The organism is Brevibacillus choshinensis, from assembly GCF_001420695.1.
GTDB lineage: Bacteria > Bacillota > Bacilli > Brevibacillales > Brevibacillaceae > Brevibacillus > Brevibacillus choshinensis.
In genome coordinates this window covers 57,672-173,014 of sequence record NZ_LJJB01000007.1, presented here as the reverse complement: position 1 = coordinate 173,014, position 115,343 = coordinate 57,672, and the positions used below count along the sequence as shown (strand labels likewise).

Here is a 115,343-nt window from a genome sequence, read left to right as displayed (position 1 = left end):
CTCTTCCAGTAATCCCCTCGCAATTGTTCAATAAAATTCCCATAATTACGACAAAAAACGACAATTTTCATAGTATGATTGAATATACAAGTTTGCTTATGTATTACCAAAATATCACACCCATGAGCCGAAGTTTCCTTGTCATTTACAGGGCAAGCCAAGGTTTCTACTATAACAGGGGAGGACAAGTTTCCTTGAAGAAAAAAATTGCCTGGGTTACAGACAGCACCGCATTTGTACCCGATCCGATCATGGATACGCACGACATCTTCGTTGTTCCGCTGGAGGTCATCTTTGAAGATGGCGCATATGAAGACGGCATTGATTTAACTCCTGAACAGCTTTATCACAAAATCGTTCAGGCCAATTCTACTCCCAAAACGTCGCAGCCTTCCGTCGGCAAATTTGTCTCTCTCTACGAGCGATTACAGGAAGAATACGATTGTGCGATCGCTGTCCATCTATCCTCCGATCTGAGCGGAACCTACAACGCGAGTGCTACTGCTGCCAAAATGGTAGACTTCCCGGTCGAACTGGTAGATTCCAAGCTGATGTCCTATCCGATTACCTCGATTATCTTGGAAGGAATCGAGCTGGCCGAGCAGGGAAAAGACTATCAGGAGATCGCACTATCCCTGCGTGAGGAATACAAAAAGTATGAGAACTATATCCTGGTCGGTAGCCTCGACCAGTTTTACAAGGGCGGCCGAGTGAGTGGCCTGCAATATTTTATTGGCAATCTCCTACAGATCAAGCCAATCTTTCAGATCAAGGACGGGCTGTTTGACGTCTATGAAAAGGTTCGTACCGAGGGCAAGGCGGTCAAGAGAATGCTAGAGCAACTAGATCGCGCCAAGCAGAGTTACTCCGTGAAGCATGTGCAGATTTTGCATGGCAATGTGCTAGAGAAAGCGCTTGAGTTGAAAGAGACGATTAAGAGCAAGTATTCCGATGTCGAGGTGTTGATTGGGCCCATTAGCTCTACGATTGGGGCGCATGCGGGGATGGGGACGTTGGCGCTGGCTTGGAGGAATGAGTAGTTAATAGAGACAAATCGCTCAGGGAAATCAACGCTTTCCTTGGGCGTTTTCCTTTTTTCCAGCATTTCCTCCTTTGAAATGCAGAAAACGCTCGGAATAATCCAAGCGTTTCAACGTCGTTTAATTGGTTGAGTACCTCGACACTCTCTTCCCATTTTTTCGCCACCTTACAGCGACCTAGCAAGACGAAAGCCGAGATCATCAATTCGAAACGTAGGGTGACTGCGACGGCGGCATGTTGCTCCACAGCCCCTAGCCTCTTCGGCCCAGCTACCACCGCGGAAAACTCTGTAGGAGCCGTATACTTTTACATCGTATAGATCCCAGCACCACTCCCAGACATTCCCTAACATATCGTAGAGCCCCCACGCATTCGGCAGCTTATTACCTACTTCATGTACCATGCCCTCAGAGTTTTCCTGATACCAAGCTATCTCATCGAGCTCGCCGTACCGATAACCACCCGTTCCCGCTTTACACGCATACTGCCATTCCGCTTCTGTAGGAAGACGATAGCCGTCCGCTCCCCAGTCACAGACGACACTCTCGCCATCATCACTTATCGAGTAACATTCCTGCAGGCCTGATTGCTGAGAGAGCAAATTACAAAACGAGATCGCATCATTCCACGAGACATTCACGACCGGTTCCTGAGGCTGGTCATTCGATTCAACTGTCTTTTGTAATACCGAGAAATATAACTCTCTCGTAACTGGAACGGGTGCTAGCAAAAAAGAATTCACCTGAGTCGTCCACGTAGCTTTTATCCGATCATCCCTTAATTCAATTTCACCCGCAGGAATTTTCACCATTGGATACTCAGCAGGAATATGTCGCGCGTTCAACACCTAGTTTCCTCCCGTTCCCACTTTTACTTCAACGTGCTTAACTTTTCAATCGCTTGTTGTTCGGTCGGCAAGAAAAAGATATCGTTTCCGTTGTTAGATTCATAGATGAAGGCTTTTAAGCTTTGACTTGCATACACCGAAAAATCTCCAACGATTGCAACCTTCACGCGATAATTGATGAACTTCTGCAAGATTTCCCCTGCCAGGCGTGTTTTCAAATCGAAAAAGCTTTCACTTAGTATGGATTTGTTTATAATGATGCGATCGCAGCCTGTTTCGTAATGTACGGTTGCCATAAGATCCAATGCTGACTGAACATCTCCGATTAAAATCTCGTTGCTGCTCACGACTGCAATATTTTCCCCGACTGCTTCTACCTTCGTAATTTTCATAATCATCCTCCTCATGAAACTATACTCAACTGTTGGTAAACCTACTTACATAATCCTCACAAATGTATCGGTTGTCATCGACATTTCTGGGCGGTATGTTCGCCACTCGAAAGAAGCTTAGACCCACTACCATCGCTAGCAGCCCATATGCTGCACTTTGCGAATCCTCTACAGACATTTGTCCTGTCCTTTTCCCGTAATCAAAAATCTTTGCTATGCCCTCAAGATCAGCCAAATAGCTTTTGGATACGACCTCCTGCAAGTTTGGATCCAAGACGGCTTTTGAGAAAAACTGTAGAAAGAGCCTTGCTTGATCTTCAAGCGGGATAACCATCTTTTCAATTCCATCCACCAGCGAAACATTAATCCTCTGCTCCGTGTCATCACGGTATGGAGGTAGGATATGTTTCAACGTAACGTCAATCATTTCCCGGGCTTTCATTATTGGGTCAATTTCTGATTCTATTTTGAGACCATAATAGGCCATAAACGACTTAAAGGCTTCGATCGTCAGATTATCCTTGTTTTTAAAATAATAAGTGACAACTCCCTTGGAGCAGTCCGCATACTCCGCAACCTTATCCAGCGTCATGCCATCAATCCCATGAGTGCTAATACAGGCTAACGTGGCGTTTATGACATCAGCTCGGCGCTTTGGTTCCATTCCTACTTTGGGCATTCTTTCACCTTATCCAATTTTTATTTATACCGAACGGTCGGAATAAATAAAGTGTATACAAGGACGTAGCCTGTTGTCAAATGTAATGGGGTATCACCCTGCTCACGATCCAAAACAGCAATCGTTCATCCTTCAAAGGCATAGGGCATCACTGCCGACTTATATGGAAGGAGCAATCGAAATGTGCCCCTCTGCTGATCCAAAAACACAAAAAACCACTTCCAAAGAAGTGGTTTGCTTAACAATTATGGTGGAGCATAGCGGGATCGAACCACTGACCGCTACACTGCCAATGTAGCGCTCTCCCGTAGTGGTTGGTTGCACTGCCCTAGACAACATTGAGGATAAAAGCAATATGTTAATCATTGATCTCACACGCTGGATTCCAGACCACTTCCCACAAATGGCCATCAGGATCTAGGAAATGGCTAGAGTATCCGCCCCAAAAGGTGTCATTCGCGGGTCCGTAATAACAGCCCCTGCCTTTAAGGCAAGCACCATTACATGCTCCACTTCATCTTTACTCCCTACATTGTGACCAATCGTAAATTCCGTAGAGCTTTGTGATGACAAAGGAACCTTTGGCTCATGGGCGAGATCTTTACGATTCCAGATGGCGAGCTCTATGCCTGCTTGAAATTCGAAAAAGGCAGCTGCGCCATGTTCAAATTCAATACCCGTCACACTTTACTAAAATTAAGCATGAAAAGGATTCTGCTAAATTAACCAGCATCCTAGGAGTGAACACATTTAGATATACATTGAGTTTAATTTTTGAATACTTATAACAAATTAGAAATAACATTTACTATTTGTTCGGCACGGTAGGTCGCTAATGCTGGATTCGAAGCATATGCAGCAAAGTTATGAATTAAAAAATCACTAATTCGTCCTACTAGAGCCGCAGCTGCAACTGTTCCAGCTTCACCGATTCGTGCCATGATTGTGCCTTCCAAATAACCGGCAACGGCATTAGCGGTTGTGAATGGAATTGCTCTCATAATACGTACAGCACTCCTCAAGGAATACCATGCAATACGTGCTCTTTGTTGTATGTGTACACCTGAAACATAACGGTAGGAAACCGGTTGTTGTCTAATTTCATTCTCCATTTGGGCAAAAATCTGGTACAAAGCGTTGTGCGCCTCTTCTTCTGTCGGTCTTTTTCCAGGTCCTTTGCCAGGTCCTTTGCCAGGTCCTTTACCAGGTCCCTGTTGTCCTGGATAATATAGATACGGATAGGGATCATAACCATAAGGTTGATAATACGGGGCATGAGGGTAATACCAACTATAAAAAGGAGAGGTAAACTGAGTATTCCGAAAAGATGAAGAAGGGTATGAGAATCCTATAGATCCTGACCCATAATCTTGCATATAATCGTCAGTTCTGTAAAACTCGTCGCTGAACGACTCTTCTTGGTTCATCCTGAAGATTCCTCCTCCAATTTTTATCTGCTTTCCATCAAGCACAGTGTTAAACTATGCACATAACTAGGAGGAGGCGCTTGCCCGCAAAAGAAATGGGTGTTTGTCTAATTTCGCTTTTTCCAGAGTAAAAGAGCCACAACGATAATTAGAGGATACAAAGTTACTCAACCAGTATGTCATCTAGTTGTATGACGGATCACTCGTAAAGTAGGATTACCGATAGCCCATTCATAAGCCATTTGGGTGCCATCCATAATCTATCGTAATCTCTTGACCTTCTTGAATATTTTCTAATGCCTGAAAATCGATGCACATGTCTTCTATCCTTGTGAAATAAGTAGCATTTGGATGATAGGAATGGTTATATAAGGAGCCGTACCCCAATGCAATCGCTGACTGGTTGCTTTCCCAGCTGAAAATGTAATTGATTAAGATAGTTTTTAAAATGTACATTAATTCATGATATGGAATCACGATAAGCGGAGAACGTTCAATGAGTTCCCCCTTTATAAAATCCTTTGCGGCAATCACTCCCCTTCCCTTTCCATTAATGTAGTCTATCCTGAGCATAACCGCACTCTCCCCAAATAAAATTCAATTCTACATATCATATTCATTTGATGTGGGGATTGTTTTCGTTCATGTAACAGGAAAGGGAATTTGATTTCATATCCATATTAAATAACGCCTCCTCAATCGTTTTTGGATTGAATAGGCGTAAATTTCTGCTAGTAAACTCCAACTATGAGTACTGTCTTTTGTTAGAATTTATTATCGTGTCCCACAGATATGACTACATTACCCTTTTTGTGCCTATTTTCAACATAGCGATGGGCCTCGCAAATCTGTTCCAACAGATAGCGTCTATCAATGACCGAATTTAGCTTTCCTGCCTCAATAAGCTCTTTGAGGAAAATTAACTCTTCAGATTTTTCGATGCTTGCCGTCCCACCTATCACTTTCTTGCTGCTTGTCATGGAAGTCCATAGCCCTCGAACGATCGGTGACAGCTCCATGTGTACGGCCCTCAGATAGAATCCTTTTTGCTTTAGTGATTTTACACAACCTGAAAACGCACTCTTGCCTACTGTGTCAAAAATAATGTCATAGGTCTCACCACTTTGGGTAAAATCCTCTTTCGTGTAATCAATGACCTTATCGGCTCCCAGAGATCTCACCAATTCTAGATTCGTGGTACTGCATACCCCAGTAACTTCTGCCCCAAAGTATTTGGCAAGCTGTACCGCAAAAGTACCTACGCTTCCAGAAGCGCCATAGATAAGAACTTTTTGTCCGCTCCGGATATTTCCTTTTCTAAGAAAATGCAAGGCTGTCATTCCTCCAATAGGTACGGCGGCGGCATCCTCATAGGTCATATTGGCCGGTTTTATTGCCACTCCCCCGTCTTCAGGCAAACATTTGTACTCGGCATAAGCGCCAAAACCAATTCCGCAAGATGCAAAAACTTGCTCGCCCCTCTCCAATCATTTTACATCTTTGCCAGCTGCTTCAACTACTCCGGCTAGCTCGAACCCTAATATCGTTACTTTTTTCGGTCGTATGAGACCATTGAAAAGTCTTGCAGCGAATGGGTCAGCCTTTCGTATGCGCCAATCCCCTGCTGTTACTGTTGTCGCATATATTCGTAACAGTATTTCATTGTCCTTGGGAGTAGGTTTTTCTACCTCTTTGAGCTGAAGAACATCCGGTGGTCCGTATTTTGTGTACACGATTGCTTTCATGAGTTTCCTCCTATACTTTGACTTACGGTACGTGAGGACGGAGAATAGATAAACATTCATTAATGATTCATACGGGAATTCGGCTCGGAAATTTCCGACAATCTGAAATATCGCTATTATTGTCAAGGATCGGAAAGGGAAAAACTCGAGAATAAACAGACAGAAAAAAACGCAGCCTGCATTTCGGCAGCGTTGTAGGTTTATGTATGGTGGAGCATAGCGGGATCGAACCGCTGACCTCTACACTGCCAGTGTAGCGCTCTCCCGTGGTGTTTAGTTTCACTACCAAAAACTTCCTCAGTTTATTAGGGATTTTTGTAATTATTTTGATCCAAACAAGCTAAAGAAAAAGATGTTATTGTACGATACATGACTATTGGACTAAAAATATTTGATTTGTCTATTACGTTATCACTCGAATCATGTTTTTTATAAGTAAAAAGGCGGCTTGATACTTGTTATCAAAACCGCCTTTTTTGAACTGAGAATATGCAACTTTAGCACAGAAGTACCTACTTACAAAACTGTGATCTTTGTTCACTGTGGGTTTTCATTTTTGGCACTACTTTATATTCTTTTCATAAACAAAAGCGGTTTGACTTCTAGTTATCAATTATCAATACAACTTCTGTTTGTACTCTGCATTTTTTTAAGTCAAGCCCCATAGTGCTTCGGATTGACTCGTTGGTTATCATTTGTTCAAAAGCCTTTTGAGATAAATTCAATGTTTCCCGTAACAAAGCAGATACTTTAAGCCGAGATGGATAGGGGCTTTTTATATGTAATTCAGTAGGAATGGTAAAATCAATAGCGGACCCTAGTATTTTATACTTTGGAAGGCCAACTTCAGCTCCATTTTTGTGTATTAGCTCCGTATCCATAGCATATTTCTTAACAAGCTCTCCGTTATTGCTATGGAACCCCTCTAATATTTCAGAGGCAATACTTTGGGGATTGATACGGGAGTAGATAGTCATATTCCATGTTGAATCGCAAACTGAACATTTATAGATTAACCATATATCTAAATACTTTCGTTGAGCGTTTACCCGAAACAATCCAGAGCACACATGCTCTGTTTTTTTACCACATTTCTTACAATACTTTATTGCAGGTGGTGGGGATAGATACTGTATATCCCATTTTACTATTTGCATGAAAATCGATCCTTCCTATTAGAATTAAATAGGAAAGAAAAAAGGTGGATTGTCACAAATCTTTCTCATATTTGTCACTCCCAGTCTGGTATTTAGTCTACTTAAATTGTATTATTCAGTCCCGCAAAACCAAACCTTAAAGACTTTTAATAAAAGAAAATGAGCCAATACAGTAGGTAAACTGCATTGGCTCATTCTAAGTTAATTAATGTTTCTTTGTTCTCGTATTATCCTTTGCATACTTTTCAAAGACAAAAAATATTTATCGGATAATTCTTGTGGACTATTCCCCGCCAAATAATCTTCATAAATCTGCATATTTCGCTGCTGTAATTCTATGCGGGTGGATGTATTTGACCCCCATTCTTTTTTATTGCCTGATTTTCTAGGTATATAGATAAACTCACCATCTACATACTCTTGAACCATCTCAAGCAAGTCATTAGGGAGTATATGAATAGCTCTCTTATAGCTCATTTTGCTCTCCTAAAAGTTTTTTTTTAGGAATCGCAAAGGCTATGTTCGCATCTGATTTCTACCATTGTAGCTGTTCATTGCAATAGCCTTTGCTATGCAACGATAACGATTGGATTAAGCATATATGCAAACCTCCTTCTGCATAATTTTGTAAAAAATTATAACATCGCCCTACTCTGTTATCAAGAATAAGAGCATTTTGAAGTAGCACAAAGCGTGGGCTCCATAAAACGAGCATATGAGCCAGCGGTGGTTGTTCAAAATTTGCATCTACAGGATGTAGGGGAACAAAAACTTTAGAGGAAGGAAGGGCAAGAGGACTTTGATAATGAATGAGAAAAGATGAATCTAGTCTCATTCATATTTTGAAAAAACAAAAAAACGGCATCTCTGCCGTTTTGAAGGTTAAGTATGGTGGAGACAAGGGGGATCGAACCCCTGACCTCTTGACTGCCAGTCAAGCACTCTCCCAGCTGAGCTATGCCCCCACGATAATAGTAATGCTGGTATTCATTTTTTGGTAGTACATTTGACCAGCTCGGACTCCCAGCTGAGCTAATGCCCCATATGTATACTTCCAGCCATTTCCGCTTTCAGTGAATTTAGTATAGCATACACTCACATACACTGCAAGCGAAAAAAGCAGCCTCCCTCCCCTCTTTTCGCACAACACTAAAAATAAAGTTTTATAAAATAATTTCCTCCAATTCAGGTTTGAACACTTATATATAGCGGGAATGAATATCTGGGCAGGACAACTCAGAAATGCTCAAAGGGGTGCCACAGATGAAAATGCCCAGACTTACCGTCAGAACAAAGCTGATCACCGCATTCTTCGCTATTTTAATCCTTCCGATGCTTACCCTAGGCTTCCTATCCTATCAGAGTGCCAAAGACCAGCTAGACAGTGCACTGATGAAGACTGCCTCAGAAAACATGCGCTTGGTGGATGAACTACTCAATCAGACACTGGAGTCTCAATCCAAGGATATCGAATTCATCGCTTCTGAAACTGGGCAGGGCGACTTGCAGGAGTTCACTCGAGCCGCGACCCGTAAAAGATTGCAGACGTATCACTCCTTGCATCCCGAAATCGGGGAAGTGTACATCGGTGACGAAACCGGAGGCATGATGACATCGATGGATACGAAGCTGCCATCCGACTTCGATCCGCGCAAGCGCCCGTGGTACCAAGCCGCCATGCAACAACCACAGACAACGATTATCACCGAACCGTACATCGATGCGGGTACGGGCAACGTGGTGGTAGGCGTGGCAAAGACATTATCCGACGGCTCGGGGGTGTTGGGAATCGACATCCAGTTGACCACGTTGGATGAAACCATCAAGCACGCGAAGATTGGGACCAAGGGTTACCTCTCGATCTTTGACAAGAACCAACAATTCCTCATTCACCCTACTGGAAAACCAGGTACCCCTTCGACAGATCAGTGGATCGGGACCCTTTACGGCGAACCGGCAGGCGAGTTTGACTTTACCGATGCTGGCCAAGACGCGCGAGCCGCACACATCACGAATACGAAAACAGGCTGGAAGCTCATGGCTGTCATGTACAAATCCGAAGCCGTAGAGGCCGCCAGCCCGATCTTTTTCAAAACCTTGATTGTCATTGCTGTCGGGATGGTCATCGGTAGTGGTGCCGTTTATCTCATCCTGAGATCCCTGCTTCGTCCGTTGCGGAAATTGACCGATGCTGCTGAAAAAATGAGCGAGGGAGATGTGACACAACAAGTAGCGATCGCGAGCGACGATGAGCTCGGGACTCTCGGCAAGAGCTTTAACCATATGTCTGGCTCGCTTCGTTCCCTGCTACATTCGGTCAATGACAACGTCCAACAGCTCGCAGCGTCTGCCGAACAACTTTCTGCCAGTGCGGACCAGACGAGCAAAGCTACCGAGCAGATCGCAACCACCATGCAGGATATGGCTGTTGGGACAGAGCAGCAGGTTTCCTACGCCAAAGAAAGCACTGAAGCAGCGGCTCAAATGTCAGAAGGAATCACACAGATTGCTGACTATACACAAAAGGTATCCGAGGCTGCCCGACAGGCTGCAGACCTGGCGTCCGTCGGTAACCATTCTATTCAAACAGCCGTCGGACAAATGACTTCCTCTAGCCAGTCCATCCATGAGCTCGCACAGGTAGTGGACCGTCTGGGTAATCGTTCACAAGAGATCGGAAACATAGTGGAGGTCATCACTGCGATTGCCAACCAGACCAATTTGCTGGCACTCAACGCCGCGATCGAGGCGGCACGTGCTGGAGAGTCCGGACGAGGCTTTGCAGTCGTGGCAGATGAGGTACGAAAGCTGGCGGAACAATCCTCCAGCTCAGCCAAACAAATCAGCCACTTGATCACCTCCATTCAATCCGAAACAGAACGTGCGGTATCCGTCATGGAGAACAGCAAACGCGAAGTAACAACTGGAATTGAAAAGGTATATGAAGCTGGCCAATCCTTTGAACAGATTCAGTCCGCTGTCGAGGAAGTCGCAGAAAAGATCGGTCAAGTCTCCGGTGCCACACAAGATATCTCTGCGCGTACCCATATGGTCGTGAAGCTGATTAGCCATATTTCCGAAGTGACGCTGCTCGCCTCTGACGGTACTCAAAGCGTGTCGGCTGCCGCAGAAGAGCAGTTGGCGTCGATGGAAGAGATTACTTCTTCGGCCGTGTCCCTGGAACGAATGGCGGAGGAATTACAAAATCAGATCGGTCAATTTAAGATGTAACGCAATATTCCGACCAAAAAAGAAAGCCAGTCAAACACGTCAACCTCGTGTTTAACTGACTTTTTTTCTTTTTCTTATCGTACCGTCACCACAATCGGAGTCTTTTTACCGCCATAGGTCACGTAGATCGTCGCTTTACCAGATCCAGTCGCTTTGATCACACCGTCCTTGACGTCTGCTACAAGCAGGCGGGAGGTGGTCCAGAGAGCTGGCTTGGACACATTCTGCTCAGAGCCATCCATGTAGGTAGCCGTAGCGGTTACCTGCTTGGTTTCCCCTTTCGCCATGACAATTTGGACTACATCTGTCTTCAAGTATTTCAGCGTATCTACATCGACTGGGATGGAGATGCTCTTGTCGTTGTATTTCGCTGTAATGGTCGCTTTTCCGAAAGCTCTGCCTGAGATCTGACCTTTAGCTACGTCTGCTACCTTGTAATTGCTTGTTCTCCAATCCGCAAGCGAAGTGACGTTCAGCGTGCGGCCATCCGCAAAGGTGGCCGTCAGCGTAACTTGCGCAGTCGTGTTGGACTTGATGGAAGCGTAGCGCTTGTCTGCTTCCAGCTTGGTGACGATACCCACTTCCACCGGAATCGTAATGGTTTTACCGCCGTATTTTGCTGTGATGGTAACACGTCCGTTCGTCAAACCAGTGACTCGTCCGTTGGCTACATCCGCAATTTTAATGGCAGAAGATACCCATTCTGCATCTGTCGTCACATTGCTGGTATTTCCTGCAGAGTCAGTCGCTGTCAGCTTGATATCAGCCGATTCGTTGACTGTCAGGATCAACAGCCGAGGATCGACAGACAATGTGGTCGCCTGATCTACCTCTACTGCGATGGTCACTGTTTTCCCGTCAAAGGTTGCAGTGATCGTCGCTTTACCAGATCCTGTTGCTGTAATTTTGCCTTGATTGACTTCTGCTACCGCTGCTGAAGAGCTCGTCCATGCTGCTTGCTCATTGACGTTTTTGCTTGTTCCATCGGCGTAGGCTGCAGTCACATTGACCGTTTCACTTTTGCCGTTGCTCATGACGAGCTTTTTCTTGTCTACAGTCAACGTCTGCAAGACGCCAACCGATACGGGAATCGTCACGGTGCGATTGCCAAAGGTCGCCGTAACGGAAGCTGCCCCTGTCGCCACACCTGTGATGAGACCTTGGCGTACGGACGCAACCGCTGGTGCGCTCGACGCCCACGTCACTTTTTGCGTGACGTTTTCAGGCGTTCCATCTGGATAAGACGCCGTGATTGTTACTTGTTTGGCTCCGCCTACCGGGATAGCTACCGTTGTCACGTCCGCCGTCAAGCTTTGCGGTACATCTACATCGACGACCACAGTTCCTGTTTTCTCCCCGTATTTCGCCGTAATCGTTGCAGAACCAGCTTTGTAAGCGGAGATGACTCCGTCTTTTGCAAAAACGATGTCCTCATTATCCGAAGACCATGTTACCTTGCTTGTAATATCCTCAGACGCTGCTGCTCCAGCAAAAGATGCTTTTACTTTTACTTTTTCCGTAGTGCCGCTTTTCATTGTCAGGTAAGAAGGCACAATATCCAGCGAGCGTGGTACTTCTACATCTACTTGAATGGAAACAGACTTGTTCCCGTATTTCGCGGTGATGACCGCTTCCCCGGATGCCACAGCGTGAATCTTGCCATTGCTGTAGTATGCCACGCCTTCTTTCGAGGAAGACCACTCTGCTTTGTCTCCCACACTCACTGGAGCGCCGTCCCCATTCGCATAAGTTGCTGTCAGTTTGATTTCCTCGGACGCTTCCCCTACATGCAAGAAGACGTTTTGCTTGTTCACTTCCAGCTTTTGCGTGGTATCGACATCGACTGCGATTGTCGCTGTCTTGGTACCGTATTTTGCGGTAATGGTCGCTGTACCTGCGCCATATGCCGTGATTTTTCCTTTGAGCGCATCCGCTACAGCTGGGTTGTCAGAAGACCACTCTGCTTTTGCCGCGACGTCTTCTGTGTCGCTACCATCTGGATAAATGGCACGCAGCTTGACTGTTTCCGAGCCACCGAGTAGCAGTGATACCTGATTTTTACTTGGCTCCAAGCGGTGCGCGATTTCCACGTTCACCGGAATGGTAGTCGTTTGGCTGCCGAACTTGGCTGTGATCACGCCTGTCCCCGAGTTCAAGCCTTTGACTTGACCGTTGATGACAGTCGCCACTGTAGCATTGTCGATGGACCACTCTGCTTTAGTCGTAACATTTTCAGACTGACCATCACTGTACAGGGCAGTGAGTTCGAGCTGTGCTGGCGATTGGTCATCGATCAACACATTCAATGATTGCTTGTCCAGCGTCAGTGCTTTTACTTTTTTGGTGACATTCACGGCAACGAGTACACTTTTGCCCATGTACGTCGCTGTCACCGTGGTGCTACCTACTGCTTTTGCTGTGATACGGCCCGCGTAAGCTGCCGCAATATCTGGACCCTGACTCGTCCATTCTGTCGTGATCGTGACGTCTTCGGTTTTCCCACTCACGTAGACAGCCGTTGCCGTCAACGAAGTAGAATCTCCCATCTCCAATGTCACTTCATTTTTCGAAAGGACCAATCTGCTAATTTCATCCGCAGCGTATCCAATTCCAGCGTTTCCAGCTCCGCACAAGAGCAAGATGGCCAGAAACAAGAGCGTCGTTTTTTTCCAGAACATTGCTAGCCTCCCCCGCAAGTATGAAATCTGCTTCTTGTAAAACCCATGCCTCGATTACTATATCGGCTTCTGAGAGAAATAATTTACTAGTTATTTGTGACCGTCGTGTGTCAGACCCTGTAACTCTCCTTGATCTGCAGCGTCTTATTACATAGATAGAGCAGGTTCATTCGCCGCCTGCCGTCGTAAAAAAACGAGACAGCGAGGAGGAAAAACAGAAGTGAATAGACGTAAAAAACCGCGCTGGATGCGACGAGTTCTTCTCTATTTGAGCATTCTCATCGGGATCGGAGGAATCTGGTCGGGCTATGTCGTCTACCAAATCGAAAAAACCATACAGGAAGCAATCCCTCGTCAAGCTGATGTCGGAATCGTCCTGGGAGCTGCCGTGTGGGGAGACGGTCCGAGTCCGGGCCTGCGCGAAAGATTGGATCAGGCTTTGTGGCTCTATCAGAAAAAGTATGTACCTGTCTTGTTGGTGACCGGTGGCCTCGGAGAAGGCAAGCGGCTGACAGAAGCTGCCGTGATGAAAGAATACCTGGTCGAGCGCGGCGTGCCTGCCGAGCATATTCTCATGGAGACACAATCCACCTCTACATACGAAAACCTGCTGTTTGGTCAGCAGGTCATGGCTCCTCATCCTTTTAAAAATGCGTTGCTAATCAGTCACGACTATCATCTGTTTCGCGCCGTAACTATGGCAGAAGCTTTGGGACTCTCCGTATCCCCTGTAGCCGTTCATTCGCAGTACCTTTTCAAGCCGTACCATGAGGCGCGAGAAGTGCTGGCGATCACATACTGGCACTTCTCACGCTTCTGGTCTTCAGCTCTCCAGACGCTGATTCTTGCGTAAGATCTCAATAACCTCGACGAAATGGCGGATACGCTCCATGATCCGCGCTGCCTTTGTCCGCTCGATTCGATTGCCATTAGAAATCGACAAATGCTCCTCCAGCTCCTCCAGCGAGTAGTTGGACGTAAAGAGCGTCGGCAAATGATTGTTTGCCCGCTGATTCAAAATGACACCCAAAATCTCGTCGCGTACCCACGGTGTCAGGTTCTCGGCCCCAATGTCGTCCAAAATGAGAACCGGTACGTCTTTTAAAAGCTCCAGTTTCCCCACGTACGACTGATCGGAGATGGAATCCTTCATCTCCCGGATAAAATCAGGAACGTAAACCAACAATGAAGAGATGTGACTCTCGGAAAGCTGGCGACCGATCGCACCCATGAGATAGCTCTTTCCGACTCCGAATGAACCATGGAGATACAAGCCTTTTGCACGCTCTCCTGTCTCCATTTGGTTACAGAACTGAATGGCTGCTGCTACTGCTGCCCGGTTGCCCGCATCATGCTCTAGCTTGTCAAAGCTGGCCGTCAAGGTTTCCTCAGATACATAGTAGCTCCGCATCATGCGTCTCCGCTTGAGATCTTCTTCATGGGAGATTTGCTTTTTACAGGGAGCAATCGCACTTATGATGGTTTGGTTCACATTGCTGAGCTGTGTCCGATGCCCTTTTACCAGATTGGGGCACTCCGAGAGTCCTGGGCAGCGCTCACACCAATATTGTTCTTTTACAGACGTATACACATCGGAGAGCGATCGCAGGTAATCTTCCCGGGACAATTCCGGATGCTCTTGCTGGAATGCTTGTAAATAAGCGCTGGAGCGAAACATTTTATCGAGCTGCTCATCAGGCGACAGCAATTGGCGAGGCGTTCGCTTTGCCAGCTCTTTCATAAACTGACCGACGGATTCCATCTAGCCATCACTCTCCTTTCTGTTTTTTACGTAAGGTTTCGAGCATTTTACTCAATTCAGGATCGTCCGAAATGAGCTTTCCTTTTGCAGACAGCTGCCCGTTTTTCTCCTGTTCTCTCTGCCATTCGACTGACGCCGGCAGTTTGTCCTGCAAGACATTTTTCCCGTTGCGTCGTACCGTACCCGTATCCTTCTTGGTACTCTTTGCCTTTTCTACACTTTGAGCCCTCTGATCGGCACGCTCCAGAATCTGCTTCACGGCCTCATCTACGGTAGCAATCCGCTTCGCTTTCCAGCTGTCGCGAATCGTCTCCATGTACGCTTTCGGCAATTCCATCTGCATGCTCGCCAACGTGTGGACCAGCAAGGCATTCACGACTTCCGGCTGCATTCCGTCTGAGAATACCAGCGTCTCCGCGCGTTCGAGAAACACTTTACTGACCCTGCCTCCGACGACACGCTCCAGCAGTCCGAGAGGAGACAGCACGCGACAAGCACGGACAAACGCTTCACTGCCCGGCTCTGGCAATTGGCCTGGCCCCCACTCATCCTCTCCACCGCTCTCCACGGTAGTATTTCGATACAGCTTGTCCTCGGAATAACGCTGCACCATACGCTTGCGCAGTACTTCGGTATCCAGGCTTCGGTCTGGCTTGTACAGCGTCCAGTCCCGTAGCTCCTGGCCCATCCCCCAGCTGTCCATCTGATAAAAGTGGCACAGCAAATATAAAAATTCCATGCTCGTACCGCCAAGCACTTTGGAAGCATCTGCATTGTCTGGCAAATAAAGACGCAAGGACGAGACGCTCAACGGGTGCGCGACCTGTGCCTCAAAGCCAGACTTCATATCGGCTGGTGGGAAGCTCGTCTCCATTTTCGTCAAGAACTGCTCTCGCTCTGAGCCTTTCTTCACTTCCAGCTCAGACGGTTTCAATGATTGGAACACTTCATGAAAATCCTTCGTCACATTTTCGACGATGGTGTATTCCTGATCCAGTTGAGTAGCAATCATATCGGCATATTGCTCTCGCAGCTGCTGGAATCGAATATTTTCAATCTTATTTAACAGCATAAGAGAAAGGACGTAATCCGAAAAAAACTCTCCCGGTGTAAGCGGCGGCTTTAGCAAATAGTCGTAGTAGTAATCCCGCTGCAAATTCTCACGTCTGCGTACCTCTATCAGTCCCATAGCCTCCAGACGCTCACGGGCATCCAAAAGCCGATCGAGAGACAACGAAGTAGAGAGCATCAAGCTGCGATGTGTACTCTCAGAAGCAGCACCGCTCGCCTCCTGCACGCCATGCGCGAGCAGTTGGTAGAGCGTATACGACTCGACACCGATGATCGGCAAGTACAAATGCGTGACATAGCCCATCTCGGTAAAGCTAAGCGGCCTCACCACCCGTACCAAAAAACGATCCTTTGGCAACAATTCGTTCCATACTAAACGGCGCATCGGCTCTTTCCTTCCTGAAAAATCTCATTCCACTATTATAACATGGCGATCTGGTCAACGTGCTGAAATCAGATGGAAAGCGAAAGACGCCCTGGCTGAAATACCGCGAGAGCGTGGCGTCGAGAGACCTTTTTACCTATCGTTACTACTCTTTGGGAAAAGGAGTGTGACTGTTCCTCGCTTGCGCCAACAGCTCCTCCAATTCCTTCATGAAGACACTAATATCCTTGAACTGGCGATAGACAGAGGCAAAACGTACATAAGCGACCTCATCTACATGGTACAAACGCTCCATGACCTTCTCCCCAACATCATTGCTAGGGACTTCCGCCTGACCGCAGCTACGCAGCTCCCTTTCAATGTCATTGACCACGTTTTCCAGCACCTCTAGTGGAACCGGACGCTTTTCACAGGCGCGCACCAAACCACGCAACACCTTCTCGCGACTGAATTCCTCTCGAGTACCCTCTTTTTTGACGATCAACAAGGGGGTTTCTTCCACCATCTCAAAAGTTGTGAACCGACGTTCGCACTGTTCACATTCCCGACGACGACGGATTGATTTATTATGATTAAAAGGACGCGAATCTAGGACTTTTGTCCCGTTGTACTCACAAAATGGACAACGCATAGCAGCAATCAACTCCAGTACAGACAATACTTGTTTACAGTGTCCCTCAATTTCCCTGCAGAAGTCAAGTCAATCCTTGTACCTATTTAAAGCATAAGTCGAATGGAGTACAATATGGGTATTGTTGGAGGGATTGTAATGAGGTTAGTATCTTTAAGACAAGTTCGGCCAGGTATGAAATTGGGCCGCACCGTTTTCACCGAAGATGGAAAAGTATTGCTAGGTACGGGTATGGTGCTGACTGAGCGTCTCATAGCGGGCCTGACACGGTCCAAGATTGACGCTGTCTATATAGATGATCCTCGTACTGAAGACATCCAGGTAGAAGAGGTCATCCGTCCCCAGACACGGCAAATCGCTGTCGAGGCCATCGAGAAAACGTTCAAGCAGATTACCAACTCAAACAAGCTCGCACGAAAAATTTCGTTAATAGAAATGGGCCTGCATTTTCAGCGCGCCTTTAGCTCCATCCTGGATGACCTCCTGCTCAATAAGCAAATGATTGGTCATTTATCCAGCATTTCCTCTCATTCTCCATCTCTATATCACCACTCGGTCAACGTAGCTGTACTAGCTACCGCTGTCGGGATGTCGCTGGGCTACAACCGGCAACGACTGATGGATCTGGGTATCGGGGCCATGCTCCATGATATGGGGAAGCTGAATCTCCCCGAAGAAATGCTGCAAAAAGAAGAGCGCTGGACTGACGAAGAAAAAGAAATCGCCAAACAGCATACGATGCACGGTTTTAATATGCTGCGAAAACAGCACGATATATCCCTCTTGTCTGCTCACGTCTGCCTGCAGCATCACGAACGGCTAGATGGGAGCGGCTACCCTCAGGGTTTGCAGGGAAAACAAATTCATGAGTACGCCCAGATCGTTGGCATTGCGGATGTCTACGACTCGCTGACTTCTCCACGTCCTTGGCGAAAGCGGTACATGCCCCAGGACGCTCTGGAGTACTTGCTAGGCTCCGGTGGTCACTTGTTTGAACATCAACTCGTCAACGCCTTTATCAAGCATATCGCCGTCTTTCCGATTGGGAGCAGCGTCGTATTGAATACTGGTGAGGTAGGCGTGGTCAGTCGCGTCGACCCGGATTACTCCCACCGTCCGACTGTAAGGATCATCAAGGACGGCCGAGGCAATGACATCCATCCCCCATTTGATCTAAATCTAAAAGCAAGCATCAAGTTATTTATCGTCGGGTTCGAAGATGATGACTTGTTCCGAATGAACGATGTCGCGAATGAGACGACTTCCTGATAACTAAACGGATAGGCAAGAAAAACCCCTTTGCTGTTTTTTACGCAAAGGGGCTTGCTATTTCATTCAGAGCTGTTTGCCTGTGGCGCGCAACTAGTTGACGCCAGCAGCAGCAGCCTCTTTTGTAGTCGCTTGGTTGTGCATTTCGGAAACGTGGCGCACTAGGTCTACAACGCGGCAGGAATAGCCCCACTCATTGTCGTACCAAGCGAGTACTTTCACTTGGTTCGTACCCATCACCATGGTGGACAGTCCGTCAACGATGGAAGAACTTTCATTTCCATTGAAGTCGCTGGAAACGAGTGGCTCATCGCAGAATTCCAGATAGCCTTTCATGTTGCCTTCGCTTGCTTCACGCAGGACGCGATTGACTTCTTCCACTGTAACTGATTTCTTGGTGTTGATAACCAAGTCTACGACGGAAACGTTTGTAGTCGGTACGCGCAGGGAGAAACCGTTTAGCTTGCCGTTCAGCTCTGGCAACACTTTTCCTACCGCACGTGCAGCACCTGTTGTAGTCGGGATGATAGATTCACCAGCAGCACGTGCACGACGCAGGTCTTTATGTGGGTTGTCGATGTTCACTTGGTCGTTGGTGATCGAGTGGATGGTGGTCATCAAGCCTTGGTCGATACCAAATGCGTCATTCAGCACTTTTGCTACAGGAGCCAGACAGTTGGTGGTGCAAGAAGCGTTAGAGACGATATGATGGTTCGCATGGTCATAGATCGTATCGTTTACACCCATCACGATCGTTGCGTCTTCTTCTTTTGCTGGTGCTGTAATGACTACTTTTTTCGCGCCGCTCTGCAGGTGCTTGCCAGCGCCTTCACGGTCCTTGAACTTGCCAGTAGCTTCTACGACGATTTCCACACCCAGCTCGCCCCAAGGCAGTTTGAGTGGATCACGGTCAGAGAGTACGACGGTCGGCTTGCCATCTACGAGGATCTTGTTGTCTTGTACTTCCACTTTATTTTGTAGGCGTCCATGAATCGTGTCGTATTTCAACAAATGAGCGAGCGTCTCCGCAGGATAGCTGGCGTTGATCGCGACGATTTCGATGTTGGGGTCCTGAATAGCGCGGCGGAATACCATGCGCCCAATACGGCCGAAACCATTGATACCAATTTTGATTGTCATATAGAAACCCCTTTCACAATTAAGTTACGCTGTTCTGTTACTTTTATTATAATAAGTATGACACAATTATCAATGTGTTTTACTGAAAAATAAATATTTGGACGATTTCCCCCTCCTATTTTTCTCAATGTGTTTTCCTTTATCGTGCCCTAGGCATAAGAAATACGCGGGAAATACACCCGCTTCCTTTTTGCACTCGGTCTGACTGTGGTGGAGGAAAGGAAAAAGGGGAAAACGCTTCAGCTTCATAGGAACACCTGCTGGGGGTCATCCCTGACCGCCTCCATGCAAAAAACGAAACTGCGTCCAAAGTAGCCATCTCAGGAAGCTTCTCAGAGGTGGACGCTTAAAAGCGTGTTCCGTTTTTTCCATTGCGCCTTGGTTGGAGTTCCAAAGATCTTCCGCTTATTTTCCCTTTTTCCTCGGCCAGCTTTGATTCATCCACGTTCCATTGCTAGGGAGCCTTCCACGGAGTTTCTTTGAGAACAACCTCTCGTGGGACAATGCCTACGAAGAACGAAAGCTTGATTCTCCTTATTCAATGGCTTCCGTGACATGTCGATCAGACTTATTGGACGACTTCGGTCTTCTCGTGATTCACCCATGTCCTTCGAAGCGCAACGATTGGGAAATGAAGCTTTGCTCCCTTGAACCTCGCAGAACAAGTTACTAGAAACCACAACAGTTCGCAGGAGAAGCAGGTTTCCAGGCGGAGAGACTCCGGACCCATCTTAGCGGAACAACGAATTCACGGGATCCAGAAGCGGTACCTCTGTATTCACTGCGTAGCGGCTACTACTTTACCGCTTCCCCGTAAATCGTTGTGGAGCGGACAGTCTAACCTCTTCTGCGGGGTGTAGATCGGAAACCTGCTTCTCCCCACCCCAGCTATGTTGATAAGCTCAATTTTTTCCAAGGAATTTATACTTTCCGATAGTAAGACAAAAGCCGCTCTCTTTTGGAAAGAAAGCGGCTTTCATTGTAAATCAACATCATATATGTTTTTGTACCGATCATGGTAATAGAGGACACGCTGAACATACTGCCGCGTCTCTCCGAAGGGGATGTCCTCAATATGCTCGCGTTGTCCATTCCACTGCTCGTTAGACAGCCACCCGCTGACTTTCCCCGGTCCTGCGTTGTACGCGGCGATCACCTTGACCAGATCGCCTTCGTATCGGTTGAGCAAAAAGTTCAAGTACCACGTCCCAATGTGAATGTTCATGATCGGATCGTACAAATATTGATCGTCCTTGGGCTGAAAGCCAGCCTGCTGGACAATCCATGCCGCTGTATCAGGCATGATCTGCATTAACCCGACCGCTCCCTTTTTGGAGACACGGTCCGTCTTGAACCCGCTCTCGGACCGGATCACAGCCAATATGAGGTAAGGATCCACCTTGTACTTCTGAGATGCGGATACGATTTCCCCTTGAAACTTGATCGGATACATCCACTTCCAGATCAAAGGAGTATTGAGCAGCAAAAAGACGCTCATTAGTATGAGCAAAATAAGTGCTGCTCGACGACCGAGCTTCATGATTTCAACTCCGTACGAATCACAGACAGCATCTTCTCTACTTGCCGTTCTGTTTCTTCTCTCGATGTGGAGTTGTCAATTAGGAAGTCCGCTTCCGTTCTCTTTTGATCAATCGGAAACTGGGCGCGCAGTCGTTTATGTGCCTGCTCCTCCTCCAGTTCATCTCGTTCGATCATCCGTGCGAGCTGCATATCCGCGGGTGCGTAAACGACCACGATCTTTTCCACCATGTACTGCAGCTTGCTCTCAAACAAGAGGGGGATGTCCATAAACACGATCTCAGCCCCGTTGGCTTCTGCCGCCTCCGCTTCTTCCCGCATGACACGACGTACCTCTGGATGGATGATCGCATTTAGCTTTTGGCGCTCAGCCTCATCGGAAAATACGACCTCTCCTAGCTTTTTGCGGTCGATTTGTGCATCATTCAATAAAATCTCCCGTCCAAAGTGGCGGACGATGGCTTCGTAAGCAGGCTTGCCCGGCTCCACGACCTCTCTGGCAATCTGATCAGCGTCAATGACAGGAATGCCCCGCTCGCGCAGCATGCCTGTGACAGTGCTTTTTCCCGTGGCGATCCCGCCCGTCAATCCTAATATCATGCCCATCCTCCTCTCCTAGAAAACTTGGCTACGCCAAGCTTTTGCACCCAAAGGGTACAAGTCTCGCCTGGTTGCACTTGTACTGGATAGGAAAATTAACTTCCTATCTTGCGAGAAAAAAGTCTTTACTTTTTCTGACAAACGGGACAAATATGGGTGCCCCTGCCTCCCACGACAAACCTGACAATTTCCGTCCCACAGTTGACACAAGGCTCATCCTTACGTCCATACACCATGAGGGATTGCTGGAACATCCCCATCTCTCCCTGCCCGTTGACGTACGACTTGATCGAGCTACCGCCTTGGTCCACTGCTTCCGACAGCGTAGCAACGATACTCTCATGCAGGAGATCCACCTGTTTTTTGGTCAGCTTGCCCGCTGGCCGCTCAGGATGAATTCTCGCTTTAAAGAGTGACTCGTCCACATAAATATTCCCCAGTCCAACAATACATTCCTGGTTCAGCAGCAGCGGCTTGATTTTTGTTGGACGGTCCTTTAACAGTCGACGCAGGACATCCGCGGTAAAGCTCTCATCCAACGGCTCTACACCGAGCTTGGAAAGGGGTCCTGTCGTCGTTTCCATCCCCAGAGGGTATACGTCCATCGTTCCAAACTGACGAACGTCCCGATAGCGCAGCTCCGTCCCATCGGTAAAGTGGAAGATGACATGGGTATGTTTTTCCACAGGTTCATCTGCCTGATACAGGCCATACCTTCCTTCCATCCGCAAATGGGAAATGAGTACATCCTGATCTAGAAAAAACTGAATGAATTTCGCCCGACGTTTGATCGCATGGATCGTTTGTCCCGCAAGATGAGCTTTGAACTCCTCCGCGTCATCAGGTGTACGGATGATTCTCGGCAAGAGAACGCTCACCCGCTCGATCTGCTTGCCGACAACCAGTCCACCCAACGTCCGGACTACCGTTTCTACCTCTGGCAACTCTGGCATATGCCTCCTCCTCTCGCTGTCAATCTCTCACGCTCTCGGATCGCCTACTTGGCATCGTACCAACTGTGCCCAAAGTTCACATCTGCCTTGAGTGGAACTTGCAGCTCCAATGCGCTTTCCATGACCTCAGGCACCAGTTTCTTCATCGTTTCCAGCTCGTCCTGCGGCACCTCGAAGACCAATTCATCGTGTACCTGCAGCAGCATGCGGCTCTTGAGACCCTTTTCTTGCAGCGCTTCCTGCATACGGATCATCGCCAGCTTAATCACGTCAGCAGCAGTCCCCTGGATCGGTGTATTCATCGCCGTCCGCTCTGCAAAGGAACGCAGATTGAAGTTGCTGCTGCGGATGTCAGGCAAATAGCGACGACGGTGCAAGAGCGTCGTGACAAAGCCGTCCTGCTTGGCCTGCTTGACGATATCCTCCATCCATTGTTTGACACCTGCAAAGACAGAGAAATAACGTTCGATAAAATCTCCCGCTTCTTTTCGGGTAATATTTAAGTTCTGTGACAACCCGTAGTCACTGATGCCGTATACGATCCCGAAGTTGACTGCCTTTGCCTGACGACGCATCAAGGAAGTCACCTGTTCCTCGCTTACACCGAATACGTCCATCGCCGTTCGCGTGTGAATGTCCATGCCATTGCGGAAAGCATCGATCAAGTTTTCATCGCCTGATATGTGCGCCAAGATCCGCAGCTCGATCTGGGAATAGTCTGCCGCAAGCATGTACCAGCCTTCCTCGGAAGGGATGAAAGCTTCGCGAATCTTGCGTCCCTCTTCCATTCGGATCGGGATATTTTGCAGATTGGGCTCCGTGCTGGACAGTCGTCCTGTCGCCGTCGTTGCCTGGTTGTACAGCGTGTGCACCTTGCTCGACTGGCTGTGAATTTCCTTGGTCAGCCCTTCGATATAGGTGGACCGCAGCTTGCCCAGCTGGCGGAAGATGAGAATCGCATCAATAATTGGATGATACGGTGCCAGCTTTTCCAAGACATCGGCACTGGTAGAAGGTCCGGTCTTGGTTTTTTTCAATACGGGCAGATCGAGCACATCAAACAGAATTTCGCCCAGTTGTTTCGGCGAATTGATATTAAAGGTCGTGCCAGCCAGCTCGTAAATCTGCTTGGTTAGCTCCTCCAGCTTGGCATCCAGCTCGACTCCCATTTGGGTGAGACGATCACGATTTACCTTGATGCCCTGCTTCTCCATGAGAGCGAGGACCATACTGAGGGGTGCTTCGAGATCGTTCAAAAGCTCGTTCATCTGGTTTTCAGTCAGCTGCTCACGCAATACCGGTACGCTTTGCCAGATCGCAGCGGCTTTGTGTGCCGCATGCTCACTGAGTACATCCATCTCTGGCAAGAGCCTCTTTGCCCCTTTTCCGTACACCTCTTCATCCGAGCGCACGCGTACCTGAGCGTACTGGGAAGCAATAGAGTCCAGCGTGGGATTGCTTTCTGTCGCATTCAGCAAATAGGACGCCAGGTAAACATCAAAGTTGATTCCTTTGATGTCCAGCTCATGCCACGCGAGTCCAACCGTGTCACGCTTGCCATCGAACGTCCATTTTTCCTGGGAGCCGTCTGCCAGCCACTGACTAAATGCCTTCCATTCCTTCGCCACATCCCATGGGACAAACAAATTCACATCGTCCGCTGACAATCCGAAACCAACGATCGGTGAATGGTGGTAGTTGTCTCCATCCATCTCCACGTAAACAGCCATGGGTGATGTCAGCTTGTCTGCGTATTTCTCCGCATTTTCCGCAGAAATCACTTCATATTGGAAAGGGGCAGCATTAGCAGCTTGTCCGTCGTCCGGTGCCTCTACCTTAATTTTTGACAGAAGCGACTTGAACTCCATCCTTTTAAAGAACTCACTCAAGGTCACGCCGTCATAACTGGTATATCCGGTCTCTTGCACATCCAGCTCGACAGGCGCCTCTCGCAAAATCGTCGCCAGTTCTTTACTCATCTTGGCCTTGTCCACGTTTTCGCGGAGATTTTCCTGCAGTTTTTTTCCGGATACGCGATCGATATTTTCGAGTACTTCTTCGACTGAACCGTACTCGTGCAATAGCTTCAGGGCCGTTTTTTCACCGACACCTGGAACACCCGGAATATTGTCGGACGTATCACCCATTAACCCTTTGAGGTCGATGATCTGCAACGGCTTCAGACCGTACTTTTCCTGAATTTCCTGCGGAGTGTACAACTCAATTTCACTGACACCCTTGCGTGTCAATGCCACCGAAACATGCTCCGATACGAGCTGAAGCATATCCTTGTCACCCGTAATCACGGTCGTTTTCCAGTCCTGCTCATCTGCCGTTTTGGTCAAGGTACCGATGATATCATCTGCCTCATAGCCCTCCAGCTCAAAGCGTTTGATGGAGAAAGCATCCAACAGCTCGCGAATCAGCGGAAACTGCTCGGATAACTCTGGCGGCGTTTTTGCACGCCCTCCTTTATAATCGGCATATTCACTATGGCGGAACACCACTTTGCCCGCATCAAACGCAACCATGATATGCGTAGGCTTCATTTCCTCCAATACCTTTAACAGCATGGTCGTGAATCCCAACACCGCATTGGTATGCAAGCCTGCCGACGTGGACAGGAGCGGCAACGCATAAAACGCACGATTGGCGATACTATTTCCGTCAATCAACACAAAATGGCTCAAGCAATCCGACCCCTCTCGTTACAAAACTACTATCTTTAATCGTAACATAGTGGGGTCATTGAAGCCAGTCTGTGGATATCGTTGGGTAAAGTAACAAACGCTAGAACAGACTAAGAAAAAATCAAAAAGGAAGGCGATTCCATGTATTGGACGACAAGGATAAAGTACATTCCTCTCTCCGCTGTGGCCATTCTCTTTTTATGTACAAACACGTTTGCCTTTGCCACTGCTCCCCCTTCCCCGATCTCTCCGATCCCAGAGTCGAATCCAAACAAAAAGGTGATTGCCTTTGTCATTGACGATTTCGGGAATAACATGGCCGGAACGGAGGAGATGATGGCGCTCCCTGTTCCGTTGACCGTAGCTGTCATGCCCTTCATGCCCAGTACCAAGAAGGATGCCGAGCTCGCCCATCAAAAAGGACATGCTGTCTTCGTCCATATGCCGATGGAGCCTAATAAAGGCAAAAAGTCGTGGTTGGGCCCCGGCGCCATCACCACGGATCTCTCTGATGAGGAAATTAAGCAGCGTGTGCAAAAGGCAATCAATGATGTCCCACATGCCGTCGGTATGAATAACCATATGGGCTCAAAAATCACGGCAAATGAACACATCATGCGAATCATCATGGGAGTCGTCAAGGAACGAGGTCTCATCTACCTGGACAGTAAAACCACAGATAAGAGCGTCGCAATCAAGCTCGCAGAAGAGATGGGTGTCCCGCACGCAGAGAACCAAATTTTCCTGGATGATGTCTATTCCATTCCACACATTACCCAACAAATGGAGAGAATCCACAAACACATACGGACTCACCCTCAATGTATCTCGATTGGGCACGTCGGGCCTCCAGGCAAGAAAACAGCCTCCATTCTGCGCCAGTACATCCCGCGATTACAGAAGGAGGCCGAGTTTGTCACCGTTTCCCAATTAGTTCACCAGTCGCTCCACTAGCATCTTCCATAAGCTTTCTTCTGTCTTCGCCTCCATCTTCAGGTTACCAGTAAGAGTCGCATATTCGCTCACGGCTGTCTTGATGGCCTGAGCGATTTTTTCTTGTCCCTCAGGATTTGTCAGCATGTGACGGTCTCCGGCGTTACTGATGAACCCCATCTCCACGATGACGGTCGGACAGTAGCTGTGCTTCAGCACGTAGTACGTCCCTCCCTTTACTGGCTTGTCGTGAGTTCCTGCCAGTCGATTGAGGGAGTCTTGTACCAGCTGCGCAAGCATATAGCTCTGCTCATTGCTTTGATATAAGACAACAGGACCGTTTCGTCGCTTGTCTTTAGACCAGTTCACATGCAAGCTGAGCATCATTTGGGGAGCGAGCTCCTTTGCCAGATTTCTGCGCTGTGCGAGGTCACGAATGTGGCGGGAACGCGAATTCAGCCAGCGATTCTCATCACTCAACGCGATGTCTTCTTGACGGTTGAGAGCTACGCGGTAGCCTGCTTCACTCAGCTGCTGGTAGAGACGTTTGGCAATCTGCAGATTGATGTCTTTTTCATACAAATTGCCGAATGACGTGCCTGAATCGACACCTCCATGTCCTACATCGATGAGCATGTTGATCGGGGTAAACGGGATCGCCATGCTGTGAGCGGGAAAACAGACAGTCAACACAATCAGGGCAGCGAATAAAAGGATGCGGTTTTTCATGCTTGTATGATTTCCAGATTGAAAGTAAACCTTTCAGCCAACTGGGTAAGCATAACATTGTGAATTTTTCAACCTGACGTTACAATAGAGAACATCGTGACTCCCCCCATATAAGAAGGTGCACACATGGAAAACTCATCATTGGAAAAACCGTTATTCCCCCCTTATTTAGCATTGTTTCTGGGGGTTATCGCGGTATCGACCTCGGCAATTTTTGTAAAACTGTCCGATGCTCCCGCCCCGATCATCGCGACTTACCGACTCGTGTTCTCGGTCATCCTGACTCTTCCGCTCTTGGCGTGGAACCGAGGCGCCCTGGCAGAAATCGGCAAGCTGACCAAGAAAGTATGGCTGCTCTGTATCTTGTCCGGTGTCTTTTTAGCCAGCCACTTTCTACTCTGGTTTGAGTCTTTGAACTACACGTCTGTGGCAAGCTCGACTGTTCTGGTTACCCTACAGCCCTTGTTCGCCTTCATTGGAGGTTACTTCTTTTTCGGGGAACGTGTACGTCTGCTCGCACTGACAGGTGGATTGCTTGCGATTGTGGGTAGCTTCGTCATTGGCTGGGGTGATTTCCGCGTAGGCGGTATGGCATTGTGGGGGGACTTCCTCGCTCTTCTCGGCGCTGTTACCGTGACGGGTTACTGGTTGGTGGGACAATACGTCCGGCAGCACATGTCTTCTTTTGCCTACACCTTGGTCGTGTACTCGGCGACAAGCGTCGTTCTCATCGGATACGATCTGGTGCTGGGCTATTCGCTGGTAGGGTATCCTGCTGCGGACTGGGGATGGTTCTTCTGTCTTGCTCTGTTCCCGACGTTGCTCGGCCACTCCCTCTTCAACTGGATCATCAAGTGGATCAATACGACGACAATCTCTATGGGTATCCTCGGAGAGCCCATTGGCACTGCGATATTAGCGTACTTTATTCTCGGTGAAGTAGTAACGTTGCCACAATGGATTGGCGGTCTCATTATTCTCGCTGGAATCTACCTGTTTATTCGTTTCAATCAAGCCGCCAAAGGAGTGACAACCGTTGAACAACAATCAGCAGCCCCGGAAAAGCTTGCGTGAATACGTAAAGGGTCTCAGTGTCTGGTCAAAAATTGGATGGACGATCTTGCTCGGCTACATCGTAGGCCGTATCATCTATTGGATAGCCAAAGTTATTTCGCCTTAAATCATGCTGCAATACAGCCCTCCGTTATTGTCCTTCTCGGACATGCGGAGGGCCGTTTTTATTTATCACCATCTTGAAGCGGTACCTCTGTGCTCCCTGCGAAGTGACTACTACTTTACCACTTCCCCGTGAATCGTAGCGGAGCGGACAGTCTAACCTTGATAAATAAAGAGCTCGTAATCCCTCAAAATTTATACTCCGATATTATAAAAAAACCAACCTGCTGAGACTCCTCAACAGGTTGGCTTCGACAGCGCCAAGATTAGGCAGCTGGTTTTTGTTCTTTTGGTTGTTCGGGTCCTTTTTTCGGCTTTTTGTGCAGGAAATACAGGAGAGGAATGGATAAGACAATCGGGATGGCCGAGACTAGGAATGTATCCCCGATCCCTTCGACCATTGCCTCTTTTGCCAATATCCCATACAGGATCGTGCTCGCTCCCCCTGTTGCGCTGGCTGCATCTACCCCAACCTGCGTATACAGTCCTGACAGGCCTGCAAGTAATTGCGTCGCCACATCCGTATTCATGTTGTCAGTAATGACTGCCATATGGAACGTTTGGCGCGATTGCATGATCACAGTCAGAATCGCGATCGCAAACGAACTCAATACTTGCCGCAACACGTTGGAGAGTGGAGACGCATCCCCTACACTTGTTCGTGGTACAGCGTTCATCCCAACGGTTGATAATGTCATCATACATAATCCGATCCCGAGACCGCGAATGGTTAGAATCATATTCATCCACGAATGCATACTATCCGAAGCAAGATTATGCAATTCAAAGGTAGTCACGCTCATAATCGTCAAACCGATGAGACCAATCGGACCTACACCGTATCTATCCATCAACTTCCCGCTGATCGGCATCATTACGGCCATGGCGATCGATTGTGGCATCAATAAGAGCCCCGACTCCATCGCGGTCAGCCCTTGAATGTTTTGCAGGAAGATCGGCATCAGGAAGATCCCGCCCATCATCCCCATCATGACAAAACCGGATGTCAAGATACTGATAGAGAATACCGGAATCTTGAGCAGGCGTAAGTCAAGCAGTGGCTGATCCTTGCCGAGCTCCACCCAGACAAACAGGATGAGACTCATGATGGCGATAAAAAACAAGCCGACAATGAAGAACGACGTCCATCCCTCTGCCTGCCCTTTACTAAAGGCGAGCAAGAGGCAACCAAATCCGACTATCGCGAGAAAAGCACCTAGAAAGTCAAATTTGAGGTCGGGCTTTTTCGGGGTTTCCTTTAGCAACACCATACTCATGATGACTGCGAAAATCCCAAAGGGTACACCTACCAAAAACAGAAACTGCCAGCTCAAAAACTCGATCAAATAGCCCCCCAGCGTCGGCCCGAGAGCAGGCGCTGTCATCGAGGCAATCCCGAAGATCCCTAATGCCATCCCGATCTTTTCGCGAGGCACGATCATGTAGATCATCGACATACCGATCGGCATGATCATGCCGCCGCTTAAGCCCTGCACGACGCGGAACGCAATCAACGTTGTGTCGCTCCACGCCAGAGCACAAAGCACGGATGCAATCGTAAAGGACGAAAGTGAAATCACGAAAACTTTTTTTGCTCCGAACTTGGCTGACAAAGAACCACTCATCGGGATCATGACCGCATTTGCCAGCATGTATCCCGTCAGTACCCACTGCATGGTGTCTGTAGTTGAACCAAAGATGTTCACCATGGCAGGGAGTGCAACGTTGATCAAGCTGTTGTTCAGGATCGCTACGAAGGTTCCGGAGAGGATAGCGAGAAGGGAAAACCACATTCCGCCGCTTCCGCCTTTTTCCTCCCGCTGTGCCACCGCTTCCGCCATGTCCTCACCCCCGTTAGTTTGCGATCACCTTAGTGCCCTCAGCCAATTTGTCGGTCGGGTTCAGCACTACTTGATCGTTGTCATTTACGCCTGCCGTAACCGTAGTCCAGTCACCGCTTGCATTGCTCACTGTTACTTCTACTTGATGGACAACATCTTTATCAACGGTGTAAATGTATTGTTTTCCGTCTTTTTCCAAAACAGCTGCGGTTGGTACTTTTGTTCCTTGTTCAACCTGACCTTGCAGCATCACTTCGGCTACCATACCTGCACGCAACGTTCCGTCCTGATTTGGCACGCGTATCTTAACTGGGAAAGAGCTGCTGTTGGCATCGGAGATCGGAGAAACGAATTCCACGTTTCCTTTCAATACTTTGCCGCCCAGGCTGCTTACTTTCACATCAACAGAAGATCCAACTTTGACGTTGTTAATTTGTTCTTGAGGAACGCTTGCTTCTACCTTAACCTCATCCATTTTCACCAATACGAGCAGCGGGGATCCAGCTCCTGCCATTTCGCCCGGATCCAGGTTGCGTTTTGCTACGATACCCGAGATTGGGGCACGAACGATGGTGTTGTCGTAGCTGCTTTTAGCCAGCTCCAGGCTGGAGTTCAGGCGGCTCACTTCTGCCTGCAGCGCTGCTACGGTGTCAGAAGTAGGACCTGCTTTTGCCAGATCGTACTGAGCTTGCACTTGGTCAAGTCCTGTGCGGGCTTTTTCCAAATCCAGCGTATTTTTCTCCAATTCTGCTGCGGACAATGCACCGGAGTCAAACAGCGCTTTCATCCGGTTGTAGTTGCTCTCAGCTACCTTTAAGCTTGCTTTTGCTTGCTCAACGGTACTTGCGAGCTGCTGTAACTGCTCATTGCGGGCACCTGCTTTGGTGTCTCTGAGTTTTGCTTGAGCACCTGCAATAGCCGCTTGTGCTTGTGCAATTTGTTGTTGATAGTCTGCTGCTTCCAAAGTCACGAGCACTTGACCTTGTTTTACCACGGAGCCCTCGTTCACAGTAACTGTAGCTGCTTTACCGGAAACTTTGGATACGACCTGGATTTCTTCGGAGGCAGCGATTTTACCGCTGGCAATGACACCTGATTGGGATGAAGCCACCTTCCAGGTTTTCACCACCGGCATGCTTTCATCCGTCGTAGCGGTTGACGAGTCACTACAGCCAGCTGTTATAAGAGAAACGGCTGTCAGCACGGCGCCGATTGTTTTCCAATGCTTGTTTTTCATTTTCATTACATCTCCTTCACGTGCACTTTGATCTCAACGTTCAAACCAGCGGCCAGATGCAGACCAGCGGTATCCTCAATGGCGATCTTAATTGGGATCCGTTGGGTTACTTTTGTAAAGTTCCCTGTTGTGTTTGTGGATGGCAGTAATGAGAAAGTGGAATTTGTCGCTTTCCCAATCTCCATCAGATGTCCACTCAGTTGTTTTCCTGGGAATGCATCGACAGTAAAGTCAACCTTTTGGCCCAATTTCAAACGTTGGATCTCCGTTTCTTCCAGGTTTGCGGAGATGTAAAGCTTATTTTCATCAATCACGAGAGCAACGGAAGTCCCTGCGGAAACAACCTCTCCCTCTTTTGCTTGGGTCTTAATGACTGTACCTGTAATTGGCGCACGCAACACGCTGTTTTCAAGCAGGTTTCCTGCAATGTTCGATGTATCTTGTTGTCCAACGATTTGATCGGCTACTACCGCATCGCCTTCTTTTACAGCGAGTCCGGTCAATTTGCCTGTCATTTTGGGCATGACTCGATAAATATCTCCGGTAATCCGTGCGTCTTGTGTGGTGATAAAGTGTGCACCTTGATACCAGTAGTAGTAACCAATGCCTCCACCACCCACCACGAGCAGGAGCAAAATGACATACAATACCAGTTTTCGCTTCATGGTTTCTCCTCAGCTTTCTATCTCTTCTAGTTTGGTAACCAACGCTTCCAAAGAGTTAATAATGTTATTGAGTTCTTCTTCTGAAAAGCTGTTAAAGTGCTGCTTGTAAATTTCCCCGGATAAAAGATCTACCTTTTCGAACAGTTCTGTTATCTTTTCTGTTTTCCGAATCCAGACAACCCTGCGATCATTCTCATCTCGGACTCGTTCCACCAATTGCTCTCTCTCCAGGCGATCGATTATGCCAGAAACAGTGCTATACGAAAGGTCAACGGCTTTACTGAGCTGCCCGATTGTTTTCGGCTCCATCATAATTTGCCGAATCACAACCAATTGTGGAACTGTTAACCCGTATTTGCACAGCTCTTTTGTCGCCATTGTGCCGAAAGTTTTATTTAAACGTTTCAGCAAATCCCGGATATGCAATGGTCTATTCATGATGCACTCCTTTCCTACATAATATTTCGTACGCGAAATTTTATCACACGAAACACTATACGACTTTTTTGATTCCATGGCAACTATTTCTTCACATTAAATTTTATCTAGGTAAGAAAGATCTTTTAATGACTTACTCAAAAAGCGAGCGCCTACGTAAAAGTAAACGCTTTACCGAAGTGACGCCAAAAGTGGACACTGCGGCACTTTGTCATGCGCTCCATTCAGCTACACCCTTCTTAACGGCCAATAAAAAGCAAAAAAACAGCACCTTATTCAGGTGCCGTCGGTGGGTTTTCTGGTGGTACGGCTGGTGCTTCCTCCGGTGTTCTGCGGCTCACACTCGGAACATTTCGTGGCTCGTACTCAATCTCAGGGAATGAATGGACCGATACATACATATTTCCACTATAGGATTTCGCCCTGATCAGAATCGGATAGGCGTATTTGTTTTGAAAGACAAAATCCGGTCCGTACCAGCTGACAGTCGCATCTCGTCCAGGACGGACGTATGCAACGTGTCTGCTGTGTGAGTATCGTTGGACGATTTGCAGACCTGCCTTGTCCACTGCATTGAATAACGTGGAGGAAACCTGACAGATTCCTCCGCCGATCCCCTCCGATAGTTCTCCCCTGACGATGACAGGTGCCTGCAAATAGCCCTTCGCCTTTGTCCGCTTCCCTACCACCTTGTTGAAGGAGAATATCTCTCCTGGCAATACAACTGTATTGTTAATGGCCGCAGACGCCAATGCGATGTTATGAGAGCGATTTCGGTTTCCTGAATTGAAATAGGTCGTATACTGACCGATCATCTTCTTTCGCACCTGCGTCATCAAAGCCATATCTACCTTTGGATAAACCTCTTGAAAATTAGCTTTCAGCGTCCCTGAGCCACTCCCGTAATAGTACTCATAGAATTGCTGAAGAAAGTCTGTTTCGTTGAGTCTCCGTCCCTTTTTGTCTGGAACGACTGCACCGTTGTCATTGATCGTTGCGTTTATCGGTTCGATGTACACTTTTTCCCCCAAGCGCTCTAACGTCATCCTCAAATGATTTTCATCGACGACGGGAACCCCTTCGAACGGTACGGTGTAATCGGATCGATCCAGCATCGCGACCGTATCCCCTTCCATTTCCACTTGTAAAAAATGAATGGGATCCAGGGGATTGGCCAGCAGCAATAGAGCCAGAGTCCAAGCATACCCCATCCGGCTGCTCACCTCCTTCTTGTAGTATGAGCAGTCGAACGGGTTTCATGCGATCTTTTGGAAATCAGCCTTGGCTAGCCTCTAGTAGGCTCACATGCGAGTCAAGTCAGTCTACTCACATGCGAGACAGTCGGCCTATGATGGCCTGCACGACTGCTTTCAGGCGTTGCTGGTCAGTTGCTTCCACGTAGACGTTATTCAGTTGATCACGCAACTCCTTGGCCACAGCGAGGCATGCAGTCGCTTCCTTTATCTTTTGGGTATACCTCACTTTGATGTCTAGGAGCTCTTCCTCATATTTTTCATCTGTACCCGGAGTAATCGCACGTTCATACATATCGACAACCTCATCAGAGGGTTTACTTGGAAAGTATTCATGAGGGGCCGTGCTGTCAAAGAGTGCAACGCTCTTTTCTGGTAAAATCACCATGTCCAGACTGTGCGGATCCAACCCACAGTGGTACACTTCGACGTCCATCCCCTGCTTAACCGCTTCGTTCACCAGTTTTTTGAGCATGGTTGACTTGCCAGATCCTGGTCGCCCTTTGATAAAATACCGTTTATCCAAATGATCGGTCAGCTTCATAATGTGATCGACGGGCCCGAGTGGTGTAGCCGCACCCAAGTACATCCTTCTGACGTTCGCTGGCTTTGACAGAGGTTCATCAGAAAAGAGCAGGCCGAGGAGTTCATCCGTCACGAGATTTGCTTTGTCGCGATCAAGATTTTCAATATAAGGTGCTTCCCATTCGTCATGGATGCGTAACGCTTCACCAAAAGCCTCATACGCCTCCTGACTTTTTCGTTCAATCCCCTCAAACCACCCGGAGATCTGTGCCGCGTAAGGAGACAGCTGGTCAACATTTAATGAGGTCTGCAAATTCACGTGGATCTCAGTCACGCCTGGAGCGAAGGGTCTCGTCATCCGCGGATAACTGCTGTCCATAATCGCTACTTTCCATTCCGGGAAAATCACGCCATCGTACTGGCCATTTTCAAACGGGGAATGAATCCATTCTACTCGATCTGTTTTTCTGCCCATCTCGGTGCCGATCGTCTCAATGAGTGGGGACGTAATCCCTTCCACGACGCCCGTCAAATAGTAAATTCGCTCCATTCCTTCTAGGACGGACTCAAAAAATGTCTTATACCCTCGCGCGGTATTACCAGCCGCATAAATATGTCGCTCTCTTCTGGTCATCGCCATTCCCTCCCGTGCTTCCTGTTGCAGGTCGAATCCCTGTATTGTATGCATGAAAAAGCAAATGGGCATCTGTCCCGAGAAGAACGATTCGCGCGCAGGAGCGAAGATCGGAAACCTGCTTCTCCCCACCTCCGCTATGTTGGTATCCCCATACAAAAAAACCGCTGCAAGCACAGGCTCGCAACGGCTCCTTTCATAACGATGCAATAGGCAATTATTTGTTTAGATCAGTCATCTTTCCTGTCGACATGTAAATGATCCACTCGCAAATATTCGTCACATGGTCCGCAATGCGCTCCAAGTATTGTGCCACCAAGAGCAAATGCGTTCCTTGTGAAATCGCCGTACTGTTTTTGGTCATGACTTCGATCAAGTCGCGGAAAATGGTCGAAAACAGCTTGTCGACAATGTCATCGCGAGCTGCAATTTCTTCTGCCGCTTCTTTATTCCTCGCAATATACGCATTCAAGCAATCGCGTACCATCGCTTTTACGTGATCGGCCATGAGTGGAATGTCGATCAGCGGTTTGACATACGGCTCTGCCATCAATCGGCGAGTTGTCTTGGAAATGGACACCGCATGATCCCCCATGCGCTCCAGATCCGTTACCAGCTTGAGCATCGTCCCCAAACGACGCAGATCGCTTCCTACCGGCTGCTGCAATGCGATCAGGCGAAAGCACTCACTCTGAATCTCGTGCTCTAGCTCGTTAATTACGTGATCGTTGCCAATGACTTGTTCGGCCAACTGTACATCCCGTTCGACCAGGCTTTTGATGGATTTGTGGATCGCTTCTTCTACCAGCGTGCCCATCGTCATCAGTTTGCGATGCAGGACGTCCTGCTGTTCCTCAAAGGCGTACCGCGTCATATCCTCGTCCCCCTCTTCATTTATCTGTATCACGACAAATAGTACAAGGGGATTGTAGAGAGTGGGTAAAGGGAATATGATCTTTGTGTAAATCTTTTAGACGAGCGGAATCGTAACTGTAAAGGTCGTGCCTTTCCCTTCTTTACTCTCCACTGTGATGTGTCCATGCAAGTTTTCCACAAGATGCTTGACGATCGCAAGCCCCAGCCCAGTCCCCCCGGAATCACGACTACGTGCTTTGTCCACTCGATAAAACCGCTCAAAAATACGCGGAATGTCTTTTTCAGGGATACCAATCCCCGTATCGATAACCTGGATTTTGACTTGCTGTGTCTCTTTTTCTGTATGGATGGTAATTGTACCACCATCTGAGGTGTAGGCTACTGCATTGGATAACAGATTGAGTACGATCTGCTGCAGGCAGTCTTTATCTGTCATAAGCCAGATGTCTGGCGTCTGGTTCGGCAGTGTAATAGTCAATTGCTTACGATTTGCCTGATCGTTCATGATTGCGACAGCCGACGAGATCAGCTCTTGCAGATGCACCTGGTGCATGTGCAGCGGGATGCGTTTTTGCTCGATCTTGGAGAGGTCCAGAATGTCCCGAATCATTCGGTAGAGCCGTTCACTTTCATCCGAAATGATCTGCAGGAAATTGCGACACGTCTCCTCATCCTGCATAGCGCCTTCCAGCAAGGTCTCGGTAAAGCCCTTGATTGATGTAATCGGTGTACGCAGCTCATGAGAAACGTTTGCTACAAAGTCACTGCGCATCTTTTCCAGACGACGAATATCAGTGATGTCATGCAGCACCACGACGACACCACGCGCCTCCCCTTTAAAGTTGATATAAGGGGCAAAGTTCACATCCAACACACGCTCTTGTGGATAGTAAATGTGTACTTCTTCACGGAACTTTTCACTTTTGTCCAGACAACGGTCGATGTACTGGCTCAAACCAAAGCTTTTGCCTGCTTCAATATGAAGCTTGCCTACGACCTCATGTCCAGGCGTCCCCAACAGCTTTTCCACCGCTGGATTGACCAGCATGATCCGCCGTTGCTCAGAGATGAAGATCACGCCGCTCGTCATATTGGTCAATACCCCGGAGAGGCGCTGTTGATTCTCCGAAATCTCGTACATTTGCTGCTCCAGACTAGAGGCCATAAAGTTGATGGCACCTGCCAGCTGGCCTATTTCATCCTTTGCCTTGATGCGTACACGGCTCTCATACTGGCGTTGTGTGATATTGCGGGCGACGCGAGTAATTTCTTCGATCGGTCGAATAATGGAAAAAGAAATGCGGGAAACGACGATCGATCCTACTACCAGTGTGACCAAGAGACCAGTGAGCAAGCTGTACCACATGTTGTGAATCGTATCCGTAATGTCTTTCATAGACATGGCAGAGCGGACTGCTCCCACGATCTCGGTTCCTTGCATCACGGGTACTGCCACGTACATCATATCGTGTCCCAGCGTCTCACTATAGCGACGTGAGATGCCTGTATCTCCATGTAATGCCGCGAGGAACTCCGGCCTGTCGTGATGATTTTCCATTTCTTTCACTTGGGTGCTATTGTCATATAAAACGACGCCATCACGGTCGATGACTGTCAGTCTCACTTCATCCGTAGGAGCTACCTGCAGTACTCGCTCTTCCAGCACCGCCCTGTCCGAAAAAACATCTGGGAAACGGATCGCCTGCGAGATGAGCTTGGACTCTCGTGACAAAAGCTCATGTAAGGACTGCAGGTAGGAATTCTCGAGCACCTTGGCAAAGTACATCCCCATCAGCAGCAGGACCAGTGAAATCAATCCAAGTATGGTCAAGGTGAGTTTGATTCGAAAGCGAGTCAAAGGTAGTGCCTCCCGTTATCCTTCCAGTTTGTAACCCAACCCACGAACGGTTTTAATATAGCGAGGGTTCTTCGTGTCATCCTCCAGTTTTTCTCTCAAGTGGCTGACGTGAACATCCACGATACGAGAGTCTCCGATAAAGTCGTAGTTCCAGACGGCATTGAGCAGCTGATCGCGCGTCAAGACGCGTCCATGATGACTGGCCAGATAATGCAGCAGTTCGAATTCCTTTGGAGTTAACTCGACTTTTGCGTCTTTGCGGAACACTTCATATTTTTCCGGATAGATGCGGATATCCCCAAACTGCAGTACGATATCTTCCTGAGTAACGGATACTTCCGGAGTCGCCTGAATGCGTCGTAGGATGGCTTTGACGCGGGCGATAACCTCACGAGGACTAAATGGCTTTGTCAAATAATCATCGGCGCCCAGCTCCAGACCTAAAATCTTGTCGAGCTCATCGTCTTTTGCCGTCAGCATCAGAATAGGCGTATTCACTCGCTCCTGACGCAATGTCTTGCACACATCCATCCCATCCATCTTGGGCAACATCAAATCGAGAATAATGAAATCAGGTTGCTCGCTTTTCACCACTTCCAATGCCTGTTTTCCGTCGAACGCGGTCACTACCTGAAATCCTGATTTCTCCAAATTAAACTGAAGCAGCTTTACGATCGAAGCTTCGTCATCCACTACCAATACTTTTATCATTTTCTCATTTCCCCCTAGCGTTACCGTCTTGCTGGAATGAACATCAGATCCATTTTGTTGTTTCTTTTCTTTTTCTTCTCCCTACACTCTCAGTCTGCCAAATCGGGCTTGCAAAAGACAAGTAATTTTTTTGTAAAGGAACCTTTACAATCCATTTATACCCTAGTTGAAAATTTCGGTTTTCGCTTTTGGGCAAATGCGAGACAGCCTTCTGGAAAATCGACAGGATCGACGAAGCTCCACGGCTCTTCTTGTTTCCACTCACAATGCTGCGCGGCACGTTTTACCGCTCGCAAAGTCGCACCAGACTGTTCCATGACGATCCCTGCCAGCTTCAATGCCGCTTTATCCAGCTCCTCGGAAGTAATCAGCTGGTTGAGTAGCCCTAGTCGCATGGCCTCTTCGGCTTCGATCAACTTGCCGGTGTAGACGAGCTCTGTCGCTCTGCTCGGCCCAATCAAACGGATGATTCTTCGCATGAAGGAAGGACCTACCGTTATCCCCAGCTTTCCTACGGGAATTCCCATCCGCGTATTCAACGTCCCGATCCGCATGTCACATGCCAAGGAAAGAATAAATCCTGCCCCCATTGCCGGACCATCCACTGCAGCTATGACTGGCATCGGGACACTTTCAAAAACGGATATCGCCTCTTCCATCTGGAGAAACGCTTGCTCCGCTTCCTCAATCGTCATCTCACAAAATTCCTTGATATCCGCTCCAGCGGTAAATTGTCCGGGAGTCCCACGCAACAAGATCACTTTTGCTTTTGATGAACTACCAGCCAGGCGACCGATTCGCGCTAATTCCAGCCACATGTTCGCCGTCAGCGCATTGCGAGCTGCTGGCCGATTAATCGTGATGATCGCGACCTTTGACGTTTCCTGCAGGGTAATTTTTCCATCAGGCACTCGTTTGATGTGGACTCTCACGAAACGGATCCCCTCTCCCGCTCAGATTTTCACGTCATTGTAAGGTATTATTCCTCGTGATAAGCAAAAAGACGCCTTCCAGATGAAAGGCGTCTTTTGTATACGAGCTCATTCTTATTTCAGAACTGCCATTACGTTGCGTACGGAATCAGCAGACTTGTCGAGAGCTACTTTTTCTTCTGCAGTCAGTTCCAGCTCGAAGATTTTCTCAATACCGTTTGCACCCAACAGAGTAGGTACGCCCAGGTACAGATCGTTATACCCATATTCGCCTTGCAACAGAGCGATGGAAGGCAAAATGCGTTTTTTGTCTTTCAAGATTGCTTCCGCCATTTGAACCAAAGAAGCAGCTGGAGCGTAGTAAGCAGAACCGTTACCCAGCAGGTTAACGATTTCGCCGCCACCTGTACGGGTGCGTTGTACGATCGCATCCAGACGATCTTTTGGAATCAAAGTTTCCAGCGGGATACCGCCAGCATAGGAGTAGCGGACCAATGGAACCATGTCATCACCATGACCACCCAATACGAAACCAGTTACGTCTTCTACGGATACATTCAGTTCCATTGCCACGAAGGTACGGAAACGAGCTGTATCGAGAACGCCGGATTGACCGATTACGCGTTCTTTCGGGAAGCCGGAAGTGGTGAAGAAAGTGTAAGTCATCGCGTCAACCGGGTTGGACAGAACAATAACAATAGAGTTAGGAGCATGTGTTTTTACTTGCTCTGCTACCGATTTCATGATGCCCGCGTTAGTGTTAACGAGGTCATCACGGGACATCCCAGGCTTACGAGCAATCCCTGCAGTGATGATTACCAGGTCAGCATCTTTGATGTCAGCATAGTCAGCCGTACCAGTGATGTTGGCATCGAAGCCAAGTACCGGAGCGGATTCCATCATATCGAGAGCTTTACCCTTGGTTGGGTTTTCCAATTGTGGAATGTCAACCAGTACAACGTCACCCAGTTCTTTTTGTCCCAGGATGAACGCAGTAGTTGCGCCTGTGAAGCCGCTACCGATCACTGCAATTTTTTTGCGTTGGTTTGCCATGTTTTGTCCCCTCCAATTGTTAGTGACTCTTATCCAATGAGTAATCTAACCTTACATGTTTTGAATCAGTGCGTCAGCGAATTCGGAGCATTTCAGCTCAGATGCGCCATCCATCAGACGAGCGAAATCGTAGGTTACGGTTTTCGCGGAGATGGTTTTTTCCATGGAGTTGATGATCAGGTCAGCTGCTTCGTTCCAACCCAGGTGACGGAGCATCATTTCTCCGGACAAGATTACGGAGGATGGGTTTACTTTGTCCAGTCCAGCGTATTTAGGAGCAGTACCATGCGTTGCTTCGAAGATCGCATGTCCTGTCAGGTAGTTGATGTTTGCACCTGGAGCGATACCGATACCGCCTACTTGAGCAGCCAGAGCGTCAGATACGTAGTCACCGTTCAGGTTGAGGGTAGCTACTACATCGTACTCAGCTGGACGAGTCAGGATTTGTTGCAGGAACGCGTCAGCAATCACGTCTTTTACGATGATTTTGCCAGCTGCTTCTGCTTCTTTTTGTGCTTTGTCAGCGTCGCCGCCTTCAGCTTTGATGCGGTCATATTGTGCCCAAGTGAATACTTTGTCTCCGTATTCTGCTTCAGCCACTGCATAACCCCAGCTTTTGAACGCGCCTTCGGTGAACTTCATGATGTTACCTTTGTGTACGAGGGTAACCGATTTGCGTTTGTTATCGATCGCGTAGTTAATCGCTGCACGAACCAGACGCTCTGTACCGTCTTTGGAAACAGGCTTGATACCGATACCAGAAGTTTCTGGGAAGCGGATTTTCTTCACGCCCATTTCGTTTTGCAGGAAGTCGATCACTTTTTTCACTTCTGGAGTACCTTCAGCCCACTCTACGCCAGCGTAGATGTCTTCTGTGTTCTCACGGAAGATGACCATGTCAGTCAGTTCTGGGTGTTTTACAGGGGATGGCACACCATCGAAGTATTGAACAGGACGTACGCAAGCATACAGATCCAGCTCTTGGCGCAGAGCCACGTTGATGGAGCGGATACCGCCGCCAACTGGAGTGGTCAGTGGGCCTTTGATTGCGATCAGGTATTCACGAACAGCTGTGAGGGTATCTTCAGGCAGCCATTCACTGTATTGATTGAAGGATTTTTCACCTGCGAATACTTCGAACCAAGCGATTTTCTTTTCGCCTTTGTATGCTTTTTCTACTGCTGCATCCAGAACACGAACAGAAGCTTTCCAGATGTCAGGGCCAGTACCGTCACCCTCGATGAAAGGAATGATCGGATTGTTTGGTACTACTAGTTGGCCGTTATCCACTTGGATTTTTTCGCCAGCTGTTGGTTGCGTAAGGTTTTTAAACACAAGAACCCCTCCAGAGTTGAAATGGTTGGTAATAGGAATATTTCCAGACGTAGGGAGAACTACCACGGTCGGTGGTAGTTCTCAAGCTCGAAGCAGGACAAGGCACCTGTTCCTCCACGCTCGGAAAAGCAATGAGTTAAGCTAATAGCTAAATGCTTCTTAGCGTCGGTCGATTGGTACATAGTGTTGATTGACCGGACCTGTGTAATCCGCACGTGGGCGAATCAAGCGGTTATTTTCATACTGTTCCATGATGTGTGCAGTCCAACCGGACATACGGCTGATTGCAAAGATCGGTGTGAACAGATCAATTTCCAGACCCAGAGAAATGTAAACAGATGCGGAGTAGAAGTCAACGTTTGGTTTCAGGCCTTTTTCGCCTGTTACCATGTCGTCGATTTTTACAGACATCTCATACAGTTCTGGACGTCCGATTTGTGCAGTCAGTGCTTTGGACATTTCTTTCAGCCATTTTGCACGTGGGTCACCGTCTTTGTATACACGGTGTCCGAAGCCCATGATTTTGTCTTTGTTGTCCAGCTTGTTGCGAACATAGCCTTCTACTTTATCCAGGCTGCCGATTTCAGTCAGCATTTTCGCCACGGCTTCGTTTGCTCCTCCGTGCAGAGGACCTTTCAGCGTGCCGATTGCGGAGACGATACCGGAGTAGATATCAGTCAGAGTGGCAACGGTTACACGAGCTGCAAAAGTGGATGCATTCAGCTCATGGTCTGCATGCAGGATCAATGCTACGTCAAGAGCTTTCACAGCTGTTTCAGTAGGCACTTCGCCTTTCAGCATGTACAGGAAGTTTTGAGCGATGGTGTACTCAGCTTTTGGAGCTACTGGATCCAGGCCTTTACGCAGACGTGCATAAGCTGCGATCAAGGTAGGAGTTTGAGCCATCAAGCGGATTGCTTTCCGGTAGTTGGCTTCGGTAGACATGTCTTGCGCTTCTGTATCGTAGAGCGCTAGCGAAGAGACAGCTGTGCGCAAAGCGGCCATTGGGTGAATGCCTTCTGGATAGTTACGAATGCCTTCCAGAACTTCCGCAGGTACAGCGGCTGCCTCGCCCAATTGCTTTTTCAAGGTTTCCAGCTGATCACGCTTCGGTAACGCTCCATGCCAGAGTAAGTATACAACCTCTTCAAAGGTCGCATGTTCTGCAAGCTCGTCGATGTTGATCCCGCCGTAGCAGAGAACGCCATCTACGATCGAACAGATTGATGATTCAGCTGCAACAATGCCTTCCAGTCCACGGGTTGCTGTCATAGAACTCCCTCTCCTTTTCCACTAAGTAATAGTGCCTATCCAGTCTTCGCTTGTCCTTGGGACCGGTACACGCACTTACGTAAAGCTATATGAAATTTGTAGGCAGCGGTTTCTTTCATCCACCACTCTGATCTAGAATGTCATCCACGCAATCTTAGAACCAGAAACCTCTGCATGGTGAGAGAAGAGAAAAGAATCCACTTAAGTCGACCCAATTATAAAAGATTATTGCAGTTTTGTGAATAAGGTAAGCGAAAAAATGTTTCAAAGGGTGAAACCCGGTTTTGTTTTTTTCACAAACTTGCTCCACCTATCCAGCATACGGCATAATAGTTACATAAGCATTTGCCCTTCTTTGCAGGGTCAGAAAGGAGACCATTTTGAATCAAGAAAACTGGGTGGAGAGACTGTTTCAAATCATTCGGTTTTTATGGGTTTGCCTGCTCGTGTATATCGGATTTTGGGTCTTCCAGTTTGCAACACCCTTACTTTACCCATTTATAATTGCTTTAGTCATCGCTCTACTGATCAACCGGCCAGTCACCTTCATGACAAGAAAGTTTAGGATTCCGCGCTGGCTATCGGTGACGATCTCCCTTCTTTTGCTCATGCTATTGGCTGTGGGAGCAGTCACGCTGATCGTGACGGAGACAGTAGTAGAAATTGGTGATCTTGCCAAACGTCTTCCTGGTTTTGCGGCTGAACTATCTGATTATCTACAGAGGACGATTTCCCAAGAGTTTCTAATGGGACTTTACAATCAAATCCAATGGATCTACACGCAGCTCGATCCCGACTTCCAATCAAAAGTTGACTCGACGATAGGAAGTGGCATTTCGACGATTACGCACACAGGGCAAGATCTGATCGTCAAGTTTTTGAATGGTCTCAAAAATTTCCTCGTTTCACTGCCGAATATGGCAACGGTTTCTGTCATTTCCATGATGGGTGCATTTTTCATATCCAAAGACTTTCACCTGTGGGAGGCGCGCTTCCGCCGTATTTTGCCCAAGGGGGTCAACAGCCGTCTCGATCAAGTTTTCCACGATCTGCGCGGTGCCCTCGTCGGCTTTATCAAAGCGCAGCTGACGCTGATCTCGCTCACAGCAGCGATCGTCATCATTGGCCTTCTGATTATGCGCGTGGAGTATGCCATAACGATCGGTCTGATTACAGGCCTCGTCGACTTATTGCCTTACTTGGGTACAGGGACAGTATTTATCCCTTGGATCATCTATCTGTTCTTCAAAGGGAACTATACGCTCGTCATTGGACTTTCCATACTGTATGCCGTGGTTCTGATCTTCCGCCAAATCATTGAGCCGAAGGTAGTTGCAGAAAACGTTGGATTAGACCCGCTGCTGACATTGGTCGCCTTGTTTGTCGGTCTGCAATTGTTCGGCTTCCTCGGACTGATCATCGGGCCCGTCGCTTTGGTCATGATCAATGCCTTGGTCAAAGCTGATGTCTTTTCTGATATATGGCGTTATATCAGAGGCAAGCGTACATAAATATTAGAAAACTTGGCTTCGCCAAGCCTTTAGCGTAGGCGAAGCCTTAGTTGCCCTTATACTATGTTCCTTAGAAATTTTATAAATTCCGATAGTACAAAAAGAACCGTTTCAGTCGCTGTCCTGCAGACCGGAGCGGTTCTTTTCTATTTGATTATCTACGAAACAACAGCTGGATCTTACCTGATGAGATCATCGACCACAGCCACTTTTTCAGCAAATGACGCACGATAAGACGGGTATAAGGAATCAACAGGAGAATTCCAATGACGTCCGAGAAGAATCCAGGAGACAACAACAATATTCCTCCTGCGAGCACGAGAGCTCCGTCAATCAGTGATTCTGTCGGCATTTGGCCACGTGATAGCTGGAACTGAACGGTTCGGATGACCTGTAAGCCTTGCTGCTTCGCTAGCCATGCCCCGACTACCCCAGTCAAAATGACTAAAGCTACCGTGTTCCACCCACCTATCACCTTGCCTATTGAAATGAGACCCCAAAGCTCAATGGCGGGCACGACAATAAACAGGACGACGAGGATACGGAACATCATGGTCATTTTCCCCCTTTGTGTTGATGTTCTAACCATGCGTACACTTCTGGCTCTGTCCGGGATAGACGAATGGGTTTTAAGGCGGTATTCGTAAATACATGCATCGTTTTCCCTGTCACCAAAAGCTCCTCATCCGCGACTCGAACGATTTCATAGGCGAACGTCAATCGAATCGGAGTGATTTCGGACACATGTGTGCGAATCTCTACTTCGTCGTCATACTTTGCCGGTCTTTTATAGGAAATATTAGCATCGGTCAGAGGGATCATCACGCCCTTCTCTTCCAATTCTCGATAAGTGAGATCCGCGTGGCGAATAAATTCTGTGCGCCCTACTTCGAACCAATTCAAATAATTGGTATGGTAAACAACACTCATTTGATCCGTTTCACTGTAACGGACACGCAAACGATGCGAATGAACGACAGGATTCACGCACTTTTCGCCCCTTTCTCTTTTCCTTAATTGTACCATAGAATCTTGCAGGCAAAAGTCTGTCACATAGTAGTTGTTGGGGGAGAGAAGCCGGTTTCCATACTCCGCTCCGGGTTCCGTCCGGCCCAAAAGTGTAGACTGTCCGCTGCGCCATGATCCCGAGGGAATCGCAAAACGACGCGCAGCTCCGAAGGTCAGTCATAGATAGCGATTCTGTTGCCCCGGGATTCATGGCTCCGCTAAGTAGGACTCCACAGTCGCTCCGTCTGGAAACATGCTTCTCTTGCACGCTGATTCTGTATCAACGAGCTGAGTAAAGAATTTGCTAGATTCTCAAGATGGCAGCATACATGTAACCCTTCGTTGCTCCGCCGACAGGCTTTTTGTGTTGAACTCATGAGTTAGCAAACCAATTCTTTTGGTTCAAGACGAATTCTCCATGTACTACCAACAATGATCGCCCCGACTGAGGACTAATCCGGCACGAGGAAAAAGGGGAAATAAGCGAAAGGTATTTGGGACACGACCTAGGTGGAGTGGAAAAAGCGGAACACGTTTTTAAGCGTCCACCTCTGAGAAACTTCGTGGAGCAGTCTACTTTGGACGCGTTTCGTTTTTTGAACGGAGCCGGACAGAAATGCCCCCGAGCTGTGTCCCTATCTAGCTTGAGCGTTTTCTCCTTTTTCCTGCCCTCCACTACAGCCCCATCCAAGCCCTAATAACATTCCTCCATGAGCAACCCGCATCTCTGCCAGCGAACTAAAGACTAAGCCGGCACGAGGAAAAAGGAGTAATAAGCGAAAGGTATTTGGGACACGACCCAGGCGGAGTGGAAAAAGTAGAACACGCTTGTAAGCGTCCACCTCTGAGAAGCATCTTCGAGAAGTCTACTTTGGACGCGGTTCCGCTTTTGGAACGTAGCCGGACAGGAATGCCCCCGAGCAGTGTCCCTATCGACCTAGAGCGTTTTCTCCTTTTTCCTCCCCACCACAACAATCCGAACCAAGCCATTCTTTTGATACAGCCACGTATGTCATTTTTGCCATTACGTCAATACTGGGACGTATGACTGTATTTATAGGAGAAAGCGGTGGGAGCGAGCATGTGGGGATTGTTTGGTATTATCGCCGGGGCCGTAGTCATTGTGTTGCTGGAAGTACCTCAGCTCAGGCGACAAGGCTACCACAGGGAGTTGATTGTCTTTTCTATTCTCCTAATCCTCGGTGTCGGAGCAGCATGCGCCAAGGTACTGAATGCGCCGATTCCGAATCCAGATGACTGGGTCGCCTTCCTCTTACACCCTCTCAGCACTGCACTCAAACCCTTTATACCTTAGGAGGACGCCTGGGTGATGACGACTGTCAAAATCACGGTCCGTCAGATGATGATCATTACCATGTTGTTCACCATTGGGACAACCATTCTCGTAGCCCCGTCCACGATGGCCTCAGCTTCTGGTCAAGACGCCTGGATCAGTGCCTCGCTGGGCACGGGAGCCGGACTGGGATTGGGCTGGTTGTATGCGTCTCTCGGATTGCTTTACCCTGCGAACAACTTGTTGGAGATCAATGAACTCGTGCTCGGAAAGTGGCTGGGCAGATTCGTCTCGATTTTGTTTGTCTTCACAATGTTTCTGTTTTCCTCACAAGTTCTCTATTACATCGGGAACTTTCTGGCGACTCACTTCTTTCCGGAAACTCCCATTCAATTCTTGATTCTTTTATTTTTAATCATTCCTGTTGTGGCCATGCGTGTAGGAATTGAGCCATTTGCCCGTGCCGTTGAGCTGTTTTTCCCTTGGTTTCTTCTCCTGTTCTTTTGCTTGGTCATGTTTGTCCTTCCCAAAGCCGAATTTGTCAACATACAGCCTGTTCTGGAGGCTAATGGAAAGGAACTCTTCAAAGGCGCCCTGTTGTTTGTCAGTATCACGTATTTAACCGCTCCAACCTTACTGATGTTTTTTCCTGTCTGTGTCAACCGACCGATCCCGTTTAAAAAAGGATTCCTTATGGGTGGGCTGCTCGGAGGACTCATGCTGATTCTCATCATTCTCCTGAGCATTTTGGTGCTGAGTGCGAAAGTTACAATTTTATATAACTACCCTAGCTTCATTCTCGGTCGCCAAATCAATATCGGCAATTTTTTGCAACGGTTGGAGGCAATCGTGGCCATTCTCTGGTTCTTGACGATCTTCGTGAAGCTGACCATGTATAACTTTGCGGCCGTCTTCGGTCTGGCTCAACTATGCAGACTACGCACCTATCGACCTCTCATCATGCCGAGTGGGATCCTGATTGCCACCTTCTCGCTCATTGTATATCCCAATTTCGCTTACCAGCAGACTTGGGATGCGGGCACCTGGTTGCCATACAGCTTGCTATTTGGCCTCTTGTATCCACTGAGCCTGCTTATCATCGGGAACATACGAAAAAAACAGGGCAGGACTGAATCATAGTCCTACCCTGTTTCTCTTATTTTCATCTAAAGAGTCATACCCTTAGCGAATCGGGCACGCGCCACCTTCGCAAGATTCAGCAGTCGTCAGGTCGGCATCTCCACCAGTTTCGTACTGTTGAAGAATCGCAGGGTCAAACGGCTTCATCGTTTGTTTCAATGCTTCGTATTCGGCTTGAGAGCACTCTTCGTACGGTGCCAATTGATAGTTACCTCCATCCAGTTGAAGGAAGGAAACACCTACAAAATTATCCCAGTTGCCATATACGATCTCTTCCACTTCTTCCCACTCTTCTTTGCGTACTGTAATCGTGTTGGAAGAGTTGTGTTCGGTGTACTCTTTTTGGAAGCGGAAGTACGTATCGAATTGGCGTTTTGCGCTTACTTCGTTTTTCGTTTCTTTTGCACCGGAAGCTACAGGGAAATCGATGACCAGCGTACGAGCATTCGCCATGCGCTCTTCGTAAGTATCACCTGGTGTCCCCACCTCTGGGTTGACATTCCACCCGAGGGCTTGTACCGCTTTTGCCAGTGGATCTTCCGCGTTGATACGGATGCGACGGATGTAGTATGGCGAGTGGGACCAGTGCAGACCGCTAGATACCCCACCTGCCACCTGTGACAGCGTACCCTCTGGCTTCACGGTAGTAACGAGCAGCGGTGAGTTTACGCGCAGTTCATACGCATAGCGATTCGCTTCATCACGTGCAGCATCCCCCAGAAGGCGCAGGAGCTCCAGCTCTTGTTCTTCTGTGTAGCCAAGTGATGCGAGTGCGTCTTTTACGCCAGTCAGAGAAGTACCGAGCAAGCGGTCACGCTGTTGTACGGTATCCCAGTGCGGCAGCTCCAGTGTCACCAAGGTCATGCGCAGCCCGGCACGTGCTGATTTGCGTTGAGCTTCCAGAAGACCATCCAGATCCAAATACTTGGAGCCATCTGCGCTATCTTTGACAAACTCAGCCAGATTGACGGTCGTCAAGTTGCAGACACCGTAAGAATCGAGCAAGATTTCCGCGCATGGGTTCAGGCCTTCTGCATTCGGGCGGCGGCGATTGGCTTCTTCTAGATTGATAAAGCCAGGCTCCCCTTCCAGCTGCATCAAGGTGAAGACGAGGTGCAGGAATTCACGGGTCGGCTGTTTGGTAAATGCGATCGAGTTGTTGGACATGCGACGGTGATCCAGTCCGAAACGTCCGTCGCCTACCTTTTGGATGCTGTCAAACCATACAGGCTTGTGCTCTCCCAAAAGCTCACCTACTTGACGATGGTGTGCCAGCTGATCCTCTGTCCAGAATGCGTTGATACCGTACTTGGCCATCATGCACTCGTAATCATCATGGTCAAACAGGAAGATTTCAGCTGTGCGGCGTACACCACCTACTACGACGTTTGCTCCGATCAGATTGCCGATGTCCAGAATGTGAATCGGACGAATCTTGCCGTAGCCTTTCGCATCGCTTTCGATTGGTGCCAGGTGCTGATCGATCTGGTTTTTCAATACTTTATCGATTCCTTCGAACATTTCGCGAAGTGGCTCATGTCCGCTCGCCGTTCCGCCAAAGCGTTGCAGACGCTCCCCTTTTGGACGGACGCTGTTGTAGGAAATTTTCACGGTGTGAATGTGCTCGTACGTCGTGTCAGTCAAGATTTGCAAGTAGAGACGCAGCGACTCTACCCAGCCTTCTTTACTGTCCCCCACGTAGATCTTGGCGAAGCCGTTTTCCAGAACGTTCAGCTCAGAGCGCTCCAGACGTTGGTGCTTCGGCAACGGCTTGTACTCCGACGACAGCAGCGATACGTTCGTGCGGATCGGCGTGAGCCCTGCAGCCATTTCCTTTGTGCACTTAAATCCTACCCCCGTGCCTACGAGCAGCAGGTAGAACAAATCTCCCAGGTCATCCCAAGACTTGATGTTCAGGAAAGAGCAGTTGAAGTTAGCCAGCGGGTAAAGATCAGCTACGCCGTTCTCTGCGCCACCTACCCAAAGTGTACGTCCGGACAGGAATTGGCGGAGGTTGAACATATTATCAAACAGTCCCTCTGCTTCTGCTTCCATCGCACGCGAATCCGGGTGCAAGCCAATTTTGTTCAGGTGCTGATAAGCGAGCTTGATATTGTAATCCACCGAGCGACGGCAGGTTTCCTTCCAGGTTTCCCGTCTTCCTTTTGCAGGAATAAAGCGAGAATAAGTACGGTAGTACACAAACTGTCCCAGTGGACTCATATGTTCTGGAAACTCTGGATATTGTTGCAAGAATTCATCCGTCAGAAAACGGGTTCTGGTAATCGACTCAGTGGCCAGCATATCGGTTCCTCCTTCAAATGGTTCCTCTCTAGTTAACTATCTTTATCTGAAAAACTCAATAGTTTTACCCACATATAGTGTGCAATAATTTTCGACAACACAATATATAGTATATCTCTCAAAAAAACTCTTGACATAAAGATTAACCCTCTATGTATCGGCTTTCGAGCCGATAGCCTACATGATTCTTTTACCCTAAATTAGCAAAAAAGCATGTCGAACTTTTTTTACCGGGTCTGCGACAGGCAACTAACCGATTTTAACAGATTACCCCCGCTATTGCATTACCTAAAAATCACCGTTTTATGGGACATTTTTGCAACCAAACACTCTTTCAAGTCTAAAAAAGGCACGCCAAAAAGGGTGACTCCAGGTCACCCTCTTTGACTATCATATGCGCGAAAATGAAACTTTGTACCTAGAGAACACGAGCGTGTCCGGAGTAGATGTGTCCACGTTCGGAGTCTACTGTGACGACTTGACCGTCCTTTAACACTTCGGTCGCCAGAGAGACGCCAACGATCACAGGAACCCCTACATTGAGCCCGACGATGGCTGCATGGGAGGTCAGTCCACCTTCCTCCGTGATCACGGCAGATGCCTTTCTGAAGGCCTCAATCATGTCTGAATCAGTGCCGATCGTCACCAAAATGGTGCCTTCCTCTGTTTTCGCCAAAGCTTCCTCTGCTGAACGAGCGATAACGACCTTTCCTGTTACGACTTTACGGCCGATCCCTTGTCCCTTTGCTACGACATCGCCAATCACGTGAATCTTCATCAGATTGGTCGTTCCCACCTCTCGTACAGGTACACCAGCAGTAATCACCACGAGGTCTCCGTGGCGCACGTAGCCTGAGTCGAGAGCTTCCTGAACCGACATGTCCAGCATTTCATCTGTCGTATTTGCCATCTCACCCAAAACAGGGTAGACGCCATTAATCAACGACATGCGACGAATGACACTTGCATGCGGTGTCACGGCTACGATTGGGGCTTTTGGACGGAATTTGGAGACCATCCGTGCCGTATGCCCGCTTTCCGTAGCTGTGATAATCGCAGCTGCATCCAGATCAAGTGCCGCGTTGGACACTGCCTGGCTGATTGCATCCGTAATCGTGATCTGTTTCAACTGCGCCTGGGTATACAGGATCTCCCGATAATTGAGTTCCTGCTCCGCTCGTACAGCAATCCGCTCCATCGTTTCCACGGATTCTACCGGATATTTACCAGCAGCCGTTTCTCCGGACAGCATGATCGCATCGGTCCCGTCAAAGATCGCGTTCGCGACATCGCTCGCCTCCGCACGGGTCGGGCGAGGATTCCGTTGCATGGAATCAAGCATTTGCGTAGCGGTAATGACCGGCTTAGCCAGCTCGTTACATTTTTTGATCAGCTTTTTCTGAACAAGTGGAACTTCCTCCGCCGGAATCTCTACACCCAAATCTCCACGTGCAACCATGATCCCGTCTGTAACAACGAGAATCTCATCCACGTTGTCTACGCCCTCTTGGTTTTCGATTTTGGCGATGATATCGATGCGTGCACCATAGCGCTCCAGAATCGAACGGATCTCCAAAATATCAGACGCCTTACGCACAAAAGATGCTGCGATGAAGTCGACCTGTTGTTGAATACCGAACTCAATATCCTGCGCATCCTTTTCCGTAATTCCCGGGAGATTGATCTTTACCCCTGGTACGTTGACACCCTTTTTGCTCTTGAGGGTACCACCGTTTTTGATCAGACAAACGATGTCATTTCCCCGAACCTCTTGGACAGTAAGGCCGATCAGACCGTCGTCGATCAAGATGGTATCACCAGGATTTACGTCCTCTGGCAGTTCTCCATAGGTAATGGAAACACGCTCAGCCGTTCCCGCTACCTCATCGGTGGTGAGAACAATCGTATTTCCCTCAAGCAGCTCGACTGCATCAACAGACAGTGTGCCTGTACGAATTTCTGGTCCCTTCGTATCCAACAGGATGGCCACTGGCTTGCCTGTTTCTTCGGACGCCTTTCGGATGTTGACGATCCGTGCTGCGTGTTCCTCATGAGAGCCATGTGAAAAATTGAGACGGGCCACATTCATCCCCGCATGGATCAGCTTTTTCAGCGTTTCGACCGATTCACTTGCCGGTCCGATGGTACATACAATTTTTGCTTTTCTCAACATAGGAATATGCCTCCTCTAAACTCCTGAAAACCTGCCCACGCTAGATGGACAGAGTTCGTGCCAACTGATAAACGGATAAGTCCAGTTTATGCTTTTGAGCCAATGCTTCTTTAAAATCCACTTCGACAATTTGGTTGTTCTGTATACCGACCATGCGATCTCGCTTGCCTTCTATCAGATAATCAACGGCAGCTGCTCCCATTCGGCTCGCCAGCATACGGTCCATCGCAGTAGGAGATCCACCGCGCTGAATGTGACCCAATACCGTCACGCGCGTCTCCCACCCTGTAGCCTTAGTAATCGCATCTGCGTAAGACGCTGCACTGCCTACCCCTTCTGCTACGATGATAATGGAGTGCTTTTTTCCCCGCCGTTGTCCGGCATGGAGACGCTCCAATATATCTTCCATGTCTTGTTCTTCTTCTGGAATAATGATGGACTCTGCTCCTGCTGCAAGTCCTGCCCACAAGGCCAGATCTCCTGCATCGCGTCCCATTACTTCAATAATGTACGTACGCTCGTGTGAGGTAGCGGTATCCCGAATTTTATCGATCGCATCTACAATCGTATTCAATGCCGTATCAAATCCGATCGTAAAGTCCGTGCAAGGAATGTCATTGTCGATTGTACCTGGTACTCCAATCGTAGGGAATCCTTTTTCCGTCAGTTTTTGCGCTCCGCGGAAGGAGCCATCTCCGCCGATGACGATCAGCCCTTCGATGCCGAACTTGCTGAGCTGCTCAACGGCTCTCTGCTGTCCAGCCTCAGTCTTGAACTCTTCGCTTCGGGCAGAATATAAAATGGTTCCGCCCCTTTGAATAATATCCCCTACTGAGCCCAGCGACATTTCCTGGATATCTCCACTCATCAGTCCCTCATATCCGTGGTACACACCGTACATTTGTACCCCGTGGTGAGCCGCCCGTCGAACTGCCGCCCTTACCGCAGCGTTCATTCCCGGTGCATCGCCACCGCTGGTCAGAACCGCAAGCTTTTGCATGGAATCCACCTCTCCAATCGTGTCGTCTTTAGCATGTCATGAAACGGCAACAGTATGTACCATATCAGGTATGGAACACTCTGTATCAGTTCACTTAACATATCTGTTATACTAAAAAATGATATGTGCCATACTTTTTGGAAGTTTTGATAACTTCTGCATTCGACTAAGATTGTAGCAGATTTTCCGTGCAGAAAAAAGCGAAAAAACGCCCCCCGCAATTACAGGGAGGCGTATTCGCCAATCTGTTTGAACTTTTCGTAACGATCCTGTACTAGTTCATCCGGAGTCATTTTGCCCAGCTGTTCCAGTTGTTCGACAATCGTTGCCTTGACCAGACTCGCCTGCTGGATCAAGTCACGATGCGCTCCTCCAAATGGTTCATCGATGATACCATCGATTACACCCAGCTCAAGCAAGTCAGGCGCTGTGATTTTCATCGTTTCCGCTGCGCGCATCCCCAGGCTAGAATCTCTCCACAAAATAGCCGCCGCACTTTCCGGCGCAATCACGGAGTAATACGAATTCTCCAGCATAAAGATTCGATTGCCCACGCTGATTGCCAGGGCACCACCACTACCGCCTTCCCCGATGACAATACAAATAATCGGCACACGGAAGGTAGCCATTTCACGCAGATTGCGAGCGATCGCTTCACTCTGGCCACGCTCTTCTGCAGCCTTGCCGGGGTAAGCACCCGACGTATTGATAAAGCAGATGATCGGGCGTCCGAATTTATCCGCCTGCTCCATGATTCGCAGAGCCTTGCGGTAGCCTTCAGGATGCGCCATACCGAAATTCCGCTTAATATTTTCTTTGGTGTCTTTCCCTTTTTGGTGACCGACGATGGTTACCGGGCGCCCGTCCAGCTTGGCAATACCGCCAACGATAGAATGGTCGTCTCCAAATAAACGGTCTCCATGCACTTCCATAAAATCAGTAAAAAGTAGCTGTATGTAGTCCAAGGTTGTCGGACGCTCCGGATGGCGAGCCAATTGAACACGCTGCCACGGCGTCAGATTTCCATAAATTTGCTGAGCCAAGTCTTTTGACTTTTGTTCCAGTCGCTTGATCTCATCCGAGAAGTCAATTCCCTTCTCTTCTGTGAAGCGACGCAGTTCCTTGATCTTATCCTGCAATTCAATTAGTGGCTTTTCAAAAGGGAGTTCTCCTGCCATGCTTCCACTCCTTCCCGCGACGTGTGCATCTCTACCAGTTTGGCGAGTGTATTCCGCATGTCTTTGCGGTGCACGACCATATCGAGCTGCCCATTCTTCAACAAGAATTCCGCTGTTTGGAAGTCTTTAGGCAACTCCTGACGAATCGTTTGCTCAATGACACGACGTCCGGCAAAACCAATCATAGCACCCGGTTCCGCGATATTGTAATCTCCCAAAGAGGAGAAGCTCGCAGAGACACCACCATAGGTAGGATTCGTCATGATGGAGACAAACAAAAGACGTTCCCGATCGAGTCGCGACAAAGCCGCACTCGTCTTGGCCATCTGCATGAGGCTGAGCACACCTTCTTGCATGCGTGCACCACCGGATGCCGAGAACAAAATGAATGGCAAACGACGAGCGATTGCTTGTTCGATTGCACGTGTAATTTTCTCTCCTACGACCGATCCCATGCTGGCCATACGGAAACGGGAATCCATGACACCAATAATAATCCGATTGCCGCCAAGCACGCCTTCTCCGGTCATGATCGCTTCATTCAGATTCGTATTGGCCTTGTCCTGCTCGAGCTTTTCCAGATATCCCGGGAAGCCGAGTGGATTGGCCGTGATTAGATTCGCGTCAAATTCCTCCGTCAGCACACCTTCATCCAAAAGCGATGCCAAACGTTCCGGAGCTGACATGGAGTAGTGATACTGGCATCCTTTACAGACGCGCAAGTTTTTCTCCAGATCCTTGGAGTAGTGAATCGTCCCACAGTGTGGACATTTATTCATCAAACCCTCGGGGACTTCCTTCTCTCTCGTTCCTGCTTCCTTGGAATGGTCGATGGAAGCTGGGACACGTGCGAGTGTCTCCGAAGGGACTGTAGCAAACTTACGCTTTTTCCCAAAAAGATCTTTTAGCAATTGTACACCCCACCTTTCTCTTCAGTGAAGGATCGTGGCGAGTACTTCCTGGACTTCTTGTAGCTCGCTCTCCGGCACCAAAATCTCGTATTGCTTGGAGACCTTTGCCTCGCGAACTTTTACCAGGAATCCTTCATCTGTCAAACGTTGTTGAATCCGTTCTGCGATTCTAGCGCTAGGAGCGATGTAGATGACAGTCCACACGCTGGCTTCCTCCTTCATCGTCCAATACAGGTCTGCATCATCATATCACAGCCTTTGCGCCTGTCGCAAATGGGGGAAAATCATAGCTTGCTGTTCTCCAAATGATGCCTCATTTTTTCAACGGCTCCTGCTGCATCGCCTGCACGAATAGACTCCATGATCTCACGATGCTCGGCCACAGCTAGCTTCGCCCTGCCCTCACGAGACAAGGACTCAGTCCGAACGCTGTTGCTGTATTCCACCAGAGGTGTCCAAATCCGATGCAGGATCGAGTTGCGGCTGGATCGGCAAATGACTCGATGAAATTGGTAGTCTTCCTCCGTCGGCACTTCTCCGCGTTCGACCCGTTCTTCGGCAATCGCCAGGATGCGTTCCATTTCTTCAAAATGCTTGTCAGTCGCACGCCTGCAGGCGAGTCGAACCGCATCCAACTCCAGGATTCGGCGCATCTCAACCAGATCCTTCTTCGTCTTGGCATCCCGCAAAATGAAAAATCCGAGGATATCAATCAGACGATTGTGCCGGTAATGCTTTAAGAATGTGCCTTCCCCTCTGCGAGTCTCGATCAGTCCGAGAAGCTCCAAAGCCCTGAGTGCTTCGCGGACGGAGGATCGGCCTGCGCCTAGCTGTTCTGACAGTTCTCTCTCAGAGGGAAGCTTGTCGCCCGGACGCAGGTTTCTCTCTTGAACGATCTCGTGAATCTGCAGGAGAATCCCTTCGTATACCTTTCGATCTTGGGATGAGTCGAGCACCATTCATCCTCCTTCGTAACACTTACTGTGAAGTGAAGCACCCTCCAGAGGCGCCTGCCAAATTATCCAGGTGTCTCGGAGGGTGATGACTGTACGAGTCTCCTATACTTGTTGGTAGGAAATCGCAGCCAGGTTCATTGTTTTTGCTTTCACGTCTTCTGGATCCACAGTGATGCGAGCCACACCGCTCTCCATCGCTGCTTTCGCTACTGCTGCAGCTACGTTTGGAGCTACGCGAGCGTCAAATGGCGCTGGGATTACTTTTTCGGTCGAAAGTTCTTCTGGCGTGATCAGGTCGGCGATGGCATATACCGCTGCCAGCTTCATTTCTTCGTTGATGTTGGTTGCGCGCGTGTCGAGTGCTCCGCGGAAAATGCCTGGGAATGCAAGCACGTTGTTTACTTGGTTCGGGAAGTCGGAACGTCCTGTACCTACAACAGCAGCACCGGCAGCTTTCGCTTCATCTGGCATGATCTCAGGAGTCGGGTTCGCCATCGCGAAGATGATCGCATCACGATTCATGGAACGAACCATCTCAGATGTCACTGCACCTGCTACGGAAACGCCGATGAATACGTCAGCACCTTTCATCGCATCAGCCAGGTCGCCCTGAATTTTGTTGTGGTTCGTAATTTTTGCCATTTCTTCTTTTACCGGGTTCATCCCGAACGGACGGCCTTCATAGACAATCCCTTTTGTATCGCACATCACAACGTCTTTTACACCCATGGAAACCAGAAGCTTGATGATCGCGATACCGGCTGCACCAGCACCGTTCGCTACGACGCGGATGTCTTCCAGTTTTTTATCTACTACGCGCAGCGCATTGATCAGGCCAGCTGCTGTTACGATAGCAGTACCATGTTGGTCATCGTGGAATACAGGGATGTTGGTTTCACGTTTCAGACGCTCTTCTACCTCGAAGCAAGCAGGAGCTGCGATATCTTCCAGGTTTACCCCGCCGAACGTTGGTTCCAGCATTTTTACGGTTTCTACGATTTTGTCTACATCGGTGGTGTTCAAGCAGATCGGGAACGCATCTACCCCTGCAAAGGATTTAAATAGGACGGCTTTTCCCTCCATGACAGGCATAGCTGCTTCTGGGCCGATATTTCCGAGACCGAGAACCGCAGTACCGTCGCTGACTACTGCAACGAGGTTGCCTTTCATGGTATATTCGTACACTTTGGACTTGTCGTCAAAAATATCTTTGCATGGCTCTGCAACTCCAGGGGAATAAGCGAGGCTCAAGTCGCGCGCATTGCGGACAGGCACTTTTGTGACAGCCTCCAATTTTCCTTGATGTTTTCTGTGAAGTTCCAGTGCTTCCTCTCTCAGATTGGACATCATAACCACTCCATTCACGTTTTTCTTTTTCTATGACTGCTTCTAAACTGCGTTTGCTACTATAACACACCCAGTGGTCTGACCACTTTTTAAGTTATGTCCTCAATATATAGCAAAACCCATTATCCTGTAAACCTGCCGAAAACGGCGAAAAAGGGAGGACATTCCTCATCCTCCCCACATTATGGGCAATTCTTTCGAAATTACGCTGTCACGTCCTACAATTGCTCTCGTTTTCTCCAAAAATGACTCGTCCAACGTAACGCCTATCGTATCCGGCAAGCGAATTGTCTGTCTTTTTCCCTCGTAAAAGAGTATCACAGGAATTGTTCCTTTTTTTTCGACAAACAACTGCTGGAGCTGCTGGAGCGTCGAATCATGCTCCTGAGCCTCCGATATTTTGACAAAAAGCACAGTCTCTACCGTTGGCTTTGGCAATGCGTCTGCCGCCCAGAAGCGGGAAGCGAGCAGCTTGACCAAATCATCCTGATGATCAATACGGGCTTCGGCCACGACCATGCTTTCTCTGGTCAATAACTCCGCATGCTTGGCATACACCTGCGGAAAGACGACCAATTCTACCTGAGCCGTTTTGTCCTCCATGGTAATGAACGCCATTGCATCCCCTTTTTTCGTCTGGATGCGCCGCTCTTCTGTGATCATTCCGAACACTTTCACCGTCTTGTCGCGAGGTAGCTCCCCTAGCGACGCAATAGCCGTTATCTCTGCCCGATTGGCCAAGTGGGAGAACTGATCCAGCGGATGACCCGATATGTAGACACCCAACAAATCTCGCTCTTCTTTTAATTGCTGAGCACGTGAAAAAGGCGGCACTTCCGGATAATCCTCCGGTTCGCGCACGGGTGCTCCCGCATCGTCTCCTGCAAACAGATTCATTTGATCTGCATCACGCTCAATTCGCTTGCCGTTTGCCTTGCCCACCGCTTCATCCAACAGCATGAGAAGCTGACTGCGATGTCCAGGCAGCGAATCTAGCGCCCCACATAACGTCAGCGACTCCACGACCCGTCTGTTCACCAGCCGTGCATCAACCCTCGCGCAAAAATCAAACACGTCCCGATACGGTCTGCTGCTCCGTTCCTTGACGATCGACTCGATAGCGCTGTATCCCACGTTTTTAACTGCAGCCAAGCCGAAGCGAATCGCATCCTGCTCCACTGTAAAATGCGCTTTGCTACGGTTCACATCTGGGGTCAGTACCTGTAGCTGCAAGCGACGAGCTTCCTCGGTATACTCGGCAATGCGCGTTTGACTGCCGATGGACAAGGAGAGCAAGGCCGCCATAAACGCAAGCGGATGATTCGCCTTCAAATACGCCATCTGATAGGCGATGACGGCATACGCGACCGAGTGGGCCTTGTTGTAGCCGTAATCGGCAAAGCGCACGATCAGGTCGTAGATTTCGTTGCCCAGCTCATCCCCATAGCCTTGTTTGACACAACCAGCTACGAATTTCTCTCGTTGCTCTGCCAAGAGCTCCCGTTTCTTTTTCCCCACAGCACGCCGCAGAATATCTGCTTCTCCCAGACTAAACCCAGCCAGCGCGGAAGAAACCTGCATGATTTGCTCCTGATAGATCATGAAGCCATGCGTCTCCCGCAAAATCGGCTCCAGCACGGGGTGGGCGTATTGGACGTTTGTCTGACCATGTTTGGCCGCGATATACTGTGGAATGATCTCCATCGGTCCCGGACGATACAGCGCCAGGACAGCGATTATATCATCCAGATTGGACGGCTTCAGATCTCGCAGAACGTTGCGCATACCGGATGATTCCAGCTGAAATACGCCCGTCGTCTCTCCACGTGAGAGCATCCGAAAGGTTTTGAGATCGTCTGTCGGGATAGCTTCCAGATCGATTGGGTTTCCCTGGTGCTCGAGATTGCGCAAGGTTTCTTGGATAATCGTCAGATTGCGCAGGCCGAGAAAGTCCATTTTCAACAGGCCCACTTCTTCTAAAATCTCCATTGGATATTGCGTGAGCGCCAAGCCTTCATTGCCAGTCTGCAAAGGCACATACTCCGTCAGCGGCTCTCGGGAGATGACCACTCCCGCCGCATGCGTGGATGCATGCCGCGGCAAGCCCTCTACTCCTTTTGCCGTAGCAATCAATTGGGCTACCTGCTTGTTTTCCCCGCACAGCTTGGCAATCTCCGGATTGATGTTCATCGCCCGTTCGATCGTCATTCCCGGCGACTGCTGAATCATTTTCGCCACACGATCAATCAGTCCGAGTGACAGGCCCAGCGCACGTCCTACATCGCGCACTGCTGCACGCGCCGCCATCGTACCAAAGGTAATGATCTGAGCCACACGATCATGGCCGTATTTATTTGCCACATAATGAATCACTTCATCTCTGCGCTCTACTGAAAAGTCGATATCAATATCGGGCATCGTCACCCGCTCTGGATTCAGGAAACGCTCAAACAGCAGCTGAAAGCGCAAAGGGTCTACGTTCGTAATCTTGAGTGCATAGGCAACCAGACTCCCTGCTGCCGATCCTCTACCCGGTCCTGTCGGAATGCCGTTCTGATGGGCATAGCGCATGAAGTCCCAAACGATCAAAAAGTAATCGGTAAAGCCTGTCCCTGTAATAATGGTCAGCTCGTGATCCAATCGCTCACGAATTTGCGGAGTCAGTTCCTTGTATCGCTCCAGGCAACCTTTTTCACACAGCTCCCGTAAAAACACCGTCGAATCCTGTCCTGCTGGCAAAGGGAATTCTGGCAAAATATGTTCTCCAAACGACAACGTCACCTGGCAGCGCTCGGCGATCGCTACCGTATTGGCCAGTGCCTCAGGAGCAAAAGCAAACGCAGGGGCAAGCTCTTCTCCACTCTTCAAGTAATACTGATCAGTCTCGTAGCGGAGACGATTTTCCTCACCCACCGTCTTGCCTTCTCCAATCGCGAGGAGGATGTCGTGTGTGGCATGATCGCTTTGATCAACGTAATGAACGTTGTTCGTGACGACCAGAGGAATACCAGTCTCTTCACTCAGTCGGACAAGCCGCGCATTCAGCCTTCGCTCCTGCTCCAACCCGTGATCCGCAAGCTCCAGAAAGTAATGGTCCGGTCCGTACGTGTGGCGATACCACAAAGCAGCTTCCTTTGCTCCCTCCGAATCTCCTGCCAGCAGGAGCCTAGCCACTTCCCCTTCACGACATGCGCTGAGTGCAATCAAGCCTGCACAATGACGGACGAGCGCCTCTTTGTTTAAGCGAGGCAAAATGTAATTTCCTTCTGTTTGCGCAATGGTCGCCAGCTTCAAGAGATTGCGATAGCCTTGTTCATTTTCAGCCAGCAAAATCAAATGGCTCGGGGCCGGTGCATTGCGCACACGATCCTGCAAGTTTCCTTCCATTACGTATACTTCCATGCCGATAATCGGCTTGATGCCTGCCTCCAGGCAAGCTTTATAAAACGGAATCGCTCCGTACAGATTGGCGTGGTCCGTAATCGCGAGTGCGTGCATGTCCAATTCTTTTGCACGAGCTACCAGCGGTTCGATACGCGCAGCTCCGTCAAGCAGGCTGTACTCCGTATGAACATGCAAATGGACAAAGGAGGTCATGCTGTTCCTTCCTCTCTGGTTCCGTTCCAAATCGTTTCTTTTTCTTCCCCACTTTCTATTATACCGAAAAGAAATGCGCACGTGGGTAATAGGAACAAATGTTCTTTGGGAATTTGACCACCGTTGCGCTCTTTTGGTAGGATAATACCAGATTGGTAGAGAGGATGAATCCGTATATGTGGTCTGCCTTTTACTTGACCGGCGTACTCGCATCGCTGGTTGCCAGTGTGTATTTCAGCATCCATGCCCGCAGACAGGGCATCCATCCGCTGGCTTCCCGCATGACCCTGGGAAAAATGAATATCGCCTTGGGGCTTTTGGTTACCTTGTTCGGCATCAATCAGTTCACCTTTGAGCAGTTGGATACGGTCCGAATCGTGGTCGCTCTGGCGATGCTGGGCGTGGGAATCATCAATTTGTATTTGGGAACACGCAATTATTTTCGTTATAAAACTCTATGGCTCGCTGAATTAAAGAAAGGCGTGTAGCGCGGAAAGTAGAAGATTGGAGGACGAGAGGGAGGGCTGGAAATCTCTTACCTCCGTTTCCAGCCGTTTCGTGTAGCTAAACCTTTTATACGTAGGCTATAATGTCCCTGTGTGACATCTTATTGCTTCAGACAACCCGAGTGCAGTGCTGACGGTTGTCCTTTTTTATATTCTTTTACTCCTTCGCCCACATCTCCTCAGGATTCAACTCGTAGATCCCGTCCTCCCGATACATATAGTGATTCATGACGAACTCGCGACGGATCGTGGCAAAATCTTCATGGAACGCCTTGATGTACTCATTGATCTCCTTCTCCTGATACTTTCTTCCTCTCTCTAGTCCGCGTACCAAATGTTCCAAAACAATCAGCTTTTTCTTACGTTGAACCGGTATTTGTTTGAGCTTACCATCCTGCGTCATAAAGTTGCGGATGACCTGTAATTGTTCTGCTGCCATGCTCTCCCTCCTCTGATCTACCTCTGGAGCTTCCTCCATCCAATCGCCCTGTGCATTCTTTGCTTTTTCCAGTACATCCAAAATGGCTTGTGACTGCCGTTTCATGTTGAGTTCGTGCACGTAAAAATAAATCGTGTTCTTGTCCCTTCTCTCATAAACCACTCCTGCCTCACGCAGTTTTGCCATATGGTGCGTGATCGTCGGAGGCGTCACTCCCATTTTTCCTGCCAGAGCCTGCCCGTGTAGTGGTCCATTCGCCAAGATCGCGAGAATGCGAATGCGCGTCGGGTCAGCCAGTGCTTTATGAAAGGCTACAAGTTTGTCTAATTGCATGTGCCATCACCCGTTTCGTTTTCATTACTTCACCTAATTAGATAGTCATTTAATTAGATGGTACTCATTCTCTCTCACCTTGTCAACCACATGGAAATTTGAAACAATTGTTCCATTGCATTCGTACTAACGGAAGCCATCCTATTTTCTTGAAAAGAGGTCTGCCCATGAATCCGTTCGAGCAGCACATACACAAGTACGCGGAGCTTGTCATCAAAGTAGGTGTAAACCTGCAACCCGGACAGGTCCTGTATCTAGGTGCACCGCTGGAGTGCGCTGAATTCGTCCGGATCATCGTCCGTAAAGCGTACGAAGCTGGAGCTACTTACGTGCAGGTCGTGTGGGACGACGATGCCGTTACTCGTGCCCGATTTGAATATGCGAGCGACGAGTCGTTTCACTATTATCCGCAGTGGATCGCGTCCTCCATGGAACAGCTCGCAGAGTCAGGCGGCGCACTACTCCAAATCGATGTACCCAATCCTGAATTATTTGATGGGATCGACAATGCCAAGGTCAGTGCTGCAAGGTTGGCGGCTGCGACAGCTAGACAAAAATACTTGGGCTACGTCCGGTCCAATAAATTGAGCTGGTGCCTGATCAATGCCCCGACACAAGCATGGGCGGACAAAGCTTTCCCAGAGCTACCGTACCCGGAACGTATACAGGCTTTGTGGGAAGCCGTTTTTCACATGACCCGCGTAGATCAAAACGACCCTGTCAGTGCGTGGCAGCAGCACATTCAGAATCTGAAGTCCTTGTGTGGGAAATTAAACGAAAAACAGTATAAAAAGCTGTATTATAAAGGACCAGGAACAGATCTGACTGTCGAGTTAGTCGACCATCATTTATGGGCAGGCGGCAGCAGTCTCAATCAGGCAGGCGTAGAATTTATCGCGAATGTACCCACCGAGGAAGTCTTTACAATGCCACGCCGCCAAGGGACAAACGGCACGGTTTCCAGTACGATGCCACTCATTTTGAGCGGTACAATCGTCGATCGGTTTTCCCTGACTTTTCAGGATGGCAAAGTCACAGATTTCTCAGCAAAAGTAGGCTACGATGCCTTACAGTCATTTCTGGAAACGGACGATGGTGCTCGCTATCTCGGGGAGGTTGCTCTCGTACCACACGATTCCCCTATTTCCAATCTGAATCGAATCTTCTACAACACCGGGGTAGACGAAAATGCATCCTGCCACTTTGCTCTCGGCAGCGCCTATCCGTTTAATCTCGAGGGAGGAACCGGCCTGTCAAAAGAAGAGTTGTTAGAACGTGGTGCAAACATCAGCGTGGTTCACGAGGATTTTATGATTGGATCGGATCAGCTCGACATTGACGGCGAACTTGCAGATGGCACGTTGGTACCACTGTTCCGCAAAGGAAATTGGGTCGAAGCGTAAGCTAAAAAAAGGCCATACCGGACGCTTTCGATGTCCAGTTGGCCTTTTACCTTTTTGGTTATCGTTCGATGATTTGTGCCGTCACCATCGCCTGACCGACCAGCTGCTCCCCATGGTAGACAGACACTTCTACTTTACCAAAGCGGCGGCTGATATCCAGCAAGCGCGGTTGTACTTCTATCTGGCTCTCCATCTGCACAGGCTTCAGGAAATAGACTGTGACGTTTTCCGGCACCATATCCCCTCGCCGATGGTGACGCAACAAATTACAGGCGGCTTCTACCATAACTGTGGTCATGATTCCGCTCGCGATGGTTCCGAGATGGTTGGTCATCTGCGGTGTCACGTCGCCTAGGTACAAGAGTTCATCCGCCTTACGCTCTTCGCGGAAGTGGGACATGATCAAATTCGGGAACGTTTCACTCATTTGCGGCTGCTTGGCTGTATATTGCAGGGCTTTTAATACGTCGTTCCGACTAAGGACACCCACCAGCTTTCGGTGATTATCCACAACAGGTAACAGCTCGATTCCTTCCCATACCATCGTGTGCGCCGATGAAGCCACCGATACTCGCGGAGAGGTCGTAATCGGATTTTTGGTCATAACCTTGTCAATCGTCGCGGTCTCTTCATGGCCGATGATGTCTTTGGAGGTTACGATCCCGATCAAGCGCATATGCTCATCTACGACAGGGAAGCGTGTGTCCTGATACAGCTCTGTATATTGATGCCATTTGGCCACAGGATCGGATGGTAACAAGACCGGTGTTTCTGCCAGCGGCTTGAGCACATCCTCTACCATGACGATTTCTTTTTTAATCAGGCGATCGTAAATGGCCCGGTTGATCATGGAAGCTACAGTAAACGTATCGTAGCTAGACGAAATTATCGGCAGCGCAAGGCGATCCGCCAATTGCTTGATCTCTTCGCTCGTATCGAAGCCCCCGGTGATCAACACCGCAGCTCCTTGCTGCAGGGCGATTTTGTGAGCCTGATAGCGGTTCCCTACGATTAACAAACTACCAGCATCAATGTAGCGCATCATGGCTTCCAGCTGCATCGCACCGATGACGAATTTATTCAATGTCTTGTGCAAGCCTTCTCGCCCACCCAGCACATGCCCGTCGACGATATTGACTACTTCGGCGAAAGTAAGCCGCTCTATATTTTCTTTCTGTTTTTTCTCAATTCGTACCGTCCCGACACGCTCAATGGTACTGACGTAGCCTTGCGTCTCGGCTTCCTTGATCGCACGATAAGCCGTACCCTCGCTCACGTCCAGGTCCTTGGCGATCTGCCGCACCGATATCTTTGAGCCGATCGGAAGGCGATCAATATATTGCAAGATTTGTTCGTGTTTTGTTGCCAAGTCGCTTTCCCCCTTCCTACTCTCCCACCCGTTCAACGTACTGGCTCCTTGGAACAATATACCCGAAGGTGAGGCAAAAAAAAAGGGTAGCTTTTTCAAGCTACCGAATCAGAAAGTATATCATTAAGGGGGTTTTCATCGTAGTTTTATCTTACCCCTCTTATATTACAGGAATATTACAGGTGGTTTACAGTTTCTTTTCAGTTTTACTAACCTAGCCAGCTAGAGAGCAATCCCTGAACAAGCCCTATAATACCACCTAGTATAAAACCGAGCACAGTAATCATGCGGAACTCACGACCGGAAATGCCGACCACCATTTCTTCGATCCTCTCAATCGGGAATCCTTCTACCTGGCGGGTCACGATCTCGCGAATCGCGAGCTTTTGAAAAATAAGTTCCACATTCTTTTCCAGCGTCTCTATCATCCACCGCGTCAAACGGGGAATGAGCTCCGTGTTGACCGCATTCTGGAATGGTGAAGTGAGGCGGGACAACGGCTCATCCACGATTCTCAGACTCTGCTCTTCCAGTCTCGTAAACAGCGCTCGGGACCAGTCATCGATCTGATCACGGCCGATCCACTGCACAAGCTCGCCCACGTTTTTATCGAGCAGCTTGTCCGTTTCAATCCCCAGCATTTGACGCAGCTTTTGCGACAGCTCCGGGCGTTGCAAGAGGTCATCCAAGTGAGGCAGCAGCTTGCCCAGAATCTTGTCATCTCCGAGGAACATGCCGACCAGTCCACCAAACATGCCCCCTCCACCGCCTAGTAGACCACGAATCATTGATTGCAAGGACTGCTGGCCCTCCGGCGAATGCAGAAATTCGCGGAGCCTCATCAGTAACAGCTCGCTGACCGTATCCAGCGCCGTGTCCAGACGCTCCCGTCCGGCAGGTGGAACCAGCTCACGCAATTTCTTTTCTTCATATTGATAAAGCGTGCGGTCCACAAAAGTCTGCCAATGCAGCTGCAGTGGTTGGCGAAGGGAGTCGCTCCAGGTGCCGTCCTCTTGAAAGATTTGGGGAAGCGCCCGTTGCAGAACCTGACGCAAACTTTGTTCATCTGTCATCCAGTCCGTCGCAACCCGATTCATCCAGTCTGCCAACGTGTTCTCCAGTCCGCTCTGGGTTAATGCCCGCTTTACACCCTCCATCGTGAGCAGATGCTCTTCCACCAATCTGCCCATTTGTATGGCGATGTCATCTCGCCTACTAGGGATTAGACCAGGAGTGAAAGGAACTCGCCAACGCCCGATGTACCAAGGCTTCAACGGCCGGAAAAGCATCCGGATCGCAAGTTCGTTGGTCACTCCGCCTATGACGGAACCGACCCCGATGTTTACTAATATTGTAAAAACATTCATATATACTAACAACCTCTCTTCTATGCATGGAACCAAACCATTTCCCTACTCATACCATAGACTAACTTCATGCCTGATGGGAAGGGGATAACCATGTCTTACGTTCCAACCATCGTTCAAGCATACGAGCCAAAGTCGGAAGTAGACCTTTACCTGCCCCAGGCGCACATGCGCAAATGGTATCTCTCTACTACTACCCTCACCGTCCAATTCGGAAGCAAACAGGTTCGCGCCCGAGTAAGCAGCATAGATCGGAACGGAGGCACTTTGATCCGACCATCGATCGCCCAAGCGCTGCATCTGCCTACGGGAATCCCCCTGCTGGCCAGTTACCAGGCGAACCAGCAGTCTCTTGTATTTGGACCCTTTTTGGGTATTCTTGTCTCTACCTACAATTCGCAGTTTCCGCAATCCCCCTTTGGACCCCTGACCCCATTCTTCAATGAATCAGCCGATATTTGCCACAAACGCGGTGGAATCATTTGTGTTTTCCGGCTTCAAGATGTCAATTGGGAGGCAGGCATCGTCCGTGGGCTTGTGCGAAAGGGCGGCGTCTGGAGACAAAAGGTTTTGCCGCTACCCCAATGCATTTACAACCGACTTGTTTCCAGACAACGGGAGCGAAGCGAACAGATGGCCAATTGGGTCCAGCGCTGCAAAGACGCCAACATCCCGTTTTTTAATGAGCAATTCTTGAATAAGTGGCATGTACACGCCGCTCTGGAAAATCAGGAAGCAGCAGAAGCCTACCTCCCCAAAATGGTCCGCTATCACAGTCAGGATGATTTAAAAAGTATGCTTGCCTCTCATCGCATGGTTTACGCAAAACCCGCTAACGGCAGCATGGGTCGAGGAATCATCCGTCTGCGCAGAACCGATACGGGCTACCAGCTCGCTCGACCAGGAGGACTCAACAAGACTTTTTCTAGCATTCAAACGTTACATCAGTATCTATCTAAACAAACCAAAAACAAACCCTACCTGCTGCAGCAAGGTTTAGCACTGATTGGCATCCAGAATCGTCCAACAGATTTTCGTGTTTTGGTGCAAAAAGACCGAAAAGGTGAATGGTCCGTCACTTCCATGGTAGCTCGCTTGGGGCAAAATCGCATCGTCTCCAACATTTCACGAGGCGGTTCGATGCTGCCTCCACTTCAGGCTCTGCGTCTATGCGGTCCATGGGCGAGCTCTTTCCGCCCCACTCCTCAGACGCTGAGAGCCGTTGCCTTGAAGCTGTCCGTGCTACTCGAAGAAGCATTACCAGGTCATTACGCGGAGTTTGGAGTCGATCTCGGTGTAGATGTGCGCGGTCATGTTTGGTTGCTTGAAGTAAACAGCAAACCATCCAAGACTGCCAACACCGTTCCCCTGCCAGAAGGTGTGGAAGAACCTCACCGACGCGCTCGACCCTCGGTTGTGCGTATGCTTGAGTATGCAGCCTATGTAAGTGGTTTTCCACGGGCAGCCAAAGCAAAACCGAAACCGACAGCCAAGAAAAACAGGCGAAGGTGACCCTTATGACAGCAAATCAGAGAACCTTAGGCATCATGACTCGCTGCCAAGGCTCCCACTTTATTGACAAAGGATATTACAAAAAGCTGACGCTATTCGGACGCAAGCATGGTATTCGCGTGTTTGTGTTTTCCCCACGTCGGGTAAACTTTTCATCCCGAACCGTATCAGGCTTTGAATACAAAAATGGCGCCTGGCAATCGGACACCTTTCCATTGCCAGCCTTCGTTTACGATCGCTGTTTTGTAGGCCCAGCTTACCGCAACTATAAACCATTCGTAGATAAGTTGCAAAACGATCGTAACCTTACATTTTTGGGACACGGCCTATCTGGAAAATGGCAGGTGCACCAGATGCTCATCCACTCTGCAGTGCTAGCCCCTTCCTTGCCGCCCACCGAGATTTTGACCTATTCCGCTCTCCAGGGCACATTGGATCACTATGGCTCAGCCATCATCAAGCCCATGGCGGGAACTCACGGAATCGGAGTCGTAAGGATTACAGAATGTCGAGGCGGTTATGAAATTTCGGGCCGCAACAAAGAAAATAAGCCTTTCCGTCGAGTCGTCAAGGAACCGGGGGGACTTAAGACTCTTGTCACCACATTCACTACTGGTCGGAAGTTTCTTGTGCAGCCCTATCTAGAGCTGCACACGCCCGATGGCTCTCCTTTTGACGTCCGTGTGTTGGTCCAAAAAAACGGGAAGGGAGAGTGGGAAACAACAGGCAAGGCTGTGCGCATCGGTGATAAAAAAAGCATAACCTCCAATCTGCACGGCGGCGGCAAAGCCGTCCCCCTCACTCCCTTTCTCTCGCGCCACTACAAGCCAGCCATGCAGGCACGGATTGAGCAGACCATCGATCGGTTAACCGGAGAACTGCCACGTTTTCTAGAGAAATCTCACGGCAAACTGGTAGAGCTCGGGATCGATATTGGCATCGACACCTCTGGAAATGTCTGGATTATCGAAGTGAACAGTAGGCCGGGTCGGACCGTGTTCACCATGATAAACGATCCAGCTGCCCAGTTTCATTCGATCACCCAGCCTGTTCGTTATGCTCACTATCTCATGAAAGAGCGTGTAGGAGGTTACTAAGCATGGAAACAAACCGCGTGCGACTTCGCTTCCTTCCCCATTCCCATGTCTATGGGATCGTCCTGCCAATCACTCTCATTCAAAAGCTGCAACTCAGACCCCGTCAGAAGGTTACGATCACGCTGGGAAAGAAGGAAGCAGTCGCAACTGTTCTGATTGATAAGCGAAATCATGATGGGAATATCGTGAAAATCACAAGCTTACTACAAAACGAGCTAAGCATCCCTCACGGAGGTCTGATCAACCTCAAGCGCGAGGGAGAAAATCTCCGGCTTGGTCCTGCCATTGGTATCGTCACGACTGGGGTACGCAGAGACCCTCGTAACCCGATTGGACCACGAACATCGTTTTTGCAAAAGCTGTTACAGGCTCAAGAAGGAAAAGGCGTGTTCTACTACATTTTTTCGCCCGATGACGTGGACTGGGATAAAAACGAGGTGATTGCTTGGTTTTTACGCAAAGGTAAAAATGGCACCTATGTCTGGAGAAGAATGACCACTGCAATACCTGATGTCATATATGACCGCATTCCCTCTCGTTCTGCAGAAAAGCATGAAGCCGTACGAGACTTCAAATACAAGCTGGCGAATTATCCAAACACGCCGATGTTCAACCACGGCTTCTTGAACAAATGGGGCGTTCACCAGCTCCTCTACCCCAATCCGGAAGTGAATGAGCACATACCCGAAACGTACACGTCTCCATCCCTGCAAACCGTACGCAACCTGATTCGAAAATATCCTATCGTCTACCTGAAACCGAAAAACGGCAGTTTGGGCTACGGCATCGTAAAGGTAGTGCGTGCAGGAGCCGGATATGACGCGTCTTATCACAACGGCAGCGGTAACGTAAAACGTCATTTCACCAAGCTATCTTCTCTGTACCAGCATGTGTTTCGCAGCCGTCGTGTCGGTTCCTACCTCGCCCAGCAAGGAATTTCTTTGATGACGTTCCACGGACGTCCCTTTGATTTTCGCGTCCATTTGCATAAGAACCTGCAAAATGAATGGGTCGTTTCCTGCACGGCTGCCAAAGTGGCAGGGTCTGGCAGCGTGACCACCCATGTTCGAACGGGCGGCACCGTCATTCCGGGCGATGAACTGCTTCAGCAACTATTTGGTCGACAAAAAGCCCTGATGACAGAGCGTATTTCGGATGCGTCAATCCGCCTAGCAAGTGCGATCGAGCTGGCAAAAGGGATCGATCTGGGCGAGTTAGGCCTCGATATGGGAATCGATACTCATGGTCATGTATGGATGTTCGAAGCGAACTCCAAGCCTGGCCGTTCCATCTTTAAGCACGCCCGGCTCAAAGAGGCTGACTACGAATCTCGCAAGCTTCTCGTTGATTACAGCTGCTATCTCGCAAATTTTTGATCCATGCGAAAAGCACCGTTTTTTCAGGAAGGAGGAACACCCATGCAAAGGAAGCGCTCCGGGTGGTTGACCATCCTCCCAAGCGGCAAATGGTTTCTGCAACTTCCACGGCAAGCATTGGCCAATCGTGCCCGTAAACCGTTATTCGCCAGCCTTGGACCTTTTTCTCACCATAAACGGTTGCACACCGGTCTGCCCAATCAGCAACCTGGTCGCATTCGCACCCGGATCAATTGGAAGATGGTCAACAACTCCCTGCGTCTCGGGCCATTAATCGGCATCATGACCGTCGGTGAAGGGGCAGCATTCGTGGGAAATCGGGATAATTTCAAGGATATCTCCCTCTCCGGAAAAAAATGGGGAGCTCTTGTGTACGTATTCACGCCGCAGAGCATCAATTGGGAGACAAAGAAAGTCCGCGGCTACCTATATAACGATCGCCAAAATATTTGGCAAGAAGCCATCCTCCCTTTTCCGCACGTCGTATACAACCGCATCCCCACCCGTAAGGCGGAGCAACGTCCGGAAGTGCTCAACACAATCTCCCGCATCAACGACTTGCCCAACGTCACTCTGTTTAATCGATGTTTCTTTGATAAACAAGAACAGTTTCAGATGCTAGGTAAATATCCAAACGTGCAAGCTTTTTTACCTGTGACGAAAAAACTTGACACGCTTGCTCGTTTTCGCAGTTTTTGTACGGAACATCGCTTTGTCTATCTAAAGCCTGTTCGAGGCAAAGCTGGTGAGGGAATCATGCGCGTGGAATACAAAAACGATGTGTGGCGACTAGAGCGTCTGAAAGATCAAAAAGCCGTCACACGCCGTTTTACCAATCTGGATGATGTATGGAAGCATATCAAGGGTCTGGTTCACCAAAAGAAATACATCATTCAGCAAGGAATCAAACGGGCACGTTATCAAGGAAAGCCGTTTGACGTGCGAGCGCTCGTACAAAAGGATGGAAATGGAGAGTGGAGCGTGACTGGAATCGGCATCCGCAGAGCGGGGTCTCAAAGTATCACCACCCATGTTCCCCGCGGTGGTTCCATCCATTCGTTGTCCAGCGTACTCCATTCTCTGTTCACTGATGATCCTGAGAAAATGGAGACGGCGATCCACCAGACATGTTTGACGATCGCTCGTACTCTCAATGAGGAAATCAAAGATTTGGCTGAAATGTCCATGGATCTGGGATTGACGGAAGACGGCAAGCTCTGGTTTTTTGAAGCCAATGCCAAACCGGAGAAATTCGACGAACCTACGATTCGCCACCTTTCTCTGTCCAATCTCATCCATTACGCACAGTATGTATCCCGCCTGCAAAGTGGGCGAAGAGTCGTAGCGGGGTAATGAACATGAAACTGAAATATTTGATCATGCCGCCACAAGCATTAGCTGAATCTCAATCGACATTGGTCCGGTTTGCTCGACAGGAAGGAGATCGCCGCATTACCAAGCATGCAATCGACTGGCTGACACGCCTCACGCCCAAAAAGATGTCGGAGCAAGGAACGACGGTGGCGCTAGCGATAAACGGAAAGCGTGTGATCGGCATGTTTGCGGTATCGCGCTGTGGTCTTGGACACTCCTTTTTGGTTGTCGACAAACGATATCGCAATCGCGGCATCGGCAAAGCGCTGACCGCTCACCTGTGTCAGCGGCTGCCCAAACTGTATGTGCGGGTTGCTCTAGACAATGAAGCCAGTCTGGCATTGTTTCGCGGGTTAGGATTTGAGCCTGTAAAAGCAAGCATCGGTCCTACAGGAAAACCAACGCTGTGGCTAGCCTTTGGGCACTGGAATCCGAACGATCTGCAGGAGCATGCCGGTTAACGATCCGGCATGTTTTTTGCGCATCCATTTTCTGCAAAATAAAGAATTCTCTTGTTTCGTCATTTCGTGCATTACCTGGCGAACCTTGGAAAAGATATGGTGCAGGAGGTGGTCTTCTCATGACCTACAATAACAACATCATGCAATCCCAACTACAACCACATATCTCTGGAGCAATGGGCCAAACAAACGCTATGTTCCAACCTGGGTATGCCAACACCAACGCACACGAGGTTCAATACTGGAACCAAGGTGGTCATTCCCCGGCTGCACAAACCCCTACATACGGACTGAGCTACGGTGGCGGTATCGGAGGCACGCAAGCAATGTTCCAACCTGGCTTTGCCAATACCAATGTTCAAGAGGTGAGACAGCTCAACTCGGGCTATGCCGCTCCTCAGCAACAAGGCTTCCAACAAACACAAATGAACAGCTATCAACAAACGCAGCCGATCAATTATCTCCACCCGCATAACACCGGCTACATACAAGCACAGCCAAGCGGATACATGCAGGCACAGTCTACCTATCAGCCTAGCTATGGCACTGCTACCAATTCGATCTTCTCGCCTAGCTTTGCCGGAACCAACATCCAGGAGGTTCAACAACGCAACAACACCGGATACGCAGGTCAAGGTTACACTGGACAAACTGGTTACACCAACAACACAGGGTACTCTTCCCAACTCGGCGGAAGCATTTTCTCCCCTGGCTTTGCCGGGACGAATGTGCAGGAAGTACGCCAGCTAAATCAAGGTGGCACAGCATCTGCCGGGATCATGAGCAGCGGCTATGGCCTGTATCCACAACAACAACAACAACAACAACAACAACAAGCGCAACAATCCTACCAAAGCTACGGAAGTTCGATTGGCACAGGTAGCCAATCCATGTACTCGCCTGGCTTTGCTGGCACCAACGTTCAGGAAGTACGCAGCCTGAACAACGGCGGTCAAATGACAGCGCATACCGGCTCTATTTTCCCAGGAATGATGTAATAAAAAAGCGTGGTTGTCTTTTTCATGACAGCCACGCTTTTTTTATTCAGCTTATTTCGTCCTCGCTTGCTGGATCGCCTCATACAGCGCGTGCAAAGTTTGCAGGCTCTGTTCATCTACAGTAAAAGTGATCCCCTCAAACCAGTACATATCTCGCTCTACAGAAGCTCCATTTGGTCCATCCTGCCGAAGCTGAGCCTCGACACAAGCCTCCGTCTGATCCAACTGCTCACGGACTCCCAGATGCTTTTCCAAATCAGGGCGAAAGCGTTCCAGCACACGGGATTGCTCTTCGTCCTGTCTAGCCAACCGAAACAACGCCATTTCTATTTGCAGCCAGCAAGTCACGTAAAAGTGAAATTCGAGAAACAACGTATGAAGTGCCTGACGAAGCTCGGCATCCTCTCCGGTTGCTTTCTGATGCTCCCACGTGGCACGCACCACTGCTTTTTTCTCCTGGATCAGATCGTAATGGCTGACTGCGCCCCGATAAAACTTGCGCACGATGTTGTACAACATGTCGGGTGTGCGCGGTGGAAGGCCATTGTGGCGGCTTTGTATATCCCGCATGGCAATTTCGCCTCTTTCTCTGCACTCATTTTTCTCTATTGTACATGAAATCGGCACGCCGGTACGCTGTACCAGACATTAGTCTTTTCCGTTTTTCCAGTATTCATAGGCGTGAATGGCTTGTCCCATATACGAGGAATAACCACCCAGCAGCTGAGCTACCCGTTCGAGCTGGCGATTCATCTCGCCCATTCCTTCTTCATAGAAGCTGACGAAATTCCCTTCGTGAGACTCTTTCGTCTCTACGGCTACAACGAGCTTTTTCCCGCTGTCCGAAGCGTACTTCATCTGACTTTCCACCAGTCCTACGATGCTCTCAGCTCGGTCCCGGAACGCCATCAATGTGGTATGATCCATCTGGTCCATCATCCAGTGAGAAAAAGGCGTGTCCGGCCTTCCCGGCGTGGGGGTATTGTTCAGCCATGCAGCCAAGTCCACACTTACTTCCAGGTCGCCGTCTTTTGCCTCGGCAACGAATGCCTCGATATTTCCCATCCATTGACGGAGCACAGCTTCTTTGTCTTCACGCCAGCGTGGCATGACGTACGGTTCGATATCCAGATGTACTCCGCAGAATTGTTCATCCGCAGAAGCCTCCTGGTTGTAGGCTTTAACCCATTTGACCAGTTTCAGGATCTTACCCCTGTTTTCCTCCAGAGCCCAAATCGGATGGCCACCCATGGCATGCACTTCGATCCCTGCCGCATTTGCCTTCCTGACAAAATCCCGGTACATGTCGAGGGACTGTTGGAGATCGATACGAACATAGAGCAGATTCACGTCGTTTTCTTTCGCGAAGTCGAGAATTTCGTCACTTTCTGACTTCAGAGTTTCTGCCCGCCAGATATACGTCCCCCGATAGCCTTTCGGTTGTTCTATTACCGGTGGCGTCACACCAGCAGCCTCCTTCCAGTACCGATAATCGTGGATCGCATTCCCGCTGTAAGAAGGATGATCAGCCATTTTTGCCGGCAGCTTTTCCAGTAGCTGATTCATATCCTCGGCTCCCTCTTCTGCAAACGAAGCGTGGTCATCCTCGATTTCTTTCATATTCACCGCGATGAGCACCCGGCGCTCCAGCTTGTCTGCCTGGTTCATCTCCTCTTCGACCAGAGCCAAAAGGCCGTTTGGGCCATCCAGCTTGTCCCGATACGCCATGATACACACCGTATCGAAACGGGAAATCAACCATGTGGAGAGAGATAGATCCCGGTTACTCGGTGTAGGAATGTCATCCATCCAGAACGGGATTGCAGCGCTCGCCTCCAAGTCACTGTCTTTCTTCACCTCTGCAGTGAACACGTCGATGTTTGACTGCCATTCCCGAATGACTCGCTCCTGCTCCGTCTCCCATTGCGGCAACAGATATGGCTCGATATCCAGCTGGATGCCTCTCACTTGCTCTGCCCTGGTCACGGACTCATTGTACTGCTTTACCCAGTTCACAATCTTCAGCATGCGCTTTTGATTGCTAGCCAAAGCCCACGCCGGATGACCAGCGACAGCGTGCACTTCGATCCCTCTCGCATTGGCATCCCGGATAAAGGAGCGATAGTAGTCATACGTTTTGTTCATATCGATACGCAAGTAAATCAGTGTAATTTCGTTTTGCTCACAAAAGCTTAATATCTGTTGCTTGTCCCGGCCAATTGTTTCGGACTGCCAGATCCATGTGGCTTTACTCTTTTTTTCCGCAGGGGAAAAGCCGAATAGAAAGCCGAGCGTAAGGCAGAGAACACTCAGGTAGATTCGCGCGGCTTTCATCGTAACTCCTCTCGTCTGCTCGCATGGAGCCAACTCTCGTAATCGTGAACAGCGCTACCCGCAAAGGCGGGATTTTCCGCAAGCTCGTCCTGCAGGATCGCCAGTTGGCTCTCCATTTCGGCTGTTCCGTCTTGGTGAAAACTCACATTTGCGCCTTCCTTGGATTCCAAAATATTGACTCCTACCACTACTGAGCCACTTTTACGCGCATTCGCATCCGCTACGATGCTATGCACGATGTCAACAATGCCATTCGGGCCCTGCGCGTGATTTCGATAGGCCATCAAGGTGATGCTGTCCAGACGCTCTACCATCCAGTTGCTCACTTTTTCTGACTCCCCCGGTACGGTCACGGTATCGATCCAAAAGGGAAGATCAGCGCTGACCAGCAAGCTGGAGTCTTTTTTCGTTTCCGCAGTCAGATAGACGACATTTTTCATCCATTGCTTTACGACGTCGTCCTGATCCTTCTTCCATTCGGATAAAAGGTACGGCTCAATGTCTACGTGGATGCCCTGAAATTGCTCATCTGGCTTGGCCGAACGGTTAAAGGCCTTCACCCAGGAGATGAGATCGCTAATGCTCCCACGATTCGCTGTCAATGCCCAGTTCGGATCGCCTCCCAACGCTTCGACCCGGATGGACGCTCGGCTTGCCGTTTGGATAAAGTCACGATAATCCTGAGGGCGAAGCGTTGTCGGCTCAATGTGCAGATAGATCAAATTGATGTCGTATTGTTCGGCAAAGGCGACGATTTCCTCTGTTTGTGAAGAAATGATGCTGGCATCCCAAATCCATGTCGCCTTGATATAGGAAGGGGTGGAACGGAGCTGTAACAAGGCCCACATAACGATCGAAACGCAGATGGCAGCCAACAACCATACCCAAATATGGTGTATGCCAGTCCGTGCCCATCGCGGTATCAGCATCGTCCTCCGGTTGCTTGCGCAGTTGCTAGCAAATGTTCCTCGCGAAGGTGACGCTCATCTGCTCGCTCCACTGATTTTCCTGTTTCCCCACTCACATACGCGTACGGACCAACAATGGCGTCGCGTGGAATCCTGCTGCCTACGACGGTAGATGAACTCACTTGCACATGGCTCTCGATTGCACTGTCGATCACGTGTGCGTTTGGCCCAATCGCGCACCCTTCTCCGATTCGGGTATGTCCGCTTAGATAGGAGCCTGGATAAATTACCGTATCTGATCCGATCTGCACGTCCGAATCAATATAGGTCGAGACCGGATCAATGATCGTCACGCCACCCTTCATGTGGCGTTCATTGATTCGTTTTCGCAGTTTTTGTTCCATTTGCGCCAGCTGGATCCGGTCATTGACACCTGCCCCTTCTTCCGGATCATCTGCAACATACGCACCAATCACGGAGCCTTGATCCTGCAAGAGAGACAACACGTCCGGCAAATAATACTCCCCTTGCGCGTTATCATTAGAGACGAGCGGTATCGTTTCAAAGAGCTTGCGATTATCGAAGCAAAAGATACCCGTGCTAATCTCACACACCTTTTTCTGGCCCAAGGTAGCATCCTTCTCTTCCACAATCCGTCTGACGTTGCCGCTCTCGTCGCGGATGATCCTGCCATATCCGGTCGGATTGTCTACGATCGCAGTCAGTACAGTAGCCGCTGCTCCCCTCTCCCGGTGATAGGAGAGGAGTTGATGCAACGTCTCTTTTCGTACCAAAGGTGTATCTCCATTTAAGACGAGGGTGATCCCCTCCTGATTTTCCAATGCTTCACGGCACATCCACACGGCGTGCGCTGTACCCAACTGCTCTTGTTGATGGGCGTAGCTGACGCGGTCTCCCAGCTGATGCATGACCGCTTCTGCACCATGGCCGATCACCACGACTAGTTTATGTAATGCCAGGTCTTCTACTGCTTCGACGACGTGCTCGATCATTGGCTTGCCGCAAACCGGATGCATGACCTTGTACAATCGGGATTTCATCCGCGTTCCTTTTCCGGCCGCCAATATAACTGCATGTATGTTCATCCGATTCCCTCCGTCCCGTCCAGCTCGCTCTTTCTATACGCTCGAAGCTGAATCTCCTGCTCGAAGTATGGCTTTAATTCATAGGTTAACGTGTCTATCATCATTCCCAAGTTGATATCTTTCCTCTGCACGCCCAGCTGATAGGCCTGGAGCATGATCTCCAGCAAAATCTCCTGATTCAACGTCCGATTCGAGGTGCTCATGTACTCAATCCTCCTTTTATCGTCCTTCTTTGTGAGTAAGGACGGGCGTTGCTATTCGACTGTTACACTTTTTGCTAAATTCCGCGGACGATCCACATCATTTCCCAAGGCAACTGAGGTGTAATAGGCGATAAGCTGAAGAGGAATGACGCTCAAGATCGGAGTCAATAGCGCATCGGTTGACGGAATCAGGCACACATCATCCACAGATCGATGCAGCTCTACATTATCTTCGAGTGCAATCCCGAGAACGTTTGCCCCTCTCGCTTTCACTTCCGTAATGTTACTGACCATTTTTTCATGCAGCTCTGCTTGCGTAGACAACGCGATGACGCGTGTCCCTTCCTGAATGAGCGCCAGTGTCCCGTGTTTGAGCTCTCCGGCCGCATAAGCTTCAGAATGAATGTAAGAGATTTCTTTCAGCTTCAGTGAGCCTTCCTGCGAGACAGCATAATCGAGACCACGCCCAATGAAGAACAGATGTCCTTCGTCCTTGATGGATTGGGCAAACGTATGAATCCCTTCTGCATGAGCGAGAACCGTCTCCACCTGCTCAGGTAGCTTTTGCAAGGCAGCGATCAAAGACTTTCTCTCCTCCGAAGGCAGCGTCTCCTTCTCTTGTGCCAAATACAGTCCGAGCAGATAAAAGGCGATCAACTGGGAGGTATATGCCTTCGTAGAAGCAACCGCGATTTCCGGACCTGCGTTTGTCGTGATCAGGTGATTGGCTTCTCGCGCAATGGAGCTGCCCACGACATTCGTAATCGCCAAAATGCTTGAGCCGTTACGTTTGGCCTCGCGCAAGGCAGCCAACGTATCCGCCGTCTCACCGGATTGACTGACCACGATCGTAAGAGTTTTCCCTTTAAAAAGGGGCCGTCTGTAACGAAACTCTGACGCCACATCGATTTCCACAGGGATCTGAGCCAGACTTTCAATCACGTGCTTTCCAATCATTCCTGCGTGGTAGGCCGTTCCGCAGGCCACTATGTATATTTTTTCGATCCCCTTGACGGTTTCAGTCGACAGCTGGAGATCCGGGAACACAATTTGTTGTCCCGCTTCGTCAATGCGCCCAGTCATGGTGTTGCGCAGAGCACGCGGCTGTTCGTAAATTTCTTTGAGCATGTAATGCTCGTATCCGTCCTTTTCTGCCTGCTCCTTGTCCCATTCAATTCGCAGCAGGTCGCGCTCGATCAGTTGATTCGTCTCCAGATTCATCACAGTGACCGAATCTTTGGTCAATATGGCCAGGTCGCCATCTTCGAGAACGTAGACATCACGCGTATGCTCCAGCACAGCGGGAATATCCGAGCCAATGAAGTTCTCTCCAGTTCCTACCCCAATGATCAACGGGCTGGCGAGCCGGACGGCTATCAGTTTGTCCGGCTCATGCTCCGTCATGACACCCAAGGCATACGCCCCGCGAATTTTTCCAGCCACTTGTTGTACCGTGGAAACGATGTCTCCGTCGTACAATTCCGCCAGCAAATGGACGATGACCTCCGTGTCTGTCTGCGAAGTGAATACGACTCCCCGCTCTTCCAGCTCTTGCTTGAGATCCAGGTAGTTCTCGATGATCCCGTTGTGTACGATCGCGAATTTTCCTGATTGATCAAAGTGCGGGTGAGAATTTTCGTCTGACGGACGTCCGTGTGTCGCCCAGCGAGTATGGCCAATGCCTATTTCTCCTTGCAGGCTGGATTTCTCCGCCTGCTCTTCCAGCACATCGATACGGCCTTTTGCTTTGCAGACCGCAATTGACTCCCCGTCGCACACCGCTATCCCTGCTGAGTCATAACCGCGGTATTCGAGCTTTTTCAGTCCGTTAATCAAGATGGATTGTGCTTCTCTGTTGCCGATATATCCCATGATTCCACACATGTTACGCAATCCTCCCTTAAGCAATCTTTCTCATGTCCAGGTATCGCATGTTATGCAAGCATACTAACCATTTCTTTTTCCTGACGAATCGCAACAGCATTACCAAGTTTGTAAATGTTCGCGTTTGTAATGCCGTCAAAGGCGTTTCTTGTATCGATAATGGCAACACCGAGGTCGGCCAGTGCCTGATAATCGAAACTGCGATGATTGGTGATCAAAACCATGCAATCGTAGGTCTTGAAGAACTCCGGATCGTTATCGATGGAAGGAACGACATGTCCCTCTTTATCTACAAAGCTAGTCGCATATGGATCGAAATAATCTACCTTTGCCCCGTTTTTAGCGAACAGCTCGTAGATTTCCAGCCCAGGTGATTCGCGCAGATCATCCACATCTGGCTTGTACGCCATGCCAAGGATCAGAATTTTGGAATTCTTGATCGCCTTGGCGTACAGATTGAGAACCTGACTCGTCTTGTTCAGAACGTAGTCTGGCATATTATCATTGATGGATTGGGCAATCTCGATAAACTGACTGTGGAAGCGGAACCCTTTCGCCTTCCAGGACAAGTACATCGGATCGAGCGGGATGCAGTGCCCACCAATCCCCGGTCCCGGATAGAAAGGCATGAATCCAAAAGGCTTGGTCGATGCTGCTTTGATAACCTCCCACACGTTAATACCCATTTTGTCGCACATCATCGCCATCTCGTTCATAAAAGCGATATTGACGCTGCGAAATGTGTTTTCCAGGAGCTTGGACATTTCCGCTACCTTTGGTGAAGAGACGGGAACGACCGTTTTTACTAGATTGCCATACAGCAAGCAGCCCAGCTCGATGCACTTTTCCGTCGTGCCCCCGATAATTTTCGGCGTATTGTGGGTAGTAAACAGTCGGTTACCCGGGTCGACACGCTCGGGCGAGTAGCAGAGGAAAAAGTCTACGCCTGCTACCAAGCCGAGCTTTTCAAACTCACGCTGAATCAATTCCTCTGTGGTTCCGGGATAGGTGGTGCTCTCCAGCGTGATCAACATGCCTTGTCTCATGTACGTTTTGATTTGATCCACTACATGAATGATGTAGGAGGTGTCCGGGTCTTGGTTAGGACTGAGTGGAGTGGGTACGCAAATGCTGATCGCATCCAGCTCTGCGAGTACACTGTAGTCAGTAGTTGGGAAGAAACGCCCTTCCGCCATGCATTCCTGAAGCGTTTCATTGGAAATATCCTGCACGTGCGAAATGCCTGCCTTCAGATTCTCCACCTTGCCTGCATGCAAATCGATCCCCGTTACGGTGTAGCCGCTTTTCAGCGTTTCGATTGCCAAGGGCAGCCCCACATAGCCCAAACCGATAATGCCTACTTTTGCTGTTTTCATTTGAATCTTTTGTTGTAACTCCTCGTATCTTCCCATTGTTGTTCCACTCCTTCTCTCTTTATGAAATCAGCCGTTTTACCCTTGCTTCCAGCTCCACTGGGGAAAATGGCTTGGTGATATAGTCAGATGCACCAAGAGCAAATGATTTTTGGACATCCTCTTCCAGTCGCTTATCTGTAAGAATGACGATTTTGCTGGTGTAGTCTTTTTCAGTACGCTTGATGCGCTCCATCAGCTGATAGCCATTGATCACTGGCAGATTCAGATCGGTAATAACCAAATCCGGCATCATTTCCTGAAACTTCTGCATCCCCTCCATCCCATCGCTGGCTACGTTTACCTGATAGCCTTTGCGCTGCAGATAGATCGTCAAAAATTCGTTTACGGTTTGATCCGAATTGACGAGCAGGATGCTTGTCTGATCCTCTTGGCCGTCTGCAGTTACCGGATCATAAATGTGAATCTCCCCGAAGCCTTCCAGTTCTTTGATGTCCTGCATCATTCTCATGAGCATTTGCCTGGATGAGCGAGAGCTTTCGGGAAAGCTCGCGATTAGCATGCTGCCTGACAGAAGATGTTTTTCTAGCAAATAATCTTTGACTCGCAAGGCGTGAAAATGGGTGTCACTCAGCTTTTGCCCCTCCAATCCCACACCTAAGATATTTTTCGTTTTGTCGTACTCATAGTGGGCTGTCACATCAGGTGTATCCGTTTCAAAAGCGACTTTGATCGCTTCCAGCCCTTCTTTCGAGAGATTTTTGCAAGTCACTAAAATAACCCCACACGATGTTTGGCTCGCTTCCATTTCACCGAGAAGCTGATAAAAAGCTGGTACGAGATTACTCATCCTCTTGCCTCCAAACTCGAAATGTTTTTGTTGCCCTCAGCTTGCCAGCTCTTGCGTGTCATCGTTCCCCACGAATTGTTATTGCTCAAATATTCGATGTGTCCGAGGAATCTCCAGATGACGCCGACCTGACGATAGCCAAAGAACATCAAGATTGTATAGAAAAGCATTTTGACGATATCCCGGATACGCGGATAGCGACGAAACGCGATTTCCTCCAGCAGCAGAGCACCGACTCCCAACAGTATGCCGTAGATGATATTGAGCAGTCCGTACAGCAACAGGACATTTGCATTGGTCATGTCCATGAGCGTGTACCCGATCAGTGCAAGCAGCCCTGTGATCCGGAAGTACGGATTAAGTGTCTCGAACAAGATATTGAAAGGCAAAGTAAGCATCCCGAATAACTTGTATTTCGGTCGCAGTACCATGTTCTTTCCGTACTCGATCATGTTTTTTAAATTACCGCGCCCCCATCTGCGTCGTTGGCTACCCAAGATGCGGAACGAGTCCGGCGCTTGTGTCCAACAAACCGCATCCGGGCAAAAGGCGACGCGATAAGGGAGTTTGTTTTCCAGCATGTATTTGTGCAGCTTGATGATGATGTTCATGTCTTCACCCGGATAACCTTCACGATAGCCGCCGACTTTGATCACATAGTCTTTGCGGAAGACTCCAAAGGCACCAGACACGATGATCAAACCGTTGATGGCACTCCAGCCGATCCTTCCCCCGAGAAAAGCCTTGAGGTATTCCACCGATTGCATCATCGGTAAAAACTTGTCCGGCAGACGAATGTCGCTGACGACCCCGTCTTCAATCTTGCAGCCGTTTGCGATCCGAATGTCGCCGCCAATCGCTACTGTCTCATCCGGATTTTCCATATAGACTTTGGCGATACGAATCAGCGCATCTTTTTCTAGCAGCGAATCGGCGTCGATCGAAGCGATCAACGGATAGTGCGCAACGTTGATCCCTGCGTTCAGTGAGTCCGCCTTTCCACCATTTTCTTTGTCGATCAAATAAAGATTCGGGAAAGCCGGATTGTGGTAGATTCCCCGGATGTTCGACGTCTGCAAGAGCGGCTGAACAGGCATGTTCGCTGATGCTTCGAGCTTGAACTCACGAGTCAGTACTTGCAGGGTATCGTCTTTGGATCCGTCATTAATCACGATCACTTCATAGCGCGGATAGTTGAGTGAGAGTAGTGATCGCACATTCTCGATAATCGTCAGTTCTTCATTGTAAGCCGGTACCAGAATCGATATCGGCGGGACTTGTTCCGAGCCTGACAACGCCTGAAACCTGGAGTAGATGGAGCTTTTTAATATCCCGACGATGCTCTTGAAAGAGAACATCATGATGATGAAATACAACGAATTAATCGCAATCACATAGTAGACGGCGAATATTCCGTAGTAGAGCAGAAAATCACGCATAGCTTCCTCCCCTCCTGCTTATCTATGCCAAGCTTACGCAGTCGAAATCGTCTTTCGTCTCGAGCTCTGGTAGAGATGCAACTTTTGATTGTACTGCAGTTGCTTTTCCTGATCGTCTAGCTTCTGTTTGCCTTTCGCAAGCTCTTCTTGCACCACCTGATGAGCCAACTGCACATGGTTTCCAAAGCGCCCCTCTTGCAAAATCTCGCAAAGAGCCTGAAATCCTTCGATGTTCAATTGTGCCAGGCTGCGCGCACTGTGGTGGCAGACCCACCAGTTGGAATCGACCACTGCCTTTTTCAGCAGCGGAATGTGGACGGCAAGACCCAGCGTCCCAATCGACTTTGCTACGGCAGCCCGAATCTCCCAATCCTGGTGAGCAAAAAACTCCCGTACTCGTTTGTCTGTCAGCAGGCGAGAATCCTTGCACATCAGCTTGACTGCCTTGATTCGCACCTCTTTTTCCTTTGCATGAACGAGCTTGTGCAAATACGGTTCCAGATTGGATTGATTGTTTACGGACAAACCGATCAGACCAATCTCGACCAGATCCGTATCTGCCTCCTGCAAAAAGGCAACGTACAATGGACCCGTGTCCACCTCTGATTCGCTGAGGATATCAACTATCAGCGGATGGAAGTTTTTTCGATGCTTGACGAGCTGCCGCACCATTTCATCCAGATCATTCCCGTTCCGCGCACATTTGGCTACCGCACGGGCAACGATAAACAGGCTGGGATCATAGTCGAGTTTTTCTAACAGCTGCAGCAAGCCAGGGACGGCGCGCTGGGAGCGCATTACCCCCAGATTGTAGGCTGCGTCCACTCTCGTCCACTTCCACGAACCACCCAGCCGTTTCAGATCGAGGTCTACTAACCCCAGATCTTCACACAGCCATGCGAGCTTCTGCCGATGCACACCAGTGAAGCGCTCCATCAGCTCAAACAGCTTTTTCTGAATGATTTTCTTTTCCTGCAGGGTCACTTCTCCATAGGGAGTCCTCAACCGCTCTTCCTCTTCCCCATGAGCCTGCAGGTACACAAAGTAATCCTGGTATTTCTCCAAGCACAGCTTGGTTCGTTTTTCAGCAGCAATATTTCGCAGCTTCAGCCCGAACAGGACCAAAAGACCGAGTACGGTCACACCGCTTAACACGTACAGAAAAACGTATGCCGTCTCCAATGGTGTTTGCACGTTCCTCACACTCCTCTAGACGCTTCCTTGTTACTTTTGCAAAATGGACGGCTTCATATCACGATAGGTCTTTTGCAAGATCGAGTAGCTTTGTTTTTTCCGTTCGTGATAGCGTACTTGCTCCCATGTTGGCCATGAGTAAATAGGTAGCTCAGAGACACGGAACGGACTGCTCTCTTGTGGCAAGCTCGTCGTCTGGGCCTTCGCGCGATCAACGATCCACGGCAGGATGCGAATTCCTTTCGTCGTCGCCGTTTTAAAGGTCTTCCCTTCTCCCTGATAGCTCATGACCGCAAGTGAGCTGGGATCGGTAAAGCCAAGCAGCATCCACGGAACCCGCATCTCCACTACCTTGCCTTTCACTTGCCACGCCGCCAGTGAATTGTAGCTGGCATCTTCTGAATCGGTCGTTCCCCGCGCAAGCTTACCCACTCCTACCTCTTCCATCGGGTAGTATTTTTTACTATCTGGCGGTTCCATTTCCAGTCCAACTGCGAGCTTCCACGGTTTGAACACTCCCGAATCATCATGCATCTCTTCTTCCTTGACCGGTAGCATCCCGTACGCTTTGCCGTATAGCCGGGTATGAAAATCGTAGTTGGAGGAGATGCGAATTTCGCTCTCCTCGTCTTTTCCTAGACTGATGAGTGTTTCCAGTCCTTCGTCCAGTCTGACGCCTCCCAGCTCCGGAGCATGGCGATTGCCTCCTGGAGTCGTGTCTACACCGAAGTACAGCTTTTCCTTTTCCGAATCAAACGAGTGATCCAGTTGCGCCATAAGGTAGACGTACCCTTCGTCGTGAGCCATCCAGATTTCCTCAAAACCAGGGACAGCGAGATCGAGTCGTTGTTTTTCCTCAGGCTGCATCTTATCCCAGTCGGAACGATCACCGTCGATGTTGAGCACCCCATCTTTGTTTGGGTACATCCCCAACAGACCGAATAGCGATTCGTTCGTCAGCACGTTGATCCAGAATGAGCGTCGGTCTTCAGGCAATTCAAAGCGCATGGTATTCCATGTCTTCTTAAACCATTCGTCCTGCCAAGCAAAAACAATCCCGCCGGCGTAACCTTCTTCGCCAATCTCACGCATCAGTGCTGCGTTGATTTCTCCTTGCTCTTTTTCCGTATGTCCGCCTTGATCACGTCCGAGGTTGCCCAGATGCGCGGTTCCCCAGGATGCCGGAACACCAAATTCCGTTACCATGATCGGCATGTCTTTGTGATAGGCTTTCAGCTGGCGCAAGTACGCTTTGTACGTGTCGATCTCTCCTGCTTCATTCTTCACCTGCTGTAGAGCAGGGTCGTGGCGGAAGAAATCTGGATAGTATGGATACACGTGATACGAGGCGAAATAGCCTGCATCCCACGAAGCGACCTGGATATGAGTAGGATCTACACTGACCAGGTCCTCCTGATAGATCGGCTCTCCCGGGTGGGAAAGCGGATCCGTCGTCACCCAATTTGTGAAAGTCATCGGGTGCTGCCAGCCATGCTTACTTTCCTCCTGGGCGACGGTATCCACCATCTCAGTCAACCAGGTTTCAAAAGCGGTCGACTTGTCCGTCGTACGGAAGTGCACACCTTGATAGGAAACTGACTTGGCATGTAGCTTATTGGTATTCTGCACCATCACAGGGTCCCATTCTGTCCCTGTGTGCCAACCGATCAAGTACGGTCCGGCGTTCGCGCGATACTTTCCACTTGCCTTTCCTTGCTTTTCGGGAAGGGTAATGTCTCCGTAGACCGCCCCTACCGCATCCTGAATCTCATGGCGAAACGCTTCTCGAATCTCTGGCAAGTAGGCATCCTTCTTTTCGATGAGCAGTTCCTCTGGACTCCATATCCCTTGCATTAAATAGAGAGGTGCCCCCTCCTTTTTGTGATTGTAGGAAACCAGCGCTTCATAAAATTCAGGAGGATGAATTGTATACACCCGTATGACGTTGGCTCCCATCTCATCGATCATGGCAAACCAACGCAGGTAATCTTCTTTTTTGATTGGCAGCTCCCCCGGGTAATGACCGGGTAAAGATGCCCCCAGATTTACCCCTTTGACAAAGAATGGCTGCCATTTTTGATCCTGATAGATTTCGATTTGGTCACCAGTGGTGCGGAATTTCATTTGAAAACCACTTGCTGTTTCCATACTCTCTACGCGGCTTATATCCCAAAACCACCACAGATAGCTGATTCCCGCCACCAACAGTAACGTGAGGCTCACCCATTTCACGCGACTATTCTTTCGTTTCAATTCCCGTCACCCTCCGATACATCGCCTAGAGCTTCTGATCAAATCAGCGGGCCTACCGACATTGTCATTGTAAACATAGGGACAAAAGCCTTCCCATAGACTGAAATCACTATTATGCTTTTTTCACAGTTGTAACGAAAATGTAATATTCCAGCACAATAACCCAAATCGTCCTACGTTTTTTGGCGGTAAGTCCTGCAACCTCCCCTGCCATCCGTACCAGACATTTTTGTAAGTAGGTACATATGCTCGTTCCTTTTTTTTCCTCTTCCCAATGAAAAATGGTAGGTTGCTACCATCTGAAAAAGTATTTGTAAAGATTTCATATCCACAACTTTGAAAAACGGTTAGACGTTTTTCAAAGAAATTAAAAAATATCGAAGAGTCACATACTCATCCCTGAAAATCCAATACGAAAGGAATAATCTAGAAGGAGGTTATTTTTCCCATGTCATCCAGGACTCAGAAACAGACTTTACCCCCACAGCACCAAAATCAACGGCCTGGCATCGAGAACGAAATGGTCCCTCTTTGAGATGCGCTGGAAACAGGCGGCTAGTTGATGGTGATGATAGCGGTTGCATGTTTACTGACTGTACGGAATATTCTGTATCATAAAACATCCATCATCCAGCTGACCCATCTTAGATCAGCCAGTCGTCTTCCTTACGGTTCCACCACAGCAAATCCCGTATGGAAAGGATGGGAACCGGATGAATGTTTCTCGTTGCTGTGGCGCTTCGACAAAGGTGGAAACTCGATCGGATCATCCCTACTTTTATGATGACATGTATGATTTGCGGGTTCCTGTCCTCGTCTGTTCGAAATGCGGAAAAATGATTGATCAACATTCAATCGAAGCGGGTAAGGATGAAGAAAAATAGTTGGGTGTTGGATAGGAGGGAGAATGGATATGCATTTGCAGAGAGCCTTGACTTCGAGGAACAAAGCAGACTTTTTGGTTGAGTTGGTCCAGACGGTCAGTGGCTTGTTGTTAGTTGGTTTTTTGTGGACGCATATGCTTTTTGTCGCCAGTATTCTCCTAGGGGTTGAGGCTTTTAATACACTGGCCCATTTCATGGAGCAGTTTCGGCTGTTGGATCTTGCCGTGATTTTCATCATCCTTACTGTTGCCTCGCATGTTGGGGCGGTGCTTCGCCGGATTCCCGGCAGATGGCAGGAACAAAAAATCGTGTGGAGGCATGCCAAAATCATCAAACATCAGGATACCTGGTCTTGGCTGTTCCAGGCCGTCACCGGAAGCGCTCTTCTGCTCTTAATCATCATTCATGTCTTCACTGTTGTTTATGTCGGAATCGATTCCAAGCTTAGCGCAGATCGTGTTCATTCATGGATGCTTTGGTTTTATCTCGTTTTTCTGGTATTGGCTGAGTATCACGCCAGTGTCGGTCTGTATCGAGCACTAGTCAAATGGGGATTTGTGCAACGTCACAGCCTGAAACGAGTGTTAACAGTCGTAACCGTCTGTACGATCGCCTTAGGTTGTATCAGCTTGTGGGTATTTTATTCATTGGGGGGTTCCGTATGAGCCGATATGACCATTTCACTTCGGACGTACTGATTGTCGGAGCCGGGTTGGCTGGTGAACGTGCAGCCATCGAGGCGGCTACTCAGGGACTGAACGTCATGATCTTGAGCTTGGTCCCCCCCAGGCGATCCCACAGCTCTGCGGCTCAGGGCGGCATGCAAGCTTCACTCGGCAACAGCACCATGGGCAAAGGAGACAATACCGATGTTCATTTTGCCGATACGGTCAAAGGTTCCGATTGGGGGTGCGATCAGGATGTTGCCCGGCTCTTTGCCGAAACGGCTCCGATTGCCGTTCGGCAAATGTCAGCCTGGGGAGTTCCGTGGAACCGCGTTGTTGCAGGCACGCGTATGTATGACGGCAAAGAAATCCATGAAGCTCCGGAAAAAGAAGGACTGATTGCAGCCCGGAATTTCGGCGGAACAGCCAAATGGCGCACGTGCTATACAGCAGATGGTACAGGTCATACCCTTCTCTATACCATGGACAGTGTTGTCATCAAGCTGGGAATTTCCGTTCATGATCGAACTGAAGTTCTTTCTTTGATTCATGACGGCACTCGCTGCAACGGCGTAGTAGCCAGGTGTTTACGGACCGGAAAACTCCGGGTGTATACGGCAAAGTCTACCGTCATGGCGACAGGCGGATATGGCAGACTTTATGGCGCTTCCACCAACGCCATCATTAATGAAGGGAACGGCATGTTTGTCGCTTTGGAAACGGGGGTCGTTCCTCTCGGCAATATGGAGGCCGTTCAATTCCATCCCACAGGCATTGTCCCCTCATGGATTCTCATTACGGAAGGTGCGCGCGGCGATGGCGGATACCTGTTGGATAAGGATCTCCGCCGATTCATGCCTGATTATGAGCCGAATAAGAAAGAACTTGCCTCCCGGGATGTGGTATCGCGCCGCATCATGCAGCATATTCGGAAAGGATATGGCGTTGAAAGTGCTTACGGGCCCCATGTCTGGTTGGATATTCGGCATCTCGGCGAAAAGCACATCAATACCAATTTGCGGGAGATCGCCAATATTTCCCGTAATTTCACAGGAATAGACCCTGTTCATGATTTGATACCCGTTCGCCCGACTCAACATTACAGCATGGGCGGAATCCGTACCAATATTGACGGAATGGCTTATGGACTGGAAGGGTTATTTGCCTTGGGCGAAGCTGCTTGCTGGGATATGCACGGTTTTAACCGGTTGGGCGGAAATTCACTCGCGGAAACGGTCGTGGCCGGTATGGTTGTAGGTGATAAAATTGCCAAATACACGAAGGAAGCCTCCACTCATGTATCATCGGCGCAGATTGAAGAGCATGTGCGATTCCAGGAAGACCGCATCCAAGCATTGATCCATTGCCGCAACGGGAAAGAGAACGTCTATGAACTGCGCCATCAGATGGAGAGCATCCTTAGTGAAAACGTGGGGATTTTCCGTTCGAAGGAACCATTGCAAAATGCAGTGGATCAACTGCATGAACTACATCAGCGTTCCTTTCACATCGGCCTTCGCAGTGGTGGGCAGGGTGCCGATCCGGAGTTGGCTTCCGCGCTCAGAATCACAGGAATGATGAAGCTGGCTTATTGCATCGCCGGTGGAGCATTGGCGCGAACCGAAAGCCGAGGTAGCCACTACCGTGAGGACTATCCGAAAAGAGACGATGAACACTGGTTAAAACGGACTTTGGCCTATTGGCCGACTGGAGCCGACCGACCTGTGTTGAAATACGAACCTGTGAAAATTACCGAATTGCCTCCTGGTGACCGGGGATACGGCGAAGCAAGTGCAGGAGCAGCAAGCGCCAAACGGTGATCTTCTGATTTGAGTGGAATGGAGGAATAAAGATGGGTCATCGGCAATTGACGTTTCATATCTTTCGCTACAACCCGGAAATTCCAAAAGAGAAACCTGCCACCGTGTCCTATGTCTTGCAGGAAGAAACGGGTATGACGTTATTTATTGCTCTCAATAAAATTCGCGAAGAACAGGATCCTACATTGAAATATGATTTTGTTTGTCGTGCAGGCATTTGCGGCTCTTGCGGTATGTTGATCAATGGCAAACCCACCTTGGCCTGCAGGACATTGACCAAGGATTTACCAGCGGATATTACCCTCATGCCCCTCCCCGTCTTCAAGCTTCTTGGCGATTTATCGGTGGATACAGGTACGTGGTTTCGGGATGTTTCACTGCGGACAGAAGCCTGGGTACATACCGAAAAATCCTTTGATCCTCATTCACAGGAAGAACGGATGGACAATGAAACAGCATTGAACATCTATGAAGCGGAACGTTGCATCGAATGCGGATGTTGCATTGGCGGTTGCGCCACCGCCAACATCAAGCCGAACTTTATTGGGGCCGCAGGTGTCAACCGTGTAGCGCGGTTTATGGCTGATCCCCGGGACGAACGGAATGAACAGGAGTACTTCGATGTCGTCGGGTCAGAAGACGGTATTTTTGGCTGCATTGGCCTGATGGCATGCGATGATAATTGTCCGATTGGAATCCCCCTGCAGGGGCAGCTCGCATATGTCCGCAGGAAAATGGCAGTTGCCGGTTGGAAGCGGTGACTAAAAACAGTGAAAGTACAAAAACCGGAGCAACTGTATGCTCCGGTTTTGCATTTACTACAAGTACGGTTACTCCATCTCGTTACGCTGGACAGAAGCGACGGGTTCAACGGTTTCCTTATACAGTCGCACCAGCTCACTTTCTGCTTGAGCCGGCTCCCCTTGCTTTGCCAAATAATCCTGAGAATCCCGTTGCTGATCGTTTGGTTTTCCGTTGTTCGGCCTAGACATGTATGTACCCCTCCTCTTTATTGCCAACACCCTTTTTACTATTGGTGAAGAGGCGGGGCTTTATTCGTTCATCCTCACTTACCTTTCTCGGTGTCTGTTATTAGTGGATCCAGGAGTGGCGATGAGTGATTACTGAGCGGTTTCTTCCAAAGCTGCGAGAGCCTTTTTGATGCGGTTTGGATTGAAGCCCAGGATCTGCTTGTCCCCAATGAGGGTCAGAGGAACGGACATCATGCCCAGACGGCTCAGCTCTTCCCCATATGCATCGTTTTCATCAATATTGCGCTCTTCGAAAGAGATGTTTTGTTCAGTCAGGTATGTTTTCAATTGCTTGCAGAATGCGCAGTTTGTGCTGGAGTATACAATTGCTTGTGCCATGAGTAGTTCTCTCCTTTTTCTTTAGAGGGGTTATTTGTATTGTGGAACGATTTTGGATCGTTTATTAATATATCGGTCCACAGCCATCGCTGCAATAGCTCCGTCTGCTGCAGCCACAACCGCTTGCTTGACAGGAGTCTTGCGCACTTCTCCGGCTCCGAATACACCTGGAACCGATGACTGCATAAACTCATCCAAAATCATGAAGCCTTCGTCATCCAAGGGAACCTGTCCATCCAGAAAATCAGTACCTGGCTTGCTTCCAGAGAGGAAAACAAAGACGCCATCAACATCGAGCATCTCTTCCTTTCCTTCCGCAGAGCGAATCCGAAGCCCTTCTACCGAATTCTTACCGACAATTTCCAACGGGCGCGTACGGAAGAAAATTTCTGTGTTAGGCAGCTCTGGTGTTTCTTCTATCCCTTGCAGATCCGCACGTGGGACAAGGAAAGTGATGCGATCAGCAAATTTTGTAAGCGCATGTGCTTCTTCTACGGCTTCTTCCGTATCGCCGATGACCGCAACGTGTTTTCCTTCATAGAAAGCACCGTCGCAAGTCGCGCATGTACTGACGCCGCGACCAAGCAATTCCTCTTCTCCGGGAAGCATGCGATTACGTCCTTTGGAACCAGTTGCAACGACGACCGCTTTGGCTTCAAACGTACCATTCGCAGTGAAGACCGCTTTCACGTCATCTTCCACATCTACCGCAGAAATGGTTGTCTGGATAAACTCAGCACCAAAGCCCTCCGCTTGTCTGCGCATCTTATCGAGCAATTCTTTTCCCGAGAGCTCGCCTTCCACGCCGGGATAATTAGCTATTTTATGGGTCAGGGCAAGCGCACCTGTACCGGGTGCCTTGTCGATTACCAGCGTTTTCAAATTTCCCCGGGCTGTGTAGATGGCAGCGGATGCTCCTGCCGGTCCTCCGCCGATTATGATCACATCATACATAACGGCTCCCCCTTTCTCATTATCAGATTAAAATTATTATCAACTAGGAACATTTCTCATTTTACTAGATCCCAGTTGAAAGTCAATATCTTTTTATAATTATTTTAAATAACTCTCATTTCCATTGATAGATCAAGTTTTTTGAGGCAGTAATTTTTAATTAATCGAACTTACTCACTACTCGGCATTATTTTGCGATTCTAAATTCAACTGATTTCATTGACGGATCAATCGAATCAAGATAAAGTACCCCTATCTCACTTGAACGCACAAAAGCATAAAAGTGCGAAAATGCGATCGACTCGTGAGTGGTACACCAACATCAAGGAGTTGCCTGGCCGTCATGAACAAGTCTTTATCTTTTTCCCAAAGTATTTGGGTGCTGCTAGCTGTTTTTGCCATCTTGTTCCCTGCTCTCTTTTGGGGAAAGGTCGAACCACATATGCCGCTTCTTCTCTCTACCATCGCTGCCGCTGTTCTCTTGCGAATATTCGGTGTTCCCTGGAAGCAGATGGAGGAAGGCATCGTCAAAGGCATTCAGTCAGCCATTGCTCCCATCCTTATTCTCTGTCTGATCGGAATTTTGATCGGGGTCTGGATGATGAGTGGAACCGTCCCTACGATTCTTGATTATGGGATTGCTGTCATTCGCCCTGAATATTTCACGATCAGTGCGCTCTTTTTAACCATTATCGTCTCCACAGTCACAGGCAGTTCTTTCACAACGGTAAGTACCGTCGGAGTTGCCTTGATGGGCGTTTCTACTGCACTTGGTTTGGATCCACTCATGACTGCCGGAGCGATCATCTCGGGTGCCTGCTTTGGCGATAAAATGTCACCCCTGTCAGATACGACTAATTTTGCAGCCGCCGTGGCTGACGTTCCTCTGATGACGCACGTCAAGTACATGACACATACCGCCCTTCCTGCACTTGCTGCGGCCGCCGTATTCTTTGGTCTTCAGGGCCAGACCGTTCAGGTCAATCTGGATGCGATTCAGGACATCCGTCTGGCATTGGAGCAGCATTTCACGCTCGGTCTGGTGACCTTGATCCCAGCTCTGGTCGTTCTGGTCTGTTCCGTCCTGCGCAAGCCTATCTTACCTACGCTCGTATTCGGGATTGTCAGTGGTGTACTGGTAGCCGCTCTCGTGCAAGGCGTTCACTCACCTGTCGTGTGGATGGAAGTCATGCAAAAAGGCTTCGTCAGCGAAATTCCCAACGAAGCCGTCAAAGCTATTGTCAATCGCGGTGGATTGTTGTCGATGACCTGGTCGCTCGCGCTGATTCTCATCGCTCTGTCACTCGGGGGACTTCTCCAGTCGAGCGGCGTTTTCCAAGGTCTGTTTGCCGGTCTGATCCAGCGTATTAAGCGGGACGGTGGCATGGTTGGTTTGGCCGGCTCTTCTTCGATCCTGGTCAATGTCCTGACAGGTGAACAATACTTGTCCATCCTGCTGCCAGGTCAAATGTTTCGTGACGCATTCGTCGCTCGGCATATGGCAGGGAAAAGGTTGTCCCGGACATTGGAGGATTGCGGTACGCTGGTGAATCCGCTCATTCCGTGGGGCGTCAGTGGTGCGTTTTTCACCTCTACCCTGCATGTATCGACGATCGATTACTTGCCTTATGTACCTTACCTATGGCTCTCGCCTATCATTACGTTCCTGTACGCGTGGCGACGACAAAAAGCTTAATCACTCGCATACACGGTCGTGCAATTCTTTCCCTTTCGCTTGGAGCGGTACAGCGCCTCATCTGCTGCCCGCTTCAGGCTATCAGCTGTATCGGCATCATCAGGAAAGCGAGCGATTCCAACGCTCACAGCTACCGGGATCGAGCAATCGTCCTGAACGAGTGGACGAGTCCGCAAATACTCCCGAATTGCTCGTACTTTTTCTTCCGCTTCCTCCATCTTGGCACCTGGAGAAAGTAGCATGAACTCGTCTCCTGCATAGCGGTACACTGTGTCCCCTTTATCCGTACTCGACTTTAGTGCCTCCGCAATTCGCCGGATCAGCTCATCACCAGAGTGATGACCGTAGTGATCGTTCACTGCTTTCAAATTATCCGAATCGAGCATGATCAGGACTACAGAAGAATCTTCCTTCTTCATCAGCTTTTCCAGGTCGTTGTGAAACGCGCGATAATTGCTTAGGTCCGTGAGCTCGTCCTTAAACGACATCTGATATACCCGCTCGTACAATCTCGCCGTCTCCATCGCACTGGCTACCTGGAAGCCGATGATCTTCAAAAGCTCCTCATGTTCTTTTTTGTAAGCGAACTCCCGATAGGATTGGGCCGAAATAACGCCTTTCACCTGATTCCCCAGCATCAGAGGCACAAAAATACAGGTGTTTGTGTCGATTTCCGGGCTACCCCAACGGATCATTTCCGGCTCACTCGGTTCATCTCTCATCGTGCGGATGTGGATCGTCTGTCTCGTGTCGACTACACGTGAAATCATCCCTTGACCATAAGGAACGATGAGTGGGCCATAATTGATTCCACTGTCAATGCTGATCGGGATTCGTATCTCACTGTCACCTTCGTCAAAAAAGGCGATGAAAAAAGCATCCGCGCGCATGACTCTGGAAACGAGCTCAAATGCTTTCCACAAGATCTCGCCCTCATCAAAAGTCTTGGCGAAAATATGGCTCAGGTCGTGCAATATTTTCATATGCTCTGAGATCCACAGCATCTCGGTGATCTTTTCATGCAACTCCCCGATTTGCTTCATGACATTGCCGTGGAGCGTACTATCTTCTTCTGATAGCATCCCTGCAAGCTCGCGCTCTACTGCTTCTATTTCAGAGCGATCCACTTCTTCGATACGGTTCAGCCATTGGCTATATCGATCCAACAACTGCCGTGCATACGCTTCTCTTACCGCGAAGTCTTCATGCATGTACACCCCTCCGGCCACCCAAGTAGCTTACAATTTTTTCTCGTGATATCGCAGGGCAGCAGCACGGATCGCTTGCAAAACGGCACCCTGACCCGGAGCCAGGAAACGCTCTTGCACGACCTGCGTAATTTCCTGCATGCCGTCTGCTACTGATTTTCCCAGTAGTAGACTTACCAGGAATTCGCTCGTCTTGTCCATGACAAATGTAAAGCTTGCATCGCAAATCACATCGTGATCCGCGTCAATTATCAGTACACATCCTACCATTGTCGATACTTCATACAGCGTGGTCCCTTTTGGGATTTGCGCAAAGCCCGCCGTCAGAACCGTATTTTTACCCAGATGGTCAGCCATCCTGATCATCCCCCCAAACCTTTCGATCATCGGCTATCCGTGAATCGGCAAGGATACCTCTACCGTCGTGCCTTGTCCGAGAGCACTCTTCAATCGTAGCGTACCTCTGTGGTTCTCTATGATTCTACGACTTACCATCAATCCGAGACCCGTTCCCGATTCTTTCGTAGTAAAAAAAGCTTCGCCCAACCTCGTCAACTGTTCGGGAGGTATGCCCATCCCGTTGTCCTCAAAGCGGACGACTACGCGGTTGTCTTCACAGCGCAATCGAATCACGATCTCGCCACTGCCCTGCATCGCTTCAATTCCATTTTTGAGAAAGTTAATGAAGGCTTGCTTCAAATGATTTTCGTCACAACGAATCATGGGCATTTCCGTTTCAAAGACGACCCGAATCATTACTTTTCGCAAAATCGCTTCTGTTTCCAACAATGTAACCACGTGACTGATCAGGTTGGACAAGTCACGTGCTTCAAATGCAGCCGCGTGCGGCTTTGCCAAAACCAACAATTCATTTACAATCAATTCGATACGAGCGAGCTCAGAGCTCATGATCGTAAAATACTCTGGCTTACGCATACCATCTTTCTGCATTAATTGGACGAATCCTTTTAAAGACGTCAGCGGATTACGTATTTCGTGTGCAATTCCGGCAGCTAGTTGACCTACCAGCGCAAGTTTTTCCGAGTTTTGCAAAAATTCCTGCGCCCTCTTTCTTTCCGTGATATCACGTATCAGCACGTAACAAGTGGACTTTCCAGAAATGATGGCGTTTGTCGCGCATACCTCTGCATCGATCAGAATCCCATCCAGCCGGATGAGCTCCACCTCGAGTGGATTGACCACCTCTCCCTTTTCCACCCGCAACATCATATCCTCAATCATCGGCAACTCATGAGGGTGAAACAACATCGAGAAGGGAACCTGCAACAGCTTGTTCAAATGAGTGGCGCCTGCGATCTTGACCCCGACCTGATTGGCATAATGCAGCTTGCCCGCGCGGTAAATAAATACACCCTCTGAAGATACATCCACAAACTTGCATGCCTTGTTGCCACTGCTGTCCGTCGCGTTCGTTCTGATCTCCTGGACGATCGCAAAATACCCGACAGCCGCGCCTTCCGTGAAAAATGTATCAAACGTAATATGTACGGGAACCGAATAATCGTCATTGTGTGCCAACGAGGTGCAAAAGGGCTTGGGATTACCCTCCATGGCAAATTGCGTCTGCAATCTCACCATCTCCCGCTCTTCCGGGACAGCCAGCAACCAGAACGGAATTCCAGCCCACTCCTCAGGAGCAAATCCTAGCAGTTCCTCGCATGCTGGATTTCCCGTAAATACCGTACCTGACCTGTCTAGCAGAAAAGCAGCTTGGCCCAGTTGGTCAAAGAAGGAGCGATAGAAAAGACCGCTCCTGATACCACTATCCAACAAGTCTTTCATCGAATCCCCCTCCTGGGACAAGAAAACGGCTACTCCTCATGGCGGAAATAGCCTTTACCCGTTCTCAAAAATGCGATTCATAACCAATATTACCCTATTCGTTCTGTTGTTTCCATCCCTTCCGCGCGTGAAATGTGCAGGAATCTTTTCCGATACAGATAGAGAAGAAAGATTCCTCGGATGAGCACATCACAAAAGATCGAGAGCCACACACCAGCGAGCCCCATTCCCATCTGAAAACCAAAGAGGTACACACCGACCATTCTGACCAGCCACATGCCGACTGCCGTAGCGTACATCGGCGCTTTCGTATCTCCTGCCCCCTGCAAAGCTCCCCTCAATACGACCAGCAATGCCAATGGTGGTTGATACAAGGCCATAAACGTCAACGCAATGACCACGTATTCGATGATGGCAGCATCCTGGGTAAAGATTCCTGCAATCATCGGAGCACAAAGATACAAGGCCAGCCCGAAAATCGACATGAGTCCCAGACCCAGCCACGTGCACAGCATCCCGAAGGAATATGCATCACGCGAGCGCTTTGCCCCCCAATACTGTCCCACCAGTACAGTAGCAGCCACTTCAAAGCCAGCCCCCGCCAGAATCATCAGTGATTCCAAATTAGACGCAATCATGTGGGCGGCATACGCCTGTGTCCCCATTCGAATAATGGCTCCGTAGTATACCAAAACGCCAAAGCGCATAATCATTTTCTCTGCGATGACCGGTAAGGATCGCTGGATAATCTCCTTGGCTGGACCCCCACATGTTTCTCGCCAGGAAAAATCATTCCAAATAGCTAGAGAAGACCGATGCACGGCAACAAAAAGGGCAATCGATCCTAATATACGTACCAATGCCGTCGCCCAAGCAGCCCCTGCTACGCCCCATCCACCAAAGGAACCGAGTCCAAAGATGAACACGTAATCCAATGCGATGTGAACGAGATTAATATACAGGCTGACTTTCATCGGAGTACGAGTGTCACCGGTCGAACGCAAAATACTCCCAAGCGTCACCATCAGGGCAAGGAAGATCGCGGGGCCACCCACAATCCGAAAGTAGACCACCGCTTCTCCCAATACCTGTGGCTCTGCGCCCATCATGCGAAGAATCGGCTCTGCAAAGAGGAGCACGATGATCCCACACACGATACCGAGTCCCGCTGACAGCACCACGGCTTGACGGGCATAGGCAGCTGCCGCTTCAGGTTTTCCTGCGCCGATGCTTTGCGTGATGTAGGAGGAAGCGGAGACACCTACTGCCATAAAAATCGCCATAAAAACGAGAATCATCGCATTCGCCACGCCGACTGCAGCAATGGCCGTTGCACCCAGATTAGACACAAAAAACAGGTCGACAAAGCCGACCAGCGTATGCAAGATCTGTTCGAGCATAGCGGGAACCGCCAATGACAGGATCAGACTGATTTTCTTCCTGGCAGATAGCTGCGCTTCTGCCGATACCAATGAAGCCACCTTTATCCACTTCCTTTTTGCCAGTCCCTGGTTGACAACCATGTTGCCAATCATACTGCAAAAAGGCTTGATGCATCTAGTATTTTTGCTCGATATAGGTGGCTCGATTTGCTAGGACTGGCTTTTCTCTTCCTGGTCATGTTCAATCGCCTGGCGTACTTTTTGACCTGCACACTGCAATCTTTCCTCTGCAGCGGCTCTTGGCAAGCCTGTCAGTTGCATCACGATCGCCAGCTTCACGTCTCCTGTCGCCTCCGCGATCAATGTCTCTGCTTCCGGATATTCGATTCCGGTTACTTGCATCACGATCTGCTTGGCCCGCTCCCGCAGCTTGTTGTTGGTCGCTTGGACGTTGACCATCCAGTTGCCATATACCTTTCCCACTCGAACCATGCTCGCCGTTGTCAGCATGTTCAAGACCATTTTTGTTGCAGTTCCCGCCTTTAATCGGGTAGAGCCCGTCACAACTTCCGGACCAACAGCCAGATTGATGCACACATCCACCCCTTGATTGATTTCCGATCCTGGGTTGCATGCGAGTGAAATCGTTACCGCTTGGCGTATCTTGGCTTCGGCCAACGCACCGATGACATAAGGGGTTCGGCCACTCGCGGCGATCCCGACGACGACATCTCCTGCCTGTACTCCTGCTTCTCGCACGTCATCTGGTCCCAAAGTCAGCGAATCCTCAGCGCCTTCCACTGCGACAGTCAATGCTTTGCTCCCGCCTGCAATGATTCCGCGCACCTGTGCGGGATCGGTTCCAAACGTGGGTGGACATTCGGCCGCGTCCAATACACCCAGCCTGCCACTTGTACCGGCACCGACGTAAAACAGGCGCCTCCCTTTTTCCAGCGCTTCTGCAATCAGCTCGACTGCCTGTGCGATCTCAGGCAGCACTTGCTCCACGGCCTGTGCCACCTTTTGATCCTCCTGATTCATCAGAGTCACAATTTCTAGCGCAGACATCTGGTCCAGTTGCTCGCTTGCGGCATTTCGCATTTCTGTCTGGAGCTGATGCAAGTTCTCTCCCACAGACCTCACTCCTTTTTTCTTACGGTTCCACTCTGCTCGAGCCGGGACGCAATCTCAGCGTCTATATGCCTTCCAGTCCTCCTCATGGCTGCTACCAAAGCGCCAATGACCGGAGCAACAGTCGGAATCTTCACGGCAAACCAGGCCCGTCGCAGCACCTCACGCCGGAGCATCGTATCTGCTGTAAGCAATCCACCTGCCAATACAACCGGCAATGGACTCCCTACTTTTCTCAGACTGGCAGAAGCAAGCTCCACTAAATCATCTGCGGCATGTGCGATGAGCTGTGTAGAGACCTCATCCCCGAGGCCTGCTGCTTTTTCCACCAACGTGCTCGTATCAGCCAACTCCTTGCGCGGATTGATTCCCCCGTAGATGCGGGCAATCAGCTCCTCGGGACGGTTCACTCCAAAATGCGCCAGGTACAGGTCTGTCAAAGCTGTTGGCTTCCCTCGACCATCTGCTGCTTGCATGACTGCTGCAGCTGCTCTTCGCCCGATGTCAAAACCACTGCCCTCATCGCCTATTAAATAGCCCCATCCACCCGTGCGCTGCCTTTGTTCATCGGCTGTTACGGTATAGGCAATCGAGCCAGTTCCTCCGATCAAGACAATCCCCGGTCCGCCCCATGTACCTGCGTACAGAGCAGAGACAGCATCGTTATCGAGCAACAGCCGCTCTCCCCATTCATCTGTAAAGGCTTCCCGAAGGCGATCTTTGATTTCAGGGCGATCTGCACCAGCGAGCCCGAGATAGAGCGCAGATACCAATGCGTTCTCTATACCTGCCTGATCGATCACGTCCCGAACGAGCTCACGAATCGTACTCTCCACTGCCTCCCACGGTCGTGAAAGTGGATTGGTGGCATCTCCGACTGACATAGCAGCGATTCGGCCAGAGGCATTGCATATTGCGGCTCTCGTCCTGGTCCCTCCTCCGTCCAATGCGATAAACCATTGTTGTTTCTTATTTGACTGCACCAGCTGTCAACCCCTCCATGAACTGCCTGGACGCAAGCAAAAACACGCCAATCATCGGCAAGGCAGACAACGTGAGACCTGCGAACAGCAGACTCCAATCCGTTTCATACTCACCGAACAGAACCATCATGCCGACCGGTATCGTCTTGAGCGTCTCCTTTTGAATGAAAATGAGCGGAAAGAAAAAGTCGTTCCAGGCATGGATGAAGTTGATGATCACCACAGTAGCCAATGCCGGACGTATCAGGGGCAGCAGTACCCTCCAAAACACTTGGAAATTACTGCAGCCATCGATCCGCGCCGCCTCCTCCAGCTCCACAGGCAAGGTCCGGAAAAACCCTGTTAAAATAAATACCGCAATGGGAATCCCACTCGCTGTGTAAATCAAGATGAGAGACCAGAGAGAATTGAGAAGTCCCAAATTTTTCATCAAGATAAACAAGGGTACGATCCCCAGCTTGATCGGAATCATCAGCCCCAAGAGAAAAAAGAAGTAAAGCGCCGCTGTCCATTTGAAAGAAAATCTCGCCAAGTAAAAGGCAGCCATTGCAGAAAAAACGGTAATCATCAATACGGACATCCCGCTGACGAAAATGCTGTTCCATAAGAAATCAGCAAAAGGTACGGCTTCCCACAGCTTCTGGTATGTCTCGAAGTGAAAGGAGCTCGGTAGCGAGAGTGGATTAGCGAAAATTTCCATGTTCGTTTTAAACGAGGAGGCAATCATCAAGGCGATCGGATAAAGTGCCACTAGCATAAAAAGGTATGCGATTACGTATTGTACCGCTCTGCCGCCTATGCTCGTTTTCAAAACGCATTCCTCCTTCCTTCCCAAAAAACCTGGGCGACTGTGTCACGCTGTAGCGCTATCAATGCTGAACCTCTCGCTTGCGCATCAAATAGAGAGAGAGGGCTGATACTGAGGCGACGATGAGAAACAGCACCACAGCCAGCGCTGAACCAAGACCGATTGATACATCCCCTCCCCCGGCACTGCTAAAAGCCATCCGGTAGAAATACACCGCCAACGTATCCGTCGAATAAAATGGCTCTCCCATCGACCCTTGCATGGCATACACGAGCTCGAAAGCCTCGAAGGCCTGAATGAATGTGAAAATGGTCATAATCGTGATTGCCGGCATGCACAACGGAAGAATGATCTTCCATAGTAACGTTACGCCACGCGCACCATCCAGTCTCGCCGCTTCAATGAGCTCCTCGGGGATCGACTGCAGGCCTGCCAAAAAAATCAACATCGCAAATCCCACACCAAACCAACAATTGACGAGGATGATCGCCAGAAGAGCCGTATCCGGGTCACCTAGCCACGGCTTTGCCCATTCTGCCAGGCCTACCTTGGTCAGAAACGTGTTCAGCGCGCCGTAATTGGGATTAAAAATGAGCTTCCACAAAAACCCGACTACGATGACAGAGAGCAACCGCGGTATAAAATACGCGACCTTCAAAAAACCTGCACCGCGAATCTTTCGATAGATGAAAAAAGCTAACGTGAAGGCAATACCATTTTGCACGATCATTTCCACAACAAAATACAGAAGATTGTGACTAAATGCATTCCAAAACATCTCATTGAATGGCTCGACGGTGAACAACGTCGTAAAGTTTTTCAGTCCAACAAATACGCCGCGCTTGATGCCTTGCCAGTCATACAAGCTGTACGTAAAGGCCGAAAAGATCGGATAAACCACAAAGAGTGCATAAATGACCAGAGCCGGAAGGGGAAACAGGTGGATCACCCAGCTTCTTCGCCCCTTTTGTCTGTCTATTGCGATGGTACCCACCCCCAATGGTAGGGACGCGGCGAAAGGAGCTCCCTCCCTCCGCCGCCTATCCCGCGTGCCTATTTTTTAAAAGGTGCAAACCAGGTCGCAGCTGACTTCTGCACTTCGTCCGCGACTTGTTCCGGCGTCAATTTGTTTAGGTACATGCCCTGGAGCGAATTCTCCAGTGTCTTCTTGGTCGTCGGATTCCCTTCCGAGAAATGGACGATCATCAAGTATGGAGTGGAGCTGGACTGCGACAGCTCAGCCATTTTATTTAAAAGCGGATCCTGAAGCGGCACTCCCGGCATGGCACTGATCATCTTCAACTCGTTGGCGAACATTTCCGCGAACTTTTTGGTTGTCATAAATTCCATGAACTTCAGTGCTTCCTGCTTGTGCTTTGACTTGGCATTCACGGCGTAAGAACCGTCTACCCATGTCGTGATGACCGATTTACCATCATCCGTCGGCATCGGGAAGATATCCAGCTGCAGATCCGGATTCAGCTTCTTGATCCCTTCCAGCTCAAAGCTTCCGTTGATAAACATCGCTGTTTTTTCCGTAGCAAACAACGTTCGCATATCATTCAGTTCAAGTCCTACATAATTTTCCGGGAAATAAGGGATAAGTTCTTGCATGCGCTGGACGGATTTGAGGAATTCAGGGCTTTTCAGATCGCTTTCGCCCTTCATGAGCTTGTCGATGTAGCCGTCTTTTAAGCTCGCAGGTGCAATCACGCCATGGCTCAGAGAAAGAAGCCAGCCTTCCTTCGCTCCAAAGGAGATCGGTACGATGCCTTTTTCTTTCAGAGTTTTGGCGGTGGCGATCAGCTCATCCCAGCTCTTTGGCTCTTTCAAGCCGTTTTGTTCGAAGATTTTCTTGTTGTAGTAGAATTGCGTGGTACTGAGCGAAAGCGGCACTCCGTAGACTTTTCCGTCTTTGCCCGTGGCTCCTGCGAGGACATCTTTTGGGAAGTTCGTGATGCCAGGTAAGCTGTCGAGCGGCTCCAAATACCCGGCTCCCGCGAGTGCAGTGCCCGCGGCATAAGGACGAAGCTGCAAAATGTCGGGACCACTGTCACTTTGGAGCGCTGTGTTTAGAATGGTGTTGTACTCGGTTGCCTTGAATGGTTTGAAGTCGATCTTGATGTTCGGATTCTCTGCCTCAAATGCCTTGATGATCTTGGCGTAGCCCTCGGTGTCTTCCACGCGCCAGCTATGCATGGACAGTGTGACTTGCTTTGTACCCCCTCCTTGGCTGCCACTGGGAGTGCTCCCTGGCTCACTGGGCTTTGCCGCATCCCCTCCACCACTACATCCGGTAAGTGCCATGGCAGCAGCTAGCAAGACGGAAGCTACTGCGTGAAAACGAAACTGTTTCATACCTAACCCTCCCCCATTTTTCTAGTGCCTGGATGTGATTCATGCTCTATAAGTCAAGCTCTGCATAAATGAGCTGTGACTGCGTCGTGAATCATTGGCCGCAGCTGCCGCAATTGATGATCGCGTCCCAGATGCACTGCGTTGGTGAGAAAGATGACGGCCCACTCGTGTACAGGATCGATCCATATACTCGTTCCTGTAAAACCGGTATGACCGTAGCTATCAGGATGAAAACCGGAGCCACAGCTCAGCAGAACATGGGGATCATTACATTGCCACCCATATCCTCTGCGCTCTGTTCCACTAGGAGTCTGACAATGACTAGCGCACTGTCGCCACGCCTTATCGAGAATGGCATGCTCATCGGACATCCAGCTCAACGCGTATCGGCATAGATCATCCGCTGTGGCGAACAAGCCAGCATGTCCAGCAACTCCTCCCATCGCAAACGCCTTTTCGTCATGAACGTCTCCCGCGATGTAGGTGCCAGTGAGCTGGCAAAATTCAGTGTGTGCAACCTCATTAAAAACCAGATTATTCGGACAATAAAGAGTATGGTTCATGCCCAAGGGCGAGAAAACACGTTTCGAAACGAACTTATCCAACGACTCACCTGTCACTGCCTCTACCAACAAACCGAGCCAGATCATTCCTAAATCACTGTAGACAACCTTTGTCCCTGGTTCCTGTAACGGTTGTTGGCGAAACAATAAGTCCGGCAAGACGAGCTGACTATCGCGCCGGCGCTCCTCCAGATCGGCAGGCAAGCCAGAGGTATGTGTAAGCAGTTGGGTAATGGTAATGGTGCGCTTGTCATCCGGACAATCGGGGAAATAGCCTCCGATTGCATCATCCGGGCTTATTATCCCCTCTTGCATCAAGAGGAGCAGGGCAGGCAAAGTCGCTGTTACCTTCGTCAGGGAAGCCAAATCATACAGAGTGTCATGCGTAACAGACCGCGCGCGCTCGATGCTCGTCACTCCCACATCACAGGCAAAGCAAATCTGGCGTCCCTGCACGACCCGCAGAGACGCACCCGGCAACAGACCTTTATCTACCCACCCTTGCAGCAAATCCCTCACATCGTCCATGCCCTTCTCCTCCTCAATTGGATGAGCGTTTTGTCCGGCTGACTGCCAACCTCGTTTTCTCTAGCAGGGGGATCACTTCTTCCTGCGTTCGACTGACCATGGCGATAAATAAAATATCAATCACATTCAATTGGGCGATGCGAGACGCCATCGCGCCGCTGCGAACGCTTTTTTCTACGGAGCTGGTAAACAGGCGGATACTCGCCAAATCCGCTACCGGTGACGAGCCGAACTTCGTCAGGCTTATGATCGTTGCCCCCTGCTGCTTCGCTTCCGTCAACGACTGAATGATGTCCTCCGTCTGCCCCGAATACGAGATTCCGAAAGCGACATCCTGTTCCGTCAAATTGACTGCAGAGGTGAGCTGGGCATGAAAATCGGAATAGGCTTCGCACCACAGGTTGATACGGGATAGCTTTTGCTTGATATCATCAGCGATCACTGCAGATGCACCCACGCCGTACACGTCGATCTTGCGTGCGCGGGACAGGGCATCGGCCGCACGCTTTACTTCCTCACTCGACAAAACAGAGAGCGTATCCTGAATCGACTGAACATTATTCCAGCTCACAGCCTGCATGATAGACTCTACGGTCCCTTCCATCATGATTTCCTGATAGCTGCCCACTCCGGCGGTATGCTTATTCAGATCTCCGGCAATGCGCAGCTTTAACTCTTGATAGCCTTTCATATTTAACGAACGGGCAAGGCGAATGATCGTCGCTTCGGACACTCCGCTCAATTCCGCCAACTTTTGTACGGATAGCTTCACCACATCTTCTGGTTGTTTCAAAATGAACTGAGCCACCTTGCGTTCGGATGGCTTCAACTCGTCCAATATCGCTTGTAGACTGACTAGACCTCCATTTAGCATAAATGACACCGCTTTCTCCATTACTTACCTACATTTTATGAAGCATTATTTCTTACGTCAATTGTTATCTAATAAACAATATTTCAAAAGAACAAAGATAATGACTAATTTGGCGATTTGTTCTCACGATTCCACGCCAGCTCCACTTGACTTTGACGTCGCGTCAAGCTTTACGCTGGGAACCAGTAATGACAAGAGGAGGAATTAAACTTGCAAAGCTTTATGATCAAAGGATGCTCCATCCTGACCATGGTGCATGGAGACAAACCGTTTGTCGGTGATTTGCTGATTGAAGGAGGTCGGATCACGAACATCGCAACATCGATTGATCAGCAGGTCGACACCGTGATTGATGGAAAAGATATGGTGGCTATGCCTGGACTGATTAACGCGCACAATCACGCCAGCATGTCACTCCTACGCGCCTTTTCAGATGACCTCAAGCTGATGGACTGGTTGGACAAAAAGATGCTGCCTGCCGAAGCGCGAATGACCAAGGAAGACATTTACTGGGGAACCATGCTCGGGGCTGCAGAGATGATCGCCTCTGGCACCACTGCCTTTGCGGATATGTACGTTCAGATGGATGCGGTCGCTCAGGCAGTCGTGGACAGTGGGATGCGCGCTGCTCTGACCCGCGGACTCGTCTTCCTGGAGGACGATGGCGGACGACGGATGATCGAAGCATTGGACTTGATCGACAACTGGACTGGTGCCGGAAATGGACGCATTACCACCATGCTCGGTCCACACGCTCCTTATACGTGCCCTCCGCAACCATTGACAGAGGTAATCGAACTAGCACGGAGCCGACGCATTCCGCTGCACATCCATCTGGCCGAGACCCTGGAGGAGGTAGAAAAAATTCGCACACGCTACCATCAGACCCCTACGGAATATTTGCACGAGCTAGGTATTTTCTCCGACACTCACGTCCTGCTAGCCCATGCTGTCCATCTGACAACGGATGACGTGCGCCTGTTGCGCGGAATGCGAGGCGGTGTCTCGCACAATCCTGTCAGTAATCTCAAGCTCGGCTGTGGGATTACTCCTGTGCGGAAAATGCTTTCTCAGGGCGTCACGGTCGGCTTGGGGACAGATGGAGCAGGTAGCGCGACGACCCTGGATATGTTTGCGGAAGTGAAGGCAGCAACGTGGCTGCAAAAGCTGGATTCAGGCGATCCTACTGTACTACCAGCAGAACAGGCACTGCGTATGGCGACGATCGAGAGCGCCAAACTGCTCGGTATCGATGCGGAGGTAGGAACCCTTGAAGTAGGCAAACGAGCTGATCTCATTTTGATCGATCTGAACAAACCGCATCTTTGGCCAGTCCACGACCTCTATTCCTTGATCGCCTATAGCGCCACCGGAGCGGACGTCGATACGACAATCGTAAACGGCCAAATACTGATGCGAAAACGCCAGCTACTGAGCATGTCCTGGGAAGAGGTCAGAAGGGAAGCCTTACACCGTTCAGCTCGGCTAGTTGAAGGTTTGTAATCACAAAAAGCCGCCCTTCCTCCAAAGGAAAGGCGGCCTTTTTTCCCAGACTCGCTAGTCTTACGATAAATGCAGCGATTCTCCTGGCTTGAGTGCCTTACCGCGTATGTCTTTTTCAGCCAACTCCGCCACGAATGCCTCCCCGTCCTGTTGAATCGGCGGGAATGTATCATAGTGAATCGGAACGACGTAGTCTGCTTTCACCCATTCTGCTGCTACCAACGCATCCTCTGGCCCCATCGTGAAGAGGTCACCAATCGGGAGGAAAGCAAGGTCGATGTCATGTCGTTCGCCCAGCAGCTTCATATCGCCAAATAATCCTGTATCACCCGCATGGTAAACGGTTTTTCCGCCGATTTCGATAATGAAACCACCTGGCATCCCCATGTACACAATCTGATTTTGCTCATCGAGTACGACAGCAGAGCTATGGAATGCCTGTGTCATTTTGACTTTGCCAAATGGAAATGTAACCGATCCACCCAGGTTCATCCCGATTGTCTTGGCTCCCTGCCAGCTCAAGTACGTTGCCAGCTCGTGTGTTGCCACGATCGTCGCGTCATTGGCCAGAGCCAGTTCAACAGCATCCAGAATGTGATCCATATGCCCGTGGGTCAGCAGGATATACTGCACTTGAATGTCTGCAAGTTTCGTGGCCGCTTGCGAATTTCCTGTAATGAACGGATCGATCATGATGGAATGGCCTTCTACTGACAATTGAACGGAAGAATGTCCGTGAAACTTGATATCTAACATAGTTTCCCCTGCCTTCTTCGTAATCTTTCAATACCTCTATCATGTTACCACGAAGAAGGGTGGGAATAAAATCCATACCATCGAGTGGAAGCGAAAAGAAAGTACAAAAAAGCGCCTCAATACACTGAGACGCTCTTTTTCCAAGGATTTTCTGTTAAATAAGTGAAAGGAGCGCAATAATCTCCGCGATTCGAATAATGGAGCGGCGGTTGTCAATGCGCATAATGATGGTGCTCCTTTTCACATCAACCATTCTGCCTGTAAATGTACCTTTTCTCGTTTCTACACATACATCAGTACCAATCATTTTCCTCGCCTGATCGCTAAATGCCATGGTTAATCCCTCCCTTTTCTGCATCCTATGTATAAATGGCATTGCCCTCATAGCACAAATGCGGATACGTCATGAAAATGTACTTGTACCCGTCCGTCATTTGCTCCGTATCCTCGACATGCAGACAGCTTTCGTACGAACACTGCAGGAATTTGTCGCACGATTCCATACAGGAAAACTACCAAACGCAAAGAAACCGTATGAAGAAGGTTCTTCAGTCAAAGACAGGAGGGGTAACCGATGGGCAATGTCATAGAATTGGTAGCGAGGGAACGCACTTATAGCGGCAGAGAAGTAGCCGATCTTCTGGGAATTGGAGCAAGTACACTGCGTAAGTGGAGCATGCTCTTGGAGCAGAATGGCTACTGGTTTCTCAGGGATAGTCAAAACCGCCGCGAGTACAGGCAGATGGATGTCGCGGCCCTGCAACGTTTTTATCGTTTGACCAAAGATCAGCTTTTTCCTCAGGAGGAAGCCGCTCTCATGATCGTCAGTCACGACGTTGCCTTGCCCGCTCGTATGGAAACCGCTGTCGCCCTGGCTCCTCCTATCCCTGTCCCTGTCAGCCACAACGTATGGGAAGAAAAGCTGCACGCACTGGCAGTCCATGTCCAGCAGCAGGATGCGGCCCATCAGGCATTGCTCGAACGGGTCGAAAATCAGGAAGCATACATCCGCTCAAACCTCAAGGAACGGGATCGACGCTTGATGAAGGCGATGAATGACATCATGGATGCCAAGGTGGAGCTTGCCAAAATGAAGGACGAGCAACGGAAGACTTCCATTTGGCACAAGCTGTTTCGGCTGCAATAAACAAAAAGTCCAAATAAAAAAACCTCCCGTAGTAGCCACAGGAGGTCTAGTTTTTACTTCGTTTTACGATTACTCGTTTTCCATCACAATTTTTTTGGCCGCATAGACGAACATCTTTACACCTACTTCAAGCGCGTCCTCGTCAATCGTAAAGCGAGGATGGTGGTGTGGATAGGTAATGCCTTTTTCCTGGTTACCCGCTCCTACGTAGAAGAAGCAACCCGGTGCCTTTTGCATAAATGCTGAGAAATCTTCACCGCCCATATTCGGGCGCATGTGATCGACCCATTCTGCTCCTAGGGCTTCGACCACTACCTCTTCCATCAGCTGCGTTACTTCAGCGTCATTGATGACCGGACGATAGCCAAACTCGTAGGTGAACTCGTAGGTAGCACCATGCGCCTCGGTAATCCCTTTGATTACACGTTCCATGAGCTTTGGAACCGTCTCGCGCAAATCTTTGTCAAAGCTGCGTACCGTCCCACAAATTTCTACAGCACCTGGAATGACGTTGTGTGTCGTTCCACCTACGAATTTCGTTACGGAAAGAACCAGATTTTCCAATGGATCCGCATTGCGTGAGACGATATGCTGCAAATTGGTAACGACTTGTGAAGCGATCGCGATACTGTCAATCGTTTGATGAGGCAAAGCAGCGTGACCGCCTTTTCCAAACACGTTGATCCAGAACGTATCAGGAGCAGCCATCATCGGTCCCGGACAAATGCCAACGGTACCATAATCCATCGTCGCCCACAAATGCGTCCCGATGACCAGATCGACGCCATCCATTACGCCTGCCTGCACCATTTCCTCCGCGCCGCCTGGGTAGATCTCCTCTGCGTGCTGGAAGAAAAAGCGCACTTCTCCTTTGATCTTGTCCTTCATTCCGGAAAGAATCTTGGCCGTTCCCAGCAGCATGGAAGTATGTCCGTCATGGCCGCAAGCATGCATAACGCCAGGATTTTTCGAAACGAACTCAAAGTTGTTTTCTTCTGTAATAGCAAGAGCGTCAATGTCTGCTCTCATCGCCAGCACCTTACCTGGTTGAGACCCAATCAACCGCGCCATGACGCTGTTCTTGGTAGGACGTGTAATCTCCAGATTGCCGAATGTCTGTAGCGTGTCATAAATAAACTGCGCTGTTTTCTCCTCGTGAAAGGAAAGCTCCGGCTGCTGATGCAAATAACGACGCCATTCGATTACTTGCTGCTTAATGCCTTCCACTGCTTGATTGAGCGTTGCTGTTGCTGTCATCTTCGTTCTCCTCCTCCAATTGCCTCTCGTTATCTCCCGTTCGCCAACGACACTACGGTACGATACAGGACTTGAGCCCCGTTTCCGCAATCTTCTTTACTGGTGTACTCCGCTGGATTGTGACTGATTCCATCTCGTGAACGCGCAAAGATCATTCCCACCGGACAAAGCCCTGTAAGCTGCATGCAATCATGACCTGCTCCACTTGGGAGTGTGATCGTCTCCAGCCCTTCCGCCGCACACGCCTCTCGGATCGCGGTGCGAATGTTTTCGGAGCACACAGCCGGATCGATTCGCTGCAGCAGCTCGACTTGGAGCTTGACCCCGCGTTTCTCGCAAATTGCTTTTGCCTGACTCATGATCGCTTGCTCCACGATATCACGCACAGCCACGTCTACGTCCCGCAGATCGAGCGTAAATTCCACCCGCCCTGGAATAATGTTCACACCACCTGGGAAAACCTGCAGCTTTCCGACCGTACCGACGCTGATCTCCTGACGAGTCGCTTCTCTCTCGATTACCAGCATGACTTCCGCTGCTGCTGCTAATGGGTCGCGCCGCATCGTCATCGGGGTCGCACCTGCATGGCCTGCTTCACCTTCCAGCACAAACTTCAGCCACAGAGGTCCTGCTACCCCACTCACGACACCAACTGACAAGCCACGGCTTTCCAGCACTTTTCCTTGTTCGATATGTAGCTCGACGTACGCCTTTACACTGCCTGGCTCTCTTGCTGCATTGCCGATTTGTGCTGGATCAAGGCCGCTGTTCGTCATCGCTTCTGCAATGGATATTCCCGCCTCGTCCCGACAATCGAGCTCGTCACGCTGCAACAATCCAGCGATCCCTCGGCTGCCGATCATGCCGTACCCAAAACGCGTCCCTTCCTCGTCCGTAAACGCAATGACCTCGATGGGATGCTCCGTCTCTACGCCTTGTTCATTCATCGTTTGTAGCGCTTCAACACCTGACAGCACACCCAGAGGTCCATCGAAATTGCCGCCACTTGGAACCGAATCCAGATGGGAGCCGACGAGAACGACTGGTGCGTTCGGATTTTTCCCTTCTTTTCGACCGATCAGGTTGCCGACCTCGTCTTCTCGCACCGTGAGTCCCGCTTCTTTCATAAAGCCCGTGACTAGATCTTTGGCTGCTCGTTCTTCCGGAGAAAAAGACAGTCGCGTGATCCCTCCGACTTCCTGGGTACCGATAGCGCCAAGCTGCATTAATCGGTCCCACAGACGTTCTGCGTTGATCATGGTAAAACACCTCCTCTATCGAAAGCCAACCAATAACGGTTGAATTACGGTTATGTCCTTTAATTGTATAGTAGTCTGTCTATTTTGAAAAGGAAAAACGCCCGGCCAGTTATTGGCCAAGGCGTATTCCTTCCTACTTCCAGCCCCATTTTTGAAAAACCTGATGCGCTTCTTCGGTTTTCAGATATGCGATAAACTGTTGGGCTGTTTTCTTATTATCCGTTGTCTGAGTGACGGCGATTGGTGTGCCACGGTAGAGCTTGTCTGATTCCGGCAAACGGATGAGGTCTGTTTCGTCCGTCAAACGATAGTGCCAGGACTCATAAGTTATCCAAGCATCCAGCTCCGAATTGCTTTTCCAGAGAGCAATTGCATCCGCACTGCTTTTGACAGAGGTAGTAATGTTCTGTTGCAGGTCTGGGATCAGTCCTTGACGGCCAGCAAGATCTTCCCACAAACCGAGCTGCCCCGCTCCGTTCACGTCAATGATTTTGATGCCGGGCTTGCTCAGGTCCTGCAATCCTTGGATTTTCTTCGGATTGCCTTTGCGGACGAGGATGCCAGCAGCTCGCGGGTACAAGCTGGTTCGCGTTTTTTCGTCAATCAGACCGGGGTATTTGTGCACCATCTCCTGCAGCATATACTCCGACCCGCCGAAAACGACGTCAGCATCCTTCTTGGCTTTCTCGACCCAGTTGGCTTCTGGGCCAGCCGTCACTTCCACCTTCAGCTTGTTCGTTTTAGAAAAACGCTCTGCCAGCTCCTTGATCGGCCCCAGCGGACCTCCTGGGCCATAGACGTAAACCACCTCTTCCTTTTTCGTGGTACTCGTCCCTGCTGTCGGAGCATCGTTCTGGGCGGATTGGGCATATCCATTTGCTGTGGTGGCCAAAAGTAAGATCGAAAGCATGGCTGCAATGGTTACGGTTTTTTTCATGTGTTCCTCCTTGAGTTCGTCTTTTCACACAAGGTAACGAAAGGAGGAGCAAAGCGGTTCGATTTACATGAAGATTCGATACACCTTTCGCGGACGTCCGCGTGGATTCGGACTCTCTTCGCCCACCACCTGCGCCAGTCCCTTGGTTTCCAGCTCGATCAATATGCGGCGTGCACTTCGTGGCAAAATCTGCATGTACTGTGCCAGTTCGTGCGCATTGATCTCCTGAGATGCTCGTTTTTTGAGGATCGAATCGAGCTTGGATAGCGTAAGTACGCTCAGTGAGGTTTGTTGGCTGACCTTCTGCAGCCGACGAGTGGACGCACTGCTATAAGAGATCTGTTCCTTGCTACCGAGAGGTCCCACGATGCTTTTGTCATCAAAGAAAACCATCCAATTGGCTGGCCCGCGCTCCTTGGCGTGCAGCAAAGCCGTTCCTGCATGTATTTCCGCTTCATAGGCAGTTTTGCCAATCCCGATGCCGCAGGTGACCCAGTCCGCTCGAATCCCAAAAGCTTCCTCCAGATCAGGTACGGTCGAATAATCGCTCGTCACGTTGTGCAAGCTGCCACGGGTCGTAAAGATCGCATAGCGACCAGGTCCTGCCGTTTTCAGTGAGCCTTGCAAATGCTTGGCGTAGCGAAGCAGCTTTTCCATCGTCTTGATCTCCGCATTTTGCCACTCGTCGGTCGCAAACGTGCCTCCTGCAAGCTCGCGAAACGGATCGATTTCCATCATCTGCACAGCAATTTGCGTGTCTTTGAAATGAAGCATCTCTTGCGTGCGCAGCAGCATGTGAATCATGGAGAGCACCCCTGCTCTCGTCGGTAGCACTCGATGCACGGGAACCCCGCGTGCCTGAAGCTCCAAATCCGCTGTCCGCAAGCAAGTGACCGCTGCCTTGGTCTTGCCTTCTTTCCACAGCTTTTCGTGGTAATCGGCCAACTCCTCCGCCGAGATCGCTCCATCGTAATGCTTGAGCCAGGTGTACCCGCCCTCGATTCCGGCTTCCTCCAGAAAAAGATTCAGCTCCTCCGCAGAAAACGTGTCAAAGCTGAGCTCGTGGACCAATATCCCACACTGGTGGGACAGATGAAGCAACGTCCGATACAAGCTCGCTCCCATATGCGGAACATAGGCCATTGGCACCGTAATTTTTCCCCAATCCCTCACCATCGTGTACGGCACCTTGCCGGAAAACAGCCACAGATCGGCGTCGTGAATGTGTGGCTCTATCAAATCAAAAATGTCTTCTTCTTTCCAGTAGACGATCTTCAAACATTCCAATTCCGCAAATTCTCGCGTAACCGACTCGATGATTGCCAAGGAGTCGTCCGCACCCAAGATTCCCAGTCGCAGCTTCAATGCGTGCCCCTCTTTCATCCGGTGTTTCTCTTACGATAGCAAATTTGCGAGTGTGTGGAAACGGGATCTGGATTATGTTTTGGCTGGTCTGCTCACGAACTGTCCAATCCGATAAAGTAGCCCCTTGCTTTTTTTACATTCACTCGGTAAAATGATTGCTCAAAGGGTAACATTTGATGGCAATGAGGAAGAAGAGTAGGCATTTGATGAGACTTCAGAGAGCTGATGGTTGGTGCGAATCAGTGTCGAGTGGATGTTGAATGGGCTTCCGAGCTCCAGACCGAACCCGCTTTTGGGCGACAGTAGGCTCTGGCGTTACGTCCGTACGTTATCATCGGACACCGTATCATTGGTACGGAACAAGAGATTTTGCGCATGCCTTTTTTCATGCGTGAAATAACAAGGGTGGCACCACGGTTCATTCGTCCCTATCCAGGGCGGATGGACCTTTTTTGTATTTGTCTAAGGCTTTTTCCCAGCCATATTGATTATCGAAAGGAGCATCATCCACATGAAAACCATTTTTTCCGGCATTCAGCCCAGCGGTATTTTGACCTTGGGCAACTACTTGGGAGCCATGAAGCATTTCGTTCCGCTGCAGGATGAATTCAACTGTTTCTACTGCATCGTCGACCAGCATGCGATCACGGTCCCTCAAGCCCCTGCTGTCCTGCGCGAAAACATCCGTCGTCTGGCAGCCCTGTATTTGGCAGTCGGTCTCGATCCTGAAAAGGTGACCTTGTTCATCCAATCGGAAGTCCCTGCTCACGCGAAGCTGGGCTGGATCATGCTCTGCACCTCCTATCTTGGTGAGCTGGAGCGCATGACTCAATTTAAGGACAAATCCGACGGACGCGGCGAATCCATCCCAGGTGGTCTCTTGGCCTATCCTCCACTGATGGCAGCAGACATCTTGCTGTACGACACGGACTTCGTACCGGTAGGGGAAGACCAAAAACAACATCTGGAGCTGACCCGCGACCTGGCTACTCGCTTCAACAGTCGTTATAGCGAAGTCTTCAAGATTCCAGAAATTCGTTTGCCGGAAGCAGGCGCGCGCATCATGTCTCTGCAAGAGGGCACGAAGAAAATGAGCAAGTCCGATTCCAATCAGGGCGGCTTTATTTCCATGCTGGATGACCCGGATACGATCACCAAAAAGATCAAACGTGCACAGACCGACTCCGAT

102 protein-coding genes, 1 tRNA gene, 2 pseudogenes and 1 other annotated feature (1 of these 106 only partly in view) are annotated in these 115,343 nt (G+C 49.5%); of the genes and pseudogenes, 27 read left to right on the top strand and 78 right to left on the bottom strand.

Annotated features, from left to right (window positions below):
- The first annotated feature begins 194 nt into the window (after positions 1-194).
- The gene (locus AN963_RS00820) at positions 195-1,040 is read left to right on the top strand and encodes a DegV family protein (RefSeq protein WP_055742671.1); all 846 of its coding nucleotides are present in this window, start codon (positions 195-197) and stop codon (positions 1,038-1,040) included.
- 167 nt (positions 1,041-1,207) lie between these two features.
- On the opposite strand, the gene AN963_RS00815 is transcribed toward AN963_RS00820, so the two are convergent.
- From AN963_RS00815 to AN963_RS00805, 3 genes are read right to left on the bottom strand one after another with little or no spacing between them, the layout of a single operon-like run.
- Complete coding sequence (locus tag AN963_RS00815; RefSeq protein ID WP_055744399.1) at positions 1,208-1,852, bottom strand: formylglycine-generating enzyme family protein; 645 nt, start codon at positions 1,850-1,852, stop codon at positions 1,208-1,210.
- 59 nt (positions 1,853-1,911) lie between these two features.
- Complete coding sequence (locus tag AN963_RS00810) at positions 1,912-2,280, bottom strand: DUF4180 domain-containing protein (RefSeq protein ID WP_055742670.1); 369 nt, start codon at positions 2,278-2,280, stop codon at positions 1,912-1,914.
- Positions 2,281-2,305: 25 nt separating this feature from the next.
- On the bottom strand, positions 2,306-2,959 hold the full coding sequence (locus AN963_RS00805) for a TetR/AcrR family transcriptional regulator (protein ID WP_055742669.1): 654 nt from the start codon (positions 2,957-2,959) through the stop codon (positions 2,306-2,308).
- Between the two features lie 73 nt (positions 2,960-3,032).
- Between AN963_RS00805 and AN963_RS30695 the strand changes: the two genes are divergently transcribed.
- A complete protein-coding gene (locus tag AN963_RS30695; protein WP_152985591.1) occupies positions 3,033-3,257 on the top strand; it encodes a hypothetical protein in 225 nt (74 codons plus the stop codon).
- Positions 3,258-3,317: 60 nt separating this feature from the next.
- On the opposite strand, the pseudogene AN963_RS00800 reads toward AN963_RS30695, so the two are convergent.
- The 7 genes and pseudogenes from AN963_RS00800 to AN963_RS00770 form a co-directional block, all read right to left on the bottom strand.
- Positions 3,318-3,643, bottom strand: a pseudogene (locus AN963_RS00800) (VOC family protein).
- A 98-nt stretch (positions 3,644-3,741) separates the two neighbouring features.
- A complete protein-coding gene (locus tag AN963_RS00795) occupies positions 3,742-4,386 on the bottom strand; it encodes a hypothetical protein (protein ID WP_055742668.1) in 645 nt (214 codons plus the stop codon).
- A gap of 231 nt (positions 4,387-4,617) precedes the next feature.
- Entirely contained in the window at positions 4,618-4,959 is a 342-nt protein-coding gene (locus AN963_RS00790; protein WP_055742667.1) for an SET domain-containing protein, read from the bottom strand.
- 191 nt (positions 4,960-5,150) lie between these two features.
- Positions 5,151-6,131 (bottom strand): annotated as a pseudogene (locus tag AN963_RS00785) (NAD(P)-dependent alcohol dehydrogenase).
- Between the two features lie 602 nt (positions 6,132-6,733).
- The gene (locus AN963_RS00780) at positions 6,734-7,288 is read right to left on the bottom strand and encodes a DUF1062 domain-containing protein (RefSeq protein ID WP_055742666.1); all 555 of its coding nucleotides are present in this window, start codon (positions 7,286-7,288) and stop codon (positions 6,734-6,736) included.
- Positions 7,289-7,489: 201 nt separating this feature from the next.
- On the bottom strand, positions 7,490-7,765 hold the full coding sequence (locus AN963_RS00775) for a CD3324 family protein (RefSeq protein ID WP_055742665.1): 276 nt from the start codon (positions 7,763-7,765) through the stop codon (positions 7,490-7,492).
- A gap of 412 nt (positions 7,766-8,177) precedes the next feature.
- Positions 8,178-8,253, bottom strand: a tRNA-Ala gene (locus tag AN963_RS00770).
- 298 nt (positions 8,254-8,551) lie between these two features.
- Between AN963_RS00770 and AN963_RS00765 the strand changes: the two genes are divergently transcribed.
- Positions 8,552-10,519: a methyl-accepting chemotaxis protein gene (locus AN963_RS00765; RefSeq protein WP_055742664.1), complete on the top strand. Its 1,968-nt coding sequence runs from the start codon at positions 8,552-8,554 to the stop codon at positions 10,517-10,519.
- Between the two features lie 74 nt (positions 10,520-10,593).
- Here the strand turns inward: AN963_RS00765 and AN963_RS00760 are convergent, their stop codons facing one another.
- A complete protein-coding gene (locus AN963_RS00760) occupies positions 10,594-13,197 on the bottom strand; it encodes an Ig-like domain-containing protein (protein WP_055742663.1) in 2,604 nt (867 codons plus the stop codon).
- A 220-nt stretch (positions 13,198-13,417) separates the two neighbouring features.
- Between AN963_RS00760 and AN963_RS00755 the strand changes: the two genes are divergently transcribed.
- Positions 13,418-14,050, top strand: a complete 633-nt coding sequence (locus AN963_RS00755; protein WP_236707846.1) for a YdcF family protein — start codon at positions 13,418-13,420, stop codon at positions 14,048-14,050.
- Here AN963_RS00755 and dnaI read toward each other — a convergent pair.
- The 3 genes from dnaI to nrdR form a co-directional block, all read right to left on the bottom strand.
- A complete protein-coding gene (gene dnaI / locus AN963_RS00750) occupies positions 14,021-14,959 on the bottom strand; it encodes a primosomal protein DnaI (protein ID WP_055742662.1) in 939 nt (312 codons plus the stop codon). The genes AN963_RS00755 and dnaI overlap by 30 nt on opposite strands.
- 7 nt (positions 14,960-14,966) lie before the next feature.
- On the bottom strand, positions 14,967-16,415 hold the full coding sequence (locus AN963_RS00745) for a DnaD domain protein (protein WP_055742661.1): 1,449 nt from the start codon (positions 16,413-16,415) through the stop codon (positions 14,967-14,969).
- 145 nt (positions 16,416-16,560) lie between these two features.
- Positions 16,561-17,046, bottom strand: coding sequence for a transcriptional regulator NrdR (gene nrdR, locus AN963_RS00740; protein WP_055742660.1), 486 nt, complete (start codon positions 17,044-17,046; stop codon positions 16,561-16,563).
- A gap of 138 nt (positions 17,047-17,184) precedes the next feature.
- Between nrdR and AN963_RS00735 the strand changes: the two genes are divergently transcribed.
- Positions 17,185-18,315 carry an HD-GYP domain-containing protein gene (locus AN963_RS00735; protein WP_055742659.1) on the top strand — a complete coding sequence of 377 codons (1,131 nt, stop codon included), beginning with the start codon at positions 17,185-17,187 and terminating at the stop codon, positions 18,313-18,315.
- Positions 18,316-18,408: 93 nt separating this feature from the next.
- Here the strand turns inward: AN963_RS00735 and AN963_RS00730 are convergent, their stop codons facing one another.
- From AN963_RS00730 to polA, 5 genes are all read right to left on the bottom strand, one after another.
- On the bottom strand, positions 18,409-19,455 hold the full coding sequence (locus AN963_RS00730) for a glyceraldehyde-3-phosphate dehydrogenase (protein ID WP_055742658.1): 1,047 nt from the start codon (positions 19,453-19,455) through the stop codon (positions 18,409-18,411).
- A 976-nt stretch (positions 19,456-20,431) separates the two neighbouring features.
- The gene (locus AN963_RS00720) at positions 20,432-20,995 is read right to left on the bottom strand and encodes a lytic transglycosylase domain-containing protein (RefSeq protein WP_055742656.1); all 564 of its coding nucleotides are present in this window, start codon (positions 20,993-20,995) and stop codon (positions 20,432-20,434) included.
- On the bottom strand, positions 20,992-21,600 hold the full coding sequence (gene coaE / locus AN963_RS00715) for a dephospho-CoA kinase (protein WP_055742655.1): 609 nt from the start codon (positions 21,598-21,600) through the stop codon (positions 20,992-20,994). The genes AN963_RS00720 and coaE overlap by 4 nt, the downstream gene beginning before the upstream one ends.
- A 119-nt stretch (positions 21,601-21,719) precedes the next feature.
- Positions 21,720-22,547 (bottom strand): DNA-formamidopyrimidine glycosylase, encoded by an 828-nt coding sequence (mutM, locus tag AN963_RS00710; protein ID WP_055742654.1) that lies wholly within the window; start codon positions 22,545-22,547, stop codon positions 21,720-21,722.
- Positions 22,548-22,591: 44 nt separating this feature from the next.
- Positions 22,592-25,237, bottom strand: a complete 2,646-nt coding sequence (gene polA / locus AN963_RS00705; protein WP_055742653.1) for a DNA polymerase I — start codon at positions 25,235-25,237, stop codon at positions 22,592-22,594.
- A 141-nt stretch (positions 25,238-25,378) separates the two neighbouring features.
- Here polA and AN963_RS00700 point away from each other — a divergent pair, with 141 nt between their 5' ends.
- Positions 25,379-26,191, top strand: coding sequence for a divergent polysaccharide deacetylase family protein (locus tag AN963_RS00700; RefSeq protein ID WP_055742652.1), 813 nt, complete (start codon positions 25,379-25,381; stop codon positions 26,189-26,191).
- Here the strand turns inward: AN963_RS00700 and AN963_RS00695 are convergent.
- On the bottom strand, positions 26,168-26,899 hold the full coding sequence (locus AN963_RS00695; protein ID WP_055742651.1) for an N-acetylmuramoyl-L-alanine amidase family protein: 732 nt from the start codon (positions 26,897-26,899) through the stop codon (positions 26,168-26,170). The genes AN963_RS00700 and AN963_RS00695 overlap by 24 nt on opposite strands.
- Positions 26,900-27,025: 126 nt before the next feature.
- On the opposite strand from AN963_RS00695, the gene AN963_RS00690 reads away from it, so the two are divergent.
- Both AN963_RS00690 and AN963_RS31310 read left to right on the top strand, forming a co-directional pair.
- Positions 27,026-27,973 carry a DMT family transporter gene (locus AN963_RS00690; RefSeq protein WP_055742650.1) on the top strand — a complete coding sequence of 316 codons (948 nt, stop codon included), beginning with the start codon at positions 27,026-27,028 and terminating at the stop codon, positions 27,971-27,973.
- Positions 27,936-28,079, top strand: a complete 144-nt coding sequence (locus AN963_RS31310; protein ID WP_162531858.1) for a hypothetical protein — start codon at positions 27,936-27,938, stop codon at positions 28,077-28,079. The genes AN963_RS00690 and AN963_RS31310 overlap by 38 nt, the downstream gene beginning before the upstream one ends.
- Before the next feature lie 262 nt (positions 28,080-28,341).
- Here AN963_RS31310 and AN963_RS00685 read toward each other — a convergent pair whose 3' ends face one another.
- From AN963_RS00685 to citZ, 13 genes are all read right to left on the bottom strand, one after another.
- Entirely contained in the window at positions 28,342-29,916 is a 1,575-nt protein-coding gene (locus tag AN963_RS00685; RefSeq protein ID WP_055742649.1) for a DHA2 family efflux MFS transporter permease subunit, read from the bottom strand.
- 13 nt (positions 29,917-29,929) lie between these two features.
- Positions 29,930-31,153: an efflux RND transporter periplasmic adaptor subunit gene (locus AN963_RS00680; RefSeq protein ID WP_152985590.1), complete on the bottom strand. Its 1,224-nt coding sequence runs from the start codon at positions 31,151-31,153 to the stop codon at positions 29,930-29,932.
- A gap of 5 nt (positions 31,154-31,158) precedes the next feature.
- On the bottom strand, positions 31,159-31,818 hold the full coding sequence (locus AN963_RS00675) for an HlyD family secretion protein (RefSeq protein ID WP_055742647.1): 660 nt from the start codon (positions 31,816-31,818) through the stop codon (positions 31,159-31,161).
- A gap of 9 nt (positions 31,819-31,827) precedes the next feature.
- Complete coding sequence (locus AN963_RS00670; protein ID WP_055742646.1) at positions 31,828-32,256, bottom strand: MarR family winged helix-turn-helix transcriptional regulator; 429 nt, start codon at positions 32,254-32,256, stop codon at positions 31,828-31,830.
- A gap of 272 nt (positions 32,257-32,528) precedes the next feature.
- Positions 32,529-33,467, bottom strand: coding sequence for a VanW family protein (locus AN963_RS00665; protein WP_055742645.1), 939 nt, complete (start codon positions 33,465-33,467; stop codon positions 32,529-32,531).
- A gap of 115 nt (positions 33,468-33,582) precedes the next feature.
- Entirely contained in the window at positions 33,583-34,668 is a 1,086-nt protein-coding gene (locus AN963_RS00660; RefSeq protein WP_055744397.1) for a PRK06851 family protein, read from the bottom strand.
- A 217-nt stretch (positions 34,669-34,885) separates the two neighbouring features.
- Complete coding sequence (phoU, locus tag AN963_RS00655; RefSeq protein ID WP_055742644.1) at positions 34,886-35,542, bottom strand: phosphate signaling complex protein PhoU; 657 nt, start codon at positions 35,540-35,542, stop codon at positions 34,886-34,888.
- Between the two features lie 96 nt (positions 35,543-35,638).
- Positions 35,639-37,402, bottom strand: a complete 1,764-nt coding sequence (gene pnpS, locus AN963_RS00650) for a two-component system histidine kinase PnpS (protein ID WP_055742643.1) — start codon at positions 37,400-37,402, stop codon at positions 35,639-35,641.
- 15 nt (positions 37,403-37,417) lie between these two features.
- Positions 37,418-38,113 (bottom strand): response regulator transcription factor, encoded by a 696-nt coding sequence (locus AN963_RS00645; RefSeq protein WP_055742642.1) that lies wholly within the window; start codon positions 38,111-38,113, stop codon positions 37,418-37,420.
- A 155-nt stretch (positions 38,114-38,268) separates the two neighbouring features.
- Entirely contained in the window at positions 38,269-39,045 is a 777-nt protein-coding gene (locus AN963_RS00640; RefSeq protein WP_055742641.1) for an enoyl-CoA hydratase/isomerase family protein, read from the bottom strand.
- Positions 39,046-39,159: 114 nt separating this feature from the next.
- On the bottom strand, positions 39,160-40,098 hold the full coding sequence (gene mdh / locus AN963_RS00635) for a malate dehydrogenase (protein ID WP_055742640.1): 939 nt from the start codon (positions 40,096-40,098) through the stop codon (positions 39,160-39,162).
- Positions 40,099-40,149: 51 nt separating this feature from the next.
- Positions 40,150-41,433, bottom strand: coding sequence for an NADP-dependent isocitrate dehydrogenase (icd, locus tag AN963_RS00630; RefSeq protein ID WP_055742639.1), 1,284 nt, complete (start codon positions 41,431-41,433; stop codon positions 40,150-40,152).
- Between the two features lie 159 nt (positions 41,434-41,592).
- Positions 41,593-42,705: a citrate synthase gene (gene citZ / locus AN963_RS00625; RefSeq protein ID WP_055742638.1), complete on the bottom strand. Its 1,113-nt coding sequence runs from the start codon at positions 42,703-42,705 to the stop codon at positions 41,593-41,595.
- 380 nt (positions 42,706-43,085) lie between these two features.
- Between citZ and ytvI the strand changes: the two genes are divergently transcribed.
- Positions 43,086-44,216: a sporulation integral membrane protein YtvI gene (gene ytvI / locus AN963_RS00620; protein WP_055742637.1), complete on the top strand. Its 1,131-nt coding sequence runs from the start codon at positions 43,086-43,088 to the stop codon at positions 44,214-44,216.
- A 154-nt stretch (positions 44,217-44,370) separates the two neighbouring features.
- Here the strand turns inward: ytvI and AN963_RS00615 are convergent, their stop codons facing one another.
- The gene (locus AN963_RS00615) at positions 44,371-44,766 is read right to left on the bottom strand and encodes an FxsA family protein (RefSeq protein WP_055744396.1); all 396 of its coding nucleotides are present in this window, start codon (positions 44,764-44,766) and stop codon (positions 44,371-44,373) included.
- 5 nt (positions 44,767-44,771) lie between these two features.
- Positions 44,772-45,203 carry an acyl-CoA thioesterase gene (locus AN963_RS00610; protein ID WP_055742636.1) on the bottom strand — a complete coding sequence of 144 codons (432 nt, stop codon included), beginning with the start codon at positions 45,201-45,203 and terminating at the stop codon, positions 44,772-44,774.
- Positions 45,204-46,293: 1,090 nt separating this feature from the next.
- Here AN963_RS00610 and AN963_RS00605 point away from each other — a divergent pair.
- Both AN963_RS00605 and AN963_RS00600 read left to right on the top strand, forming a co-directional pair.
- Positions 46,294-46,539: a hypothetical protein gene (locus tag AN963_RS00605; RefSeq protein WP_236707845.1), complete on the top strand. Its 246-nt coding sequence runs from the start codon at positions 46,294-46,296 to the stop codon at positions 46,537-46,539.
- A 15-nt stretch (positions 46,540-46,554) separates the two neighbouring features.
- Positions 46,555-47,658 (top strand): GerAB/ArcD/ProY family transporter, encoded by a 1,104-nt coding sequence (locus tag AN963_RS00600; protein ID WP_236707921.1) that lies wholly within the window; start codon positions 46,555-46,557, stop codon positions 47,656-47,658.
- 42 nt (positions 47,659-47,700) lie between these two features.
- Here the strand turns inward: AN963_RS00600 and nrdJ are convergent, their stop codons facing one another.
- From nrdJ to AN963_RS00555, 9 genes are all read right to left on the bottom strand, one after another.
- The gene (gene nrdJ, locus AN963_RS00595) at positions 47,701-49,962 is read right to left on the bottom strand and encodes a ribonucleoside-triphosphate reductase, adenosylcobalamin-dependent (protein ID WP_055742634.1); all 2,262 of its coding nucleotides are present in this window, start codon (positions 49,960-49,962) and stop codon (positions 47,701-47,703) included.
- A gap of 418 nt (positions 49,963-50,380) precedes the next feature.
- Entirely contained in the window at positions 50,381-52,135 is a 1,755-nt protein-coding gene (pyk, locus tag AN963_RS00590; protein ID WP_055742633.1) for a pyruvate kinase, read from the bottom strand.
- 40 nt (positions 52,136-52,175) lie between these two features.
- Positions 52,176-53,135: a 6-phosphofructokinase gene (pfkA, locus tag AN963_RS00585; RefSeq protein WP_055742632.1), complete on the bottom strand. Its 960-nt coding sequence runs from the start codon at positions 53,133-53,135 to the stop codon at positions 52,176-52,178.
- A gap of 221 nt (positions 53,136-53,356) precedes the next feature.
- The gene (gene accA, locus AN963_RS00580; RefSeq protein ID WP_055742631.1) at positions 53,357-54,313 is read right to left on the bottom strand and encodes an acetyl-CoA carboxylase carboxyl transferase subunit alpha; all 957 of its coding nucleotides are present in this window, start codon (positions 54,311-54,313) and stop codon (positions 53,357-53,359) included.
- Positions 54,280-55,224: an acetyl-CoA carboxylase, carboxyltransferase subunit beta gene (accD, locus tag AN963_RS00575; protein WP_055742630.1), complete on the bottom strand. Its 945-nt coding sequence runs from the start codon at positions 55,222-55,224 to the stop codon at positions 54,280-54,282. Before accD ends, accA begins: the two co-directional genes overlap by 34 nt.
- A gap of 21 nt (positions 55,225-55,245) precedes the next feature.
- Positions 55,246-55,428: a hypothetical protein gene (locus AN963_RS00570; protein WP_055742629.1), complete on the bottom strand. Its 183-nt coding sequence runs from the start codon at positions 55,426-55,428 to the stop codon at positions 55,246-55,248.
- Positions 55,429-55,508: 80 nt separating this feature from the next.
- Positions 55,509-56,180: a FadR/GntR family transcriptional regulator gene (locus AN963_RS00565; protein WP_055744394.1), complete on the bottom strand. Its 672-nt coding sequence runs from the start codon at positions 56,178-56,180 to the stop codon at positions 55,509-55,511.
- Positions 56,181-56,282: 102 nt separating this feature from the next.
- Positions 56,283-57,527, bottom strand: coding sequence for an NAD(P)-dependent malic enzyme (locus tag AN963_RS00560; protein ID WP_055742628.1), 1,245 nt, complete (start codon positions 57,525-57,527; stop codon positions 56,283-56,285).
- A gap of 168 nt (positions 57,528-57,695) precedes the next feature.
- Complete coding sequence (locus tag AN963_RS00555) at positions 57,696-61,124, bottom strand: DNA polymerase III subunit alpha (protein WP_055742627.1); 3,429 nt, start codon at positions 61,122-61,124, stop codon at positions 57,696-57,698.
- Between the two features lie 176 nt (positions 61,125-61,300).
- Between AN963_RS00555 and AN963_RS00550 the strand changes: the two genes are divergently transcribed.
- A complete protein-coding gene (locus tag AN963_RS00550; protein WP_055742626.1) occupies positions 61,301-61,612 on the top strand; it encodes a YtpI family protein in 312 nt (103 codons plus the stop codon).
- A 175-nt stretch (positions 61,613-61,787) separates the two neighbouring features.
- Here the strand turns inward: AN963_RS00550 and AN963_RS00545 are convergent, their stop codons facing one another.
- The gene (locus tag AN963_RS00545; protein ID WP_055742625.1) at positions 61,788-62,402 is read right to left on the bottom strand and encodes a DUF2087 domain-containing protein; all 615 of its coding nucleotides are present in this window, start codon (positions 62,400-62,402) and stop codon (positions 61,788-61,790) included.
- Positions 62,403-62,569: 167 nt separating this feature from the next.
- Here AN963_RS00545 and AN963_RS00540 point away from each other — a divergent pair, with 167 nt between their 5' ends.
- Positions 62,570-63,805: an aminopeptidase gene (locus AN963_RS00540; RefSeq protein ID WP_055742624.1), complete on the top strand. Its 1,236-nt coding sequence runs from the start codon at positions 62,570-62,572 to the stop codon at positions 63,803-63,805.
- Positions 63,806-63,863: 58 nt separating this feature from the next.
- On the opposite strand, the gene AN963_RS00535 is transcribed toward AN963_RS00540, so the two are convergent.
- Positions 63,864-65,174, bottom strand: a complete 1,311-nt coding sequence (locus tag AN963_RS00535; protein WP_055742623.1) for a DRTGG domain-containing protein — start codon at positions 65,172-65,174, stop codon at positions 63,864-63,866.
- Between the two features lie 209 nt (positions 65,175-65,383).
- Positions 65,384-66,541 carry a DUF445 domain-containing protein gene (locus AN963_RS00530; RefSeq protein WP_055742622.1) on the bottom strand — a complete coding sequence of 386 codons (1,158 nt, stop codon included), beginning with the start codon at positions 66,539-66,541 and terminating at the stop codon, positions 65,384-65,386.
- Positions 66,542-66,634: 93 nt separating this feature from the next.
- Here AN963_RS00530 and AN963_RS00525 point away from each other — a divergent pair, with 93 nt between their 5' ends.
- The 6 genes from AN963_RS00525 to AN963_RS00500 all read left to right on the top strand — a co-directional run bounded on the left by AN963_RS00525 (position 66,635) and on the right by AN963_RS00500 (position 73,359).
- A complete protein-coding gene (locus AN963_RS00525) occupies positions 66,635-68,053 on the top strand; it encodes a YheC/YheD family endospore coat-associated protein (protein ID WP_055742621.1) in 1,419 nt (472 codons plus the stop codon).
- A gap of 5 nt (positions 68,054-68,058) precedes the next feature.
- Positions 68,059-69,150 (top strand): YheC/YheD family endospore coat-associated protein, encoded by a 1,092-nt coding sequence (locus AN963_RS00520; RefSeq protein WP_055742620.1) that lies wholly within the window; start codon positions 68,059-68,061, stop codon positions 69,148-69,150.
- A gap of 2 nt (positions 69,151-69,152) precedes the next feature.
- Positions 69,153-70,526 (top strand): YheC/YheD family endospore coat-associated protein, encoded by a 1,374-nt coding sequence (locus AN963_RS00515; protein ID WP_055742619.1) that lies wholly within the window; start codon positions 69,153-69,155, stop codon positions 70,524-70,526.
- A gap of 42 nt (positions 70,527-70,568) precedes the next feature.
- Positions 70,569-71,879 carry a YheC/YheD family endospore coat-associated protein gene (locus AN963_RS00510; protein WP_055742618.1) on the top strand — a complete coding sequence of 437 codons (1,311 nt, stop codon included), beginning with the start codon at positions 70,569-70,571 and terminating at the stop codon, positions 71,877-71,879.
- A 5-nt stretch (positions 71,880-71,884) separates the two neighbouring features.
- Complete coding sequence (locus AN963_RS00505; RefSeq protein WP_236707843.1) at positions 71,885-72,361, top strand: GNAT family N-acetyltransferase; 477 nt, start codon at positions 71,885-71,887, stop codon at positions 72,359-72,361.
- A 119-nt stretch (positions 72,362-72,480) separates the two neighbouring features.
- Complete coding sequence (locus AN963_RS00500; protein ID WP_055742616.1) at positions 72,481-73,359, top strand: hypothetical protein; 879 nt, start codon at positions 72,481-72,483, stop codon at positions 73,357-73,359.
- 51 nt (positions 73,360-73,410) lie between these two features.
- On the opposite strand, the gene AN963_RS00495 is transcribed toward AN963_RS00500, so the two are convergent.
- The 11 genes from AN963_RS00495 to AN963_RS00445 form a co-directional block, all read right to left on the bottom strand.
- The gene (locus AN963_RS00495) at positions 73,411-73,929 is read right to left on the bottom strand and encodes a hypothetical protein (protein WP_055742615.1); all 519 of its coding nucleotides are present in this window, start codon (positions 73,927-73,929) and stop codon (positions 73,411-73,413) included.
- Positions 73,930-74,007: 78 nt separating this feature from the next.
- Complete coding sequence (locus AN963_RS00490; protein ID WP_055742614.1) at positions 74,008-75,693, bottom strand: hypothetical protein; 1,686 nt, start codon at positions 75,691-75,693, stop codon at positions 74,008-74,010.
- Positions 75,690-76,622, bottom strand: a complete 933-nt coding sequence (locus AN963_RS00485; protein WP_055742613.1) for a hypothetical protein — start codon at positions 76,620-76,622, stop codon at positions 75,690-75,692. The genes AN963_RS00490 and AN963_RS00485 overlap by 4 nt, the downstream gene beginning before the upstream one ends.
- The gene (gene glmU, locus AN963_RS00480) at positions 76,616-77,707 is read right to left on the bottom strand and encodes a bifunctional UDP-N-acetylglucosamine diphosphorylase/glucosamine-1-phosphate N-acetyltransferase GlmU (protein WP_083496744.1); all 1,092 of its coding nucleotides are present in this window, start codon (positions 77,705-77,707) and stop codon (positions 76,616-76,618) included. Before glmU ends, AN963_RS00485 begins: the two co-directional genes overlap by 7 nt.
- Positions 77,704-77,910, bottom strand: a complete 207-nt coding sequence (locus AN963_RS00475) for a hypothetical protein (protein WP_055742612.1) — start codon at positions 77,908-77,910, stop codon at positions 77,704-77,706. The genes glmU and AN963_RS00475 overlap by 4 nt, the downstream gene beginning before the upstream one ends.
- 51 nt (positions 77,911-77,961) lie before the next feature.
- Entirely contained in the window at positions 77,962-79,794 is a 1,833-nt protein-coding gene (gene glmS / locus AN963_RS00470; RefSeq protein WP_055742611.1) for a glutamine--fructose-6-phosphate transaminase (isomerizing), read from the bottom strand.
- Positions 79,795-79,844: 50 nt separating this feature from the next.
- Positions 79,845-81,206 carry a nucleotide sugar dehydrogenase gene (locus AN963_RS00465; RefSeq protein WP_055742610.1) on the bottom strand — a complete coding sequence of 454 codons (1,362 nt, stop codon included), beginning with the start codon at positions 81,204-81,206 and terminating at the stop codon, positions 79,845-79,847.
- Positions 81,207-81,228: 22 nt separating this feature from the next.
- Entirely contained in the window at positions 81,229-82,017 is a 789-nt protein-coding gene (locus tag AN963_RS00460) for a response regulator transcription factor (RefSeq protein WP_055742609.1), read from the bottom strand.
- A complete protein-coding gene (locus AN963_RS00455; protein WP_055742608.1) occupies positions 82,014-83,456 on the bottom strand; it encodes a glycosyltransferase family 2 protein in 1,443 nt (480 codons plus the stop codon). Before AN963_RS00455 ends, AN963_RS00460 begins: the two co-directional genes overlap by 4 nt.
- A 33-nt stretch (positions 83,457-83,489) precedes the next feature.
- A complete protein-coding gene (locus AN963_RS00450) occupies positions 83,490-84,650 on the bottom strand; it encodes a HEAT repeat domain-containing protein (protein WP_055742607.1) in 1,161 nt (386 codons plus the stop codon).
- A 30-nt stretch (positions 84,651-84,680) separates the two neighbouring features.
- Positions 84,681-86,903, bottom strand: coding sequence for a hypothetical protein (locus tag AN963_RS00445; protein ID WP_055742606.1), 2,223 nt, complete (start codon positions 86,901-86,903; stop codon positions 84,681-84,683).
- Between the two features lie 713 nt (positions 86,904-87,616).
- On the opposite strand from AN963_RS00445, the gene AN963_RS31750 reads away from it, so the two are divergent.
- From AN963_RS31750 to AN963_RS00430, 4 genes are read left to right on the top strand one after another with little or no spacing between them, the layout of a single operon-like run.
- Positions 87,617-87,787, top strand: a complete 171-nt coding sequence (locus AN963_RS31750) for a hypothetical protein (RefSeq protein WP_236707842.1) — start codon at positions 87,617-87,619, stop codon at positions 87,785-87,787.
- A 29-nt stretch (positions 87,788-87,816) separates the two neighbouring features.
- Complete coding sequence (locus AN963_RS00440; RefSeq protein WP_055742605.1) at positions 87,817-88,452, top strand: hypothetical protein; 636 nt, start codon at positions 87,817-87,819, stop codon at positions 88,450-88,452.
- A complete protein-coding gene (locus AN963_RS00435) occupies positions 88,449-90,272 on the top strand; it encodes a fumarate reductase flavoprotein subunit (protein ID WP_055742604.1) in 1,824 nt (607 codons plus the stop codon). The genes AN963_RS00440 and AN963_RS00435 overlap by 4 nt, the downstream gene beginning before the upstream one ends.
- A 32-nt stretch (positions 90,273-90,304) precedes the next feature.
- Positions 90,305-91,033 (top strand): fumarate reductase iron-sulfur subunit, encoded by a 729-nt coding sequence (locus tag AN963_RS00430; protein WP_055742603.1) that lies wholly within the window; start codon positions 90,305-90,307, stop codon positions 91,031-91,033.
- A 69-nt stretch (positions 91,034-91,102) separates the two neighbouring features.
- Here the strand turns inward: AN963_RS00430 and AN963_RS31080 are convergent, their stop codons facing one another.
- The 3 genes from AN963_RS31080 to AN963_RS00420 form a co-directional block, all read right to left on the bottom strand.
- The gene (locus AN963_RS31080; RefSeq protein ID WP_161827246.1) at positions 91,103-91,264 is read right to left on the bottom strand and encodes a hypothetical protein; all 162 of its coding nucleotides are present in this window, start codon (positions 91,262-91,264) and stop codon (positions 91,103-91,105) included.
- A gap of 129 nt (positions 91,265-91,393) precedes the next feature.
- Complete coding sequence (locus tag AN963_RS00425; protein WP_055742602.1) at positions 91,394-91,642, bottom strand: glutaredoxin family protein; 249 nt, start codon at positions 91,640-91,642, stop codon at positions 91,394-91,396.
- A 30-nt stretch (positions 91,643-91,672) separates the two neighbouring features.
- Positions 91,673-92,596 carry an NAD(P)/FAD-dependent oxidoreductase gene (locus AN963_RS00420; protein WP_055742601.1) on the bottom strand — a complete coding sequence of 308 codons (924 nt, stop codon included), beginning with the start codon at positions 92,594-92,596 and terminating at the stop codon, positions 91,673-91,675.
- Between the two features lie 343 nt (positions 92,597-92,939).
- On the opposite strand from AN963_RS00420, the gene nhaC reads away from it, so the two are divergent.
- Positions 92,940-94,292 (top strand): Na+/H+ antiporter NhaC, encoded by a 1,353-nt coding sequence (nhaC, locus tag AN963_RS00415; protein WP_055742600.1) that lies wholly within the window; start codon positions 92,940-92,942, stop codon positions 94,290-94,292.
- Here nhaC and AN963_RS00410 read toward each other — a convergent pair.
- The 11 genes from AN963_RS00410 to AN963_RS00360 form a co-directional block, all read right to left on the bottom strand.
- Positions 94,289-95,503: a sensor domain-containing diguanylate cyclase gene (locus AN963_RS00410; protein WP_055742599.1), complete on the bottom strand. Its 1,215-nt coding sequence runs from the start codon at positions 95,501-95,503 to the stop codon at positions 94,289-94,291. The two genes, nhaC and AN963_RS00410, sit on opposite strands and share 4 nt — an antisense overlap.
- Positions 95,504-95,530: 27 nt before the next feature.
- Positions 95,531-95,857 (bottom strand): DUF3870 domain-containing protein, encoded by a 327-nt coding sequence (locus AN963_RS00405; RefSeq protein WP_055742598.1) that lies wholly within the window; start codon positions 95,855-95,857, stop codon positions 95,531-95,533.
- A gap of 33 nt (positions 95,858-95,890) precedes the next feature.
- Complete coding sequence (locus AN963_RS00400; RefSeq protein ID WP_055742597.1) at positions 95,891-97,303, bottom strand: PAS domain-containing sensor histidine kinase; 1,413 nt, start codon at positions 97,301-97,303, stop codon at positions 95,891-95,893.
- 89 nt (positions 97,304-97,392) lie between these two features.
- Positions 97,393-98,784, bottom strand: coding sequence for an MATE family efflux transporter (locus AN963_RS00395; protein ID WP_236707841.1), 1,392 nt, complete (start codon positions 98,782-98,784; stop codon positions 97,393-97,395).
- Between the two features lie 111 nt (positions 98,785-98,895).
- On the bottom strand, positions 98,896-99,819 hold the full coding sequence (gene murQ / locus AN963_RS00390; RefSeq protein WP_083496743.1) for an N-acetylmuramic acid 6-phosphate etherase: 924 nt from the start codon (positions 99,817-99,819) through the stop codon (positions 98,896-98,898).
- A 5-nt stretch (positions 99,820-99,824) separates the two neighbouring features.
- Positions 99,825-100,799 (bottom strand): N-acetylglucosamine kinase, encoded by a 975-nt coding sequence (locus AN963_RS00385; protein WP_055742596.1) that lies wholly within the window; start codon positions 100,797-100,799, stop codon positions 99,825-99,827.
- Positions 100,786-101,610, bottom strand: coding sequence for a carbohydrate ABC transporter permease (locus tag AN963_RS00380; RefSeq protein ID WP_055742595.1), 825 nt, complete (start codon positions 101,608-101,610; stop codon positions 100,786-100,788). Before AN963_RS00380 ends, AN963_RS00385 begins: the two co-directional genes overlap by 14 nt.
- 58 nt (positions 101,611-101,668) lie before the next feature.
- Complete coding sequence (locus AN963_RS00375; RefSeq protein WP_055742594.1) at positions 101,669-102,607, bottom strand: carbohydrate ABC transporter permease; 939 nt, start codon at positions 102,605-102,607, stop codon at positions 101,669-101,671.
- Between the two features lie 53 nt (positions 102,608-102,660).
- Positions 102,661-103,965: an ABC transporter substrate-binding protein gene (locus AN963_RS00370; protein WP_055742593.1), complete on the bottom strand. Its 1,305-nt coding sequence runs from the start codon at positions 103,963-103,965 to the stop codon at positions 102,661-102,663.
- Positions 103,966-104,018: 53 nt separating this feature from the next.
- Positions 104,019-105,056 (bottom strand): serine hydrolase domain-containing protein, encoded by a 1,038-nt coding sequence (locus AN963_RS00365; protein WP_055742592.1) that lies wholly within the window; start codon positions 105,054-105,056, stop codon positions 104,019-104,021.
- Positions 105,057-105,069: 13 nt separating this feature from the next.
- On the bottom strand, positions 105,070-105,930 hold the full coding sequence (locus tag AN963_RS00360; RefSeq protein WP_055742591.1) for a MurR/RpiR family transcriptional regulator: 861 nt from the start codon (positions 105,928-105,930) through the stop codon (positions 105,070-105,072).
- 222 nt (positions 105,931-106,152) lie between these two features.
- Here AN963_RS00360 and AN963_RS00355 point away from each other — a divergent pair, with 222 nt between their 5' ends.
- The gene (locus AN963_RS00355; protein WP_407922534.1) at positions 106,153-107,433 is read left to right on the top strand and encodes an amidohydrolase; all 1,281 of its coding nucleotides are present in this window, start codon (positions 106,153-106,155) and stop codon (positions 107,431-107,433) included.
- Between the two features lie 60 nt (positions 107,434-107,493).
- Here the strand turns inward: AN963_RS00355 and AN963_RS00350 are convergent, their stop codons facing one another.
- On the bottom strand, positions 107,494-108,189 hold the full coding sequence (locus AN963_RS00350) for a metal-dependent hydrolase (RefSeq protein WP_055742589.1): 696 nt from the start codon (positions 108,187-108,189) through the stop codon (positions 107,494-107,496).
- A 154-nt stretch (positions 108,190-108,343) separates the two neighbouring features.
- Complete coding sequence (locus AN963_RS00345) at positions 108,344-108,523, bottom strand: DUF2642 domain-containing protein (protein ID WP_055742588.1); 180 nt, start codon at positions 108,521-108,523, stop codon at positions 108,344-108,346.
- A gap of 240 nt (positions 108,524-108,763) precedes the next feature.
- Here AN963_RS00345 and AN963_RS00340 point away from each other — a divergent pair, with 240 nt between their 5' ends.
- On the top strand, positions 108,764-109,336 hold the full coding sequence (locus tag AN963_RS00340) for a MerR family transcriptional regulator (protein WP_055742587.1): 573 nt from the start codon (positions 108,764-108,766) through the stop codon (positions 109,334-109,336).
- Between the two features lie 69 nt (positions 109,337-109,405).
- On the opposite strand, the gene AN963_RS00335 is transcribed toward AN963_RS00340, so the two are convergent.
- From AN963_RS00335 to AN963_RS00320, 4 genes are all read right to left on the bottom strand, one after another.
- Positions 109,406-110,593: a M20 family metallopeptidase gene (locus AN963_RS00335; RefSeq protein WP_055742586.1), complete on the bottom strand. Its 1,188-nt coding sequence runs from the start codon at positions 110,591-110,593 to the stop codon at positions 109,406-109,408.
- Between the two features lie 29 nt (positions 110,594-110,622).
- Positions 110,623-111,852, bottom strand: a complete 1,230-nt coding sequence (locus tag AN963_RS00330; protein ID WP_055742585.1) for a Zn-dependent hydrolase — start codon at positions 111,850-111,852, stop codon at positions 110,623-110,625.
- 133 nt (positions 111,853-111,985) lie between these two features.
- Positions 111,986-112,789, bottom strand: coding sequence for an extracellular solute-binding protein (locus AN963_RS00325; RefSeq protein WP_055742584.1), 804 nt, complete (start codon positions 112,787-112,789; stop codon positions 111,986-111,988).
- Between the two features lie 63 nt (positions 112,790-112,852).
- Complete coding sequence (locus AN963_RS00320; RefSeq protein ID WP_201783695.1) at positions 112,853-114,172, bottom strand: helix-turn-helix domain-containing protein; 1,320 nt, start codon at positions 114,170-114,172, stop codon at positions 112,853-112,855.
- 155 nt (positions 114,173-114,327) lie between these two features.
- Positions 114,328-114,587 (top strand) — a binding site (T-box leader).
- Between the two features lie 78 nt (positions 114,588-114,665).
- On the opposite strand from AN963_RS00320, the gene trpS reads away from it, so the two are divergent.
- Positions 114,666-115,343 carry the 5' portion of a tryptophan--tRNA ligase gene (trpS, locus tag AN963_RS00315; RefSeq protein WP_055742583.1) on the top strand. The gene runs 312 nt beyond the window's last position, so 678 of the gene's 990 nt are visible here — the first part of the coding sequence; the start codon lies at positions 114,666-114,668; its stop codon lies off the right edge, out of view.

Coding starts and splice junctions, on each gene's coding strand:
- AN963_RS00425 (WP_055742602.1), bottom strand. CDS start 91,642: ATGGCACAAGCAATTGTATACTCCAGCACAAACTGCGCATTCTGCAAG.
- phoU (WP_055742644.1), bottom strand. CDS start 35,542: ATGACGCGGTACGCCTTTGAGGAACAGCAGGACGTCCTGCATCGCAAA.
- AN963_RS00815 (WP_055744399.1), bottom strand. CDS start 1,852: ATGGTGAAAATTCCTGCGGGTGAAATTGAATTAAGGGATGATCGGATA.
- AN963_RS00345 (WP_055742588.1), bottom strand. CDS start 108,523: ATGGCATTTAGCGATCAGGCGAGGAAAATGATTGGTACTGATGTATGT.
- AN963_RS00410 (WP_055742599.1), bottom strand. CDS start 95,503: ATGCATGAAGACTTCGCGGTAAGAGAAGCGTATGCACGGCAGTTGTTG.
- AN963_RS00540 (WP_055742624.1), top strand. CDS start 62,570: ATGAATCCGTTCGAGCAGCACATACACAAGTACGCGGAGCTTGTCATC.
- citZ (WP_055742638.1), bottom strand. CDS start 42,705: ATGACAGCAACCCGTGGACTGGAAGGCATTGTTGCAGCTGAATCATCA.
- coaE (WP_055742655.1), bottom strand. CDS start 21,600: ATGGGCATGATATTAGGATTGACGGGCGGGATCGCCACGGGAAAAAGC.
- AN963_RS00455 (WP_055742608.1), bottom strand. CDS start 83,456: ATGCGTGATTTTCTGCTCTACTACGGAATATTCGCCGTCTACTATGTG.
- AN963_RS00430 (WP_055742603.1), top strand. CDS start 90,305: ATGGGTCATCGGCAATTGACGTTTCATATCTTTCGCTACAACCCGGAA.
- AN963_RS00600 (WP_236707921.1), top strand. CDS start 46,555: ATGACGACTGTCAAAATCACGGTCCGTCAGATGATGATCATTACCATG.
- nrdR (WP_055742660.1), bottom strand. CDS start 17,046: ATGCGTTGTCCATTTTGTGAGTACAACGGGACAAAAGTCCTAGATTCG.
- mutM (WP_055742654.1), bottom strand. CDS start 22,547: ATGCCAGAGTTGCCAGAGGTAGAAACGGTAGTCCGGACGTTGGGTGGA.
- pfkA (WP_055742632.1), bottom strand. CDS start 53,135: ATGCAAAAGCTTGCGGTTCTGACCAGCGGTGGCGATGCACCGGGAATG.
- AN963_RS00495 (WP_055742615.1), bottom strand. CDS start 73,929: ATGCGGGATATACAAAGCCGCCACAATGGCCTTCCACCGCGCACACCC.
- AN963_RS00520 (WP_055742620.1), top strand. CDS start 68,059: ATGACAGCAAATCAGAGAACCTTAGGCATCATGACTCGCTGCCAAGGC.
- mdh (WP_055742640.1), bottom strand. CDS start 40,098: ATGGCAAACCAACGCAAAAAAATTGCAGTGATCGGTAGCGGCTTCACA.
- AN963_RS31750 (WP_236707842.1), top strand. CDS start 87,617: ATGAATGTTTCTCGTTGCTGTGGCGCTTCGACAAAGGTGGAAACTCGA.
- AN963_RS00515 (WP_055742619.1), top strand. CDS start 69,153: ATGGAAACAAACCGCGTGCGACTTCGCTTCCTTCCCCATTCCCATGTC.
- AN963_RS00695 (WP_055742651.1), bottom strand. CDS start 26,899: ATGAAAAACCGCATCCTTTTATTCGCTGCCCTGATTGTGTTGACTGTC.
- AN963_RS00440 (WP_055742605.1), top strand. CDS start 87,817: ATGCATTTGCAGAGAGCCTTGACTTCGAGGAACAAAGCAGACTTTTTG.
- AN963_RS00490 (WP_055742614.1), bottom strand. CDS start 75,693: ATGAAAGCCGCGCGAATCTACCTGAGTGTTCTCTGCCTTACGCTCGGC.
- accA (WP_055742631.1), bottom strand. CDS start 54,313: ATGGCAGGAGAACTCCCTTTTGAAAAGCCACTAATTGAATTGCAGGAT.
- AN963_RS00475 (WP_055742612.1), bottom strand. CDS start 77,910: ATGAGCACCTCGAATCGGACGTTGAATCAGGAGATTTTGCTGGAGATC.
- AN963_RS00735 (WP_055742659.1), top strand. CDS start 17,185: ATGAGGTTAGTATCTTTAAGACAAGTTCGGCCAGGTATGAAATTGGGC.
- AN963_RS00320 (WP_201783695.1), bottom strand. CDS start 114,172: ATGAAAGAGGGGCACGCATTGAAGCTGCGACTGGGAATCTTGGGTGCG.
- glmU (WP_083496744.1), bottom strand. CDS start 77,707: ATGAACATACATGCAGTTATATTGGCGGCCGGAAAAGGAACGCGGATG.
- pyk (WP_055742633.1), bottom strand. CDS start 52,135: ATGTTGAGAAAAGCAAAAATTGTATGTACCATCGGACCGGCAAGTGAA.
- AN963_RS00675 (WP_055742647.1), bottom strand. CDS start 31,818: ATGAAGCGAAAACTGGTATTGTATGTCATTTTGCTCCTGCTCGTGGTG.
- AN963_RS00775 (WP_055742665.1), bottom strand. CDS start 7,765: ATGAGCTATAAGAGAGCTATTCATATACTCCCTAATGACTTGCTTGAG.
- AN963_RS00560 (WP_055742628.1), bottom strand. CDS start 57,527: ATGTCCAATCTGAGAGAGGAAGCACTGGAACTTCACAGAAAACATCAA.
- AN963_RS00460 (WP_055742609.1), bottom strand. CDS start 82,017: ATGAGTAATCTCGTACCAGCTTTTTATCAGCTTCTCGGTGAAATGGAA.
- AN963_RS00720 (WP_055742656.1), bottom strand. CDS start 20,995: ATGAAGCTCGGTCGTCGAGCAGCACTTATTTTGCTCATACTAATGAGC.
- AN963_RS00325 (WP_055742584.1), bottom strand. CDS start 112,789: ATGAAAAAAACCGTAACCATTGCAGCCATGCTTTCGATCTTACTTTTG.
- AN963_RS00790 (WP_055742667.1), bottom strand. CDS start 4,959: ATGCTCAGGATAGACTACATTAATGGAAAGGGAAGGGGAGTGATTGCC.
- AN963_RS00530 (WP_055742622.1), bottom strand. CDS start 66,541: ATGAATGTTTTTACAATATTAGTAAACATCGGGGTCGGTTCCGTCATA.
- AN963_RS00335 (WP_055742586.1), bottom strand. CDS start 110,593: ATGACAGCAACAGCAACGCTCAATCAAGCAGTGGAAGGCATTAAGCAG.
- AN963_RS00665 (WP_055742645.1), bottom strand. CDS start 33,467: ATGGGGTATGCTTGGACTCTGGCTCTATTGCTGCTGGCCAATCCCCTG.
- AN963_RS00405 (WP_055742598.1), bottom strand. CDS start 95,857: ATGGCTGACCATCTGGGTAAAAATACGGTTCTGACGGCGGGCTTTGCG.
- AN963_RS00465 (WP_055742610.1), bottom strand. CDS start 81,206: ATGGGAAGATACGAGGAGTTACAACAAAAGATTCAAATGAAAACAGCA.
- AN963_RS00485 (WP_055742613.1), bottom strand. CDS start 76,622: ATGCTGATACCGCGATGGGCACGGACTGGCATACACCATATTTGGGTA.
- AN963_RS00700 (WP_055742652.1), top strand. CDS start 25,379: ATGTATTGGACGACAAGGATAAAGTACATTCCTCTCTCCGCTGTGGCC.
- AN963_RS00525 (WP_055742621.1), top strand. CDS start 66,635: ATGTCTTACGTTCCAACCATCGTTCAAGCATACGAGCCAAAGTCGGAA.
- AN963_RS00780 (WP_055742666.1), bottom strand. CDS start 7,288: ATGCAAATAGTAAAATGGGATATACAGTATCTATCCCCACCACCTGCA.
- AN963_RS00500 (WP_055742616.1), top strand. CDS start 72,481: ATGACCTACAATAACAACATCATGCAATCCCAACTACAACCACATATC.
- dnaI (WP_055742662.1), bottom strand. CDS start 14,959: ATGGAATCCGTCGGTCAGTTTATGAAAGAGCTGGCAAAGCGAACGCCT.
- AN963_RS00555 (WP_055742627.1), bottom strand. CDS start 61,124: ATGACCTCCTTTGTCCATTTGCATGTTCATACGGAGTACAGCCTGCTT.
- AN963_RS00420 (WP_055742601.1), bottom strand. CDS start 92,596: ATGTATGATGTGATCATAATCGGCGGAGGACCGGCAGGAGCATCCGCT.
- AN963_RS00365 (WP_055742592.1), bottom strand. CDS start 105,056: ATGGACGATGTGAGGGATTTGCTGCAAGGGTGGGTAGATAAAGGTCTG.
- AN963_RS00350 (WP_055742589.1), bottom strand. CDS start 108,189: ATGTTAGATATCAAGTTTCACGGACATTCTTCCGTTCAATTGTCAGTA.
- AN963_RS00340 (WP_055742587.1), top strand. CDS start 108,764: ATGGGCAATGTCATAGAATTGGTAGCGAGGGAACGCACTTATAGCGGC.
- AN963_RS00355 (WP_407922534.1), top strand. CDS start 106,153: ATGATCAAAGGATGCTCCATCCTGACCATGGTGCATGGAGACAAACCG.
- AN963_RS00545 (WP_055742625.1), bottom strand. CDS start 62,402: ATGCAATTAGACAAACTTGTAGCCTTTCATAAAGCACTGGCTGACCCG.
- AN963_RS00505 (WP_236707843.1), top strand. CDS start 71,885: ATGAAACTGAAATATTTGATCATGCCGCCACAAGCATTAGCTGAATCT.
- AN963_RS00805 (WP_055742669.1), bottom strand. CDS start 2,959: ATGCCCAAAGTAGGAATGGAACCAAAGCGCCGAGCTGATGTCATAAAC.
- AN963_RS00795 (WP_055742668.1), bottom strand. CDS start 4,386: ATGAACCAAGAAGAGTCGTTCAGCGACGAGTTTTACAGAACTGACGAT.
- AN963_RS31080 (WP_161827246.1), bottom strand. CDS start 91,264: ATGTCTAGGCCGAACAACGGAAAACCAAACGATCAGCAACGGGATTCT.
- AN963_RS00510 (WP_055742618.1), top strand. CDS start 70,569: ATGCAAAGGAAGCGCTCCGGGTGGTTGACCATCCTCCCAAGCGGCAAA.
- AN963_RS00645 (WP_055742642.1), bottom strand. CDS start 38,113: ATGATAAAAGTATTGGTAGTGGATGACGAAGCTTCGATCGTAAAGCTG.
- AN963_RS00330 (WP_055742585.1), bottom strand. CDS start 111,852: ATGATCAACGCAGAACGTCTGTGGGACCGATTAATGCAGCTTGGCGCT.
- AN963_RS00435 (WP_055742604.1), top strand. CDS start 88,449: ATGAGCCGATATGACCATTTCACTTCGGACGTACTGATTGTCGGAGCC.
- AN963_RS00360 (WP_055742591.1), bottom strand. CDS start 105,930: ATGCTAAATGGAGGTCTAGTCAGTCTACAAGCGATATTGGACGAGTTG.
- AN963_RS00370 (WP_055742593.1), bottom strand. CDS start 103,965: ATGAAACAGTTTCGTTTTCACGCAGTAGCTTCCGTCTTGCTAGCTGCT.
- AN963_RS00680 (WP_152985590.1), bottom strand. CDS start 31,153: ATGAAAAACAAGCATTGGAAAACAATCGGCGCCGTGCTGACAGCCGTT.
- AN963_RS00670 (WP_055742646.1), bottom strand. CDS start 32,256: ATGAATAGACCATTGCATATCCGGGATTTGCTGAAACGTTTAAATAAA.
- AN963_RS00760 (WP_055742663.1), bottom strand. CDS start 13,197: ATGTTCTGGAAAAAAACGACGCTCTTGTTTCTGGCCATCTTGCTCTTG.
- AN963_RS00550 (WP_055742626.1), top strand. CDS start 61,301: ATGTGGTCTGCCTTTTACTTGACCGGCGTACTCGCATCGCTGGTTGCC.
- AN963_RS00745 (WP_055742661.1), bottom strand. CDS start 16,415: ATGCGCCGTTTAGTATGGAACGAATTGTTGCCAAAGGATCGTTTTTTG.
- AN963_RS00765 (WP_055742664.1), top strand. CDS start 8,552: ATGAAAATGCCCAGACTTACCGTCAGAACAAAGCTGATCACCGCATTC.
- nhaC (WP_055742600.1), top strand. CDS start 92,940: ATGAACAAGTCTTTATCTTTTTCCCAAAGTATTTGGGTGCTGCTAGCT.
- AN963_RS00660 (WP_055744397.1), bottom strand. CDS start 34,668: ATGACCAGAAGAGAGCGACATATTTATGCGGCTGGTAATACCGCGCGA.
- nrdJ (WP_055742634.1), bottom strand. CDS start 49,962: ATGCTGGCCACTGAGTCGATTACCAGAACCCGTTTTCTGACGGATGAA.
- AN963_RS00615 (WP_055744396.1), bottom strand. CDS start 44,766: ATGTTCCGTATCCTCGTCGTCCTGTTTATTGTCGTGCCCGCCATTGAG.
- AN963_RS00730 (WP_055742658.1), bottom strand. CDS start 19,455: ATGACAATCAAAATTGGTATCAATGGTTTCGGCCGTATTGGGCGCATG.
- AN963_RS00690 (WP_055742650.1), top strand. CDS start 27,026: ATGGAAAACTCATCATTGGAAAAACCGTTATTCCCCCCTTATTTAGCA.
- AN963_RS00685 (WP_055742649.1), bottom strand. CDS start 29,916: ATGGCGGAAGCGGTGGCACAGCGGGAGGAAAAAGGCGGAAGCGGCGGA.
- AN963_RS00810 (WP_055742670.1), bottom strand. CDS start 2,280: ATGAAAATTACGAAGGTAGAAGCAGTCGGGGAAAATATTGCAGTCGTG.
- glmS (WP_055742611.1), bottom strand. CDS start 79,794: ATGTGTGGAATCATGGGATATATCGGCAACAGAGAAGCACAATCCATC.
- AN963_RS00400 (WP_055742597.1), bottom strand. CDS start 97,303: ATGAAAGACTTGTTGGATAGTGGTATCAGGAGCGGTCTTTTCTATCGC.